Below are 92,966 nucleotides of genomic sequence, written 5' to 3'. Positions count from 1 at the left end.
GCGACGCCGAGGTCGTCCAGGAGCCGACCGAGCAGCCCTACGGCGTCCGCGACTGCGCCTTCCGCGACCCCGCGGGCAACCTGGTCCGCATCCAGCAGCTCCGCTGAGCCGTCCGGCTGTCGCGGCCATGACCCGCGCCGCCGTTCAGGTAGACAGCGGGCCGTTGCCGCGCCCCTACCGAAAAAGGCGGGCCGGACATGCTGCTCGAAACTGGTTAGATCAAGCCAGGCGACGCCGACGGAGGCCGCGAACGCGGTCCGCGTAACAGATACAGATGGAGACACGATGAGTATGGCCACGAGGACGGATACGCAGTCGCCTGCGCTGCACGTTGCCGACTGCCACGATCTGATCCGCGTGCAGGGCGCGCGTGAGAACAACCTCAAGGACGTCAGCGTCGAGATCCCGAAGCGCCGGCTGACGGTGTTCACCGGCGTCTCCGGCTCGGGCAAGAGCTCTCTGGTGTTCGGCACGATCGCCGCGGAGTCGCAGCGGCTGATCAACGAGACCTACAGCGCCTTCGTGCAGGGCTTCATGCCGACGCTGGCGCGGCCGGAGGTCGACCTGCTGGAGGGGCTGACAACGGCGATCATCGTCGACCAGGAGCGGATGGGCGCCAACTCCCGCTCCACCGTCGGCACCGCCACCGACGCCAACGCGATGCTGCGGATCGTCTTCAGCCGGCTCGGCGAGCCGAGTGCCGGGCCGGCGTTCCACTACAGCTTCAACCTGCCCGCCGGCGCCTGCCCGCGCTGCGAGGGGATGGGCCAGGTCACCGACATCGACCTGTCCCAGCTCTACGACGACTCCAAGTCGCTCAACGAGGGTGCGCTCACGGTCCCCGGCTACAGCACAGACGGCTGGTACGGCCGGATCTTCAGCGGCTGCGGCTTCTTCGACCCCGACAAGCCGATCCGCAAGTTCACCGAGGCCGAGCTCCACGACCTGCTCCACAAGGAGCCGACCAAGATCAAGGTCGACGGCATCAACCTGACGTACGAGGGCCTGGTCCCGAAGATCCAGAAGTCGATGCTGTCCAAGGACAAGGATGCGCTGCAGTCGCACATCCGGGCCTTCGTGGAGCGGGCGGTGACGTTCACCGCCTGTCCCGAGTGCGGCGGCAGCCGGCTAAACGAGGCGGCCCGGTCGTCGCGGATCGGCGGGATCAACATCGCCGACGCGTGCGCGATGCAGATCAGCGACCTGGCCGAATGGATCCGCGGCGTCGACGAGCCGTCGGTGGCGCCGCTGCTCGCCACGTTGCAGCATACCCTCGCCTCGTTCGTGGAGATCGGGCTGGGCTATCTCTCGCTCGACCGGCCGTCGGGCACGCTGTCGGGCGGCGAGGCGCAGCGCACCAAGATGATCCGCCATCTCGGCTCCTCGCTCACCGACGTCACCTACGTCTTCGACGAGCCCACCACGGGCCTGCACCCCCATGACATCCAGCGGATGAACGACCTGCTGCTGCGGCTGCGGGACAAGGGCAACACGGTGCTCGTCGTGGAGCACAAGCCGGAGACGATCGCGATCGCCGACCACGTCGTCGACCTCGGCCCCGGCGCCGGTACGGCGGGCGGCACCGTCTGTTTCGAGGGCACCGTCGAGGGGCTGCGGGCCAGCGGCACCATCACCGGCCGCCATTTCGACGACCGGGCCGCCCTCAAGGAGACGGTGCGCAAGCCCACCGGCACGCTGGAGATCCGCGGCGCGACGGCGCACAACCTGCGTGACGTCGACGTCGACATCCCGCTCGGGGTGCTTGTCGTCGTCACCGGCGTCGCCGGCTCCGGCAAGAGCTCGCTCGTGCACGGGTCGATCCCCGCCGGCGCGGGTGTGGTGTCGATCGACCAGGGCGCGATCCGCGGCTCGCGACGGAGCAACCCGGCGACCTACACCGGACTGCTCGACCCGATCCGCAAGGCGTTCGCGAAGGCCAACGGCGTGAAGCCGGCGCTGTTCAGCGCCAACTCCGAGGGCGCCTGCCCCAACTGCAACGGCGCCGGCGTCCTCTACACCGACCTGGCGATGATGGCCGGCGTCGCCACCATCTGCGAGGAGTGCGAGGGGAAGCGGTTCCAGGCATCGGTGCTGGACCACCACCTCGGCGGCCGCGACATCAGCGAGGTGCTCGCGATGTCGGTGACCGAGGCCGAGGAGTTCTTCGGCGCCGGTCAGGCGCGCACGCCGGCCGCGCACGCCATCCTCTCCCGGCTCGCCGACGTCGGGCTCGGCTACCTCAGCCTCGGCCAGCCGCTCACCACGCTGTCCGGCGGCGAGCGGCAGCGGCTCAAGCTGGCCACCCACATGGCCGAGAAGGGCGGCGTCTACGTCCTCGACGAGCCGACCACCGGCCTCCACCTCGCCGACGTCGAGCAGCTGCTCGGCCTGCTCGACCGGCTCGTCGACTCCGGCAAGTCGGTCATCGTCATCGAGCACCACCAGGCGGTCATGGCGCACGCCGACTGGATCATCGACCTCGGTCCCGGCGCCGGCCACGACGGCGGCCGGATCGTCTTCGAGGGCACACCCGCCGACCTCGTCGCCGCCCGCTCCACCCTCACCGGCGAGCACCTCGCGGCCTACATCGGCACCTGACCGGGGCCCTCGCGGACACCGTGAGACGAGTTTCTCCCATCTGTTCTGACTCGTCTCACTCAACCGGCGGGTCCGGGAGTGGACGAGCCGGGAGGCGGCTCGGGAAAACGCGGACGTGCGACACAACCGCCCGACGCACGGGGAGATCGTGATCCCGCAGCGGCTGCGCGGTCCGGCCGGCTGCGCCTCGACCGGATCGACCGGGAGTACGCGCAGCCGCCGGACGCCGAGACGCTCACCCGCGGCGTGCACCGGTCGGCAGGGGCGGCTCCGGCCGGGGCGGCGGGGGCCGGGGCGTCCCGTCCGACCCGTGGTCGATTTCTCAAATCTGAGATATTCTCCCGCATATGGGAAAGGCCGAGGAGACCGCGTTCCGGAGCTCCGATTCCGAGCAGGTGGAGGTCCGCCTGGCGGGTCGGCTCGCGCAGCTGCGGGTGGAGCGCGGCTGGTCGCTGGAGGAGCTGGCGCAGCGCGCGGACGTGAGCCGCTCGACGTTGTCGCGGCTGGAGCGGACGGAGATCAGCCCGACGGCGGCGTTGCTGGGCAGGCTGTGCGCGGTCTACGGGCGGACGATGTCGCAGTTGCTGGCCGAGGTGGAGTCGGAACCGCCGCAGTTGGTGCGCGCCGACCGGCAGGTGGTGTGGCGGGATGAGACCTCGGGATTCACCCGGCGGTCGGTGTCCCCGCCCCATCCTGGACTACGCGGTGAGCTTGTCGAGGGGGTGCTGCGGCCGGGCGCCGACATCTCCTACGACGGGCCGCCCGTGCCGGGGCTGGAGCAGCACATCTGGGTGCTGGAGGGCGTGCTGGAGGTCACCGCCGGCGGCGGCGTGCACGAGATCCGGGCGGGCGACTGCCTGCGTTTCCGGTTGTGGGACCGGTCGCGGTTCCACTGCCCGGGCCCCGATCCGGTCCGTTACGCCCTGATGATCGTCCTACCGTGAGCGGCACGGAGGGCGCCAGGCACGGTCCGGCGCGGTCCGCGCTGCGGCGCCAGGGGCGGTCCGGCGCGTCCGAGTGCGACGGCAGACGCGTCCGCGCTGCGGCGCCAGGCGCGTCCGCGGCGCGACGGCAGGCGCGGTCAGGCGCGTCCGCGGTGCGACGTCAGGCGCGTCCGCGATGCGGCACCGGTCCGGGACCGGCCCCGATCCTTGAGCAGCCGCCTCAGATCCGCGGCCGGGCCGCCCCGCCCCGCACGCTCCCGACCGTCCCCCTCCCGCGCGTGACAGAGGAACCCCATGTCGCACCCCATCACCCGCCTGTCCGCAGATGACTTCCGCGGCAGCGTGAAGAGCCTGGCCGGCCTCCTCGTCGACGTCGTCGCCGGCGGCTCCTCCCTCGGCTTCCTGTCCCCCTTCGACCAGGACGCGGCGGCGGCCTGGTGGCGCACCCAGCAGTCCGCCGTGTCCGACGGCAGCCTCCGCGTCTGGGCCGCCCACGGGCCCGACGGCATCACCGGCACCGTCAGTCTCGCCCTGGAACGCAAGCCCAACGGCCGGCACCGCGCCGAGATCGTCAAGCTCATGGTCCACCGCGACGCCCGTGGCCGGGGACTGGCCCGCGCGCTCCTCGCCACCGCCGAGCAGGCCGCCGCGCGGGCCGGGGTCACCCTCCTGCTCCTGGACACCGCGACCGGCAGCGCCGCCGACCACCTCTACCGCGCCGCCGGCTGGACGAGGTACGGCATCGTCCCCGACTACGCGGCCACCCCGGACGGCTCCCTCGAAGACTGCAGCTTCTACTACAAGCAGCTCACCTGACCCCCGGGCCCGGCCCACCGCACCGGGCAGGCACCGTGGCGTGACCCGGCACAGAGGCTGCCGCATCGGTCAGGCGGCTGTCCGCGGCCCGTCACCGCCGCCCGCCTCGGCCGCATGACCGGCCGCGGCTTCCGCGGCCGCGGCCGAGCCGCGTCAGTCCAGGCAGAACTCGTTGCCCTCGGGGTCGGTCATCACGATGAAGCCGGCGCTCATCGGGGGAGCGGGCTCGTAGCGACGTACCCGCTTCGCTCCCAGCGCGACGAGCCGGTCGCACTCGACCTCCAGCGCCGCCATCCGCTCCTCTCCCCGCAGTCCGGGAGCCGCGCGGACGTCGAGGTGGACGCGGTTCTTGGCGACCTTGTCCTCCGGGACCTGCTGGAAGAACAGCCGTGGGCCGTGCCCGTCCGGGTCCTCAATGGCCGATCTCGTGTTGCGCTGCCCCTCCGGCACGCCGGCCCGCGCGAGGAAGTCGTCCCACGCGGCCAGCGGGTCGGCGCCGTCGGGCAGGTCGACCCCGGGCGGGCCGGGATGGACATAGCCCAGCACTTCGCGCCAGAAGGACGACAGCGCCCGCGGGTCGTGGGCGTCGAAGGTGACCTGGACGTGGCGGCTCATCGGGTTGCTCCGTTCGTAGCGGGTTCGGTGTGCAGGTAGAGGTCGCGCAGCAGGCAGACCTCGGACAGGTGGTGGATCAGCTCGCGGTGGATGTGCAGCACCAGATCGGCCGTGGGCGCCTCGGGGAAGGGCTCCTTCGCGCCGATCGGGACCCGGAGCCCGGCCTCGCCGAGGCCGCGCACCCCGGCCAGCCAGACGTCGAGCTGGGCCTCGAGCTGGTCGAGCGCGGTGGCCGCGTCGGCGGCGTACTCCCAGGTCTCGTACGACGCCGCCGGCGCGCCGAAGTGCGCCGCGTTACGCGCGGCGAGCACTCCGACGATGACGTGACCGAGCCGCCAGGCGATCGTGGTGAAGGCCGCGGGGGCCGGCTGGGGGAAGGCGAAGTCTATCGTGAAGTCCCCGGCACCGACCTGCACGGGCGCCGTCGAGCTGCCGCGCGGCCGCACGCTCCAGGCGTCCGGCACCGGCGACCAGAAATACTCGTCGTCGGTGAGGCCGTCGAGCCGGGCTCGGAGCTGGTGGTTCCAGTGGAACTCCCACTGCTCGCGCAGCGTCCGGTTCCAGTCGAGTTCGTCTGCGTCCATGGAGCCACTCTGACGCCCCTAGCGGACAGAATCGGTCCGCTATCTGGCAGAGTGGGCGACATGGACGGGGCGAGCGGTGACGAGCGGGGTACGACAGAGCGGGTGCTCACCCTGCTCGGACTGCTGCAGCAGCGCCAGGTCTGGACCGGCCCCGAGCTCGCCGACCGGCTCGGGGTCACACCGCGCACGGTACGGCGTGATGTCGAGCGGCTGCGCGCGCTCGGCTATCCGGTGCATGCCGGCCAGGGCGTCGGCGGCGGCTACCGGCTCGGCCCGGGGAAGGACCTGCCGCCGCTGCTTCTCGACGACGAGGAGGCGATCGCCACCGCGGTCTCGCTGCTCGCCGGCGCGGGTGGCGCGGTCGCCGGCGCCGGCGACGCCGCGCTCCGCGCGCTGACCAAGCTCGACCGGGTGCTGCCCACCCGGCTGCGGCACGAGGTGCGCGCGCTCTCCGGCTCGGTGGAGTCCTTCGGCGGAGGCCGCACGCCGGTCGACCCCGAGGTGCTCATGACACTGGCCAGAGCCTGCCGCGACGAGATGGAGGCCGGCTTCGACTACCCGTCCGGGAACGAGGTGCGACGGCGGCGGGTCGAGCCCTACCGCCTGGTCGCCTCCGACCGGCGCTGGTACCTCCTCGCCTACGACCTCGATCGCGACGGCTGGCGCAGCTTCCGCGTCGACCGGATGACCGCAGTGTCCGCGCGGACCTGGCACTTCCGCCCGCGCGCGGCGCCCGACGCGGCGACGTACGTGCAGGAGAGTGTGGCGAGTCGGGTCTACCCGCACCAGTCGCGCTTCCTCGTGCACGCCTCGGCCGACACGGTGCGCGCGCAGATCCCGGCGTCGGCGGCCGTCGTACGACCGCGAGGGAGCGAGCGCTGCGAGGTGCTCAGTGGCGCCGGCAGCCTTGACTTCGCGCTCATGCACGTGCTCCTGCTGGGGCACGACTTCGAGGTGCTCGACCCTCCGGAGCTCGGGAGGCGCTGCCGCGCGCTGGCGGAGAGACTGCTGTCGGCCGGTGCCTCGACCTCACCGGCGCCGGACATGGAGGAGTCATGAGCCGCGACCACGCCGGTGCCTGGCTGTCCGGGCGGTCGTTGAGGAGAGAAGGTTCCTGAAGGAGTTTCCGACGGCCTCGGCGCCACTTCCGAAACTGGTTCCGCGATCCGCAGAAACGTTGGTCCTTGAAGTCCGGGATGCCGTCAGCCCGTCTTCCGGGCCTCGATGAGGAAGCGCTGCGAATAGGCCACGAAGGGTCCGTGGCGCTCCATGAAGTCGTGGAGCTCGGCCAGCCGGTCCCGGTAGGCGTCCACAGTGAAGCCCGGGACGATCCAGATCACCTTGCGGAGGAAGTGGACGACCGCCGCGATGTCGTGGAACTCCATCCGCAGCGATTCCTGGCGCAGGTCGACCACTTCCAGATCGGCCGCCTCCGCCTCGGCCACGGCCCTCATCGGGCTCCGGGACGGGTGGACCGGCTGCGGTCCCATCATGAGATCGGTCAGTTCGCGGACCGAACCGGCGCCTACGTCCTGGGAGAGGTAGGCGCCGCCCGGGCGCAGGACCCGATGGATCTCGTCCCAGCGAGTCGCCACCGGGTGCCTGCTGACCACCAGGTCGAAGCGACCGGCGGGGAACGGCAGGTCGTCGGTGTCACCGACTTCGAGCACGGTGGCGTTGAACCTGGCGAGGTTGCGGCGGGCGATCTCCAGGTTCGGCGGCCAGGACTCCGTCGCCGCCAGGAAGGGTGGGGCGACCGGGATCGAGGCCAGCACTTCACCTCCGCCGGTCTGGATGTCGAGCGCGGCCTCGGCCTCCGCCATCCGTCCGGCCAGCAGTTTCGCGTAGCCCCAGGACGGGCGCTGCTCGCTCGCGCGCCCGGCGAACCAGGAGAAGTCCCAGCCCTCGGTTGGGACGGCTGAGCCCTCGGCCAGGAGATCCTCGAACGTCGACATGGGATGAGGATGACAGGCAGCCGTGATGTCCGCACCTGGATTAGATCTTGAGCTCCGGCCGGGCGGCCGAGATCGGCCAGTCGTGATGACGGAGGACTGCTCTGCCCCTCGCCGTGGTCCGGGTCACTCCACCCACTCGTAGCCCGAGTAGAGGGTGCCGCCGAACCAGAGGTAGCGGCCGGCGGCGTCGACATAGCGGTAGGTCTGCGCCTGCGCCTTCGTCTGGTGCCAGCCGGGACCGCACGGGATGTAGCCCTTGTATATAGAGGGTCCGGTGAGGCCGAATTCGTTTGTGCCCGTCGTGCCGTAGACCCAGTCTGCGGTGGCGCACACCTCCCACACGCTTCGGGACTCGTTCCACTTCTGCACCTCCAGCCGGACCCTGGCCTGCACGACCCGCCCGGTGACGCAGTCCCCCGCGAGCGCGTAGGCCGTGGCCGACGCGATGTTCCCCGACAGCCGACCGGGTACGTGGTGGTCGATGCCCGCATCGGCCTTGACGCAGAAGGTGGCTCCCTGCTCCACCGTGACGTGGGTCTGCCAGGTGTACGCCTGCGCCGCCTGCGGCACCGCCACGGTCAGCAGCAGGAAGAGTGCGGACAGCGGGCCAAGGAGCAGGGCTTTCCGTCTCGACATGGTGTCTCCGTCGGGTCGTCGGATGGTTTCCGGTGATAGATCCGGCGTGCGGCACCGGCGGCGCGGTGCGAGACGGCCGGGGAGGGCTGTCGTTCTTCCAGGCCGGCGACCGCGCCCACGTCCCCGTCCAACGGTCGGATCCGCTGTGGTCTCCAACCCGAAGGACCTGTCCCGGCCGGCCCCGTTGTCCCCTCCCAGACTGCGTTGCGGCCCGCTGGTCGCGGGACCCCGCAACTGTGTGACAGGTGGCTCAGAAATACCCCTATTTGAGGGCTTGTGCGGACATATCCGAGCGCTCATGCTCGGGCGATGGAGTCAGCCTTACGCGGCGCGGCGGCCCGGCACACGTTCGAGCGGATCCAGCGGTTGACTCGGACAGGCGTCGCCGACAGCGAGTTCCTGGCCAGACTTTCGCACCTGCTGCGGGAGATCGTCCCTTTCGACGCCTCGTTCTGGACGGGGGCCGATCCGGTGACGATGCTCGCCACCTCGCCCTCGCGGCTGGAGAACCTGGGCTCGGGTGAATACTGCGACCGGTACTGGGAGAACGAGTTCTTCGTCGAGGACGTCAATCACTTTCACACGCTGGCCGGTATGCCGACTCCGACCGCGTCCCTGTATCGCGTCACGGGCGGGCATCCGGCGCGGAGCTCCCGCTATCACAACGTGAACCTCTTACAGGGGCTCGGTGACGAACTGCGGTGCGTGTTCCGGACCGGCCGCGACGTGTGGGGCTACATGTGCCTGTGGCGGGCCGCGGACGCGCAGCCGTTCACCCTCGGAGAGGAGCACCTGCTCGCCGGCCTCTCCGCTCCGATCGGCGAGACCTTCCGGCGCTCGGCGCTGCTGCGGCCGGACCCGGTGATCGGTGTGCCCGACGGCCCCGGGCTGCTCATGTTCGACCGGACCGGAGCCCTCGAATCGCTCAACGAACCCGCGGAGGCATGGCTGCAACGGCTGCCGTTCACCCGGTTGAGCCACGACGATCCCGGCGCCACCCCCATACCCGCCGAACTGCGCTCGGTGGTGAACAAGGCCCGTGCCGTCGCCGCCGGGCGTGACACGGGTACCGCTCGGGCCCGGCTGCAGGTCGGTGGCCGGTGGGTGGTGATCCACGGCTTCGCGCTGCGCGAGGTCGGCAGCGAGGGCGGCCGGACGGCCCTGGTGATCGAGTCGGCCAAGGCTGCGGAGATGGCACCCCTGATCGTCAGGGCGTATCAGCTGGGGCGACGGGAACAACAGGTCATCCGCCTGATCGCGGCGGGCCTGACCACTGCCGAGATCGCAGCGAGGCTCTCCCTGTCCACCCACACCATCCGCGGCTATCTCAAGCAGATATTCGAGAAGGTCAAGGTGTCGACCCGCGGCGAACTCACCGCGAAGATCTTCGCTGACCACTACAAGGAGACGATGAACCCGGACTTCGCCGTCGACCTGTGACGGGGTGCCGGTGCTGTTCGGCCAGGGCCTCTACCCGATGATCCAGCAGGCCTACGCCGACCGGCTCAAGACCTGGGCCGACTGGCAGGACCTTTCGGCCGAAGCTCACGGCACGCCCGATCACGCAGATCGGTGACCCCCGGTCCGAGCTTTTCGCGACCTGAGCCACGTCGCTCCTCTCGGCCCGAAGGGTGCCGCCTCGCGCCGCGGATCCGTGACCGGTCGCGTGGTGGCGCTGTAGGCACCACGACCGACAGAACCCGGCACCAGGTGCGATCTGCGCCGGCGGGGGAAGGGCAAGGCGGCCCGGAAGCTCCGGTCCGCCCTGCCGGAAACCTAGGCGGCCCGCCGTACGGTCACCTGGGTGTGGGCCACAGCGGCGTTACCCGCCCGGTCCACCACCCGATACGTGATCCTGTACACCCGGGCCGACCCGCCATCCCGCTCCGCACGCAGCGCGAAGGAGGTGTCGGCCGTGCCGTACGAAGCACCGCGGACGTCGTCCTCCACCCCGGCCGACGAGCTGGTGATCGAGACCAGGGCGACCGTGACGGGACCGGCGTCGGCCGCCTTCAGCGAGATGTCCACCGGCACCAGCCTGTGGTTCGGCGGCCACAACCGGTCGGGGCTGGGCGTGACGGTCAGCGTGGGAGCCGTCGTGTCGATCCTGACGGTGACCGATCGGGACTCCTCGACGTTGCCGGCCCGGTCGACGCTGCGGAAGGTCAGCACGCTCTCCCCCTCACGGTCCACGCGCACGGGACCGGAGTAGGCCCGCCAGGCGTCGTCGCCGAGGTGGTACTCGGTCCGCTCCACGCCGGTGCCCGCGTCGGAGGCGGTCAGTGTCACCTGCACGGGCCGGGAGGCCCAGCCTGTGGGCACCCCGGACGCGGTGGTCACCGGCGCCTCGCCGTCCCCGAGAGCAGTGTGGATCTTGAAGCCGTCGACGATGAAGTAGGAGCCGTCCTTCTTCACCCCCTTGAGTGTGTGCGGCCCCGGTGCCAGGCCGGTCTTGGTGTAGACGACCTTCTGGTACTCGCGGGTCGGGTTGTTGTTGTCGATGGTGGTGTCGAGCTTGCCGTCCAGGTAGAGGTCGACCTTGCCCTCGTCGGAGTTGACCTGGGCGATGTATTCGACGCCGGTGCCGTGGAAGGCCAGCTCGAAGGCGTCCCCGTCGGTCTGGGTGGCGTGCAGGTCGTCGAGGGTGGATCCGGCGCCGCCGCGCTGGTCGTTCTTCCAGTCCCAGCCGGTGCCGGTGTAGGTGACGCCGGAGACGTTGTCGATCGTCTCCACGCCGGCGGCCTTGATCAGACTCAGGTCCGTCAGCGCCTGGTTGCGCCAGACCTTCAGCGCCGTCGGCCGTCCGACGGGAGTGCGGTTGTAGACTTTCCAGAAGCTGTTGCGGTCGCTCACCTTGACGTCGGCGATCTCCCTGATGACGTCGCCGGTGCGCAGCCCCTGCCGCCAGGCATGGGAGTCGGCGGGCACGGCGGCGAAGAACAGGCCGTCGTAGTCGGTGAGCCCGACGGAGGACTTCACCTCGTCGCTGTGGATCTCGGTGACCGTCGCGCCCATGAGCGGCTCGGCCAGGTTGCCGATCGTCAGGCCGGTGTCCGGCTTGCGCCAGGTGAGCGGCGGCGGCGTGGGCGAGCCCGGCTTGCCGAACCCGGTCATCGCGAAGGGCTTGAAGCCCAGCGCCAGAGCCGGGGAACCGGCCTTGAGGGAGTAGTCGAGCTTGGCCGGATCCGCGTAGGGGCTCGCCCCCTCGAACAGGGGGTCACCGACGATCGAGCGGGTGTCGAGGCCGCGGGCGCGCCAGGCGTCGGTGATGTCAGCGACGGGCTTGCCGTTGTTCCAGAAGAGGTTGTCGTCGTAGGCGGTCTTGGAGGTGGACGGATCGCTCTGGATGAAGTCGTAGGGGTCGTCGGTGACGAAGATGTTCTTCTCGACGACGTCGCCGTTGTCGGCGTAGGAGACGTGGAAGTGCCCGCCGCCGTTGACGAAGACGTTGCCGCGCACCGTGCGGAAGAAGCCCTCGCGCAGCTTCACCCCGCCGTTGAGCAGGAGGTTGCCGGTGACCTCGTAGTTGGATGAGCCGTCGTCGAGGTCGACGTCCCAGTGGGAGGAGTGCCAGATCCGGTTGTGCCGGATCTTCGTGGTCTCCGTCGCGTCAAGCTTGGCGTAGTCCTTCTTCACCGCGTCACCGGCGGTCAGGGGCCAGAAGCGGTCGCGGCCCCAGGAGTTGATCGGCCCGTGGTCGGAGGTCTCCTTGACGCAGTCGAAGATGTCGTTGTCCTCGATGACGTGCCCGCCCCAGGTGCCGTCGTTGATGTCGACGCAGGCGCGCGGCCCGTCGTGCACGGTGTTGCCGGAGACCGTGACCCGGCGGCTCATCGAGATCTGCACGCCGGAGGTCTGCTTCTCGAAGCGCCCGTTGCGGGTCAGGTAGTTGCCGGTGATCGTGATGTCGCGCGGGTAGTCCTCGGTCTTCGGGCCCGGCGTGGTGTCGGTGATGGTCCGCCGCATGTCGTCCCAGGTGGAGCGCTCGCGGACGGCCTCGTGCGAACCGATCACCGCGATGTCGCTGGCCCCGGAGTCGCGGAAGTCGCCGCCGGAGACGACGTTGCCCTCGGCGTATCCGTCCATGAAGACGGCGTTGCCGCCGACCTGGTCGAAGCGGGCGTCACGGACGGTGATCTTCTTGGTGTTCTTGAGGTAGACCGCACCCGCGCGGGCGATGGCCCAGTCGCCCAGCTGCAGTTTCTCGTACGGCCGGCTGAACAGCGTCCGGTGCGTCTGGGTGAAGGTGAACCCGGAAAAGGTGAGGTCGTGCACCGGTGACGCGGGTGAATCGCCCACGACGCGGATGAGCTCCTCCCGCTCGGCCGTCTCGACGCGGACCGCCGCGGGGTCGACGCCGGCGGGAGGCTGGAGGTACAGCCTGCCCGCGGCCTTGTCGTAGAACCACTCCCCCGGCGCGTCCAGCTCCTCCAGGACGTTCTCGACCATGCGCTTCTGCGGGTGCAGCCCGCTGCCCCTGTTGTTGTCGCCCACCCACTGCAGCGTCGGGTCGCCGTTGCCGTCGACGCCTGTCACCTTGAAGGAGTTGCCGCCCCATTCGCCCTGGTGCAGCCCGCGCACCAAAGCGGTCGTGGGGTTCTTCCAGCGGGCCACCCGCGACGGGGAGATCGCGTCGGCGGCGTACCCGTCGAGCACCGCGACTTTGGGATCGAAGTTCGGGTACCTGGCCAGGACCTGCCGCCTGCCGTCCAGGAAGAGTTCGTCGAAGTCGAGGTCCTTGCCGATGTCGGCGACCAGGGTGGCGCCCTGGTGGGTGGTCCAGGCGGGCGCGAGCCTGCGCCCGCCGCTGAGCACGACCTGCTCACCCGCGGCCGCCTCGTAGGTGGCACCGGAGTCGCCGGGGGTGAAGGTGAGGGGCTCGGAGAGGTAGTAGACGCCGCCCCGCACCCGCACCCGCAGCGGGCCGGTCGCGGTGGGCAGTGCCTCACGGACGGCGCGCTGGGCGCGCGTGATCGTCCTGAACGGCGCCGCCTCGGTGCCCGCGGCGTCGTCGTCGCCCTCCGTGGCCACATGGAAGACGGTGTCGGCCGCCAGGGCCTCGGTGGGGGTGAGGGCGGTCAGCCCGCTCGCGGCGATGCATGCCGCGAGGAGCAGCCGCCAGGGCTTGCCGTGACGCATAGGGGTCTCCTGTCGTGGATCACCTCATTTTCGACACAGCCCCCTTGTGAAGGCGATCACGCCAAGGTTACGTTTCATCCGATCAATCAACGTCTGGAGCCCCCACATGAGGCGGAAACTGCTCTTAGCTCCCGCTACTAGCCTCCTTATCATCGGATCTATCTTCACAACGCAGCCTGTCGCGAGTGCCGACGCGCCACCTGCGTACGAGCCCACAGTGGAGTCGCTGAACAGCCATCCGGTGCCTGGGTGGTTCAACGACGACAAGTTCGGCATCTTCATCCACTGGGGCGCCTATTCGGTGCCCGCGTGGGGACCGCGCGGCAGCTACGCCGAGTGGTACGGGAACTACATGAACTCACCCGGGAGCGCGACGAACGCCCACCACAAGGCCACCTACGGCCAGGACTTCAACTACGACACCTTCCTGCAGCAGTGGAAGGCGGAGAAGTTCGAGGCGGCCGACTGGGTCAAGTTGTTCAAGGACGCCGGCGCCAAGTACTTCGTGCTGACCTCCAAGCACCACGAGGGCATGGCCCTGTGGGACAGCAAGACCAGCGGGCGTGACAGCGTCGAGCTCGGACCCGGCCGTGACCTGGCCAAGGAGCTGTTCGACGCGGCGCGCAAGGACGAGGCCAAGCTGAAGGCCGGGTTCTACTACTCGCTCTATGAGTGGCACAACCCCGCCTACACCGGGCGGCCGGCGACCAATCCCTACACGGGAGCGGAGATTCCGTACATCGGAGCACCGAGCGGCGGTGACTACGTCAAGGACTACATGCTCCCGCAGATGCGTGAGCTCATCGACGGCTACGACCCCGACATCATCTGGTGCGACGGCCAGTGGGACAAGCCGGCCTCCTACTGGAACACCGCCGGAGTGCTCGCCGACTACTACAACAAGGCGCTCAAGAGCGGCAAGGAGGTCGCGGTCGCCAACCGGTGCAAGATCCAGAGCGGCGACCTCGACAGCCCCGAACTGGACTTCCAGACCCCTGAGTACGCCGTCAAGCCGGACATCGACCCGGTCAAGTGGGAGTCCAGCCGCGGCATCGCGCACTCCTACGGCTACAACCAGAACGAGCCGGAGGAGGACCACCTGACCTCCGACCAGCTCGTGGACTCGCTCGTGGACATCGTCAGCAAGAACGGCAACCTGCTGCTCGACATCGGCCCGAAGGCCGACGGCACGATCCCCGAGATCCAGCGGCAGCGGCTGCTGGACATCGGCGCCTGGCTCAAGACCAACGGCGAGGCGATCTACGGCACCACGTACTGGAACCGGGCCCAGGAGAAGGGCGGCCCCGACGACGTCCGCTACACGGTGAAGGACGGCACCCTGTACGCCACGGCGCTGAAGTGGCCGGGCGAGCAGCTCACGCTCGGCGCCGACCTGCCGGTGGACCACAGCACCCGCATCACCATGCTCGGCTCCGGCGCGCGCCTGTCGTGGAGCCGTGACGAGCAGGGCCGCGTCGTGGTGAACACCCCGCAGGAGACCGGGAAGCACGCCTACGTCTTCAAGATCGATACGCCGGGCGTGCGCAGCCTGCTGCGCACCTCCTCCAACCTGGCAAAGGAGATCGCCCCCGGTCAGACGATCAGCGGCGAGCTCACGGTCACCAACCCCGGCAAGCGGCACGCCCCGGCCACCGAGCTCTCCCTCACCGTGCCGCAGGGCTGGACGGCCACGCTCGGGGCGCCTCGTGTGCGCCCGCTCGGTCCCGGTGAAAGCGTGAAGGTGCCGATCAGCGTGAGCGCCCCCGCGGGCGTGGCACCGGGCCCCTACCCGCTGGGCCTGTACCAGCGCACCGGGCGCATGGGGACGACCACCGCCCTGCCCCTGGCGGTCAACCGGCCCAACCTCTCGCTCGGCAAGCCGGCCACGCAGAAGAGCACCGGCTACGACGCGCCGGCCTCCCGGGCCGTCGACGGCGACACCGACGGCAACTGGGGCGCCGCAACGACGACGCACACCGCCGAGCCGGAGAAGCAGGCCTGGTGGCAGGTCGATCTCGGCGCCTCGGCCACGCTGGACAGCGTGGACGTCTGGAACCGGCTCGACTGCTGCGCCGACCGGCTGAATGACTTCTGGGTGATGGCCTCCGACCAGCCGTTCACCACCGACGACCTGGACCAGGCCCGCACCGCGCCCGGCGTGACCGCCGTGCACGTCGGCGAGCAGGCCGGCTCACCGAGCAAGGTCAGACTGCCCGAGGGCACCAGGGGCAGGTACGTCAGGATCCAGCTCGCCTCGCCGTCCAACCCGCTGTCCCTGGCCGAGGTCCAGGTCAGAGGCTAGGCGTATTGACCAGGAGCGTTGTTGACAGCAGGGCTTGATCTGTAGCGAAGCCCTCCGGTGAGGTGAAGGTGTCGGGTCTTCACCTCACCGGAGGTCTTCGTGTCCCACCGTAACGCCCGGCTGCCCGTGTCTGGGGCTGGGGCTGGGGACGCCCACCACCGCCACCCCGGCGCTACCGCCACAGGTTCGTCTATTCCTTTTGAGAAACGCAGCACTAGACCGAAAACTTAACCCCAACGCGGCCTTCCCGGCTTCCACCCCGAATCGCGCCAGGCTGGCGTTTCGCGTTCGTCCAAATAGTTTCGTCCAAATAGTGATGTGATCTCAACAGATATCACGGATGCCCGACTCTCTGGAACGATCCATATGCGAGGTTCGCCGAAGGGTGCAAGCATCGTCGGACGACCTGGGAGGTGGAATGGCATGAGTGAGATTTCGGTCCGGCCGAACGAGACGACGGTGCCGTTGATGCCGTGCGCGTCGGTCGAGGAGACCTTGGCGTTTTATGAGGCGCTGGGGTTCCAGGCGACCCACAAGCAGAGCAAGCCCTATGTCTATCTGGCGCTGCAGTGGAGCGGATTCCAACTGCACTTCGGTCCGGCGCCCAAGGGCCTGGATCCGGCCCGGGAGGAGTCCGGAGGTTGCCTGGTCATGGTCGACGCCGTGGCGCCGTACCACGCGGCGTTCGTCGCGGCGATGCGCCAGGTCTACGGCAAGGTGCTGAGTTCAGGCCTGCCGCGGATCACCCGCTACCGGCCAGGCGCGTCCCGGTTCACGCTGATCGATCCGTCCGGGAACTCGATCATATTCATCCAGCGCAACGAGCCTGCCGACCTGGAGTACGGCGGCTCGAAGAAGCTGACGGGGCTGGCCAAGGCGCTCGACAACGCCCGGATTCTGCGCGAGTTCAAGAATGATGACTTGCAGGCTTTCCGCGCGCTCAAATCCGCAGTGCGCAGGCACGGCGCGGACGCTCCGACGGTCGAGCGGGCCATCGCCCTGTGCCACCTCGTCGACCTGGCCATGGTCCTCGGCGAGCCCACCGATCCATGGGGCGCCGATTTGCGCGCTCTGAAGCTCACCACCAGCGACAGGCAGCGCATCGAGTCAGAACTCGGGCATCTCGCCGGACTTCAGGAGTGGCTTCCCTGAAGGCCCTCCATTCGGGGCGGCGTCACCCGGGGCAAAGTAGCCGTGAGTGATCGGCTCCGCTGTCAGGCAGGAATTTCCCCACGGCATCGGACCTGTCTATCGGCCTACCGGAAAAGGCAGGCATTCTCGGACGATTCCGAAGCTCCACGACGCCGACACGGGCCTGCGCTACGAGCACATGATCGACCGGATGGTGCGGGGGCTGCCCGTGGTACGCGGTGGGCGCACAGTCACCCCGCTGGAGGAATTGCCGCCGAAGAGGTGAGCGTTCCTGGAAGGAAGAGAGCTCATGGCTGACGACGACGACACGCAGGAAGACATCCTGTACGTCCACGAGGTGCAGGGCACGGTCTACTTCCTGCTGATCGTCTACAGGCCCGGGCACCAGGCCCATGCCGCCGGTTATGTGTTCCGGCGCCCGGCGGGCAGCGACGGCCCCGCCGAGAACGTCCTGGCCACGAATGACCGGTAGACAAGCTCGCCGGTCATTACCAGGCGGCGATCACCCTGGTCAGCGCACTGCTGTGGATCAACACATGATCCGGCGGACAGAATCCAGGCGGCCCGGTGCGGTCCGCAAGACTGGTGAAGAAATACGACACAAGGTGTCGGGTTTTGGGTCGAGCATGGTTTCACCGGTCGGCGTCGACGGCGGACGTGGATCGGGCCCTACGGATAGACAAGGACCTCGATGCACGAAACGCCAGAAGAGCTCAAAGAGCTCCAGGCCCTTCTCGACGCCTCCCTCTCCCGCTCCACCTCTCACCTCCGCTCGATCATTAACAGCGAGCGCACTCTGACCGCAGAGCAGCTCACCCAGGTCCTCACCGGCATGTGCACCCTTGCCCTGTCCACCGTGACGGCAAAGGGCGAGCCGCGGATCAGCGGTGTGGACGGGCATTTCCTGCACGGAAAGTGGCACTTCGGCACGGCGCGCGGCGCCGCCAAGGCCCGCCATCTCGCCGTCCGGTCCGCCGTCAGCGCCGCGCACATGCGTGGCGAGGACCTGGGCGTGTTCACGCACGGCAAGGTGGAGATCCTCAACCCCCAGGACGGCGAGCCGGCCGCAGACTGGCCGGACCTGCTCGCGTACTTCAAGGACTTCTACGGCGACGACTTCTTCGACTGGGATAACGATGTGGTCTACTACCGGATGCATCCGCACTGGATGACCGTCTACGCCCCCGATATCGCGAAGCTCACCGCGACATCCCAGCCCTGATCCAAACCGGGCCTCGCAACGCTGCCGCAGCGAGAAGATCGAATCACTGGCCGAGCACATCGGGCGTTCGCCAGTGGCTGTGCTGAAAGGCGGCTACCGCACGCTGGTGAGGCTCATCAGGCGGTGAGCGCGTTGACCAGCGTCCTGCGGTTGCGCAACAGCCAGCGGGCCGACCGCGCCCGCCACGCCATCGCCCACAGTCCGACGTGGTGGGTGGTCATCTCAGGGGTGACGCGCGCGTCGTCGGCCTCCCAGGCGATCTCCGAGACGACGAACTCCACCATCAACTCGAACATCCTGGCTCGGTCCGCCTGGGGCAGGCCGTAGGCGTCGACCATCGCCCGCAGCTGCCTGGCCCGGTCGGCGAGCGGGGGCAGCCCCTCCAGCTCCGCCACGATGTCGTCGTGCAGCTTGGCGTTGAGCCAGCACGCCTGCGCCAACTCGACCAACGGGTCGGTCGGACCGGCGAACTCCCAGTCGATCAGTGCGACCGGAAGGCCGTCGCGGGCGACGATATTCCATGGCGCGGTGTCACAGTGGCTGACAATCCGCCCTCCCTCGCCGACCTCGCGACCGTGCCATGGGAACCAGATGGCGTCTTCGGGCGGCTTGAAAGTGCCAACCGCGTCGTGCAAGTCTCTGATCAGGCGGCCCACGGCCGCCGCGCCTTCGAGGGACCAGCCGCCGGGGTGGGCGAAGTCGCCCTCGATGTAGGTCAGCGTCTCCCTGCCTTCGGCGTCATATCCACTCCCGGCCAGGCGAGGAGCTGCGGAGAACCCCACCTCTTCGAGATGGTTGAGCAGCGCATGTACGGCAGGCGTCCACGGCCCCGAATCGCGCACCAGGACATCGCCACGACGGTGAACAGCGCTTCGCCCGACCCCAGTGGTCAGTTCGATCTCCGTCACGGCTCCATGCTTACAGCCGTGTCAACCGATTTAGCCGTCAAGGAACGATGGCACCCTCAATGGTTTCTTGACGACTCTGCCACAGCGGGCAGCCAGACCTGGAAGCCGCTCGCGACCGGTGGCGGGTGCCTCCCCGAGTCGAGATGTTTCTGCCGTCACAGAACCGGACACGCCGGATCTTGCGATAGATCAGAATGTGCGCCCATTCTTCACACGCCGCCGCGAACCACCCCCGGTCGGTCCCCACAGTAATGATGCCGAGCTTCTCGCGGCCGTTGCGGCCGACCAGGTGGAGGCGCTGAAGCTCCTGCACCAGCGGCACGCGCCCTGGTTGCGGGTACGGCTGGCCCGCCGGTGCGCCGACTTCGATCTCGTGGATGACGCGATCCAGGACACCTTCGTGGCAGTCTGGCGCGACGCGCATCGCTACCGCGCGTCGGAAGGCGAGGCGGCGGCGTGGATCTGGACGATCGCGATCCGCAGGCTGATTTCCGCGCTGCGCCGGAGCGGTGCCGCCCGGCCCGTCGCCGCGCTCGATGACTCGCATGCAGCGGGTAGCCACCGATCAGGCGCACGCCCGACCGCCGCACACCTGATCACCGAGTCGGCCGAGGACGCGGTCTTGGTCGGCGTGGAGCACGGCGACCTGGGCGCCGCGCTGGCCAGGCTGTCGCCTGACCTGCGCGTCGCCATCCAGGCCACTGTCCTCGACGGCCTCACCGTACGTGAGGCCGCCCTGCTCCTCGGCATCCCCGAGGGAACCGTGAAGACCCGCGTTATGCGGGCCAAGGCCCAGCTCAGGGGGTATCTCGCATGAACGCGCACTGGCACCTGCCCGAGGAGCTGATCGAGCACTACGTGAGCGGCCATCTCGAACCGGTCCAGGTGATGTCGGTGGAGAGCCACCTCGCCCGGTGTGAACGCTGCCGTGCGGCGGTGCCGTACGAGCGGGAGTGGCTCGCCGTGAGCTGGACGAGGATTGAGGACCTGGTGGACCGGCCCCGGCCGCGACCTGTGGCGCGGCTTCTGCGCCGGTTCGGCGTCCCCGAGCACGTGGCCACGTTTCTCGCGGCCACTCCTGCTCTTGCCCGGGGGTGGCTGCTGGCGGTCACTGCGGTGACGGCCTTCGCCGTGGCAGCCGCCCACCTGGTCAACCGCGATCCTCAGGCCGTCTTCGACGGACTGGTGCCCTTCCTCGTGACCGCGCCCGTGCTGCCGCTGGCGGGAATTGCCCTCGCCTACGGGCCCCTGGTCGATCCCGTTCACGAGATGCAAGCGGCCACTCCCATGGGAGGTGCCAGAGCCCTGCTGCTGCGCGCCGTCGCGGTGCTGGTGGCCGCGATCGTGCTGACGGGAATCGCGACGCCGCTGCTGCCCGGCCCGCCGGGGCTGGCGGCGGCGTGGCTACTGCCCGCTCTCGCGCTCACCGCGGCCACCCTGGCCGTGTCGACCCGATTCCCGCCGATGATCTCGGCTGCCGCACTGACCGCCACCTGGTTCGGCGCCGTGGTGACCTCCACCAAGCTCACCGGTGACATGCTGGCGCCCTTCTCGCCTGCGGCCCAGGCTCTGTACGGCGCGGCCGCGCTGATCCTGATCCCTCTCGTCTACCTGCGGCGTGCCCGCTTCGACTCAGGAGAACCCAGATGGACCCGACCGTGACCGTTCGTGGCCTGAACAAGAAATACGGCCGAAGCGTCGTGCTCGACGGCCTCACCCTGGAGTTCGGCCGGGGGGTGACCGGGCTGCTCGGCCCCAACGGTGCCGGCAAGACCACGTTGTTGCGGAGCCTGGCGACCACGCTGGCTCCCGACGGTGGCCAGGTGCGCGCTCTCGGCCTGGATCCCGCGGATCGGGGCCAGCGCACCGAGCTGCGCCGCCGTCTGGGTTACCTCCCGCAGGACCCGGGCTTCTACCCTCACTTCACGCTCTTCGAGCTGGTGGACTACATGGCGATCCTGAAGGAGCTGACGGAGCGGCGTGAACGCCACCGGGAGGTGCGCCGGGTCCTCGCCGAGGTCGACCTGGCCGACCGCTCCAGGACGAAGGTGCGCAAGCTGTCCGGTGGCATGAAGCAGCGGCTGGCCCTGGCCCAGGCGCTGCTCGGCGAGCCCGACCTGCTCATCCTCGACGAGCCCACGGTCGGCTTGGACCCCGAGCAGCGCATGCGGTTCCGGGCGCTGGTCTCCCGGCTCGGCGAGAACCGTACGGTGCTGCTGTCCACCCACCAGACCGAGGACGTCGCGGCCCTGTGCGAACGCGTGATCGTGATGAATCGGGGGCGTGTGGTGTTTCAGGGGACCCCCGGTGAGCTCGCCACTGTCGCGTCCGGCCAGGTGTGGATCTCCGACGCGCCTCCCCTCGACTCCCGCCTGTTCTGGCGGACCGCGGACGGCCGCTACCGGACCCTGGGAGCCGGGCCGCCGGACGCGGCGCCTACGGCGCCGACCATCGAGGACGGTTACCTGCTGCTGCTCGGCGAGCCGGTCGGGGCGGCGACATGACCTTCCGATCATTGTTCCTGTTCGAGGTCCTCAGGCTGCTGCGCAGCCCCATCCCGTGGGGTGCCGCCGCACTGTGCCTGGGGTTGCGGTCCGTCGCGACCTGGCAGTGGCTGCCCGACATGAGTGTCGATCCGGCGAGCACCTCGGGCGCGTTGCTGCTCCTGGCGGTGGCCATGATGCTCACAGCCAACCTCGCGACATCTCGCGATACCCGGGGCGGCATGCCGGAGACACTCGAAGCGCTGCCCGTTCACGCCACGGAACGGACCAAAGCCGCGACCTTGGCAGCCGTGGTCGTCGGAACCGGGATCGCGCTGCCAGTGATGATCGGCTACTTGCTGGCGCGGTTGGCCATGGGCCCGGTAGCGGGTGTATTCGATCCCTACGAGGCGCTGGGCGGAGTGCTGGCCGTGCCCTTCGCCGCAGCCCTCGGCGCGATGCTCGGCAGGTGGACACCCTGGCTGGTCGCCGTTCCCGTCATGGCCTTCGTGATCGGCGCTTTCACCTGGCTGAACAGTCAGCAGAGCGGTTACGGGGGCTGGTTTCTGCCGGTTGTGCTCTTCCACGGGCCGGACTGGCCGCAGCGCCCATCGGCGTTGCACGCCGTCTACCTCCTGGCTGCCGTCGTTTTCTTCGCGGCCCTGGCCCTGCTGCGGCACGGGGCCAGGCCGGTGCGCCTGGTCGCCGCCCTGGCCGCCGCGGCGGTAGCGGTGCCCACGGGGGCCGCCGCGACCGCCGCCGCCCCGGGGGAGGAGATCAACCACCGGTTCGAGACCATGCTGGAAAATCCGGCCGCGTTGCTCGACGACATGGACGCCCAGGTCCGGGAACGTTATTTCGGGCGCGACGCTCGGGGATGCGAACAGCATGGTGCCGTCACCTACTGTGCCTTCCAGGACTACGTCGCCTGGATCCCGTCTTGGGTGTCGGCGGTGAACCCCGTGGCGCAGGCGCTGCCCCCGGCGGAGCGGGACCGGTTGCCGGTCGTGCGGCAGTTCACCGACAGCTGGTTCGGTGCGGACGGCGATGAGGAGCAGTCCATCCGCACCTTCATGATGTGGGGACGGGCTGGGGCAGAGGACACCTACCGCGCCGCGCTCGCCTCCCAGGTGATCCACTCTGTGCTGGGACTGCGGCCGCCGAGGACGGGCTGCGACCTACGGGGCCAGAGCAGGGCGCTCGTGGGGCTCTGGCTGCTCGGCCAGGTCGTTGCGCTGGCTCCGCCAGAGGACCGGAAGATCCAGGTAGGCTCCTCCGCCTTCATATCGGTGCAGTCCTCACTGGGTATGGTCCGGTACGGCGCGGCCGAACTGGGATACGCCCGCAGGCTGCTCGCGATGCCCGATGCCCGGCAACGGATCTGGACGCACTGGGACACACTGCTGAAGCCCGGCACGACAGTCGAGCAGGCGCTTTCGCTGCTGGGCCTGCGCCCCGAGTTCGCCGCCGAGCCGGTGAGAGGGCAGCCATGCTCGTGATCCAGCTGATCAGACCGGTTGCGCGGGCGATCGACTGGCTTCCTCTCGCGGTCACCGGGACGCTTGCCGTGGTCATGGCCTCGGTGATGGAGGCCGGTTCTCCGATAGGCGTCGGGACCGCCTTCACCCTGCTCAGGATGATTGGGGTGATGCTGGGCGCCGCCGCTGGATTCGCAGTTATCGATGAGATGACCGTGAGCACGGGCGCGGCCCCGGTGCCCCGCTGGCTCCGCCAGTGGCTGCGCTGCGGCTTCGGGGGCCTTTCCGCGGGGCTGCTCTGGGGGATCGCCTGTGCCGTCGCCGTAGCCCGGCTGCCCGCGGGTGGGGAGCTCAGGGTGGCGGGGATGGCGGTGGAGGCTGCGGTGTGCATCGCGATCGGACTGCTGGCGGCATCGGTAGCCGGGCGCATGCACCAGGGGAAGGCGGCCGCCCTCGCGGGCATGGGTGGTCTGCTAGTGATCGTCTCGGTGAGCCTGGTCCTGCAGGGACCATACTGGCCGTGGCTCTATCCGGAGGAGGAGAACTGGGAGATCGTGCACTACGGCTGGGGGGCCACGCTGCCGCCCGTGCTCGCCGCACTGGGCTGGGCGAGCCGGGACCTACGCTGAGGAGACGGACAGGGAGAAGTTTCCTGGACCCAGCTCGCGCAGCAGGGCCGCGGCGGGGGTGTCGGCCAGATCGGGGTCCGACCCGCATAAGCCCAGAACCCACATCGGATCTTGCTGGGCCGTCCATGTACCGGATAACGCGCCCGGGTCACACGGCGGCTCTCTCGGTGTCAGGTGAGCAGGGTGTGGGCCAGGCCGATGGCGGCGCCGCCGGTGATCAGCCAGGCGTTGTTGAGCTTGGTCTTCCACAGCAGCACCAAGGCGATGAGGGCGATGGCGGTGGTGAGCCAGTCGATGATCGCGCTCTGGCCGAGCTGGAACGACACTCCGGCCATGAGCGCGAGCGCGGCGGCGTTGAGGCCGTCCAGCAGGGCGGAGGTCCAGTCGCTGGAACGGAGCTTGTCGGTGAGTTTGGTGAGCAGGCCGACGAAGAGGAATGAGGGCAGGAAGATCGCGACGGTGGCCAGGAACGCGCCGATGGGGCCGGCGACGAGATAGCCGAGGAAGGTGGCGGTGGTGAAGACCGGGCCGGGGGTGACCTGGCCGATGGAGACGGCGTCGATGAGCTGCTGGTTGGTGACCCAGCCGAGCCGGTCGACGAAGTCGCCGCGCAGGAAGGCCAACAGCACGTATCCGCTGCCGTACAGCACGGAGCCGATCTTCAGCATGGTGAAGAACAACTGCGCCAGCTGCCCTCCGGTGGGATCGGGGAAGACCGGGGAGCCGCCGAGGCCGAGCAGGGATACGGCCAGCACCCCCTGGGAGGAGTCGCGGCGCAGCCGGCGGGCCAGCCGGGTGGCGGCGGCCAGCAAGGCGCCGGCGGCCAGGATCAGCAGTTCGTCGACACCCAGCAGATAGGCGGCCAGGGCGGCGATCGCCAGCGCGCCGAGCCAGACGTTCTTGATGACGGTGCGGAGCAGGCCGAACAGGGCGTGCGCGATGATCGCGATCACCGCCGGGACGATGCCGTACAAGATGCCCTCGACCGCAGGGGTGTGGCCGTAGGTGACATATGCCCAGGCCAGGGCGGTGACCATGAGCGCGGCCGGGAGGATGAAGCACACACCGGCAACGATCAGGCCGCGCCGACGGGCCCGGTCGTAGCCCAGGTGGATGGCCAGTTCAGTGGAGTTGGGGCCGGGGATGAGGTTGGTGGCGCCCATCAGATCCACGAACCGCTGGTCGCTGACCCAGCCGCGGCGGCGCACCAGTTCGTCGCGCATCATCGCGGTATGCGCGGCCGGGCCGCCGAAGGCGATCGTGCCCAGTTTGAGGAATACCAGCGTCACCTCCCACAGGCGGCGCCGGGCTGCTTTCCGGTCCCGGTCGCCCGGGTTGTTCGGGGGGTCGTTCCGTCCGGGCGGTTGTGGGCTCATCTGAAACCGGTGCCTTTCCTACGCAGGTCGACCCACACAAACCCAGAACCTACATCGAGTTGATCCTGATGCGTGGCTTGTGAGGCTCGCGAGGACGTTCGGTAAGAGGATCATCGGCGGGCAGGCCTGCACCCGGGCCGTGGATGTCAGGAGTCGCGCGGGGCCACCAGGCCGGATTCGTAGGCGAGAACCACGAGTTGGGCGCGGTCGCGGGCGTGGAGCTTGATCATGGCTCGGTTGATGTGGGTTTTCGCGGTCAGCGGGCTGATCACCATGCGGTCGGCGATCTGGTCGTTGGACAGGCCCTGCGCGACCAGGGCCACGGCCTCGCGCTCGCGGTTGGTCAGTTCTTCCAGCCCGGTGCCGGTGCCGGCGTTGAGCGGCTGGGTGACATACCGGTTGATCAGCCGGCGGGTGATCGACGGTGCGAGCAGGGCGTCGCCCCGCGCGGCGACGCGTACGGCGTGCAGGAAGTCTTCCGGCACGATGTCCTTGACGAGGAATCCGGCCGCGCCGGCGCGCAGCGCGTCGAAGACGTACTCGTCCAAGCCGTAGTTGGTCAGGATGACGACGTGCACCCCGGCCAGGGCCGGGTCCGCGGCGATGCGCCGGGTCGCCTCGATGCCGTCCATGACCGGCATCTGGATGTCGATGAGAGCGACGTCGGGCAGATGTTCCCTGGCCAGTGCCAGGCCCTCCTTCCCGTCGCCGGCCTCGGCCACCACCTCGATGTCGTCTTCGAGGTCGAGGAGCGCGCGGAATCCGCTGCGAAGGAGCAGCTGGTCGTCGACCAGCAGGACACGGATCATGACGTTCGGTCCACAGGGAGTTCGGCCTGGACGGTGAAGCCGCCCTCGCTGCGCGGTGCCGCCCGCAGGCGACCGCCGAGGGCGGTGACCCGTTCGCGCATCCCGAGCAGCCCGACGCCGGGCACCGCCGCGGTGTCCGACGTGGCCTTGCCGTCGTCCTCGACCCGTATGACCAGGGCGTCGGGGCGGTGGTCGATCCGGACCGACGCGGTAGCGGCGGCGGCGTGCCGGGCGATGTTGGTGAGCGACTCCTGAACGATCCGGTAGGCGGTCCGGTCCACCGCGGCCGACACGTCGTGTCGTTGTCCCTCGATCGTCAGCGTCGCGTCCAGGCCGGTCGTCCGAGCCCGCTCCACCAGTTCCGGGACGTGGTCGAGCCCACGCGGCGGGGTCGTGTCGTCGTCGCGCAGCGCCTGCAGGGTTGCGCGCAGCTCCCGCATCGCCTCCCGGCCGGCCTCCTGGATCGCCAGCAGGGCCTCCGGCACCTGTTCGCCACGCCTGCGGGCCACGTGGACGGCGACTTCGGCCTGCACCTTGATGACGGAGATCTGGTGGGTGAGCGAATCGTGCAGCTCCCGCGCGATGTGCAGCCGCTCCTCGTCGGCGCGGCGCCGCGCGGTCTCCTCCCGGGTGCGCTCGGCTTCGTCCGCCCGCCGCTCGGCCTGCCGCAGCGCTTCACCGGCGGCGCCGGCCGCGATCAGCCAGGCCAGCTCGAGGGCGCCTCGGGCCTGCGCGAACGCCTCGCCCGTGTCGTGCAGGCCCGAGGCCAGGGCCGCGAGGGGGAGAACGGCCAGCATGATCACGCTCGCCGCCACCGTGATGGTGCGGTGTCCCGCCCGCACGGCTGTGTACACCGCGAACAGGTACGCGACGGCAGGCACGTCGAAACCGGCCGCCTGGTAACCCGCCGCGCACAGCCCGGTGGCGGCCAGGACGGGAACCGGGGCCCGGCGACGCGCGGCCAGCACCAAACCGCCGCCCGCCAGCAGCGCGTAGCCGAACAGGTCGAGCCTCGTGCTGGAGTTCTGTCCGGACATCCCGGTGACCAGCAGCGTCGCCGCCACGCCGACGGCGATCCCCCAGTCTCTGACATCTGCCCGGAGACCGGACCGTCCTGTGCTCATGCGCGCACCTTAGCCAGATGTTCGCGCGGGTGACTCCTGCGCACGAATGATCAGCCGCCTACCGCACACGCGGTACCTTCGCGGCGCCTGCGACATCCGCAGCAACCGGGTACGGCATCGGCGGCAGCGCGAAGTGCCTGCGTCCGCTGGACGACCGGCGGCGGGGCCGGCGGACATGATCAGGTGACTTCCAGTCGTAAGAGGAGAAGGAGCACCTCATGTCAGTCCGATCTGTGCTTGCCGTGGCCGTAGCCGTCCTGATCGGAGGTTTCGAGCTTGCCGAACCGGCGGCCGCGTACGCCTGGGTCCAGCCGGCCCCCACCAGTGCCTACACCTTGACCGCGGGGCGTCTGTGGTCCTTGGTGGCCGCGCTGGTGGGGCTGGCCGGCGTGATCATCGGCGGGCTGGCTCTGGCCCGCTCCGCCGGTCGTATCGGTACCGGCACCGGGCGAAGGGGGGCCATCGTGGCCCTGGTGGCGGGGCTGGCCGGCATGGTCATCGGCGGGCTGGTCGTGGCCGCCGCCGATGGTGGTCCCGGCACCGGCTACGGAATAGTCGGGGGCTTCATAGCCCTGGTGGTGGGGCTGATCGCCATGGTCCTCGGCGGGCTGGCTCTTGCCCGCTCCCCGCGCACCGGCCGGGAGAGGCGGCCCTCGATCTCGTAGAACTTCAGCAGCGGCGCGAATCCCAGCCAGGTCACGTCTCTTCTGCCGCCACCAGGCCCAGTCGCCCACCTGAGCACCGCCCCGTCGGCACGCACCGGCCGCCCGCCGGCCTGGTGCCCGCCCTGCTGCGGTGGCCGCGGGGCCCCACCTCCGAGGCTCGATCATGTGGCTGAAGCTTCTCACCTCGACCACATGATCCGGACTCTGGACGGCTCCTAGCCGAGCCCGAGCAGGCGCACGCCCTCCTCGCGCATCTCGACCTTGCGGATCTTGCCGGTGACCGTCATCGGGAACCCGTCGACGACGTGGACGTAGCGCGGGATCTTGTAGTGGGCGAGCTTGCCGGCGCAGAACTCCCTGACGGCCTCGGCGGTCAGGGGTGTGCCGCCCTGGCGGATGACGACCCAGGCCATGAGCTCCTCGCCGTACTTCTCGTCGGGCACGCCGATCACCTGCACGTCGGCGATGTCGGGGTGGCGGTAGAGGAACTCCTCGACCTCGCGCGGGTAGAGGTTCTCGCCGCCCCTGATGACCATGTCCTTGATCCGGCCGACCACGTTGACGTAACCGTCGGCGTCCATGGTGGCCAGGTCGCCGGTGTGCATCCAGCGGGCGGCGTCGATGGCCTCGGCCGTGCGCTCCGGCTCGTTCCAGTAGCCGAGCATCACCGAGTAACCGCGCGTGCACAGCTCGCCGGGCTCGCCGCGCGGCACGGTCAGCCCGGTCTCCGGGTGCGTGATCTTGACTTCGACGTGCGGCATCACCTGTCCGACGGTCTCGGTGCGGCGCTCCAGGCTGTCGTCGGACCTCGTCATGGTGGAGACGGGCGAGGTCTCGGTCATGCCGTAGCAGATGGCGACCTCGGCCATGTTCATCTCGGTGACGACGCGCTTCATCACCTCGACAGGGCAGGGCGAGCCCGCCATGATGCCGGTGCGCAGGCTGGACAGGTCGTACTGCCCCGCGAGGGCGAGCTCGGCGATGAACATGGTCGGCACGCCGTACAGGGAGGTGCATCGTTCCTGCTGTACGGCCCGCAGCGTCGCCTCGGGGTCGAAGCCGGGCGCGGGGATGACCACGCACGCGCCGTGGGAGGTGGCTCCGAGGTTGCCCATCACCATGCCGAAGCAGTGGTAGAAGGGCACCGGCAGGCACACCCTGTCGTGCTCGTCGTAGTGGATGAGCTCGCCGACGAAGAACCCGTTGTTGAGGATGTTGTGATGCGAGAGCGTGGCGCCCTTGGGGAAGCCGGTCGTGCCGGAGGTGTACTGGATGTTGATCGCGTCGTCGGCGCTCAGCGACGCCATGCGCTCGCGCAGCCGCTCCTCGGGGACGGTCAGCGCCAGCAGCCGGTCCCAGCCGGGGTCGCCCAGGTAGACGACGTCGGCGAACCCGATCTCCTCGACCATCGCGCGGTAGTCGCTGCCCTTGTGCGTGAGCGCGCTGATGAGCAGGCGCAGGCCCGACTGCCTGACGACGTAGTCGAGCTCGTGGCCACGGTAGGCGGGGTTGACGTTGACCAGGATCGCGCCGACCTTCGCGGTGGCGTACTGGACGATCATCCATTCGGCGCAGTTGGGCGCCCAGATGCCGATCCGGTCGCCCTTGGCGATGCCGGAGGCGAGGAGCGCTAGGGCCAGCCGGTTCACGTCGGCGTCGAGCTCGGCGTAGGTCCAGCGACGACCGGAGGGCACGTCGACGAGTGCCTCGCGGTCGCCGAAGCGCCGCACGGTCCGCTCGAAGTTGTCGCCGATGGTCTCGCCCAGCAGCGGGGTCGGCGCCACCGCGCTCGAGTAGGACTGCATGTCACAACCTCCGGTCGGTGAGTTCATTGAAGACCATGGTGTGCCCGAGTGGCCAGCCGGGATCGCCGGTGCGGGCGAAACGCACCCAGGCGGCGTGCATCGCGTCGGCCAGGGCCTGCGGCGCGCCTGGCCCTGCGGTGCGTTCGACGCCGGGCGCGTCGAGCACGTCGAAGACGAAGGGCAGGTCGAGATTGTGCACCGCGCCCACGCGTCCGCCGCCGACCGGGCTCTCGACGGGCGACTCCCACCGGAACTCGTAGGCGTAAGTGGGCCTGGCCTCGCGGATCCAGCGCGTCTCGCGGGTGAACAGGTGCTGGGTGAAGGCGCGTCCGACGCGCTCGGCGGGAGTGAGGCCAGGTCCGTCGACCTGGACGCCGAGGTGGTCGAGCGCGGCCTGCGCGGCGGCCTCGTCGAGGCCGGCGGCCAGCCGGCGGACGAACACGTCGGCCTCCTGGGAGGTGCAGCCGACCAGCAGCGGAAGGTGGCCGCTCGCGCCCGCGCGCAGGGCGGCCAGCGGGACGGCCGGGATCAGGTCGCCGTCGACGACCGGCTTGACCGGCACCGACTCGTTCAGCCCGCCGGAGTCGCCGGTCAGCGGCGGCGGCTGTTCGGCGACGAGCGCCTCCGGGGCCAGCCCGGCGAAGGAGGACCTGGTCGGGTCGGTCCCCAGCCGGATGGCGAGCGTCTTGGCGTAGTCGCGCGCCTCCTGCTCGGTGGCGACCAGGTTGGCCGAGCCGCTCATCACGATCGCGCGCCGGAACAGCCCTTCGGCGCGGGGCATCGTCAGCAGGGTGGCGACGGCGGCGGCGCCCGCCGACTGCCCGGCGATCGTCACGTTGCCGGGGTCGCCGCCGAAGGCCGCGATGTTGTCGCGTACCCACTCCAGCGCGGCCAGCCAGTCGAGGACGCCCCGGTTGAGCGGGGCGTCCTCCAGGGCCAGGAAACCCTCGAAGCCGAGCCGGTAGTTGATGGCCACGCAGACCACGCCGTCGCGGGCGAAGCGGGTGCCCTGGTGCCAGGCCGCCCCGTTGCCGCCGACGGAGAACGCGCCACCGTGGATCCAGACCAGGACGGGCAGCCCGGCCCGGCCGATCTCGGGGGTGCGCACGTCGAGGTTGAGGCAGTCCTCGCCGACCTCGAAGACGTCGGGCGCGTACAGGCCGATGTCCTCACCGGCCGCCTGCGGGGCGGCAGGGCCCCGCGTGACGGCGGGCCGTACGCCGTCCCACGCGGGTGGCGGGACGGGCGCGCCGAAGCGGTGCTCGCCGAAGGGCGGGGCGGCGTACGGCACGCCGAGGAAGGCGAGCACGCCCTCCTCGGCCCTGCCCTCGACCAGCCCGGCAGTGGTTCGCACGATCATGCGCGGCGCCATCCGGCCGTCCCTTCGACGATTCTGATCGCCGCCCGGGTGAGCGGCTCAAGGCCGGCCTCGTGCACCTTGTCGAGGGTGTCGGCCGAGTCGAACAGGTACATGGGAGCCGACAGGAAGTGCACGAGCGGCACCCCTTCGGGGTGGAAGAAGGCCCCGTCGGTGGGCGGCATCGGGGAGAACACCTCCGGCGGCAGCACGAACGAGCGTCTCAGGTCCTCCGCGACGAGGGCCGCCGCCACCAGGCTCTCCAGCTCCGGCTCCCTGGTGGTGAACCACCAGCCGGGTTCGGGGTCGCCGGTGGGCACCAGCTCGTCGTCCACGACCACGCACCGCCGGGCGGCGTGCTCCAGGTGGAGCTGGAGTACGACGTCGCCCAGCAGGCCGCGGTTCTCCTCGATGAAGGCCCGGGTGCCTGCGGCGTGCGCCATGTGACCTGCGGTCAGCAGGAAGATCAGGTTGTGCGGCCGGTCCCGCTCGGGCACGCCCGCCCAGTACTGGGCGGCGGCCAGCACCAGCGCGATCCCCGAGGCGTCCTCGACGGCCGAGGCCCAGGGCGCGTCGTGGTGCGAGCCGATGATCACCCACTGGTCGGAGCGGCCGGGGAGCGTGCCGATCACGTTGTGCGAGACGGCCGGGCCCGTCTCCGACTCGACGGTGAGCGTGCCCGTGCAGGGGCCTTCGTCGACCAGGTCGAGCACCCGCCGCGAGTCGCCGCCCGACAGCCAGACGGCCGGGATGTCGCGGTGCACGGCGTCGTAGGGCACGTAGTAGTCGCGTGTCTCCCACGGCACCCCGGTCAGCGCCCCCGCGAAGGCGGCGGCGCCGCCGTCCATGACGCCCTGGATGACGTCGAGGTAGTCGAGCTGGAACGGCAGCGTCTGGACCAGCTCGTCGAAGACGCCCTCGGGATCGTGCACGGCCGTCGCCAGGTCCCTGAGGTAGGACTGCGGCAGCTCGGTGAAGGTGTACTCGGGCACGACGATCGCGCCCGGCACGACCTCGCGGCTGACCGGCGCGCTCACGATCGCCTTCGGCGTGGTGTACGGCAGGGCGGACGCCGCCACCCGCACAGCTCTCGACGGGTCGGCGTCCAGGCGCACCACCAGGGCCGCCGTCACCGGCCGCCAGACGGGCAGCTCGACCGGCGCCAGCCGTACGTCGTGGAGCCCGAACTCGGTGAAGCGCTCGGCGGCCCACGCGGCGGTCCAGTCGTCGGCCGGGTAGCCGGGACGCCTGATGCCCCGCGAGGTGACCGTCTCGATCCACTCCATCATCCGCGCGGTGTCCGGGATCATCGTTTCAGCCCTCCGAAGGTGAGCCCCGCCACGTAGTAGCGCTGCAGCGCCACCATCAGGATGAACGGTGGCACGGCGGTGACCAGTGCCGCGGCGGTGGTCAGGTGATAGTTGAAGCCGACCTCGCTCTGGAAGTTGGCCAGTCCCACCGGCAATGGCCACAGCTCCGGCTCGTTGGCCACGATCAGCGGCCAGAGCAGGTTGTCCCACTGTGCCAGGAAATGCACGAGGAACAGGGTGATGAGCGCGGGCTTGAGCAGCGGCGCGGCGATGCGCGCGAAGATGCGGAACTCCCCCGCGCCGTCGACCCGCGCGGCCAGCAGCAGTTCCTTCGGGATGCCGAGGGCGAACTGCCGCACCAGGAAGACGCCGAACGCGCTGATCATGCCGGGCACCATCATGCCCTGGAAGGTGTTGACCCAGCCGAGCTCTTTCACGATGAGGAAGACGGGGATGACCAGGACCATCGGGGTGAGCGCGAGCGTGCCGATCACCAGCGCGAACAGGACGCGGCGGCCGGGGAAGGACAGCTGGGCCATCGCGTATCCGGCGGCGGCCGAGAAGATCACGTCCAGGACGCCGGTGCCGACGCACAGGATGAGGCTGTTGCGCAGGTAGGTGGGCAGGTTGCCCTCGCCGAACAGCAGCCCGATGTTCTCGGGCAGGTGGAAGCCGTTGAAGACCAGCCCGCGCAGGTCGGTGTCGTCGGGAGCCGAGGCGACGACGAGCATGGCGTAGACCGGCAGCAGCATGAACCCGACCGCGACGATCAGCCAGACGGTGCGCAGGATCGTTCCCGCTCTCATTCGTCGCCTCCCTTCAGGAACCCGAACTGCAGCGCCGAGACGATCACCATGGCGGCGAGCAGCACCATGCCCATCGCGGCGGCGTAGCCCATGTGCTCGTAGGGGAAGGCGTTGGCCCAGATGTAGTACGGCAGCACCTGGGTGGCGTCGGCGGGCCCGCCGCCGGTGAGCAGGAAGGCGGGCACGAACGCCTGCATCGATCCGGCCACCGAGATGACCAGGACGAACAGCAGGGTCCTGCGCAGCAGCGGGAGCGTGATCCGGGTGAACGTGGTCACCGCCCCCGAGCCGTCGATGGCGGCGGCCTCGTACACCTCGCCGGGCAGCGCCTGCAGCCCGGCGGTCAGGATGATCACGAACAGCCCCATGCTCTTCCAGACGACCATCACGACCAGGGCCCAGATGGCCAGGTCGGAGCTGGTCAGCCAGGACTGCGGATCGATCCCGACCAGGCCGAGGAGGGTGTTAGCCATACCGCGGTCGGAGTAGATGATCACCCAGACCATGGACGTGGCGGCGAGCGGCATCACGGCCGGAATCATGACGAGCGCTCTGAGCCGGCGGTTGAGCCGTCCCGGCCTGCTCAGCGGCACGGCCACCAGCAGGGCCAGCACGATCGTCGGGACGACCGTGCAGACCGTGTAGACGACGGTTATCCACGCCGAGTTGAGGAAGCCGGGGTCGGCGAACATGCGCTCGTAGTTGGCCAGGCCGATCCAGTTGGGCGTCCCCGCCATCTCGTAGTCGGTGAAGCTGAGATAGATGGCGGCCAGGAACGGGACGAGCCAGAACACGACGAAGAAGACGGCCACCGGGAGGGTCAGCGCCACGCCCGCCGTGGCCTGGGGCCGGGTTCTGACCCCGCCGAACACGCTCACAGGGCCGGTCGCACGGTGGCGTCGAAGGTTGCCGCGGCCTGGGCGGGGGTCGACTTGCCGTGGGCGACGGAGTCGACGGCGCCGGCCGCGGCCTTCGCCAGTTCGAGGGTGCCGGGGATGATCGGGCCGAAGTCGACATGCGGGAGGCTGTCGGCGACGATCTTCATGATCTCGGACTTGCCGCGCGGCCCGGCGTCGCGCCAGCCCTTGGTCGGGATGATGATGCCGTTGTCGAGGTTGGCGGTCACCGACGGGGCGCCCTGCAGGTAGTTGACGAGGTGCCAGGCGGTGAACTGGTTGGGCGAGTCCTTGGCCACGCCCCAGCCCCAGGTGTAGGCGGGGACCACGGGCGGGCCGCCGGCCCAGGTGGGCATGGGCGCGACGCCGTACTGCTTGCCGAAGGTGAGCTTGTCCTTGCCCAGCTTCTCCAGCGCGGGGCCGAGGAAGGCGCCGCTGACGACCATGGCGGCCTCGCCGGAGTAGAACAGGCCGAGCGCGCCCAGCGGGTTGGAGAGCTTGGGGTTGCCGATCCCCGACATGTACGTCAGGGCGTCGATGCCCTGCTCGGTGGCCAGCGACGCCTTCGCGCCGCCCGCCGCGACGAGCTCGCCGCCCTTGCCCTGGACGAGGGCGGTCAGCGTCATGAGGGCCCACTGCGGGTCGCCGTAGAGCCACTGCAGGCCAACCCGCCTGCGGTCCTGGGAGGTGAGCCTGGCGCTGTACTCGGCGACCTCCTCCCAGGTCGCCGGGGGCTTGTCGGGGTCGAGTCCGGCCTCCTCGAACCGGTCCTTGCGGTAGTAGAGCACGCAGGGGTTGAAGTCGACGGGCACGCCGTAGGGCACGTCCTGGTAGGTGAGCGGGGTGGTCGTGCCCGGCTCGTAGTCCTGCAGCGAGAGCGCCTTGGTGTCGACGGGCGCGAGCCGCTTCTTCTTGGCGTGCGCGGGGAAGCTCCAGTGGCCGATCTTGAAGACGTCGGGCGGGGCGCCGCCGCTGAAGGCGGTCAGCAGTTTGGCGTCGAGCTGGCCCACGGGCAGGTAGAGCAGCTTCACGTCGACCTTGAACTCGGCGATGTAGCGGTGTACGAGCTCCTGGAACTGTTGGCCGGTGTCCTGCGAGCCGTGCAGCCAGACGGTGACCTCGCCGTGCGGCCTGCCGTCCGCGGCCTGCTGCCGAGGCTGGTCCTTGCCGCATCCGGCGAGCAGGGTGAGCGCGCCGGCGGCGAGTAGCCCACGCCGCGTCAGATCCGCCATGGTGGTTCTCCTAGGTGAGGTTCTTGAGGGCCTGGTTCTGCCAGGCGGTGTTGGTGGGGAGCTCGGCGGTGCCGCCGGCGAACGCCCCGCGAGCCTGGGTGTCGCCCTGGAGGCGGTATCTCAGCCAGGCGGTCACGTAGCCGAGGAAGGCCCCGCCGGTGTTCTGGACGTCGTTGTGCCCTGCGCCCTTGAGCAGCGCCCGGCCCGCTCCGGCGGTGGCCTGGTCGTAGTAGCCCTGCACGGTCGCGGCCGAGGAGATCAGCCAGTCGTCCGCGCCGCTGAGGAAGAGCACCGGGCAGGTCAGGTCGGCGACGGAGAACTCGTCTCCTGGGCTGGCCATCCACTGCGCGGGCACGGCGATCGGCACGACGGTCTTGATCAGCCCGGCGGAGTCGTTGGCCGCGTTGATGGATCCGCCCGCGCCCTGGGAGTGGCCGACGGCGGCGACCTGGGCGGTGTTCAGCTTGCCGTGGAAGACGCTGGCGGGGTCGGCGGCGAGGCCGATGAGGTGCTGGGCGGCGGCGAGGATCTCGGCGCCGGTGCCCGTGGTCGTGTCGGTGGAGGCGACCACCGCGAAGCCCCACGAGGCGAGGTGGTTGAGCAGTCCCGGATAGTTGTCGGGGGTGGCCCACGAGCCGTTGCCCCAGGTGACGATCGGGTGGGTGACGCCGCCCGAGCCCAGGGTCTGCGGGTAGTAGAGCCGGTGGCCGCCCGAGGTGCCGGTGGCGACCGGCCACGGACCCGCTGCCTTGTAGATCGTCTCGATGCTGGAGGCGGCGTTGGCCTCGGCGGTCCACGACAGGAATCCGGCCGACATGAGGCCGAGCGCCCCTGCCCGCAACGCCTGCCGACGGGTGAAGTTCTCCATGGTCACCTCGTAGATTATTTGGAGACGTGAACGTCTCCAAAGAGAGGGAAGTACGATCGGTGAGCGATGTCAAGAGATGAACAGAAGGAAGTTCCGGCAGTCCGGCCACTCCCCCGGGGGCGGCACGGACTCTCCCCCGACACGGTGCGCGCCTCCCAGCGGGACCGCCTCGTGGAGGCCATGCTGAGGCTCGTCGCGAGGCGTGGATACGCCGCCACGAGCGTGCCGGACGTGATCGCCGCCGCGCGGGTCTCGCGCAACGCCTTCTACGCCCAGTTCGCCGACAAGGAGGCGTGCTTCCTCGCCGGATGCGAGCGCGACCTGCCCGAGATGATCGACTCGATCCACACGGCCGCGTCGGGGGCGGGCGACCGCTGGAATGAGGCGCTCCGGCTGGGGATGGCCGCCTACCTGCGGTGGTGGCAGGAGCGCCCGGAGTACGCGCAGGCGTACTTCGTGGAGTTGCCGAGGGCGGGCGAGCGGGCCGTCGAGCAGCGTGACGCCGCCTACCGGCCCTTCCTCGACATGCTCGGGGCGCTGGCCGCGCGGGCCAGGCTGGAGGATCCCTCGCTGCCGCCGCTGCGAGCCGCGGTGCCCCGCCTGATCGTCTACGGGATCACCGAGTTCATCGCCTCGGAGGTGCGTGAGGGCCGCGCCGCCACTCTGACGTCGTCGGCCGGCGACCTCTACCACTACACGGTCACCCTGCTCGCCGGCCCCGATCACGGCATCGCGACCACCCCTTCCGCCTGAACCAGCCAGCCTTCGGGGAAGCACTCCTCCGCCGCCATGTGGGCGACGGCGGCCAGCAGGCCGCCGTTGCCCGGCAGGTAGAGGGGCAGCAGGCCGGGCCACTGGTGGTTGTGGCCGCTGGCCAGGTAGGTGTTCTTCGGGGCGTCCATCAGCAGCGCGTCCACGGCGGTGTCGGGCTCGCCGAGCCTGGCCGCGCACATGGCGAGCATCGGATAGTCCCAGCCCCAGGTGCTCTCCAGGTCCCAGTCGGCGAGCACGTCGTGCAGGGTGGCCCGCATGGTCTCGGGGTCGATCAGCGGGGTGGGCGGCACGAACCCGAGCGCGCCGGTCATCGAGGGGTGGTCGGTCCTGATCGTGTACGGCTCCACGCCGATGGCCGCGTAGACGCCGTCGCGCACCAGCGGCCGGGCCAGGCCGTGCAGGACCCGCGCCCACTCCGGGTCGGGGTCGAGGCCGAGCAGGCCCCGCCACCGCTGGGCCGTCTCCAGCCCCCACCACCAGTAGGCCAGCTCGAACGCGGGATCGCGCACCGACCGCCTGGACTCGTAGTAGGACTCCTGCGCCGGGACCAGCGGCGGCCCCAGATGCCCGCCGCCCGCGAAGGAGGCCATGAACTCGGCCGTCTCGAACACCAGGTCCCGGTAGTCCTCCAGCGCCCCCGGGCGGACCCGGCGGAGCAGCTCGGCGAAGTAGATCAGGTGCGGCTGCTGCCAGACGATGAAGGCGCCGATCTCGCTCGGGCTCTCCCTGCCCTCCGGCCCCACCTGCTTGGGCCAGCGGGCGCCGCGGAAACCCTGCCGTCCGGCCGTGGCCCTGGCCCGCGGCAGGATCGAGCGGTACCACGGCAGGCTCCGCTCCAGCAGCTCGGGCCTGCCCCACAGGGCGAAGTGGGCGGCGTGCCACCAGTGCATCTCCAGGTGGAACTTGCCGCTCCAGGAGTTGACGGCCAAGCCGGTCTCCTGCGGCGGGGTGGAGCCCGCGCAGTTGACCGCGGTGAGGTACTGCGAGAGCACCACCCGGCGTTCGAGCTCGGGCGCTCGCGGGTCGGTGCTGCCGTCGAAGCTCACCGCTCCACCGCTCGTCCAGAACCTCTCCCAGTGGGCGGCGGCGGCCGTACGGACCTGGGAGAAGGACGGGAGGGCCGCGCCGACGGGGTGGCGTGCGAACTCGACGACGAGCTCCAGCTCGTCGCCCTGGATCAGGTACACGTGACCGCCGGGCGACGTGAGCCGCGCCGACCCCGCCCACTCGGCGGCCACGTGGTATCGGTCCGCGTCCAGGACGCGGGTGAAGTCGCAGCGCGAGCCGTACGGCGTGCGCGTGAGCGCGTGCGTGGTGGTGTGCCTGTCGGGTCTGTCCCAGTCGGCGGTGGTGTGCCAGCCGTCGCTGGCGTAGGGGAAGGCGATCCTGATCCCCGCGCCGCCCACGACGCGGATGGCCAGCAGGTCCCGCTCGGGGTGACAGACCGTCTCCACCTCGTACGGCAGGCCGCCCAGCTCGAAGGAGCTCGACAGCGTGCCGGTCCACAGGTCGAGGGCCTGCGCCGACCGGCCGAGCGGGGCGGCCTCGTCGACGTCGAGGCCGATCCGGCCGAGATGCAGGCGGTGCGGGTTCACGTGCAGCCAGCCGCCCGCCTCGGTGGCCGGATACAGGTCCGGATAGCCGACGCCGTCGTAGTCGGTGAACGCGTCCTCCAGCACGTGGCCCTTGGGGTTGGGCATCGTGTGCCAACCCCACTGCGCCTGCGTGCCCAGCGGCGCGAAGGTCTGCAGCCCGGTGGCGTCGGCGGTGAAGGCGAACTCCCCGTTGCCGACGGTGAGCGGACACCCGGCGTCGGCGATGGTGTGCCGACGCACGAGCGTCCTCCTGTCTATGCTCACGCGCACCCCGGCGTGCCGGAGGCGCGCTGCTGGCGCATGGCGGTCACGTCGCCCGCGACGGCCGACTGGGCCATCGGGCCGAGGTCGAGCACGACGTCGGTGAAGGCGAGCGACGCCTTGCGCATCGCCGGCAGGTCGATCGCCTCGGCGCCGAACTGCGGCGAGAACAGCGTCTTGGGCGCGGCGATGGGCGAGATGACGGGCAGCAGGTGCTGGTTGTACGGCGTGCCCTCGCCACCGAAGCTGCAGTGGTGCGGCACCGTGGCGAGGTCGGCCGCCGACAGGCCCTTGAGGATCGCGGTGCGCTTCACGTCCCAGTACTGGATGTGGCCCTTGACCAGTTCGCGCAGCGGCGTGCTCTCGCTGACGGGGACCAGCAGCAGTTCGGTGAGGGTGGGGCTGGCGACGAGCTGCTTGCCCGGCAGGCCATTCGGCCTGGCGACCGCGTCGTAGCGCTTGGCGCCGAGGTGCTCGAGCACGACGACGGAGGAGACCTTGCCCTGGTCGTACTCGGCGTCGAGCTGGGCGGCGAGCTGACCCGCGCCGCCCTCGCGGACGTCGGGGCCGGTCAGGTGCTGGTAGAGGTGGCCGGTCACGAACGCGAACTGCACGGTGCGCGGACGGCACTCCACCGGTAGCGACGATAGGTAGCGGGCCATCTCGATCATGGTGAGCGGGCCGTTGTCCCACACCGGGCTCATGCCGTCGGTGTGGCTCTCCACGACGATCTTCTGGGCGCTCCCGCCGGGAAGCGTCGCGAGCAGGGTGCGGGTCGTCGTCGGCGTCCAGGCGGCGTTCACGGTCAGCGCGGCCTGGACCGGCTGCCCGGCGGCCAGCGCGTCCTTGATCTGCTTGCCCTGGTCGGCGCCGACGTACGCGCCCGGCACGCCGTACGGCAGGCCCTCGTAGGGGGCGTACATGCCCTGGATCTGGGCGTGCGGGAGCTGGCTGACCTCGATCACGCCCACCGCGCCCGCGGCGGCGGCCGCCTTGAGGTCGGCGTCGGCCGCGGCCGGGGCCTCCATCGACTCCGAGGCGAGCGGGTTGATCGTGAGGGCCGGGTCGTACATGGAGTATCCGAGGCCGCCAAGTGGATAGAACAGCAGGTTGGGCACGTTGGTCCACGGCAGGTCCCTGACGACGATCTTCCCGGCGGCGTTGGCCGCGGTGATGTTCGTCCCCGCGGCCAGGTGGACGAGCGGCGCCGAGACGCCGCCCGCACCGGTGGAGGAGGAGAACGGCACGGGGGCCGCGACCTGCACGGCCGTACCGCCGACGGTCAGGCCGGTGCCGAGGCTGTCCCAGCGGTCGATGGCGTAGGGCAGGGAGGAGAACTGGAGGCCGGGGATGGCCGCCATCTCGTCCTCCAGCCAGTCGACGTAGTCGGCGTGCGCGGTGGAGCCGGTCGGCCTGGGGCCGAACGCCTCCTGCCGCTCGGCCAGGGCGCTCAGGCGGGCCTCGGAGGCGAACGCGGCGGGGTCCACCCTGACCGGGCAGCTCAGGGCGGCCGCCTGGGCGGAGGCCGGTTGCGCGGGCGCGACCAGCGGGAGGAGGAGGGCGAGGAGAGCGAGTCGTCTCACGGGGGGTCCTTCCATCGAATCGTTTTAATACGTGGTCCGCGACAGTCCCCCGACGTGCGGCCGGTTCTCAGCGGCGAGGCGGTCCTGTGGTTCCGCGGACGATCAGCGTGGGCGACACCGACGACGTCACCGATCGTGAGCGTCCCTCGATGCGTTCGACGAGCAGGCGCGCGGCGGTCGCCCCGATCACCTGCCCGTCCTGGTCGACGCTGGTGAGCGAGATGCGTTTGAGCGAGGCGATGCCGATGTTGTCGTATCCGGCGACGGAGAGGTCCTCCGGCACCGACAGGCCCGCCTCGTCGGCGGCGCGCAGCACGCCGAGCGCCGCGATGTCGGCCCCGGCGAAGATCGCGGTGGGCCGGTCGTCGCGCGCGAGCAGTTCCCGCGCGCCCTCGAAGCCGCCCTCCTCGGTGAAGGAGGTGGCCAGCACGTCGTCGGCGAGTCCGTGGGCGCGCATCGCCTGGCGGTAGCCTTCGGCGCGCACCGTGTGCGGCAGTCCCTGGGCGCGGGCCCGCTCCAGGTGGGTGATGTGCGCGATCCGGGTGTGCCCGAGCCCGACCAGGTGGTCGACCACGAGCCGCGCCCCCATCACGTCGTCGTCGACGACCGAGTCGTAGGCCGCGGCGCCGCCGTGCCTGCCCACCACGACGACCGGGACGGCCGTCGCGATGGCGGCGAGTTCGGCGTCCGTCATGACCGGCGAGATCAGGATGAGCCCGTCCATGCTCCGGTCGATCATGGCGTCGGTCATCCTGGCCTGCGTCTTGGGCTCGATCCCGCCGGGTCCGAGCAGCACCTGGTACTCGGTGTCGCCCAGCCGGCCGGTGACGCCCTCGATGATGTCGGGGAAGAACGGGTTGCGGGTGTCCGAGAGCATGACGCCGAGGGTGTAGGTGCGTCCGCGCAGGGCGCGGGCCGCGGCGTGCGGGCGGTAGCCCAGCTCGTCGATGGCCTGCGTCACCTTGTTCTGCATCTCCGCGCTCACGCCGTAGGCCCCGCGCACCACCTTGGACACGGCGGCCGTGGAGACCCCGGCCCGTCTGGCCACATCGGCGATCGTCACCCGTCCGCTCGTCACACGCCGTCCTTCTGGGTTCTCGTAGAACGAACTACACACTTTGCTGAGAGCAGAGGCTAGCCCGCTACCGCTCCTCAGGTCCACCCCTTGACGGGCGTTTCTACCTTGCCGTAGAACGTTCTACACAATTCTCCCCCACACGAACAGGAGCACGGGCGTGAGAGCACCATCTCGTCCGCTCGGCGCGGCGCTCGGCGCCGTCCTCGCCCTGTCCCTCTCCGGCTGCGGGTCGTCCGCCCCGGAGGGGACCGGTCAGGTGAAACTGACCCTCTGGCACAACAGCGCGGACCCGGCGCCGCTACTGGAGATGTACAAGAAGTTCGAGAAGCAGTCCGGCCACAAGATCGAGCTCGTGTCGATCCCGTCCGACGGCTTCGAGGACACCACCCAGACCAAGTGGGCCACCGGCGACCGCCCGGACATCCTGGAGTACCACGCGACGGTGAGCGGCCTGCTCGCCCTCAACCCGGCCGAGAACCTGCGCGACCTGACAGGCGAGGCGTACATCGCCAGGTCCGGCGACCTCTACCAGGCCGCCGGGTCCGTCAACGGCAGGGTCTACGCCGCCATCACCGGCTTCCCCCAGGTCTTCGGCCTCTACTACAACAAGAAGGTCTTCACCGCGGCCGGGCTGACCCCGCCCACGAACTTCGCCGAGCTCGCCGCCGCCTGCCCCAAGCTCAAGGCCGCCGGGGTCACGCCGGTCTTCGAGTCGGGCGGGTCGATCTGGCCGGTGCAGATCCTGCCCATCCTCTACCTGGCAGGCGCCAACCAGTCCAACGCGTACGGCAAGGCCATCGCGGGCCACAGCAGCACGCTGGCCGACGCCGGCTCACCCTTCGTCTCCGGCCTGACCGCCTACGCCAAGCTGAAGGCCGACGGCTGCTTCAACAAGGACATCGTCACCGCCAAGTTCGAGGACTCCATGAAGGCCCTCGTGACCGGCGAGGCCGCCATGGTCGCCCAGCACTCCGACATGCTCCCGGCCCTCCTCGCGGCCGCGGGCGGCGACCAGAAGACCGTCGACGAGTCCGTCGGCTTCGTCGGCCTGTCGAGCGACAAGCCGCTCGTGACCTACGCGCCCGGCCCGATCGGCACGTTCTACCTGCCCAAGACCGGTGACGCGGCGCGGGAGAAGGCGTCGCTCGACTTCGTGCGCTTCATGACCGGCCCGGCCTACGCCGAGTACGTCACCGCGTCCAAGACCTTCCCCGTGTTCAAGGACGTGCCCGACCCGCAGGGCGTCTCGTCCGTGCTGCAGGACGTCAAGAAGGCGTACGACACCGGCGCGGTCATCGCCTTCAACTCCGACATCCCCGGCATGGGCGGGCTGGCCCAGCTCATGTCCGAGCTGATCGCCGGGCAGAAGGATCCGCAGAAGGCGGCGACCCAGCTACAGGGCCAGGTCGAGCAGGCGGCCAAGGCGGCAGGACTGCCCGGATGGTGATGCGGAACAGGGCGGCCTGGCTGCCGTGGGCACTGCCCGCGATCGTGCTGGTCACGGTCTTCTTCGTCGCCCCGTTCCTGCTCAACGTCCGGTTCGCGTTCTCCTCCTGGACGAGCTTCCGGGCCGAGATCACCTGGAACGGGCTGGAGAACGTCCGCACGCTGATCGACCAGGACCTGCTGGCCAACGCGGTCACCGTGACCGTGCTGTACGCGATCCTGTGCATGGCGATCCAGAACACGGTCAGCCTCTCGCTGGCCCTGGCCCTCCAGCGGACCAGCGGGATCAACACCGTCTTCCGCTCGGCGTTCTTCCTGCCGACGCTCATCTCGCCGCTGGCCGCCGGATACATCTGGCGCGGGCTGCTCGCCCCCGACGGGGCGGTCAACTCCTTCCTCGGCGTCGAGTGGGCGTGGCTGGGCGAACCGTCCACCGCGCTGGTGGTGGTCGCGTTCATCGACGCGTGGAAGTGGAGCGGGCTGATCACCCTCGTCTACATCGCGGGCCTCAACTCCATCCCGAAGGCGCTGCTGGAGTCGGCGACCGTCGACGGGGCCGGGCCGTGGACCCGGCTGCGGCGGGTGGTGTTCCCGATGCTCGCCCCGGCGCTGACCTTCAACGTGGCGGTCACGCTGGTGGGCGCGCTCAGCGCGTACGACGTGATCGCCGCCACCACCGGCGGCGGGCCCGGCGACCACACGCGGGCCCTGAACGTGGTGATGCGCCAGCAGTGGGGGCAGGGCTTCTTCGGCTCCGCCAGCGCGCTGGGGTTCACCGTGACGCTGCTGGTGATCGCCACCGCCGTGCCCCTGGTGTGGTGGCTGCGGCGCAGGGAGGTGACGGGATGAGAGCCGTCCTCAAGTACACGGCGCTGACGCTCTTCGCGATCCCGTGGGTGCTCGTCCCCGTCTGGCTCGTGGTCGTCAACTCGTTCAAACCCGCGGGCGAGGCCGCCGAGCTGGGCCTCGGCCTGCCCAGGACGTGGGCGATCGCCGAGAACTACGGCATCGTGCTCGACCGGGGCGGCTACCTGACGGGGCTGGTCAACAGCCTCAAGGTGACCGTGCCGATCGTGGTGGCCGTGGTGCTGCTCGGCGCGGCGGCGGCGTGGGCGTTCGGGCGCAGCCGGTCGCGGTGGCTGCAGGCGGCATACTTCGTGATGGGGCTGTCGATCCTGCTGCCGCCGTCGATCATCCCGACCGTCTACCTGCTGCGCGCCCTGTCTCTGGACGGCGGCTCGCTCGGCTACGTGCTGACGATGACCGGCTGCCGCCTGGGCATCGTGATCTTCCTGGCGACCGGATTCGTCCGGGCGTTCCCCCGCGACCTGGAGGACGCCGCCGCCATCGACGGCGCCTCCCGCCCGCAGGTCTTCGTCCGCATCCTGCTGCCCCTGCTGCGGCCGGTGCTGTTCGTCGGCGGCGTGATCCTGATCATCAACGTCTGGAACGACTTCTTCTTCGCCCTCTTCCTGCTCCAGGGCAGCGCGAACGCCACGCTGCCGCTGAGCCTGTTCCAGTTCGCCTCCGGCACCTTGCAGAGCCTGAACTGGAACCTCGTCTTCGCCCACGTCCTGCTCACCACGCTGCCCCTCGTGGCGGTGTACGTCGTCGCGCAGAAGCGCGTCCTGGCCGGTCTTACGGAAGGTGCACTCAAGGGATGACCACTCACGACATCGCGCTCGACTGGGTCAGGCGCGAGATCAAGGAGGGGCGGCTGCCGTGCGCGGTGTTCGGCGCCGCCACCTCCGACGGGATCCAGGTGCTGGAAGCGTTCGGCGAGCACGACGGCCGAGAGACCAGGACCGAGGACCACTTCGCGCTGTTCTCGGTGACCAAGCCGCTGCTGGGGCTGGCCGCCCTGCGCCAGGTCGAGCGCGGGCTGCTGTCGCTGCGCCGCCCGCTGCGGGACGTACTGCCGAACTTCGCGCGGCCCGACGTGACGCTCTGGCACCTGCTCACCCACACCAGCGGCATCGCCGAGCAGACGCTCACGCCCGACGACCTGGTGGAGCACCTCGTCACCGCGCCGTCGATGTTCGAGGCGGGCACGCTCAGCCACTACTCCAACCTGGCCTTCGCCGGGATCGCGGAGATGGTCCGCGATGTCACAGGCCGCGACGTGGCCGACGTGATCGACTCCGACCTGAACCCGCTGGTGCCGGGCGGCGGGCGGATCACGTTCGACCCGGCGTGCGACGCGGCCGAGGTCCACGGCCTCGAACTGCTCGGGCCCGGCTTCGACTTCGACAAGTTCGTACGGCTCCGCCACCCGGCGGGCGCGCTGTTCTCCCGCGCCGAGGACCTCCTGGCACTGGGCGGGGCGCTGCTGCGCGGCGACCGCCGGCTGATCCACCCGACCACCCTGGCCGCCATGACGACCCCGCAGACGACGGGCCTGGTCAAGCTGCAGCCCGACCAGGTCAACGCCGGGCAGGACTGGGGCCTCACCTGGAACCTGCGCCACTCGGCTCCCGGGCTGCTCGACCGGCGGCTGTACGGGCACGGCGGCGCCTCGGGGTGCCAGTGGTGGATGTACCCGGAGCAGGACGCGTGCTTCGTGCTGCTGATCAACGTGATGGCGCCGAGCCTGTCCGGCGTCGACGTCGACGGCCTGCACAACGCCTTCACCACCGGGCTCGATGCGTGAACCGGGATTCGGGGGTGCTCGGAGTGCAGGTCTCGGGCGCGCAGACGCCCTACATCCGTCCGGCTCCGCCCGGTTCGCGGGCGGGCCTGACGTGCGGCCTGGCGGATCCGGTGGGCGTGGACGAGCCGTCGCCCCGGCTGTCGTGGGACGCCCGGCTGCCCAGGGAGACCACCGTGGTGGTGTCCTCGGACGGGCACGAGGTGTGGCGGTCGTCCGTGCCCGCCGGATCGCACGTCGTGGACGTGCCGGGTGAGCGGCTGGCGCCGCTGACGCCGTACACATGGAGTGTGGAAGGGCAGGCGACCGGCGCGTTCACCACGGGCCTGCGGGCGCGCGGTGGGTGGGACGCCCCCTGGCTGGCGGGCGACCCTCGGGCGGCGGTGAGCCTGCGCGGGTCGTTCACCTGGCATCCCGCTCCCGGGCGCGCCTGGCTGGCCGCCACCGCGCTGGGCGTCTACCGGGCGCTGCTCAACGGGGTACGGCTGGGCGAGGAGGAGCTGGCCCCCGGCTGGACCGACTACGGCCACCGGACGCGCTATCGGCTGCTGGAGCTCACGGAGCTGCTCGTGTCCGGCCAGAACGAGCTGGAGCTGTGGCTCGCTCCCGGCTGGTACGCGGGTCACGTCGCCGGCGGAGGCCCGCGCCGCTACGGCGACCGGCCCGCCGCCAGCGCCCAGGTGCTCGTGCGGGCCGACGACGGGGTCCGCCGCGTGTTCGCCACGGACGCGGCCTGGACCCGGCGGGATCTCGGCCGCCCGCGCGCCGACCTGGTGATGGGCGAGACCGTCCAGGCCCCTTCCGGGCAGGTCGGACCCGCCGGGACGACGGCCGCCCCGGAGGTCCTGGTGGAGGCCGACCCCGCTCCCCCGGTGCGGGTGATCGGCACGGTGCCCGCCGTGTCCGTGACCGAACCCGCGCCGGGCGTCCAGGTGGCCGACTTCGGGCGGAACGTCGTCGGGCGCGTACGGCTGCGCGTCGACGCGCCGGGCCCGGTACGGATCGTGGTGCGGCACGGGGAGGAGCTGACCGCGACCGGGCGGCTCTACACCGCCAACCTGCGCACCGCGGACCAGCGTGACGAGTTCGTCCTCGGCCCCGGCTCGCACGTCGTGGAGCCCGCGTTCACCCTGCACGGGTTCCGCTACGCGGAGGTCACCGGCTGGCCGGGCGCGCTGACGCCGGGCGACCTGGAGGCGGTGCTGCTGTCCTCCGCGCTCGCCGTAACCGGCTCGCTGACCGTGAGCGATCCCGCCGTACGGCAACTCGTCGCCAACATCGGCGCGTCGGCGGACGGCAACCTGGTGAGCGTGCCGACCGACTGCCCGCAGCGCGACGAGCGGACCGGCTGGACGGCCGACATCTCGGTGTTCGGCTCGACGCTCAGCTTCCTGCGACACACGCAGGCGTTCCTGTCCGGCTGGGTGACGACGCTGATCGACGGGCAGCGGGCCGACGGCGCGGTCCCGCATGTCGCGCCGGTCCTGCCCGAGTACGGATACGACTCTCCCGTGTGGTCCGACGCGCTGGTCGAGGTGCCGTGGCTGCTGTGGCGGCGCTACGGCGACGACCGCACGCTGCGCCGCGCGTACGACCCGATGCGGCGGTGGGCCGACTACTGCCTGGCCCAGGCCGAGGACGGCATCAGACCGGGCAGGGCCCTGGGCGACTGGCTGGCCCCCGGCACGGTCGAGACGCCCAAGAGCCTCATCGCCACCGCCGCCCTCGCCCGCAGCCTCCGCCTGGTCGCACACGTGGCCGACGTGCTCGGCGAGCCGCACGCGCCGGAGTACGGCGAGGCGTTCACCCGCGTGTCGGACGCCTTCCAGCGGGCCTTCCTCAGCGGGCCCAGGCTGCACACCGAGACGCAGACCGGCTACGCCGTCGCCCTCGCCTGGGACCTGGTCCCGCCCGAGGACCGGACCGCGTCGGCGCGGGCGCTGGCCGAGCTGGTCCGCGCCGACGGACACCGGCTCATGACGGGCTTCGTCGGCACCCCCCTGCTGCTGCCCGTGCTGTCGGAGACCGGCCACCACGACCTGGCGTGCCGGATCTTCAACCAGGAGGGCTATCCGTCCTGGCGCTACCAGCTCCGCGCCGGGGCGACGACCATGTGGGAGCGCTGGGACGCCTGGCACCACCGGCACGGCCTGCAGACGCCGGCCATGAACTCCTTCAACCACTACGCCTACGGCTGCGTGGGCGACTGGCTGTTCCGGCACGTGGCGGGCCTGGGCGACGACCCGCGCGGGACGGGCGGCGGCTTCGGCGAGCTGCTGCTGCGTCCCGGCCCCGTCCCGCTGCTGCGCCAGGCGCACGCCCGCTACGAGAGCGCGTCGGGGACCGTCGAGTCGGGCTGGCGGGCCGGGCCCGACGGGGTCCAGTTCACCTTCGCCGTCCCGGAGGGCGTGACCGCCCACGCGGTGCTGCCCGTACGCGGCGCGTGGGACGGGATGACCGTCAACGGCACCTTCCTCATGGGCCTCAGCGAGCAGCTGCCGACCACCAGGCTGGCCGACGGGGGCTGCGCCCTGGACCTGCCGCCGGGCCGCTGGTCGTTCACGGCCCCTGCGGCGGCCACGGCCCACCTGCTCCAGGAGTGGGACGACCTGGGCTAGGAGCTTTTCAGAGTCCGGATCATCCGGTAGGCGGCCGTCTGCCCGACAGCCACGCGGCTGCCCGCACGCGAACCTGTTCGCTAACCCGCACCAAGAGGACTGATCTGCGCTGACGCATCCCGTGTACCTGGTGACAGCGGTCTTACCCGACGCCCCGTGACGGCCCGTTGGCAAAGAACGACCGCTTCACCGCCCCGGCCGGCCGGGCCACGGGGCCCCGTGGCCCGGCCGGCTGAAGTGCACACCCTGGCCGGGCCCGGCGGCGAGCGGATGCCGGTACAGGTGCCGTCCGTGTCTTTTGGCTATGACCCAGTGCTCGCCCACAACTCGCGGAACTCCGCGCCACCGGGTCTTGTAACGGCCCCGCCGCCGGGTGCGGGCAAGAGATCTTCAGGTGCGGCGCCAGGGCTGGTGGGCGGTGGTGGGACGGGCGCGGGCGGCCACGGCGATGCCGTAGGCGGCGTGGGGCGCGTACGCGCCGATCGGGCCGAGGTAGGCGTGGCCGGTCAGGTGGCACCAGGCGGGCAGGTCGATCGGCGCGGCCGGGTCGGAGGCGATCAGGTGGATCACCGCCCCGGCGGGCAAGTCGGTGATGCGCTCGCGCAGCTGCAGCAGCAGTCGCACGCAGGAGCGGCCCTCGCCGTCGATGACGACCGGGGCGTCGGCGGTGGTCATGCGGCGGCCACCGGCAGGCCGTCGGTGCGCCATTCGGCCAGCCCGCCGTCCAGTGGCCGGGCCCGGCGGCCGCGCTCGCGCAGCAGACGCACGGCCTGCAGCGACATGGCGCAGTAGCGGCCCCGGCAGTAGGCCACCACCTCGACGTCCTCGGGCAACTCGGCCAGCCGCGCGGGCAGCTGGTCCAAGGGGATGCCCAGGGCGCCGGAGATGTGGCCGGCGGCGTACTCGGTGGCGGGCCGCACGTCCACGACGACCGTTTGGCCGTCGGCCAGGCGGCGGGCCAGCTCATCACGGCCGACCGGCCGCAGGGCGGCGGCGTCGCCCAGCCAGGCGTCGGCCGCCTGCCGCGCCCCGGGCAGCAGATCATGGGCCAGGCGCTTGACCTGTTCGACCAGGAGGGCGACGCGTGGGTCAGCGAGCCGGTAGATCACCCGGGTGCCGCTCTTGCGCCAGGTGACGAGCCCGGCCGCGGCCAGGGCCTTGAGCTGGGCGGAGGTGTTGCTCAGCCGCATCCCGGCGGCCTCGGCCAGCTCCTCCACCCCGCGCTCGCCCTGGGCCAGCAGGTCCAGCAGCTCCAGCCGGGACGGCGCCGCCAGCGCCTTGGCCACCCGCGCGAACTCCTCCAGCAGTGCCGTCTTCGGCGACGTCGACTCCACTCCAACCTCCAATACTCTTTAGAATAGTGTAGAAGAAGCGGTGCCGGCTCCGCCCCCCTGACCGGCGCCGTCACCAGGCCACCAGGCCACCAGAGAGGAATCCGCATGCACCAGACAAATGACCGCGCCCCCACCGCGCGCGGGCACTGGGAAGACGTCTACCGGCAGCGGGGGGCCCGCCAGGTCAGCTGGTTCCAGGCCGACCCCGCCCTGTCGATCGCCCTCGTTCACGAGGCCGCCGGCGGCGACACCTCGGCCGCGGTGATCGACGTCGGCGGCGGCGCGTCCCTGCTGGCCGCCCGCCTGGCCGAACGCGGATTCGCCGACCTGACCGTGCTCGATCTGTCGGAGGAGGCATTGGAGATCTCCCGGCGCCAGAACCCGGGCGCCGCCGTGGCCTTCATCCACGCCGACCTGCTCACCTGGCGGCCCGAGCGCCGTTACCGCATCTGGCACGACCGGGCCGTCTTCCACTTCCTGACCCGCCCGGCCGAGCGCGCCGCCTATCTGGCCGTCGCCCGGCGGGCGCTGGAGCCCGACGGCCGGCTCATCCTGGCGACCTTCGCCCCCGACGGCCCGACCCACTGCTCTGGCCTGCCCGTGGCCCGCTACTCGGCCACGGACCTGACCGCCGAACTCGGCGACGCCTTCACCGTCACCGGCACCCGCACCGAACACCACCACACTCCCGGCGGAGCGGTGCAGCCGTTCACCTGGATCACCGCCCACCTGCGCCGGCCCGTTCCTCACGCGCGCTGACGGCCAGGCCCCGGCCATCTCCCGCGAAATCGCCAGAGCGGGCCGTCATCGTCATACAGCGATGAATGAGGGGGCCGGCGTGTCCAAGCCGACCTCGCCCCCGCCGAACACCTGCCGGCCGCCAGATGAGCATCCGCTCCTTCGGCGGAGCGCGGCAGAACCAGCTCTAGGTCGGACCGGCACCCTCGGCGAAGTGCAGCAGAACCATCTCGACCAGTGCGGCGACGTCGGCGTCGGCCATCGGCTCGCCGGTCATGCCCATCCGGTGGAGCAGGGTTCCGACGACGACGTCGATGTAGAACAGGACCCGCTTCTCCGGCTCGTCGAGCGCGGCCTGGAGCGCGAGCCGGTAGGGGTCCTGTAACCGCGCGGACAGGATCTCGCGCAGGGCCGGATCGCTGACGGCGTCACTGAACACGCCCGCGAACGCGTCGCCCACCCCGGGCTCGCCGATCTTCGCCGCGACCCAGTGGATGGCCGAGGACATGAGCTCGGCCCGAGTGGCGCCCTCCAGCGGCGCCGGGCCGAACGCGTCGAGGAGGCAGTCCACGATCAGCGCGCCCTTCGACGGCCAGCGACGGTAGATCGTCGTCTTGGCGATTCCGGCCGCGGCGGCGATGCGCTCGACGGTGGCGCGCGCGTAGCCGAGCTCGTGGACCGTGCTCAGCGTCGCGGCGAAGACCACGGCGTTGACGCCGGAGCGCGGGCGACCGGGCGGTCTGGCGGATGTGGTCGCTCGAGTCATGCCCACACGATACCTTTTTGCGCTACCGTTGGTATCGATACTTGCGGTAGCGAAACTACTGGGCCGAAGGACCCTCGCCGGGCGACGGGTCCGGCCTGCCGGTCTGTGTGCTCCGCATCATCGCCGCCATGTCCGACCTCGACTCGACCGCGGGCCTGGCCGCGACGAGATCGACGAAGACGGGAGAGCGATGGCCACCACTGACCTCGCCGGGGCGAGGGAGCGGTCCACACCATCATCGGAGGCCGATCCCGTGCTGGGACAGAGCATGGCGGGGCTGCTGCGCCCTTACGGATGGAGTTTCGCCGCCGTTGTGCTCCTGCAGGTGATCGGCGCCGTCGCGGGCCTGGCGCCGCTGCTGACCGCCAGGCCGGACTACCCCACCGGCTACCTGGCCCAGCACGCTGAGCCCTTCCGCGCCTCCGGCTCCTGCCACATCACCGACACCCCCGCCGGCGGCGACTTACAGTAAGTGAATTATTCCGGTTGTCGGGAAAATTCGATTAGACGTATATTTGGGGCATGCAGGAGTCTCGGCGCGAACGGAAGAAGCGGCTGACCCGACAGCGGATCGTCATGGCGGCCGTCCGGCTGTTCGAGGAACAGGGATATGAGCAGACCACGGCGGCGCAGATCGCCGCAGCGGCGGATGTCGACCCCAAGACGTTCTCCAACTACTTCCGCAGCAAGGACGAGGTGCTCTGGGTCGACCTGGATCGGGACTTCGACGTGCTGTTCCGGGCGATCGCGGAACGCCGTCCGCACGAGAGCCCGGGCGAGGTGCTGGGGAGGATGGTCCAGGAGTACGCCGCCCACCGCCGGCCCAAGGTTCCCCGCAGGGAGCCCGAGGAGCTGTCCGCGACGGCCCGGATGATGCTGACCACGCCGGCGCTTCAGGCGAAGGGACTGTACCTGCTGTTGGACCTGCAGCAGCGGATCGCCGACGAGCTGCTGAAGGCGTTCCCCGACCAGCTGGACCCGATCACCGCGGCGGCGATGACCGGATCCCTGCTGGGCGCCATCCAGCAGGCGAGCCTGACGAGCGTCCGGCTCGGCCGGTCGCAGGATGAGCTGTGGGAGGCCAGCCGGCGCGGCCTCGAGATCGCCCTGCACGGCCTGCTCTCGGTGCGGCAGCCCACCGAGAGCCCATGACGGGGGGCACGCCCCGGCTCCGGCACCGCCGACGCCTGTGCTCCCGGACGGGAGGAGGCATCTGTCCCCGACGTCCTGGGGCCCGACGGTCCGCCCACCGCCCGAGGAAGGCGACATCCCGCTCACCAAGACGAGAGAGGACCGACCCACCGTGGAAGAGGAAGCAAGGCAAGAGGGAACAAGCGTCCGGCGGCTCACCCGCGACGCACGGCGTGCCCTGCGGGAGGGCCCCGCGGCGATCGCGCGGCGGCAGCGCGCCCGCCTGGCCGAGATGGTGGCCCACGCTCGCGCCCACTCGCCCTACTACCGCGAGCTGTACCGGGACCTGCCGGAGCGGGTCGACGACCCGGCGCTGCTCCCGGTCACCGACAAGAAGACACTGATGGCCCGCTTCGACGACTGGGCCACCGATCGGCAGGTGACGCTCGGGCGGGTCGAGGCGTTCGTGGCCGACCCGGGCCTCGTGGGGCACCGGTTCCGTGACCGATACCTGGTGGTCACCACCACCGGCACCAGCGGCCTGCGCGGCCTCTTCGTGCTGGACGAGCGGAACCTGGCCGTACACACCGCCCTCGGGTTGCGCACCGGCGGCGGGCTGGCGGCCCGTGATGTCGTCCGGACCCTCGCCCGCGCCGGCCGTACCGCCATAGTCACCGCACCCGGCGGCCATTTCGCCACCGTCGCGGCGCCGGCCCGGCTGGCCCTGGACAGACCGTGGCTCGGCCGGATGATGCGGGTCTTCCCGATCAACCAGCCGATGGCGGAGCTGGTCGACGAGCTCAACCGGTTCGATCCGGCCAGTCTCGCCGGCTTCGCGGGCATGCTCACGCTACTGGCCGGCGAGCAGGAGGCGGGCCGGCTGCGCATCCGCCCGGCGGTCGTCATCCCGGGAGGTGAGACGCTGACCCCGGATGCCCGGGAGCGGATCGCCACCGCCTTCCAGGCCAAGGTCCGCGCCGCCTACGCCTCCACCGAGTGCGGCTTCCTCAGCGCCGGCTGCGCGCACGGCTGGTATCACGTCAACGGCGACTGGGCCGTCCTGGAACCGGTCGACGCCGACCATCGGCCTGTCCCGCCGGGACAGCTCTCGCACACCGTCCTGATCAGCAATCTCGCCAACCAGGTCCAGCCGATCCTGCGCTACGACCTCGGCGACAGCGTCCTGGTCCGCCCCGACCCCTGCCCGTGCGGCAGTCCGCTGCCCGCCATCCAGGTGCAGGGCCGCATCGCCGACCTGCTCACCTTCCCCACCGATCGCGGCGAGCACGTCGGCGTCTCACCCATGGCCTTCGGTGCCGCACTGGACGTTCCCGGCGTGGAGCAGTTCCAGCTCGTCCAGACCGCGCCCACCGTCCTGCGCGTACGCCTACGGCCCGCAGCCGGCGCCGACGCCGACCGCCTCTGGCAGGCCATGCGCGACAAGGTCGCCCATCTGCTCGCCGAGCACAAGGTCGGTGAGGTCACGCTGGAACGCGCGGAGGAGCCACCGCAGCAGTCGCCCGGCGGCAAATACCGCAGGATCATCCCACTGGCCACGCCCTGACGACGTCGAGGATCCGGCTCATGCCGCACAAGCGCCCGCCGGATCTGTTCTGCGGATCCCGGCCGGGCCATGGCGGCAGGCCGGCGATGGTCACGGCTGAGTGGTCCCGCCGCCTGGGGACTCAGCGAAGAGCGGAGACCTGCTCGGCGGGCACCCGGCGGAGGAGTCCTTGGGCGGGCAGGATGACGGCCCTGGTCAGCCGGAGGTTCGACAGGCGTGCCAGCACTGCGGCGGCGGTCAATGTGGCGGCGACAGTGACCGCTCCGGCCAGTTCGAGGGTCAGGCGGGGGCGTCCGGCGGCGATCACGCCTCCGACCACGGCGCCGACCGCGAAGACGGTCGACAGCAGGCCGTATCCACCCGCTCCGGCATCCAGCGGGCCGGCGCTCATGGCCGCCATGGTGACCTGATAGTTACGCCCCAGACCGCCCAGGACCAGCGCGAGCGCCAGCAGCACCAGCAGCCGTGGCGTACGTAGCACGTAGGCGAGGCCGGTGCGCACGCCGCCCGTGTCCGCCTGGGCACACACCGACCGGTGCACCTCGGAGGCGCGCATCGCGAGAACCGAAGCGATCACGGCGGAGAAACTCACCGCGTTGAGGAGGAACAGGGCTCCCGTACCGGCGAGGGGCAGGAGCATGCCGGCCAGACTCATGCCGAGGATTCGGCCCGCCGAGTTGACGACGGAGCCGAGCGCGAGGGCGTTGGGCAGATCCTCCGGGGGGACGACCTCGGCACCGAACTTGCCGAGCGCGGGGCCGCCGATCGCGCTGACCACACCGCCGGCGAGCACCAGGCCGTAAACGGGTGTCATCGACGTCGGACCGCTGATCGCGACCAGCGCGAGGACCGCGGCCAGGAACGCGTGGGCGACCTGCGTGGCGAGCACCACCCGGCGGGTGGGGAACCGGTCGGCCAGAGCGCCGCCCCACAGCCCGAGCAGGAGCGTGGGCAGTGCCTGGAGGACGAGACTCAGGCCCACACTGGTCGCCGATCCGGTCGCGGAGAGGATCAACCAGTTGACTCCCAACACCTGCATCCAGGTGCCGCTGACCGAGACCAGGTCGGCCCCTGCCCAGAGCCGGTAGTTGTGGTGCTGGAGGGAGCGCAGCGTCGTCGCCGACAAAGACACTACTTTGTCCTTCTTTGGGGGTTTCTCGGAGTACCGAACACCCTCCAAAGAGAGGAAGATTCCTAAATGACCGAATTGTAAGTCTAATCACGCATCTATGGCGTTTAGGATGCTTGCTCATGGGAAATCCGATGGATCTCTTTTGCCGCTAGAAGTCCTCCCTGGATCGCCCCGGCCGCCCACGCCGAGGACGGCGGATCAGCGTCGGGCACGGACGAGACCCTTGACCCGCCGGCTACCGGTCCGGCGGTCTGTCCGCCCCTCCGCCGCGGCGCGCGGACGGGCGGCGGCTACAGCGCTCGCGGCTGCCGGTCCTCAAGGTGGGTGGCGGTCTGCCGGCCCCCGTCCGACGCCGTGTCGATCACCTCGTCCAGGACCTCGCGGGAGCGGATCAGATCGGTGATCATCCGGTCGATGCGGTCCCGTTCCGTGGTGAGCTCGGTGACCAGCCGCGGGGTGGCGATCTCGGACGGGCCCCCGTCCGCGTCCCGCATGCAGGGGAGCAGCTGCGCGATCTTGGCGCTGTGCAGTCCCGCGGCGAAGAGCTCCTGGATGCGGATGACCCGGTCGACCGCGCCGGCGGGGAAGTCGCGGTGGCCGCCGAGAGTGCGCTCGGCCATCAGCAGCCCCTGCTTCTCGTAGTAGCGCAGCGAACGCTCACTCACCCCGGTGCGCCGGGCCAGTTCGCCGATCCGCATTTCCCACCTCGCATGCCGATCCGGGACTTGAACTTGACACTGATGGCAACTTCTACCGTATCAGCGTGACGGAGCGCCACCACTGTCACCGCATCCGCCCGGCTCCCCCGCCGGGCCGAGCCCGTCATCGACGATCACCGATCTGCCCGAGGAACCCATGTCTGTCTCCCCGCCGTCCACGGACGCGCCTCATCGGCCCCGCCGCTTGGGGTGGACCCTGGCCCTGCTGGCATTCGCCCAGTTCATCATCGCCATCGACTACAACATCGTCTACGTCGCGCTGCCCGAGATCGGACGGGAGCTGAACTTCTCGGGCCAGAGCCTGCAGTGGGTGGTCAGCGCGTACGCGGTCACGCTCGGCGGCTTCATGCTGCTGGGCGGGCGCGCCGCCGACCTGCTGGGGCGGCGCCGGGTGTTCGTCCTCGCCCTCGTCCTGTACGCCGTCTCATCGCTGGTCGGCGGACTCGCCGAGAGCCCGGGACCGCTGATCGCGGTGCGCGCCGTACAGGGGCTGGGCGCGGCGCTGCTGTTCCCCGCCACCCTCTCCCTGGTCAACACCACCTTCGCCGAGGGCCCCGAGCGCAACCGCGCGCTCGCCGTGTGGGCCGCCATGGGGGGCAGCGGCCTGGCCGCGGGCGCGCTGCTCGGCGGGGTGCTCACCGACGTCCTCGGGTGGGAATCGACCTTCTACATCTTCGTGCTGCTGGCCTGCGCGGCCCTGCTGGCGGCGTTTCCGCTCCTGCCCTCCGACCCGGCCCGGGACGGCGCCGCGCGGGAACGCCGCTTCGACCTGCCCGGTGCGCTGACCGCGACCGCCGGAATCACACTGCTGGTCTCCGTCCTGGCGCAGGGCCCCGAGTGGGGCTGGACCTCCTCGCCCATCCTCACCGCCTTCGGCCTCGGCGTCGCGCTGCTCGTGGTGTTCGCCGTGATCGAGTCCCGTAGCCGTGACCCGCTCATGCCCCTGCGCATGTTCACCAATCCCAGCCTGGTCGCGGCCATGGCGATCACCGCGGTGTTCGGAGCGGGCCTCGGCGCCCATTACTACCTGCTCACCGTCTATCTCCAGGACATCCTCCACTACGATCCCCTGCACGCGGGGCTGGCGTACCTGCCGCTGACGCTGCTCAACATCGTCGGCACCAAGGTCGCCGAGCGCCTGGTCACCCGGGCGGGCATGCGCGCCGCCCTGTCCACCGGCCTGCTGGTCGGTACGGCCGGCATGGTCCTGCTGGCCCTCGCCGTCTCCCCCCACTCCCCGTTCGTCGCCGTGCTGCCCGGCATCATGGTGGCCGGTCTGGGGATGGGCATCGTCTGGACCTCGATGTGGATCGCCGCCGGCAACGGCGTCGCGGCGAGCGAGCAGGGCGTCGCCTCCGGGATGGCCTCGGTGACCCACCAGACCGGACTGGCCGTCGGCACCGCCCTCATGGTGGCCGTCGCCAACGCCGGGACCGGCGCTCTGAACGGCGACGCGCTGCGGCGGGAGCTCACCCAGGGCCTGACCATGGCGTACTACCTGGCCGCCGGCGTGACCTTCCTCGGCGTCCTGGTCGCCGGCGTCACCCTCGCCCGGCGGCCGGACCAGGCCCCGGGCCGGCCCCTCCATGGAACCGAGGACACCCCGCCCGTCGCCTCCCGCCCCGAACGGCGGTGAGGCGAGCAGGTGCGTGCGGCGGTCAGGGGGTGTGGCGGCCAGGGGCGCGGCGCAGGGGCGGGCGCCGGGCCCAGGTGGCCCAGCGCCAGAGCCACTCGAGGGGACCCTGACGGTATCGGCGCAGCCAGAGGGTCGACCACAGCCACTGGATGGCGAGGATGGCGGCGGCGATCAGCACCACCGTCGTCAAGGACCAACTGTGCGGCGGGCCGCTCAGGACCTGGTTGACCGCCAGCACGAGGACCGTGGCGGTCAGGTAGTTGGTCAGCGCCATCCGGCCCAGCGGCGCGAAGACGGCCTGCAGCACCGGCCGGAGCGGCGTCCTGAGCAGGACCAGCAGGGCGCAGATGTACACCCCCGCGAGCAGCAACCCGGCCAGGGCGAATGCGCGCGCGGAGCCGGGGCCGCCCGGGTCGCCGCTCTGCCACCACAGGGCAGGCGCCGCCCCCGCCGCCAGGACCAGGCCCAGCACGGCCGGCCCCCGGGTGGAGCGCTCGATCCGGTCGATCACCCCGTACCGGGTCAGCGCCGAGCCCAGCAGGAACAGCCCGGGCACCAGCGCGAAAGAGCCGCCCCCGACGATCAGCGGGACCGCGAGGAGCACGGGCGCGAGGCCGGCCACGGCCCACCGCGGCAGCCAGGTCGAGGGCAGCAGCACCAGCAGGCCGACGACGGCGTAGACGGCCAGGATGTCGCCCTCCCACAGCAGCACGTGATGCACCAGGCCGGCCGCGAGCAGCACCGCAAGCCGGCGCAGCAGGAGCAGCCGCGGGCGGGCGGCGCGGTCGGCGACGGAGCTCAGCAGCAGCGAGAACCCGATGCCGAACAGCAGGGAGAAGATCGGGAAGAAACGCTGCTCGACGAACAGCCCCATCCACGCCCCATCCCCCTCCGTCGCCGCCGGATGCCGCACGACGACCCTGCCGAGGTTGGCTATCGGCTGGACGTTGACCAGCAGGATCCCGCACAGCGCGAAGCCGCGCACCACGTCGAGCGCGGCGATGCGCGGCCGGCCGGGGGAGGTCGTCGCGGGACCGGCCGGGCCGTCGTCCCGGCGCGGGCGGCGGGGACGCCGGTCCTCCTGGAGCCGGTCCTCCTGGGGCGGGCCAGGAGGCGGGCCAGGCCGATGAGCCGGTCCCGCGGGATGCGCCTCTGGCAGTCGGTCAGAGCCGGGCGGCCGCCGAACCGCCTGCTCGGGTCCCCGGGTGTCGGCACCGGAGGGAAGGTTTTCCTGTGGCATGGGCTCATCCTGCGGACCCGGCCCGGTATCGGTATCGGTCGAAAGCCGGGTTGCGCCGTGCACGACCGTACTTTCGGCCGGTTCAGCGCCGAGCGGAGATCTCCTAGCCTGAGCGGCGTGAATGTTCGGGGATGGCCGGCCCGGCCGGCCGGGCCGGCCCGGATCGCGGCCGACATCGGGCTCGGCGCCGTGTTCGCCGCGGCGCTCGCCTTCCAGGCGTCCCGGATCGCCGGCAGCTGGGGCGGTGACCACTGGCGGTTCGGCTGCGCCGCCGGGGCGGTGGTGTGCGTGATCGCTCTGATCCGCCGGCGCGGCCGGGCATGGGCGGCGTTCGCGGGCCTGTCCGTCGCGGCGGCCGCCGTCCTGGCCGCCCGGCTCGCCCAACTGCCCGGCGAGCCCAGCCCCGCCATGGCCCTGGGCCTGTCCGTGCTCACCGGCTCCGCGATCAGAGCGCTCCCGGCCCTGCCGGCCTGCGCCGTCGCGGCCGGAGGGGCCGCGGTGGCCGCCGGCGGCCTGCTCGCCGCCCACGTGTCCTCCTCCAACCCGGCCGTGGCGGTGCTGAACTGTGCGGGATGGCTCGTCTCCCTCGCGATCGGGTTGTGGCCGCGGCTGCTCGACGCCCGCCGCCGGGCCGTCGCCGAGCGGGTGCGCCGCGCCGAGCGCCTGGTCCTGGCCAGGGAACTGCACGACGTCGTCGCCCACCACATCACCTGCATCGTGCTCCAGGCCCAGACCGCCCAGCTCGTGGCCCGCAAGCACCCGGAGAAGGTGGAAGGCTCCCTGGCGGACATCGAGGCCGCCGGCTCCGACGCGCTGGCCGCGACGCGCCGCGTCGTCGGCCTGCTGCGCGAGGCCGACGACGCGGTCCCCGTCATGCCCGGGCAGCTCAGCGACCTGGTCGAACGCTTCGACGGCCACGGCCCCGCGGTGCGCCTGCGGCTGCCCGCCGACCAGCCGGTGTGGCCGCCCGAAGTGGCCGGCACCGTCTACCGGGTCGTCCAGGAGTCGCTGACCAACGTCTCCCGCCACGCCCCGCACGCCCGCTCGGTCACCGTCAGCGTCGACCAGGATCGGGACACCGTCACCGTCGAGGTCGTCGACGACGCCCCGCCGGCCCCGGCCCGGCACCACCACCGCGGCGGGTACGGCCTGGCCGGGATGCGCGAACGCCTCGAGGCTCTCGGCGGCACGCTACGCGCCGGCCCGCGCCCCGGGGCCGGCTGGTCCGTGCTCGCCACCCTGCCCGTCCCCGCGCGCGGACGCCGATGACCATCAGGGTCCTGCTGGCCGACGACCAGGCGATGATCCGCGGCTGCCTGCGGCTCATCCTCGAAGACCAGCCCGACATCAGCGTGGTCGCCGAGGCTTCAGACGGCGCCGAGGCGGTCGACCTGGCCCGGAGGCTTCGCCCGGAGGTGTGCCTGGTGGACATCCAGATGCCCCGCCTCGACGGCATCGCGGTCACCCGCGCCCTGGCCGGCCCCGGCGTCCCCGACCCGCTCCGGGTGATCGTGGTCACCACCTTCGACCTCGACGAGTATCTCTACGGCGCGCTACGCGGCGGGGCGGTCGGCTTCGTCCTGAAAGACGCCGGCCCCAGGCTGCTCGTCGAGGCCGTCCGGGCCGCCTGTGCCGGTGACGCCCTGATCTCGCCGTCGGTCACCCTGAGACTGCTGCGCCGCCTCGCGTCCGCCGGGGCGCCGGCCGGCCGCGGGCCCGCGCATCCGCTGTCCGAACGGGAGACCGAGGTCGTCCGGGCCATCGCCAGAGGCCGGACCAACCGGGAGATCGCCGCCGAGCTGTTCATCTCGCTGAGCACCGTCAAGAGCCACACATCCGGCATCCAGGCCAAGCTCGGGGTGCGCAACCGGGTCGAGATCGCCGCCTGGGCCTGGAAGAACCGCCTGATCGGCGCCACATAGCACCGGCGAGGACACCGCCCGGATCCACCGCGTGCGCAAGCGCCGCGCTCCCCCGGAAGCGGCCGTCCGCGCGGGCCCGATCACGCTCCCCCGGACGGTCCGGGCCAGCCGGATTCGAGGAGGTCGAAGACGGCGTCCAGCGCGGCCCGGGGGTCGGGTTCCATGCCCGCGAGGTCGGGGACCTCCAGGACGTAGCGGGCCAGGGCGCGGACGGTCATGTCGGAGGGGTCGCGGCCGCTCTCGGCGGCGATCACTCCGGCCAGGGCTCCCTCGCCGGCCGTCCAGAGCTTGCGTGAGTAGTCCCGCAGGGCGGGCGTGCTCATGATCAGGTCATGTTTGCGCTGGAGTTCGGGCGCCAGTCGGGTGGCGAACGGTCCCCGGCCGGACATGAACCGGCGCAGGGCCGCCAGCACCGGCTGGCCGGGGGGCCGGTCGCGGACCGCGGCGACCAGGCCGTCGCGCCGTTCGGTGCCGTCGTCGAAGATCAGCGCTTCCTTGCCGTCCGGCACGTGCGCGAACAGGGTGGCGATGGAGACGTCGGCCGCGTCGGCGATCTGGGCCACGGTGACCCCGTCGTATCCGTGCGCGGAGAACAGCCGCAATGCCGCCTCTGCCAATGCCTGACGGGTCTGTGCTTTCTTGCGCTCGCGGCGCCCCATCGTCGTCGCCATGCTCCCATCCTATCCGGAACCCGTAACGCGTCTTGAACTATAGTGGTTATAGTTTCGGAGTCATTTCAGATTTGCTCCGTCCTGCCCGGAGGGGCGAGTCGACCACAGACCGTGTTCCTTCAGTAAGGAGGTGCCGCCATGGCAACCATGACAACGGCCCGTCCGACGGGCGCCCCCTCCACCCGGCGCATGTGGGCGATCCTGGGGCTGGTGCTGCTCGCCGACGCCCTCGACATGATCGACTCCACTGTCACCAACGTCGCCGCGCCCACCATCACCGCCGAGCTGCACGGCGGCGAGGGCTTGATCAAGTGGCTGGGGTCGGCCTACATGCTCGCGATGGGCGTCCTGCTCGTGGTCGGCGGCCGGCTTGGGGACAAGTACGGCCAGCGCACGATGTTCCTCACCGGCATGGCCGGTTTCACGATCGCCTCGGCGGTGGCGGGGCTCTCGCCCGACCCCGCGCTTCTGCTGGTCGCCCGCGGCGCGCAGGGCGCGTTCGGCGCGCTGATGATCCCGCAGGGCATGGCGATCATGACCAAGACGTTCTCCCGCGACATGCTCACCAAGGCGTTCGGGCTGTTCGGTCCCCTGCTCGGGGTCGCCTCGGTCGGCGGCCCGATCCTGGCCGGGTTCATCATCGACGCCGACCTGTTCGGCCTGTCCTGGCGGCCGATCTTCCTGATCAACCTCGTGCTCGGCGCGATCGGGCTCATCATGGCCGTCAAGCTGCTCCCCCGCGACGGCGGCGACCCGTCCGCCGTCGTGGACGGGCTGGGCTCCGGGCTGCTCGCCGCCACCATGTTCGGTCTGCTGTTCGGGCTGGTCGAAGGCTCGACCAGCGGCTGGACCGCCGTCCCCGTCCTGTCGGTCTTCCTCGGCCTGGTGTTCCTCGCCGCCTTCGCCCACCGTCAGAGCACCGCCGCCGACCCGCTGCTCAAGCCGTCCCTGCTGCGCAACCGCGGCTTCAGCTCCGGCCTGCTGGTCGGCCTGATCGTCTTCGCCGCCACCACCGGGCTGGTCTACGTGCTCTCCCTGTTCATGCAGGAAGGGCTGCGCGCCTCGGCGCGGGAGGCGTCCCTGGGCCTGCTGCCGCTGACCCTGGGCATCATCATCGCCGCGGGAGCGTGCATGGCGCTGATCAAGAAGCTGGGCCGCAACCTCATCTTCATCGGCCTGTCCGTCATCCTGGCCGGCTGCGGCTGGGCGCTCGTCCTGGTCGTCGGGTCCGGCACCGACCTCAGCCTGGCGGCCCTCGCCCCCGCCGTCTTCCTTACCGGCCTGGGGATGGGCGCCTGCTACGGCACGGTCTTCGATGTCGCCCTGGGCGACATCGACCCCGACGAGGCCGGAAGCGCCAGCGGCTCACTGTCGGCGGTCCAGCAGCTCGCGGCCGGAATCGGATCGGCGGCCGTCACCTCGGTCTTCTTCCAGTCCGCCGCCTCCGGCCTCGGCCACGCCATGAAGATCAGCCTCATCGTCGCCCTGGCCGGCACCGCCGTCACCGTCCCGGCCGTGATCCTGATGCCCAGGCGGGCGCCGGAAGAATCTCAGCACTGACGCCCCGGGCCGCGCCGGAAGCCGGCGTGGCCCCGTCCCCGACCGCTCCCCCGACGCGAACCGTCCCGACCACTCCCCCAACACAAAGGAGCCCGCCATGTCCTCCCTCCGCGCCCCAGTCGTGGTCCAGTCATGACGTGGGACGTCCGCCGACTGCCACCTGCCGAGGGCAAGAACTTCCTGGTCACCGGCGGCAACGCGGGTATCGGGTATTTCGTCGCCGAGCAGCTCGCCCGCACCGGGGCCACCGTCGTTCTCGGCAGCCGGGACACGGCGAGGGCCGCAGCCGCGATGGCCTCGATCCGTTCGCGCGTCCCCGGCGCGCACGTGCGCCATCTCCGGCTGGACCTCGCCGATCTGTCTTCGCTCAGAGCCTCCGTGGACGCGCTGGAGCTGGACGGTCTCGACGCGGTGGTCCACAACGCCGGTGTGATGCTCGACCGGCCGCCGCGTCGCGAGACCGAGGAGGGCAACGAGCTGATGTTCGGGACCAACCACCTCGGGCATTTCGCGCTGACCTGGTGGCTGGCGCCCCTGCTTTCGGCCGTCCGCGGAAGCCGTGTCGTCACCACCGGCAGCTTCACGGGCAAGTCCGTGGACCTGGACCTCGACGATCTCCAGAGCACACGTGACTACCGGCCGAAGCGTGCCTACGCCCGGTCGAAACTGGCGCAGATGCTCTTCGGCCTCGAACTCGACCGCCGCCTGCGTGCCGCCGGCGGCGCCACACTGAGCGTGGTGACCCACCCCGGCGGCGCGATCGACTCCCTCACCCCCTCGCGTCCGCCGGTGCGTGTCCGGACCGTCGGCGAACGGCTGCGCGGCCTGCCTGCCGGCGTTCTCCTCCAGGGCAAGGAGGCCGCCGCGTGGCCCGCCGTCCGGGCGATCCTCGACCCGTCCGTCCGCGGCGGCGGGCTCTGGGGACCCCGGGTGTTCGGGATCCGCGGCGCGCCCAGGCTCGAACCCGTCCGAGGTCGCCTGGCCGACACCGAGCTCGCGGCGCGGCTGTGGGCCGCCAGCTGTAACCTGACCGGCGTCGATCCCGGCTCCGCCCCCTGGTAAGGGGCGCGAGGCCGGCACCCGGACCGGCGCGACCACGCGACCCGCGTGGTCGCGCCGGTGGTTCCGCTGGTCATGTGCATGGGTCTCTCCGTGGAGCTGGGGCCCGCGGGCACCGGCCGGGCTCAGGACGTGGCGGTCGAGAACTCGAACCGCGGCGAGGACCGGCTCAGCACCGCGCTCTCCGGCACGGCCCTCCAGATGCCGTTCAGCTCGTCCGCGAGCACAGAGGTGAGTTCCCGGACGTCCGCGACCGCCGAACCGTGCATCGCCTCCGCGATGATCAAGACCGTGGTCGTCGTGTCCCGGACGGCCGAGTAGCCACTCTGCCGGTTCGTCCACCGCCGGGCATGGGCCCGCCCGGCGGCGTCGGCGAAGATCACTTCGCGCGCGTCGGGGTTCTCCGTCTCACCCGAGAAGGTCAGATAGCTCTCCTCCCCGCTCGCGTGCCGGACTTCGAGGCTCCCGGCGATCCTGGTGACGTCGAAGACGCCCACCGGGATCGCGAATGCGAGCGAGACCGCGTTGCACAGGTCGATCAGGGGGTGGATCCGCGGGAGGACCCGCTCCTTCTTGAAGCGCCGCAGCAGCGACTCCGAGGCACATCGATACTGGGTGGGTTTGAGGCCCATCCTGGAGAAGGCCCGTCGCCACGCCTGGATCTCGGGGAACTCGCTCTCCGGGCCCGCGGCGAGTCGCGCTCCGGCGACGGCGCCGAACTCGGCGATCCGAGGGCCGGCGGAAGCCTCCCCGGTGATGCCCGTGGCGGAGACGACACCGGCGACGAGCTCCGGATACTCCGCCCAGATCTCACCCGAATGCTGGAAGTACATGAGGTTGAGCCCCTTGTCACGGACTGGATCTACTGATCGGCGAAGGCGAGTCTGGCGCCGAGCGCGACGAAGGAGCCGGCGAAGACCCGGCCCATCCAGATCATCACCCGGGGCCGGGCGGTCACGTGCTCCCGCACCGAGGCGGCGAAGATGCCGTAGGCGGCGAAGACGACGAACGTGATCAGCATGAAGACGGCGCTCAGCTCCACCATCCGCAGCGGGGAGCTCGGCTCGCCGGTGCTCACGAACTGCGGCAGGAACGCGAGGAAGAAGACGGTCAGCTTCGGGTTGAGGACGTTGATCAGGATGCCGGAGAGGATCACCCTCGCCGCCGGGCGGGGGACGGCCTCCTGCTCCACGACGGCTGCGCCCTTGTCCTTGAGCGTGGCCCACGCCATGTAGAGGAGATAGGCCACGCCCAGATATTTCAGGACCTGGAACGCCGGCGCGCTCGTCCGCAGCAGGGCCGCGAGACCGGTGACCGTCGCCACCGCGTGCGGAACGATGCCGAGGGTGCATCCGAGCGCGGCGACCACGCTTGCGCGGCGGCCTCGGGAGAGGCCGGCCGACAGCGTGTAGACGACGCCGGTGCCAGGTGTGGCGACCACGACGAGCGTGGTCACCAGGAACGCGATGCTCACGGTGGGTCTCCTAACCGCGCGGGCCGGACACGCCGGCGCGGTGGGGCAGGCCGCCGCAGGGCCGTTCCGCCGCCGCCCCTGTGGCCTGGGCCCGGGTCAGGAGGTCCGCGTAGAAGCCGGCCGCGAGCGGCCGCGTGCCCGCGCCACAGAACGGGCCGCGGAACGGGCCGCGGAACGGGCCGCGGGCGGGAAAGGTTTCGAATCTGTCCACGCCCTCATCCTGCTGCCACAATGGCCTTATGAGTAGGGCCAAAACAAGCCCAGATGACCGGTCCATAATGTCCGGGTCCGACTTCCTGCAGCTGAACATCGGCGACGCGCCGGCCGGCGGCCGCTCCGACTGGCTGGCCGCGCAGCTACGGCTCGCGATATCGGACGGCCGCCTGCCGGTGGGCAGCAGGCTGCCGGCCACCCGGGTGCTGGCCGGCGAGCTACGGGTGTCCCGTGGCGTCGTCACCGAGGCGTACCAGCGCCTGAACGAAGACGGGCACGTCACCGGGCGCAGGCGGGGCGGGACGATCGTCGTCGCCGCTCCGGCGGCGCCGGGGGCCGTGCCGCCGTCCGCGCCCGCCGGTCCGCCGCCGACGGGGGCGGTGTTCACCACCGCGCCCGGCCCGGACGTCTTCGACTCGTTGCGGGCGGCTCCGGCCCGGATCGACCTGTCGCCGGGGGTGCCCGACCTGGCCGCCTTCCCGCGGGCGGCGTGGCTGCGCGCCGAACGCTCGGTGCTCGGCGGCCTCTCGCCCTCCGACTTCGGATACGGAGATCCCCGCGGGACGGCCGCGCTGCGTCTGGCCGTCGCGAACTGGCTGGCCCGTAACCGCGGGATCAGGGTGGATCCGGGCGAGGTGCTCGTCGTCGCCGGCGTCGCCCAGGCGCTCGGACTGCTCGCGCAGGTGCTCCGTCATGACGGGATCTCCCAGGTGGCGGTGGAGGATCCCGGCTCGCTCGGAGCCCGCCAGCATCTGCGCAACTGGCAGCTGGACACCCCGCCGATCCCGGTCGACTCCGAAGGGGTCCGTGTCGACGAGCTGCGCGCCCAGGGTGCCCCGGCCGTCCTGCTGACACCGGCGCACCAGTTCCCGACCGGGGTGGTGCTCGGTGGCGAGAGGCGTCGCGAGCTGATGCGCTGGGCCGACGACGGCGGCCTGATCGTCGAGGACGACTACGACGCCGAGCACCGCTACGACCGGCCCGCCGTCCCCGCCCTGCGGTCGATGCTCGCCCACCGCGTCTGCTACGCCGGGAGCGTCTCCAAGCTCCTCGCCCCCGCGCTGAGAGTGGGGTGGATGCTCGCGCCGGCGAAATACCACGACGCCCTCGTGGCCGCCAAGCGCTACGCCGATCTCGGCAACGCCGTACTGCCGCAGCTGGTCCTGGCGGAGCTGATGGGTTCGGGCGAGATGGAGCGCCAGCTACGTTTCCTCCGCAGGCGTCACCGCCGCCGCCGGGACGCGATGATCGATGCGATCAGGAGCCACCTCCCGGGCGCAGTCGTGCACGGCGCCGCGGCGGGCCTGCACCTGATGATCACTTTTGCGGCCGGGTTCGCCGATGTCGACCTCGCCGCCGCGTCGCTCGCGCGGGGGGTGAAGGCGCAGCCGCTGTCGTGGCATCGCCAGCGGCCGGATCAGCCGGGGCTCGTCCTGGGCTACGCCGCGAGCACGCCGGCCGACATCGCCGAAGGCGTGGCGACCATCGGCGACGTCCTGCGGGGGCTGTCGTGACCGCGGGGGCGCCGGACGGCCCGCGCCCCGGCTGCCCGCTCCGGCCGGGGCCCGCCGCCCGGCCGCTGACGCACGCCGCAGAGCACCCGGTCGATCAGGTCGCCGGCCGCCTTCTCCTGGCGCAGTGAGCGCTCGTCGCCGAACTGCGTGGACATCGAGATCACGACGCTGCGCCGGCCGTCGGCGGTGACGCCCGTCCTGGTCTTGTGGCCGTAGTCGTCACCGCCGTGGTGCCGGTAGCGGCCGCCGCGGGCCCGCGGCTCGGCGACTCCCCGCCGCCGCCAGAGGCCGTGAACCGGGCGGAACGGCTCCGCCCCACCATACGGTACATTGAAATGACCGAACAGTGCATTAGACTGACCGACGGGAGGTGGCACGGTGACCATGGCGGATGCGGCGCTGCAGGCGGTGGCGCGCAACGTGCGGGAGGCGCGGACGCGGGCGGGGCTGTCCCTGGAGCAGCTGAGCGCGCGCGCCCAGGTGAGCAAGGGCGCACTGGTGGCCCTGGAGAAGGCCCAGGGCAATCCCAACCTGGCCACGCTGGTGCGGCTGGCCGACGCGCTCGGCCTGCCGATGTCGGCGCTGGTGCAGGGATCTTCCGCCGGCAGCGTGCAGATCGTCGAGGCCGCGCAGGTGACCCCGCTGTGGACCGGCGAGCACGGTGGGCAGGCGCGGCTGATGCTGACCGTGCCGGGCCCGGCGCCCATGGAGGTGTGGCGGTGGCGCCTGCACCCGGGCGAGACCTATCCCAGCCACCCGCACCCGGCCGGGGTCCTGGAGACCGTCAGCGCCGTCGACGGAGAGATGGTCCTGGTGGTCGACGGCACCGAGCACACCCTGGCGGCCGGGGCGACCGCCGCGTTCGCCGCCGACGTCCCCCACGCCTACCGGGGGGCCGGCACCGGGCCGTGCGAACTGGTCATGACGGTCACCCTGCCCGCCATCACCCGCGCGGCCGGCGCTCCGGCACGGAGCCCGGCACCCGGCGGGGAATGAGATGAGACTCGGAGAGCCGACCCGGCACGCCGGCGACGCGCCGTCCCCGCCGGAGCGCCCGGGGCCCCACCCGCTGGAGCGCCCCGACGCCGACGGGGCGCCGGCGACGACGCCGCGCGCCATCACCCCGGACGTGCGGGTCGAGCAGCTCCCGATCCGCGCGTCCTGACGGCGCGCGGCCCGGTCAGGCCCTGCGGCCGCGCCGTCCCCCGAGCCGGTGCCGGGCCGCGGCACTCCACCTTCCGACCTGCCCCTACTCCCCCGCCGCCCGCCTTCCGTGCGCGGCGGTCGCTCCACCACACCCTCTGCGGTCATTCCAATGGACCGCTTGGTCGCTTCACTGATATCGGAGGTATGCCGTGCTCGCGCTGGTCCTGGCCCTGGGCAGTTCCCTGGCCTACGGCTGTGCGGACTTCCTGGGGGGCATGGGGGCCCGCCGGGCCCACGTCCTGCGCACCGTGATGATCGCGGCCCCCGCCAGTCTCGTCGTTGAGCTGGCACTGTGGCCCTTCCTGGGCGCCTCCTGGTCGGCGCAGGCCGTCGGATGGGGCGCGCTGTCGGGTGTGGCCTCGGCCGCGGCCTTCGCCCTGCTCTACCGCACCCTGGCCGTCGGCCCCATGAACATCCTGTCGCCGATGACCGCACTGGTCTCCGCGCTGCTACCGGTCGCCATCGGCCTGGCCCAGGGCGAGCACCTGAGCGGACCGGCCATCGCCGGCATCCCGCTGGCCCTGGCCGCGGTCGTCCTGGTCAGCGCCGGACCCGGCACGCGCGCCGCCCGCCCCTCCCGGCCCGCGCTGCTCCTGGCCGTCGGTGCGGGCACCGCCATCGCCGTCCAGCTCATCTGCCTGGACCAGGCTCCCGCCGACAGCGGGCTGGCCCCGCTCATCACCGGCCGCGCGGTCTCCTCGGCCGTGACGATCGGCGCGGCCCTCGCCCTGCGCGGACGCCTGGGCCCCGACCGGCCCTCCCTGCCGCTGTCGGCCGGCGCCGGGGTGCTCGACTCCCTGGCCAACCTCGCCTTCCTGCTGGCCGCGCGTAACGGCGACCTGGCCGTCGTCGCCGTCATCACCGCCCTGTACCCCGCGGGCACCATCCTGCTGGCCCGCGCCGTACTGTCCGAACGCGTCCACCGCGGCCAGCTCGCCGGACTGGGCACCGCGGCCCTCGCCGTCGGCCTGCTGGCCCTGAGCTGACCCCCACCCCGCGGGCCGGGCACGACCGCCCCGCCCCGGCCTCCGACCGATGACCCGCCACCGAGACCGGAAGATAGGGTTTTCGCATGTACGTCCCGCATTTCAACGCCATGGACGACCTCGACGAGGTCCGCGCGCTGGTCACCTCGGTCGGATCGGCCGAGCTCATCACCGTGGGGGACGACGGATACCCGCTGGCCACCCTGCTGCCGGTGATCTGGGACGGGGACCGGCTCGTCTTCCACATGGCCCGCGCCAATCCGCACTGGAGGTCCGTCCAGGCCCACGCTCCCGCGCTCGCCGTGGTCACCGGCCCCCAGGCCTACGTCTCCGCCGCCTGGTACGCCTCCAAGGCCGAGCACGGCCGGACCGTGCCCACCTGGAACTACTCCGCGGTGCACTTCACCGGCCGCCTGCGGGTCCACCAGGACGCCGACTGGCTCCTGGAGGCCGTCACACGACTCACCGACCAGCACGAACAGCGCCGCGACCGGCCATGGGCGGTCGGCGACGCCCCCGAGCAGTACATCGACGGGCAGCTGCGGGCCATCGTCGGCATCGAGTTCACCATCGAGAGGATCGAGGGCAAGGCCAAGCTCAGCCAGAACAGATCCGATGCCGACCACGCCGGGGTCATCGAAGGACTGCGTCGCGAGGGCGGCGGCCGCGAGCACCAGGTCGCCGACTCCATGGCCGGGCTGCGGTGACCTCCAGGCCCCGCGGGCCGCGCCCGCACCCCGGCCCGGCGGACCGGCCGCTACGGCCGGATCTCCCCGGACACCGGCCCGCCGCACCGGCCGCCGTGTCGGCAGCGGATCGCCGGCCGGGGCGCACGAGGGCCACGGCCCACCCCGTACGGATTCCGCTGTCGCGGTGCTCCCGGTAGTGGTCAGTGCTCCCGGTAGTGGTCGGCGAGGGCGGTGAAGGCGGCCTTGGGCTCCCACGGCATGTCGGGGTAGGTGACCCCGAGGCGGTCCTCGTAGACCTTGACGATGCCGTAGCTGGCCAGGTCCAGGTCCTCGCGGGGGGCGCCGTCGGGGCGGTGCGGGTGGTCGTACAGCGCGAAGGTGAACACGAAGGCGCTGTCGACGCCTCCGGCTTCGAACGCCTCCAGCAGCTCGCGCAGATACGCGGCCTGACCGGCCTCGTCGCGGGCGTACTCACCGTTCAACCGGACAGGCGCACGGGTCTCCTTGTCATACTCGACGATCTCCAGACCGTGGGCGCCCCTGTCGCCCGCGCCCCGGTAGCCGGCCGCGCCGAACTCGGTGATCGCGACCGGCTTTCCCTGCGCGACGAGGTCTCGGACGCCTCCGGCGAAGCGGTCGGCTGTCTCGGCCGACCGGTAGAGATCCACTGACATGATGTCGAAGGGCGCCCAGTCGACGCGCTCAAGCGGCACGGAGGCGTAGGTCACCTTGCCGCCGAAGTGCTCACGGACGAGTGCCACGGCCCTGCCGAGGAAGTCGTTGACACGGGCGCTGATCTCGCCGATCTGCTCGCGCACGCCATGCGGCCGGCTCAGCCACTCGACCCGCTCGTCGGTGCTGTCACCGGGCAGGAATCCCTTGTTCATCAGGCTGAGCTCGGCGCCGGTGACGAACACGACCTCGGCTCCCTTCCGCCTGAGCCGCTCCGCGCGCACCGCGCAGTCGGCGAACAGCGACAGCATCTCGTCGGCGGTCAGCTCCAGCGGGTAGGGAGAGAACCAGACCTCGAGGCCGAGGTCGGCGGCGTGCTCGCGCTCGGCGTCGCCGCCTATCGGCAGCTGGCCACGGCGGTCCGGCCCCCCGACACCGGCGATCTGCGGGGCGAGGTCCTGGAGCTGTTACGCCGGGCGAACCGCCACTGGAGCTCCCCGCTCGGCTCGGTCCTGCGCGAGTTGCTGTCCGCGGCCGGCGGCGCGTCGGAGCTCCTGGCGCAGCTGTCAGAACAGTCCGGGGACGCCGCGGCCGCCCCCTGGTTGACCGTCCTGGGCGCGCGGTCGCACGCGGTGAGGCGTCCCCCGAAGCGCTCCATCCACGGGTCGCCACCGTGGCCGTCGTCCTGCTGCGCAACGAGTTCGTCGTGCACGGGGTCCCTACCGCACCCGACGACGTCCTCGTCGAGATCGTCGACGAGGTGTACCTACCACTGGTGCGCCGGCGCGGTCCGGCCCCGAGCTGACCCTCCGCCGACGCGCCAAGTTCGAAGCACAACAACGGATCCGCGCCGAACAAGCCGCCTCAACCTGGCAGGACCGCCATGCCGTCCGCGCCGGTGTCGAGGGCACCGTCGCCCAAGGTTCCCGCCACTGCGACCTCCACCGAGCCCGCTGCCCCGGTCCGCCGATGTCGATGATCACCACGCACCGCGCCCCGACCTCGCAGCCCGCAGGACTTGGCCGAGCCCACGAACCAGCGTGCCGCTCGCAGTGGAAACGAACAAACAGCACGATTCCCGCCAACTCTATCCTCGTCCGAAGTCGAGCCAGGAGGGATGTCAGTGTCGAAGCTGGATGAGGTCGGTGCGTGGTTGCAACGCCGGTTGCCTGACCTGCTCACCGAGAACCAGGTGCCCGGAGCAACCGTGGCGGTCTGCGCCGGCGATGAGACGGTCGAGGCCGCGGCGGGGATGCTGAGCACGGTTACCGGCGTCGAGGCCACGGTCGACGCCCTCTTCCAGATCGGCTCGATCACCAAGGTGTTGACGGCGACGCTGGCCATGCAGCTGGTCGACGAGGGGAAGCTGGACCTCGACGCTCCGGTGCGGGCCTATCTCCCCGAGTTCCGGATCGCCGACGAGCGGGCAGCGGAGCGGATCACCGTGCGGCAGCTGATGTGTCATGTCGCGGGTTTCGAGGGCGACATCTTCACCGACACCGGCAAGGGCGACGACTGCCTCGAGAAGTATCTGGGCACTCTGCACCAGGTGCCGCAGCTGTTCGAGCCCGGCGAGATGTTCTCGTACAACAACGCCGGCTACTGCGTGCTGGGCCGGATCGTCGAGGTCGTCCGGGGACAGCCGTTCGACATCTGCATGAGGACGCACCTGTTCTCGCCCCTGGGCCTGACCCACGCCGCGAACGATCCGTACGAGGCGATCGTCCACCGCACGGCGGTGGGACACATCGAGCGGACGCCGGGTGGCCCGCTTGAGCCGACCCGGGTCTGGGCGTTGGCCCGCTCGAACGCGCCGGCCGGGTCGATGCTGGCGATGCGCCCTCGCGACCTGCTGGCCTTCACCCGCATGCACCTCGCCGGCGGCCTGGGGCCGGACGGCACCCCCGTCCTGAGCCGGGCGGGCGTCAGGGCCATGCAGCGGCCACAGGTCACGCTGCCCGACATCGACCAGGGCACCGCCTGGGGCTTGGGGTGGGAGCTCTTCGACCTTCCGGGCGGCCCGGTCTTCGGCCACGACGGCAACACCATCGGCCAGTCGGCGTTCCTGCGCGCGGTGCCGGGGCGCGACGTGGCGGTGGCGATCGTCACCAACGGCGGCTCGCCGCGGCGGGTGCACGCCGAGATCGCGGGCCGCGTGCTCCACGAGCTCGCCGGTGTCGAACTGCCCGGGGAGCCGGTGCCCGATCCGGCCGCGCCTCCGGTGGACGCGTTCCGGTATGCCGGCACGTACATGTCGAGCACGTGTGAGACCGCGGTGAGCCAGGACGGGCAGGGGCGGCTGTGGTTGGAGCGCATCCCCATCGGAATCACCGCCGAGCTGGACGAAGTGCCGTATCGGACGGAGTTGGTCGCCTGGCGCGGCGATACGTTCCTGCCGGTCGAACCCGAACGTGGCGCTCGCGCGCCGCTCGCGTTTCTGGGTGACGACGGAGAGGGACGCGCGGTGTATCTGCACACCGGGCGAGCCGACAGGCGGGTGAACCTGTGAACGACCCGGCGCCGTCACCCGTGGCGATCAGTTCGTCCGGCCGGACGAACGCCGGCGTGAAGGTTCGATGAACGCAACGAACACCACCGGGGGCTCGCGTCCCACTATCGTCGGGTGGATTTGGAGAGTACCGCCGTGAGCACGACCGATGGTTCCGAGAACGCGCGCGGGCCCGCGGACACCGATCGTGTGCTGAGCATCCGCGACCTGTCGGTCGAGATCCGGTGCGGCGAAAGGGTCGTCCGCCCCGTCTCGGACGTCAGCCTCGTGCTGAACCGCGGCGAGACCCTGGGCATCGTCGGTGAGACCGGATCCGGCAAGTCCATGACCGGTCTCGCGATCATGGGCATGCTGCCGGCCGGCGGCCGGGTGACCGGCGGATCGATCGTCTTGGGCGGCAAGGAACTCGTCGGGCTTCCCGCGGCGCGGTACCGGGCCGTCCGCGGCAACGACGTCGCGATGGTGTTCCAGGACTCGATGACGGCGTTGAACCCGACCCGGCGGATCGGTGATCAGGTCGCCGAACCGGTGCGGCTGCACCATGGCGCGTCGAAGCGGGCCGCGCGCCGGAGCGCCGAGGAGATGCTCGCCCTGGTCGGGCTGCCGCGGCCGGCCGAGCGGCTGGACGACTATCCGCACCAGCTCTCGGGCGGCATGCGGCAACGCGTGATGATCGCGATGGCGCTGGTGTGCGAGCCGCGGGTCGTCATCGCCGACGAGCCGACCACGGCGCTCGATGTCACGATCCAGGCGGAGATCCTCGAGCTTCTCGATGACCTCAGGTCCCGGCTGGGCATGTCGATGATCCTCATCACGCACGACATGGGGGTGATCGCCCGGCATGCCGACCGCGTCGGAGTGATGTACGGCGGACGCGTGGCCGAGACCGCCCCGACGCCTGTGCTCTTCAGCCGGACGCGGCACCGCTACACGCACGCGCTGCTGTCGTCGATCCCTTCGCTCACCCACGACAGGCGTGAGGAGCTCTTCAGCATCTCGGGCGCGCCGCCGGACCTGACCGTGGCTCAGGTGGGCTGTCCTTTCGCGCCGCGCTGTGACGCCGCGACGGATCGCTGCCGCGAGGAGCGGCCGGCACCGTCGGTGGCGGAGGACGGCCATGCCTATGCGTGCCGGCATCCGGTCTCCGGTCCGACGGCCAGGGTCCGCTCACGGTTCGCCACCCCGCCGGCGGTCCTCCCCGAGCAGGGAGCGGTGCCGCGGTTGCGCGTCGTCGACCTCAGACGCGAGTACCCGGCGGGCGGTGCGGGGTTCTTCGGCGGGCGCCGAACCGTGAAGGCGGTGTCCGGCGTGAGCTTCGAGGTGGCGGCCGGTGAGACGTTCGGGCTCGTCGGGGAGTCGGGCTGCGGCAAGTCCTCCCTGGGCAGGATGCTCGTGGCCCTGGACCGGCCCACCTCCGGTGAGGTGATCTTCGACGGCGAGTCGGTCACCCGGATGAGCGCACGTGCGTTCGGGCCGCGCCGTACCCAGCTGCAGATGATGTTCCAGGACTCGAACGCCTCCCTCGACCCCCGGATGCGCATCGGCACGATCCTGCGTGAGCCCCTGGCGATCCAGGGCGTCGGAAGTCGCGCCCAGCGGACCGTTCGTGCTCGCGAGTTGCTGCACGACGTGGGTCTGCCCGCGAGCGTCATGGAGCGCTATCCCTACGAGCTCTCGGGGGGGCAGCGCCAGCGGGTGGGCCTGGCCCGCGCGCTCGCCCTGGACCCGAAGGTGCTGGTCGCCGACGAGCCGGTCAGCGCGCTGGACGTCTCCATCCGCTCCCAGGTGCTCAACCTGATGCGCCGCATCCAGCTTGAGCACGGGCTCAGCAGTGTGGTGATCTCACACGACCTCGCGGTCGTGCGGTACCTGGCCGACCGGGTCGGCGTCATGTACCTGGGCAAGCTTGTCGAGGTCGGCACGGCCGAGGAGGTGTACGGCGCCGCCGCCCACCCCTACACCGCGGGGCTGCTCGCGGCGGTCCCGGACGCGGACCCGGAGGCGCGACGGCCGGAGGGGACCGCGAGGATGCGCGGCGAGCCACCGAGCCCCATCGATCCGCCCAGCGGCTGCCGGTTCCGCACCCGGTGCGCGCTGGCAACCGATCGGTGCGCCGAGACGGAGCCTCCCTTGCAGGCGGTCACCGGCACCCACCAGGTCGCCTGCCACCACCCGTTGCGGAGAGGGGACTCGCACTCATGACTTGGTACGTGGTCCGACGCCTGGCGATCTCCTTCCTCGTCCTGCTCGGGATCTCCGCGGTGGTCTTCTTCCTGCTGCACCTGGTTTCGGACAGTCCGGGGCGCGTCGTCCTGGGCCAGCGCGCCTCGCCCGAGGCGGTGGCGGACTTCAACCGCCAGCACGGGTTCGACCGCCCGGTCGTCGTGCAGTACGTCAGCTATCTCGGCCAACTCGCGCAAGGCGACCTGGGCAGGTCGTACAAGCTGAACGAGGATGTGGGGACCCTGCTGCGGCAGAACGCCGGCCGCAGCGCGATGCTCTCGCTGGCCGGACTGGTCCTGGCGCTGGTGATCGCCGTCCCGCTCGGCATCCTGCAGGCGGTCAAACGCAACCGCCTCGTCGACCGGGTCGCCACGGCGGCGTCCTACGTCCTCTACGCGACGCCGTCGTTCCTGCTCGGTCTGATACTGATCGCCGTCTTCAGCCAGAGCCTGCCCGTCTTCCCGGCCGAGGCCTCCCAGTCGCACTCCCCCTGGGTGGTCCTCACCGATCCACGGGCGATGGCGCTCCCCGTCATCACGCTGGCGGTCACCAGCGTCGCGATCTTCGCCCAGTACCAGCGCTCCTCCGCCCTGGACCAGCTCGGTCAGGACTACATCAGGGTCGCGCGGGCCAAGGGGCTCCCGGAGCGACTGATCTTGACGCGCCACCTGCTGCGCAACGCCTGTCTGCCGCTGATCACACTGGTCGGCACGCTCGTCCCCACGCTCCTGGCGGGCAACCTGATCGTCGAGTCGCTCTTCAACTACCCCGGGCTGGGCCTGCTGTTCCTCAACAGCCTGCATCGCGAGGACTACCCGGTGCTCCTCGCCTACACCCTCATGGGCGGCGTCCTGACCGTGGCCGGCAACTTCGTCGCCGACCTCGCGGTCGCCGCCGCCGACCGCCGAATCGAGCTGAGAAAATGACCCCACACGCCGTGGACGCCGAGATCACGCCGGCGAGGAACCCGGTCTCGGCGCTGCGCCGGCTGCGACGGCATCCGCTCGGTCTCGCCGGCGGGCTGCTGCTGGTGCTCATCGCCGGGTTCTGCTTCCTCGGCCCGCTGTTCCACCCCACCAACCAGACCGACGTGGACCTGGTCAACGCGGCCCTGCCCCCCGGCCCCGGCCACCCGTTCGGGACGGACCCGAACGGGTTCGACGTGCTCGGGCGGCTGATGGCAGGCGGTCAGGTGTCCTTGCAGATCGGGCTCCTCGCCGCGCTCTTCGCGACCGCGATCGGCACCGTCTACGGCGCCGTCGCCGGACTGGCCGGGGGCGTGGTCGACGGGTTCCTGATGCGGCTGGTCGACGTCATGCTGTCGATCCCCTTCCTGTTCTTCGTCCTGATCCTGTCGGCTCGCTTCCACGCGAACACGCTGTCGCTGAGCCTGGTCATCGGCGGGTTCTCCTGGCTCCTGTCGGCCCGGCTGGTCCGCGGCGAGGTCCTGACGCTGCGGGTACGGGAGTTCGTGCTGGCCGCACGGGTGATGGGCGCGTCCCGCCGGCGGATCATCCTCACCCACCTGATCCCGAACGCGCTCGGTGTGATCATCGTCAACATCACCTTCCAGGTCGCCGACGCGGTCCTCGTCGTCGCCGCCCTGGGATTTCTGGGCTTCGGCATGACGTACCCCACCGCGGACTGGGGCGGTCAGCTCGCCGGCGGCGTCACCTACATCTCCGCCGACTATTGGTGGCTGATCTATCCCGTCGGCGGCTGCATCATCCTCACTGTGCTGGCGCTCAACCTGCTCGCGGACGCACTCCGCGACGCGGTCGGGCGACGGGCGGACTGAGCACCGTCTGCGCACCTTCGATTCACTTCACATGCAGGGAGCCATCAATGACGCACGTGTCCGGTAAGCAGCTCTCCGCGGCGCTCGCCGTGATCGCTGTGCTCGCTACGGCGTGCACCGGCGGCGGGGGCTCGACGAAGGACGTCGCCGGCAGCTACGCCACCCCGCCGAAGCAGACAGGCACTCCCAAGGACGGCGGGACCGCCACGGTCGCGTTGACCCCGGGACTCAGCCCCAACTACATCTACCCCTACCCGCCGGCGTCCGCCAACGGGACCGTCATCGCCCGCGGGCTGATGTGGCGCTCCCTCTACCGGCCCAGCGGAGAGGGCGACCAGATCACGGACGCCGAGCTGAGCCTGGCCGAGCAGCCCGCCTACAGCCCCGACCGCAAGACCGCGACCATCAAGATGAGGGACTACAAGTGGTCCAACGGCACTCCGGTCACGGCCGATGACGTCGTCTTCTCCCTCGCGCTGCTCAAGGCCGCGCTCGCGGATAGCCCGGCCAACTGGAGCTTCTACACCCCGGGCCAGTTCCCCGACGGAGTCACCGCAGAAGCCACCGCGCCGGACACGCTCACCCTCAAGCTGGAGACCGCGTACAACCCGTCATACCTGCTGTCCATGCTGACGCTGCTGTATGTGATGCCCTCCAAGGAGTGGAACATCGCTCGCTCCGGAGGGCCGCACCTGGACTACACGCAGCCGAAGCACGCGAAGGCGATCTACAAGTACCTCACGAAGGAGTCCGAGTCCCAGGTCACGTTCGCGAGCAACCCGCTCTGGCAGGTGGTCAACGGCCCGTACCGGCTCAAGAGCTTCGACTCGACGACCGGCTCGTTCTCTCTGGCCCCCAACGAGTCCTACAGCGGTCCGGGCGAGTCGCGGCTCGACCAGATCGACTTCAAGGCCTTCACCTCCGCCGCCGCGGTGCTCAACCAGTTCAAGGCCGGCAACCTGACCGTCGGCACTCTGGACTCCAGCTTCATCACCCAGATCGACGCGCTGAAGGCGAAGGGGTACAACGTCTACGGCGCGCCCGCGCCCGCCCGCTTCGACTCGCTGACCGTCAACTTCAAGAACACCGTCGACAACTTCGACAAGGTCATCGCGCAGGCGTACGTCCGGCAGGCCCTGCAGCGCCTGATCGACCAGCAGGGGTACATCGCCGGCAGGGGCATCTACAACGGCGCCGGTTCCCCGAACTACAGCACCGCGGGCAACGGCTCTCCCTACCCCCCCGAGTTCGGCGACAAGGCTCCCTATCCGTACGATCCCGCCGCCGCCGGGAAGCTGCTCACGGACAACGGCTGGAAGGTGGTGCCGAACGGCTCCACCACCTGCGAGCGCCCCGGCACCGGGCCGGGCGAGTGCGGCGCCGGCATCCCGCGGGGGCAGGCGATCAGCTTCACCCTGGCCTCCGCCAACACCCCTGCCTACGTCGGCGCCCGCGACGTCGCGTTCGCGTCGGCGGCCAAGAAGCTCGGCATCGAAGTCAAGATCGTGACCAAGGCGCTCAACTACATGTACGCCAATTACGGCAACACCTTCGCCCCCGCCACCAAGAACGAGTGGGCGATGCAGGACTTCGGGCCGCTGTATCTCGCGGCCGGGTATCCCAGCAGCAACACGGTGTTCAACACCGAGGGCAGCTTCAACCTGGGCAGCTACCAGAACGCCGAGGTGGACAAGTCGATCAACGCCTCGACGTTCGGAGCGGACGCGAAGGCCCTCTCGACCGAGGTGACCCGCCTCGCCGAGGACCTGCCCGTGCTCTTCTTCCCGACCCCTCACACCCTGGTGGTGTGGAAGGACACCTTGTCCGGTCCGCAGTCGTCGTTCAACGCCCTGCTCAGCTTCCTGTACACCCCGGAACTATGGTATTTCCACGACTAGTGCGCGACCTGGTCGGCGATGCGCGAGTGGTGGCCATCGGCGAGGGCGCGCACAACATCACCGAGTTCTACGAGCTCAGGGACCAGCTGTTCCGCATCCTCGTCCAGGAGCTCGGGTTCTCGGCCTTCGTGATGGAGTCCGGTTTCGCCGAGGGGCTGGCCGTCGACGCGTGGATCCATGGCGGGCCGGGGCAGGTCGAGAAGGTCGCCCGCGACGGCATCACCTACCGGTTCGGCGAGTGCGAGCCGATGCGGCGGCAGCTGCGCTGGATGCGCCGCCAGAAGGTCGGCTTCTACGGGATGGACCTTCCCGGCTCCTCCACCTCGCCCGGGCCCGCCGTACGGGCCATTCTCGACCGGATCCCGGGCGACGAGGAACTCCTGCGCCTGAGCGACCTGGGGGGCCGGACGGAGGCGGCAGTCCGCTATGCGGCCATGCCCGTCGCCGAACGCACCCGGCTGCTCGACGGTCTCCGCGCGCTGGTGGAGCGCGCGTCCCTGGCCGACGACGAGACCGTACGGCGGTGCGCGGCCTCGCTCCAGGCCTTCGTCGAGGAACTGGATCCGCCTTCGGCCGGGCCGTACCCGAGAGAGGTGTTCATGGCGGACACCGTGAAGTGGGTCCTGGAGCGAGAAGAGCGCATCGTCGTGAGCGCCCACAACGCGCACGTCCGGCGCACGCCGTTCCTGGACCGGCCGACGATGGGCGGCCTGCTCGCCTCCTCGCTGGGGGCCGGCCTCGTCGTCATCGGGATGACGTACGGCTCCGGTCCGGAGGTCCGGTTCACCCAGCGCTCCCCGCGCCCGTTCGACTGCGACGTCTCCCTGGAAGAGCGGAGCCTGCCGCCGAACTGCATCGAGTCGCGGCTGGACCGCATCGGCCGGCCCGTGGCCGTCGTGGACCTCCGCCGTGTGCCGGGCGACTTCTTCGACGGCATCGACGGCACGCTGGCCGGCGGCGGGATCGACCCCGTCGACGACTTCCCGGCGGCCTACGACGCGCTCATCCACATCCGCCACGTCACCCGCATCCCCGGCGCGTTCGAGCGCCTCCGCGCGGAGTTCGAGGAGTCACCATGACCTACCCGCCCACCCGGACCGTCGAGGCCTTCGAGGACGTCGCGGGCGTCCGCGTGCCGGATCCGTATCGGTGGCTGGAGGAGGAGACCCCCGAGGTACGGCGATGGCAGCGGCGGCAAGCCGATCTCGCCACCTCCGTCGTCTACGACGGGCAGGACCCGGAAGCCGTCCGAGACCTGATCCAGGCGTATGACAGCGGGTCCCGCCCGGCCCTGCCGAAATACGCGGCCGGCCGCTGGTTCCGCGCCGTCGGGTCCCTGATCGTCGTCGCCGACCAGCCGTACGGCCCCGGACGACCGGTGATCGACCTGGCCGGGTTCGGCAGCGAGCAGAACCCGGCGTTCCTGTCCTGGCTGGCGCCCGCGCCGGACGGCCGCGTCCTGGCCCTGGGCATCTGCACCGACGGCAGCGAGCACAACGCCATCCGGCTCATCGAGGTGGCCTCGGGGCGGGTGCTCGACGGCGCGCCCGAGCAGGTCCTGCACAGCGCGTGGGCCGGCGGTGTCTCGTGGCTGCCCGACAGCAGCGGCTTCTATTTCTTCGCCCTCACCGGCTCACCGCAGGAGTTCCGGCAAGCGGTGTTCCTCCACCGGCACGGCGACACCACCGTGGAACCCGTCCCGGTCGGCGAGGGTTCCCGGGAGTACACGCTCGTGCAGACGTCGCCGGGCAGCCGATGGGCCGTCGCCAGCCATCGGGTGGGCAGTCCGATCCCGGTCGCGGTCCGCGACCTGTCCGAGTCCGGTACGGCGTGGCGACCTTTCGTCACCGCATGCCCCGGAACGATCGCAGGCCACGTCGTCGGTGACCACTACATCGCCGTGACCGACGTCGGGGCTCCTCGCGGGCGAGTGGTCGCCATCCCGCTCGACGCGGCCGATCCCAACGACCCGGCGGGGTGGACCGAGCTCGTCCCCGAAGGCGACACGGTGCTGCGGTCCCTCACTCCGGTCGGTGAGCACCTGTATCTCAGCGAGTTCGACCAGACGTTCGCCAGGGTCCGGATCATCGACCGCTCGGGCGCCACCACCGGCGAGGTCCCCCTCCCCGGCCGCGGCGCGCTCGCCGCTCCCTTCTTCGCGCTGACCGCCCTGGCCGTCGGGACTCCCGCGGACGACTTCGTCTTCGCCTTCTCCACACTGACCAGCTCCTGGGGCGTCTACCGGCACCGCCCCGGCGACACGGAGATCGAGACGCTGTCGGCCCCGACGGTCACGCTCGACGCCGAGCTGGAAGCGGGGTGGGCCATCGCGTCTGACGGCGTCGCGGTGCCATACCACGTGGTGCGCCCGTCCGGGAGCGACCCGACGCGGGCGGCGCCGACACTGATCTCCGCGTACGGCGCGGCGAACGTGCCCCTCCTGCCCCAGTACCAGCCCGACCTGGCCGCCTTCGTCGCCGCCGGCGGCGTCCTCGTCCAGGCCTACCTGCGCGGGGGCGGTGAGTTCGGCCGGGACTGGTACTTGGCCGCGCACCGGGACAAGCGACACGTTCGTGACGCCGACCTCGTCGCGGTCGCCGAGCACCTCATCGCCAAGGGCCTCACGACCGCCGACCGGCTCGCGTTGACCGGCGGGTCCGACGGCGGCCTCATGTGCGGAGTCGCCGTCACCACACGGCCCGACCTGTGGCGTGCCGTACTCCCGCGAGAGCCTCTGCTGGATCTCATCGGCGGCACCCGCGACCCCTACCTCGACTTCGTCATCCGCAAGGCCTGGGCAGACCCGGACGATCCGGCGGAGGTCCGCCGGCTCCTCCGGCTGTCGCCGTACCAGCTGGTCAGCCCCGGCGTCTTCCCGGCGGTCTACATCCAGGCCGGGGCGGCCGACCCCCGGTGCCGTCCCTGGCACGCACGCAAGTTCGCCGCACGGATGCAGGCCGCCCAGAAGGGAGAGGCGCCGATCCTGCTGCACGTCTTCGACAACGCCGGCCACGGCGCGGCGACCACCCATGACATCGCGGTCACGCAGGACACCGAATGGTTGGCGTTCCTGGTCAGGACCCTCGGCCTGCGGGGCCGTCTCAACCGTCCGAGAACGACCTGATCGACATCAGGCGCAGTTGCAGCATGGCCGACAGGCGCGCGTCCGGGTCTTTGAGATCGATGCGGCCGACCTCGGCCGCGCGACGCAGCCGGTAGCGGAACGTGTTGGGGTGCACGTACATCGCGGCGGAAGCCACCACCACGTCGCCGAAAGCGTCGAGCCAGGCGCGCAGCGTCTCGACCAGACTGCTCTGCTGCTCCTTGTCATAGGCGGCGATGCGCGCGACGGAGCCGCTGGGGATGTCTCCGCGCGGCACGAGATCGGCGAGCTCGAGCAACAGCGCCTCGATGTGGACGTCGTCCAGGAGGGCCACCTGCTGCCCGCCGGCTCCGGACCGCAGGACGCGCAATGCCCGTTCGGCCCCCGAGCGCGATCGAGCGAGCGTCGAACTGTCCGTGGCGAGCTGCCCCACCCCGACCAGCGGGCGCAGACGGGACCCGACCCGGGCCAGGAACTCGGTGGCGATCCAGGCCGCACGTTCCTCGCCGTCCTGCCGGCTCTGCGGAAGCGGGAGGATGCCGTAGGCGACATCGCCGATCAGCGCCGCGGCGGCGCGCGGGTGCACGGCCGACAGGTGCATGGCGAACGCGTCGGCGAGCCGCTTGCGTTCGGTGGCGAGCTGCGCGGGGAGGGGATGCTCGGTCGGCGAGCCGACGACGGTGAGCGCGAGGACGACCGCGGGCTCGTCCTTCAGGCCGAGGCGGCGGACCGCCTCAAGCGACCCCGGTCCGCTCTCGAGGGCGGTGCTCAGCAGCTCCGCGCGCAGCCGTCGCTCCCTGTCCGAATCGGCACGCTGCCACACCATGTGCATCGCGACGAGCTTGGACGCCTCGTAGAGCGCTTCGCCGCGTTCCTCGCTCAGGGGCTCGGGAACGACCACCCAGATCGTGCCGAGGATCTCGTCCCCGGCGCGCACCGCGATCGCCGCGCGGGGCAGCTCGCCCGTCTCGGGCAGCGGCGCCACGAAAACGGGCCTGTCGCTGCGGTAGATCGCCTGGAACACCCCGCGCTCCTCCAGGATGCGGGTGTAGTGCTCCGGAACCTGCCGACCCAGGATCGTCTGGACCCGCGACGGGTCCGCCTCCTCCTGCCGGCTGGAGAAGGCCAGCAGCCGCGAGTTGCGGTCCTCGATGGTGACCGGCGCGTCGAGCAGCGCGGCGATGGCGTTGGCGACCGCGAAGAGATCACCGGACCGGATCCGGCCGAGCGTGTGGGCCTCGGCCTCGTCCAGGCCGCTCTCGGCCGTCAACGCCCGGAGCATCCCCGCCAGGTGCGTCCACGACGCACCGCGGGCGAACGCGAGGACCGCCACCCCCGATTCGCGTGCCGCCGTGACGAGCCGCTCATCGGGGACGACGGGCGCGCGGACCACCAGCCCGGCGGCATCGCGCTGCCCGAGCCGCTTCACGACCCGCGCGATGTCGGCAGGGTCGTGCAGGCCGACACCCATCACCAGCGCGTTGCTCGGCAGCTCCGGCTCGTCGAGCGGGTCGTAGATGACGACGCCGCCGATGTCGCCGGCCAGCTCGATGTCGCCGCAGACCACGTCGAGCAGCGTGGCGCCGAGTTCCTCCAGGACGCGTGCGAGGCTGGCTCGCGGGAGGCTGGTCACGGGGACAGACACGCGCCCGAAGCCAGCGCAGCGCGGGTGGGTCGTCGTTCGTTCCGCATGACGAAATGATGCCACTCCCGTCCGTCGAACGGGACAGCCTTATTGGGGTTTAATGGGCAACCATTTCGTCATGACCGTGACGGCGTCCAGAACCTCCGGGATCGGGGCGACGCCGAGCCCCGGTCCGGTCGGCACGGCAAGGTGCCCGTCCTCCAGGCGGAACGGCGGCGTGATGTCGGTTCGGTAGTAGCGGTTGGACGCCGACGTGTCGCCGGGCAAGGTGAACCCGGGCAGCGCGGCGAGCGCGACGTTGGCGGCACGCCCCAATCCCGTCTCGAGCATGCCGCCGCACCAGACCGGGACGTCGTGCGCCGCGCAGACGTCGTGGATCCGCCTGGCTTCGAGGTAGCCGCCCACGCGACCCGGCTTGATGTTGACGACCCGGCAGGCTCCGAGCGCGATCGCGTCGGCCGCAGCGCGAGCGGAGACGATCGATTCGTCGAGACAGATCGGTGTGGCGATCTGCGCAGCGAGCTCCGCGTGCCCGATGAGGTCATCCTCCGCCAGCGGCTGCTCCATCAGGAGGAGGTCGAACGGGTCGAGCCGGGCCAGGTGCCGGGCGTCGCCACGCCGGTAGGCGGTGTTGGCGTCGACCTGCAGCAGGATGTCGCCGAACCGTTCGCGCACGGCGCGGACCGGCTCGACGTCCCAGCCAGGCTCGATCTTCAGCTTGATCCGCCGGTAGCCCGCGTCCAGGTACCCGGCAACCGTGTCGAGCAGCGCGGGGATCGACTCCGCGATCCCCACGGACACCCCGCACGGCACCGTGTCGCGGACAGCGCCGAGGGCGTAGCCGAGAGAAACGCCGCGCGCGCGGAGATCCGCGTCCAGAACCGCCATCTCCAGCGCGGCTCTGGCCGTACGGTGGCCCTTGAACCGGGCCAGCGCGGGGGCGACCTTGTGCGCGTCCAGATCCTGGACCTCGGCCAACGCCGGGACCAGGAAGCGGCTCAGCACGTCGGCGGCGGCGTGCGTGTACTCCGAGGAATACAGCGGCGCTGTCCCCGCTCCGCATTCGCCCCACCCCTCGGCCTCGTCGGTGACGACGCGCAGCACCAGTGCCTCTCGCACGGTCTCCGTGCCGAACGACGTCCGGAAGGGCGCCACGAGCGGCACCCGGACGGTGCGGATCTCGACCCCGGTGAGCTTCACTCTGCCTCCTGCCTGTCCACGATGTACCAGCCTGTACGGTCGAAGCCGCGCACCCGCGCGCCCTCCGCGAGCAGCTCGCCGAGAACGTCCCGTACCGCCTTCCGCCACTCCGCGGCACAGGCCGGGTCGCTCTCCCGCAGGGCCTCGATGTCGTCGGGGACGCCGATGAGCACGGTGCGCGCGTCAGCACGGCCGGCGACCGGCCCTCCCCCGGCGGAGACGCTCAACGCCATGGCCGCACCCGCTCCCGCTTCTGTCACCCTGGGCCGGCCTGCGCAGGCCGCCTCGGCATCGGGCGATTCCAGCCGCCACCGGACCAGGACCCGGTCGGTGTCATCGCTGCGGTTGATGTCGTCGTCCATCGGACCGTAGAAGTTCGGCAGGTACTCGGCCGGATCGGCGGCCAGCTTGGCGATGTTGAAGTACGCGTTGCGCCGTATCAAAGGGTCGTACGTCCAGCAGATCTCGCTGACGCCGCGCAGCATCGCCCAGGCACGTTGGTGCAGCTTCAGTGCGAAACCGACATTGCGTCCCTGCATGCGCGCCAGCACCCCGGCGATGTGACTGTAAAGGGCCCCCCGCGCCGGCGGGGAGAAGAAGCCGAAGCAGGCGCCCACCAGTTCGCCCTCGTCGAAGGCGCCGCTCACGTAGCTGCCCGCCTTCGTCATCGCGCGCAGCAGGTCGGCGGTCACCGGAGGGCTGTTCTCGCCCGTGCACCAGATGCGCTCGTACAGGCGACGGACGGCCTCGAGCTCGCTGACGCTGTCCAGGAGGCGGATGTCGACGCCTGCGGTACGCGCGACCGCCTCGGCGGCGGCGCACGCCGCGTCGACGGGCCGGGACTCACGACGGTCGCGGATGAGATCAGTCACGCCGGTCATGGTTTCAGCCGGATCCGCTCCGCAGCTGGTCCGACAGCACGGGACGACGGGGCCCGATTCGTTCGGACGGACAACCCGCCGCCAGCAGCTCGGCGACCAGCGCGGTGAGCAGCCGCGTCCGCTCCGTCAGCTCCGCCACGAGCACGTGCTCGTCATCGGCGTGCGCGCCGCCGCCCACCGCCCCCAGCCCGTCGAGGGTGGGCGTGCCGACGCCCGCGGTGAAGTTCCCGTCGGAGGCGCCGCCGACGGCGACCGAGGTGAGCGGGCCGACCCCGAGGTCGTCTGCCAGCCGGCGTGCCCGCTCGAACAGATCCTTCGACGCCGTGGCCGGGAGCGGCGGCCGATTCGGGCCACCCCTGACCTCCACACCGGCGCCGGGCAGCTCCGGCCGCAGGCCCCGCATCGCCGTATGAACGCGGTGCTGTTCGGCGGCTGCCCATACCCGGACGTCGACGTCGAAGCGCGCCGACCCGGGAACGGTGTTCGCCACGGTGCCCGCCTCCAGCCGGGTCGGCGTGACAGTCGTGCCCAGCGCGGGATCGCCCAGCCCCGCCACGGCCATGATCTGGCGGGCCAGCTCGACCGACGCGTTCACGCCGCGCTCCGGCTCCAGGCCGGCGTGCGCGGCCCGTCCCCGCACCAGCACCTCGTAGCGCGACACGCCCTTGCGTTCGGTCTTCAAGGCCCCGCCGGGCCCGGCGGCCTCCAGCACCAGCGCGGCCGCACACTGGCGGGCCTCGTTCTCGATGAGCTCCCGCGACGAGGGCGAGCCCGGCTCCTCGTCACCGGTGACCAGCAGAGTCACGCCGTCCAGGTCGTCCAGTGCCGCCAATGCGTGGAATGCCATCACCAGGCCCGCCTTCATGTCGAAGCATCCCGGTCCGCGCAGCACTCCGTCGCGGACCTCGAACGGGTGCCGCTCCAGAGAGCCGATCGGCCAGACCGTGTCGTGGTGACCGATCAGCAGCACTCGCGGGTCGCGGCCGAAACGCCAACGGACATGGGTGCGGCCGTCGATGACGATGCGTTCCGCCTCGGCTCCCAGACGCCCCGCGCCGACCTCGGCGACCGTCTCGGCGCTACGGGCGACCGCGGCCAGGTCGTCAGAGGGGGACTCGCAGGACACGAGGCGTTCTATATCGGCGATCATCGCGGCTTCGGCGCGGGGTTCTGTCACGGTGGATACCTCCCGATGCATCGCTCAAGCATCGTGGGTCGCACCGCGAGCGGACCTGTCCTGTCCGACAACATTGACGCGTGAAGTTGGGATGCGGCGATGAGGTCGAGCCTCGGTGGCTGAGCCGGCGAGCTTACGGCGTGTCCTACATGGTGGGTGGGTCGTCGGACGTGTCAGGGGAAGCCCGCGATGGGGTCAGCAGACGGGCGGGGCGGTCAGCGCCGGGCGGGGCGGTTCACGACGTGGCGCCGTCGTGGGCGACGGTGACGACGATCTTGCCGACCTGGCCGTTGGCCTCCATGTAGCGGCGGGCCTCGGCGATGTCCGCGAGATCGAAGGTGCGGTCGACGACCGGGGCGAAGGATCCCGAGGCGAGGCCGGCGTTGACGAACGCGACCGCGCGGCGCAGACGCTCGGGGTCCGAGGTGATCTCGAAGAGCGTGTAGGTGCTGCTGGTCAGCGCGGGGAAGGACCGCGCGTTGGGCAGCGGGGTGGTGCGCGGGTCGAGAGCTCCGTAGACGACCAGGCTGCCACCGGGGGCGATGCCCTGGGCGAGGGTCTCGACGCCGGGGCCGGCGACCGGGTCGAAGGCCGGTATGCACCCGGTGCGGTGCCGTCCGCCGACCTCAGGCCGCACCCGCCCCCGCGACGGAGGCGGGTATCACGGCCGACAGCAGGCCGGGAAACCGCTCCTCCGTCTCGTCCGTGCGCAGCGTGTTCATCTTCGTTGTCCCTACGTAATACTGGCGGATCACGCCTGCCCCGCGCAGCATGTTGACGTGGTACGTCAGCCTCGACGAGGTTGGCCTGCGGCAGCGGGGAAGAGGCCGGTGGCGTGCTCGTCCAGGAGGTCGCGCTCCCGCTGCACCGGCTCACCGGCCGCCGGCGTCGCCCCGCGCCGGGTGATGCCGCCGGTGCGGGGCGATGCCGTGATCTCAGATCGCCGCCAGGGCGCCGGGGACGGCCCGTACGCCGGTCACCACGCCGGCCCGCAGCTCCAGCCGGGTGCCGGTGAACGCGGCCCGCATGCGCCGGTCGTGCGTGACGACGACCAGCGCACCCTCGTAGTGGGCCAGGGCCTGCTCCAGATCCTCCACCAGCGCCGGTGACAGGTGGTTGGTCGGTTCGTCCAGCAGCAGCAGGTCGGTCCGGTCGCACACCAGCCGGGCCAGCTCGATCCTGCGCCGCTGGCCGACGGAGAGCGTCGCGACCGGCCTGCCGAGGTCGGCCGGTCCGAAGAGCCCCAGCTCCAGCAGCTCCTCGGCGTGCTCCTGCGGGCTCCCCGGGCGCCCGGCCGCGAAGGCCGCCAGCACCGTGCGCCCGCCGTACCCCACGCCGTCCTCCTGACGCAGGTGACCGACGCGGGCCGGCAGGCGGACCGAGCCGGCGCTCGGGGTGGTCTCCCCGGCCAGGACCCGCATGAGCGTGCTCTTACCCGCCCCGTTGGGCCCGGTGACGAGCAGCCGCTCGCCCGGCTGGATGCGCAGCGACTCCACGTGCAGGCGGCCGTCCACGCGTACGCCGGACAGCTCCGCGAGCGGCCCGCCGGGGGCGGCCTCCCCCGCGGCGATGCGGGCGGTGAAGCGCAACGGGACCGGCGGCGGCGGGACCGGGTCACCGGTGAGCTTCTGCAGCCGCTCGCGGGCGTTGCGGATCCTGCTCATCGCCCCGTGCGCCCGCGACCTCGCGCGGAAGGCGCCGGCACCGCTGAAGGCCGAGGGGGCCTTCCGCGGGATGGCGGCCAGCCGCCTGGTGTTGGAGGCGGCCAGCGCCGCGTGCCGGTCCACATCGGCGCGCCAGGCCTCGTGCTCGCGCGCCCAGCGTGCCCGGGCGGCCGCCTTGGCCGCCAGGAAGCCGGCGTAGCCGTTCCCGTAGCGGTGGACGGCGCGCCGGTCGTGATCGACCTCCAGGATGGCCGAGGTGACCCGGTCGAGGAAGACACGGTCGTGGGTGATCGCGACCACGGTGCCCCGGTAGCCGCGCAGGTGCTCCTCCAGCCAGGCCACGGCCTCGTCGTCGAGGTCGTTGGTGGGTTCGTCCAGCAGCAGCAGCTCGGGCGCCCCGGCCAGGGTCGCGGCGAGCGCGAGCCGTGACCGCTGGCCGCCCGACAGCGTGCCGAGCGGGCGGTCCCGGTCCAGGCCGGGCTGGCCGAGCCCGTGCAGCGCGATCTCGACCCGGGTGTCGGCCTGGTAGCCGCCACGCGCCTCGAAGCGCGCCACCAGCCCGGCGTAGGCGTCCAGCTCGGCCGGTGTGGCTGCGCCCAGCCCGCTCTCGGCCCGGTGGATCCGGGCCTCCAGGTCGCGCAGGTCGGCCAGCGCCAGATCGACGGCGTCGCCCACGGTGGCGTCCCCGGGCAGGCCGAGGGTCTGGGCGAGGTAGCCGACGCCGCCGGGCGCGGTGACGGTGACGGCTCCGTTGTCGGGGCGCTCGCGTCCGGCGATGAGCCGGAGCAGCGTGGACTTGCCCGAACCGTTGTCGCCGATCACGCCGACCCGCTCACCGGGTTTGACGGTGAAGGAGACCCGGTCCAGGACGATGTGGTCGTCGTACCGTTTGGTCACCTCGGACAGGACGAGCTGGGTGTCGGGTGATGGATGGGCGGTGTGCATGGGCGTCCTCCTGACTGCCGGCATGGCCGTTCGACGTGGGCGGGCTGGGACGAGGGGTCCGGGACGGGCGGGACCGGCCTCGTGCGGCTGGGCAGTCGGTGTCAGGGCGACCTCTTCTCTCCAGGCTCCGGCGAGACGATCCGTCTCGCTCCGGATGACAACTATGCACCGCCGCCACCAACCTGTCAAGACGGACCGTCTCGTCTCATCAAAATGCGAGCTCCCCTCCTCGCAGGGACGCGGGGACGTGGGGTAAACCCGCTGGCCCCGGCCTCCACGATTGGGCGATCATGGGCGCATGTCGCCCAGCGCCCTGGACCGTGCGTGTGAGATGTGGGCGGGCCTGGCCCGCGTGCCCGTCACCTTTCCCCCGCGAGGGGGCGTGAGCGTGGTCACCTCCGCGGAATCATGGCTGTGCCCGCCGCAGTGGGCGGGCATCGTCGCGCTGCGGGGCGCCGCGATCGCCACGGTGCCCGACACCCGGCTGGCCGCCCCCCTGCGGGCAGCGCTGCTCGATCAGGCGGGACAGGCCGGAGAGGTGACGGTCGACCTCGACCGGCTCCGGGCGGCACTGGCCGTCGCCGACGTCCTGGGCCCGGCGACGCTGGCCTATCTCGACGCCGGGGACTTCACGCCGGCGCACGAGGGCACCTCCGTCGAGAGGCTGCCGGCGGGGCATCCCGGCGTCCGCGCCCTGCTGGCCGGGGTGGACGGCGCGGACGCCGACGAGAGCGGGATGGAGGAGATCTCCTCGGCGGCCTTCGCCGTCCGCGACGGCCAGGACGTGGTCGCCGCCGCCGGGTACCGGTCCTGGCCGGGCGCGGTGGCGCAGCTGTCCGTCCTGACCGCCGGCCGCCACCGGAGCCGTGGCCTCGCCCGGGCCGTCGCCTCGGCGGCGGTCGCGGACGCGCTGGACAACCGGATGGTGCCGCAGTGGAGAGCGCGTCCCGAACCGTCCCGGCGCGTCGCCCGGGCACTCGGCTTCCGGGAGCTGGGGTCGCAGGTCAGCGTCCGGATCAACCTCTGAAGCCCGGCACGTACGGCGGCGCGCGCCGGCCACCGGCGGCGGGTCCGAGGCCGGCGGTCACGCTCAGGTCCCCCAGGCCGCCGGCCTCGACCGGGTGGTCGGCGGGGACGGCGACCTGGAGCCTGTTGCGCACGGACGTGGTGGGGGCTGCGGCCGGGCTCAGCAGTCGCAGCTGCACTCGCAGCAGTCACAACAGCCCGAACAGCCCTCGCAGCACGAGCCGCAGGCGTCGCAGCCGCTGCAATCGCACCGCTCGCCACAGGACTTGTAACGGTCCTCGTCCCAGGGCGGCCGGTACAGGCCGCAGGTGCAGCAGGCCCCCGCGAGGCACATCAGCGACAGCAGGCCACCCGGGTCCGGCTTGAGCCGGGGGTCACGCGGCGGCGCCTGCGGGCTCTCCTTCTCGGCCTCGGCGAAGACGCGGGTGACCGAGCGCCCGACCTCCTCGACCAGCAACGTCTTGACCAGCCTCCGCCGTTCCAGGTCGAGCTCGGCCACCGCCAGCTCCAGGCCGAGCAGCGCGTCCTCGCAGTGCCGCCGGGCGGTTTCCAGGTCGGTGTCGGAGGCGGTCAGCGGGTTGTAGGCGCCGCCGGCGCGATCCCGCGCCAGGTCCTCCACCGCGTCGAGCAGGTGGGCCAGGCGGCCGAAGTAACGTCCCGCCTCCTCCAGCGACTCGCGGTTGTGCGGCTTGCCGGTGAGCAGGGCCGTGTGGCCGAAAGCGGCGGCGACCGCGGCCTCGGTGGGGCCGGTGAGCTCCAGCAGGCTCAGGCCCGGAGTGCTCTCCAGCCGGGACTGCTCCTCCACCGCCCGGGTCAGGGGCTCCGGGGCGAACCCGAGGGCCGCGGCCGTGCGCAGTCCCGCGGCCGACCAGCGGGTGGCGACCCGCTCGGCGGCGGAGGCCACCAGCTTGCGCGCGTAGACGCCGTCCCCGTCCGCGACGTGGTCCCTGACCTTGCCCGCGGCCAGGATCAGCGAGACCGACGCCGCCAGCCGCACTCCCTCGGCCTCCACGACGTCGGCGCCCTTGAACCCGCGCAGCGCGCAGGCCGCGGCCCGGCGCCGCGGCGAGGAGGCGGCCGTCTGCGCCTCGGTGAGCACCGAGACGAGCAGGCCGTCATAGTTGGTCACCAGCCGGGAGCTGTGACCGTGTTCGTCACGGAGCGCCAGGCAGAGCCCGCACAGGTGCGCCATCCACTCCTTGAAAAGCCCGCTGCACATCCCATGGCGACACGGACGGACAATCCCAAACATATAACCCCTCTGTTACGGATGGGGTATAGCGTGCCAGGCGCCGCTTGTACTCCGCTTGTAAGTGGGCAACCGTACGGGACGCCGGCACGGTGGGGTCCGCCCCGGGGCTCGGCCGGCATCAGGCGCCGGGCGGCCCGCGCCGGGATCTCAGACCCGGCTGAGGATCACCACGGGGATGTCCCGGCTGGTCTTTCGCTGGTAGTCGGCGTATTCGCCGTGGATCCCGACCATCTGCTCCCACAGCGCGGGCTTCTCCTCGGCGGTCGCGGTCCGCGCGACCGCCGTGAACGTCTCGGCGCCGACCTGCACCCCCACCTGCGGCTCCGCCTCCAGATTGGCGTACCACAGCGGGTGGTCGGCGGCTCCGCCGTTGGAGGCGACGACCACGTAGGCATCGCCGTCCCGGCCGTAGATGAGCGGGGTGCGCCGCCGCAGCCCGGACTTGCGGCCCACGGTGGTCAGCAGCAGCGCCGGCCTGCCGTAGTAGACGTGTCCCTTCGCGCCGTCCGACTCGACGTACTGCCGGATGTGCTTGGCGACCCAACCGGTCGGGGAATCGTGAACCTTGTCGTCCATGTCCCGCACGCTATCGGCCGTCCGCGACATTCCGCCACGTCCCCGGCGGGCGGGAAAACCGCTTCCACCGCCCCTCGTCGTACGGATAGTTTCGGCTGTCTCCTCCCCCGGCGACCACTGGAGCTCCCATGATCGTTATCTCCGCCGCATCCGGAATGCTCGGCCGCCTGGTCATCGGCCGGCTGCTCACCCAGGTCCCCGCCGGTGAGGTCGTGGCCGTGGTGCGGACCCCCGCAGCCGCCGCCGACCTCGCGGCCCGCGGGGTCCAGGTGCGGCACGGCGACTACGACGACCCGGCGGGCCTGCGCGAGGCGTTCGACGGAGCCGGGCGGCTGCTGCTGATCTCCTCCCCCGAGCTGGACCCCGCCCGCCGCCTCTCCCAGCACCTGGCCGCGGTGGACGCGGCCCGGGCCGCCGGCGTCGGCGCCCTGGCCTACACCAGTTTCCTGGGCGCCGGCACCGACGCTACGGGGGTCACCGAGGCCCACCACGCCACCGAGCGGGCCATCATCGACAGCGGCCTGCCGTACACGATGCTGCGCCATCCCTACTACAGCGAGGCGTTCCTCAACTCCGGCCTGCGGGCCGCCGTCGCCTCCGGCGAGCTGACCGACAGCACCGGTGGGCGCGCTCTCAACACCGCGTCACGGGCCGACCTCGCCGAGGCCGCCGCCAACGTGCTGACCGGCGAAGGGCATCTGGGCCGCGGCTACGACTTCACCGGCCCGCTGTGGACCTACCCACAGCTCGCCCAGGTCCTCGGCCAGGTTTCGGGCGTCCCGGTCGCCCACCGCGAGGTCCCCGACGGCGCGAGCGGCGCGCTGCGCTGGCTGAACGGTCAGGTGCGCGCCGGTGCGCTGGAGACCCAGACCGAAGATCTCCAGCGGGTGCTCGGTCACCCCGCCACGTCCCTGCGCCAGGCGGTCACCGCGGTGCTCGCCCCGTCCCGCTCCGGCACGGCCCCGGCCACTCCCGCGGGCTGATACCGCGGCGCTCGTCTGCCGGCACGGCCACGGCCGCCGGCGGGTCTCCCGGCCGCAGGAATCGCCGGGCGCCGCGCAGGACGGTCCGGAGCCGTCGCCGGGTGGCCGCGCCGTCCAGGCGTACGTCCAGCGGGCCGGGGATGCCGGTG

Annotated in this window: 88 protein-coding genes and 1 pseudogene; 48 read left to right on the top strand and 41 right to left on the bottom strand. The window is 71.2% G+C overall.

What is annotated here, in order from left to right:
• The 4 genes from ACZ6R6_RS38305 to ACZ6R6_RS38290 all read left to right on the top strand — a co-directional run.
• On the top strand, positions 1-107 hold a 107-nt coding region (locus tag ACZ6R6_RS38305; protein WP_470101842.1), incomplete at its 5' end, for a VOC family protein.
• 178 nt (positions 108-285) lie between these two features.
• Complete coding sequence (locus tag ACZ6R6_RS38300) at positions 286-2,598, top strand: ATP-binding cassette domain-containing protein (RefSeq protein WP_470101839.1); 2,313 nt, start codon at positions 286-288, stop codon at positions 2,596-2,598.
• Positions 2,599-2,945: 347 nt separating this feature from the next.
• Positions 2,946-3,542, top strand: a complete 597-nt coding sequence (locus tag ACZ6R6_RS38295) for a helix-turn-helix domain-containing protein (protein WP_470101838.1) — start codon at positions 2,946-2,948, stop codon at positions 3,540-3,542.
• Between the two features lie 294 nt (positions 3,543-3,836).
• Positions 3,837-4,358 carry a GNAT family N-acetyltransferase gene (locus ACZ6R6_RS38290; protein WP_470101837.1) on the top strand — a complete coding sequence of 174 codons (522 nt, stop codon included), beginning with the start codon at positions 3,837-3,839 and terminating at the stop codon, positions 4,356-4,358.
• A gap of 153 nt (positions 4,359-4,511) precedes the next feature.
• Here ACZ6R6_RS38290 and ACZ6R6_RS38285 read toward each other — a convergent pair whose 3' ends face one another.
• Together ACZ6R6_RS38285 and ACZ6R6_RS38280 are read right to left on the bottom strand one after the other, a co-directional pair.
• Positions 4,512-4,973 carry a VOC family protein gene (locus ACZ6R6_RS38285; protein ID WP_470101836.1) on the bottom strand — a complete coding sequence of 154 codons (462 nt, stop codon included), beginning with the start codon at positions 4,971-4,973 and terminating at the stop codon, positions 4,512-4,514.
• A complete protein-coding gene (locus tag ACZ6R6_RS38280) occupies positions 4,970-5,557 on the bottom strand; it encodes a DinB family protein (protein WP_470101835.1) in 588 nt (195 codons plus the stop codon). Before ACZ6R6_RS38280 ends, ACZ6R6_RS38285 begins: the two co-directional genes overlap by 4 nt.
• A 60-nt stretch (positions 5,558-5,617) precedes the next feature.
• Here ACZ6R6_RS38280 and ACZ6R6_RS38275 point away from each other — a divergent pair, with 60 nt between their 5' ends.
• Positions 5,618-6,616: a helix-turn-helix transcriptional regulator gene (locus ACZ6R6_RS38275; protein WP_470101834.1), complete on the top strand. Its 999-nt coding sequence runs from the start codon at positions 5,618-5,620 to the stop codon at positions 6,614-6,616.
• 143 nt (positions 6,617-6,759) lie between these two features.
• Here the strand turns inward: ACZ6R6_RS38275 and ACZ6R6_RS38270 are convergent, their stop codons facing one another.
• Both ACZ6R6_RS38270 and ACZ6R6_RS38265 read right to left on the bottom strand, forming a co-directional pair.
• Complete coding sequence (locus ACZ6R6_RS38270) at positions 6,760-7,512, bottom strand: class I SAM-dependent methyltransferase (protein ID WP_470101833.1); 753 nt, start codon at positions 7,510-7,512, stop codon at positions 6,760-6,762.
• 123 nt (positions 7,513-7,635) lie between these two features.
• Positions 7,636-8,148, bottom strand: coding sequence for a hypothetical protein (locus ACZ6R6_RS38265; protein WP_470101832.1), 513 nt, complete (start codon positions 8,146-8,148; stop codon positions 7,636-7,638).
• Between the two features lie 309 nt (positions 8,149-8,457).
• Between ACZ6R6_RS38265 and ACZ6R6_RS38260 the strand changes: the two genes are divergently transcribed.
• Entirely contained in the window at positions 8,458-9,588 is a 1,131-nt protein-coding gene (locus ACZ6R6_RS38260) for a helix-turn-helix transcriptional regulator (protein ID WP_470101831.1), read from the top strand.
• Between the two features lie 4 nt (positions 9,589-9,592).
• Positions 9,593-9,724: a hypothetical protein gene (locus ACZ6R6_RS38255; protein ID WP_470101830.1), complete on the top strand. Its 132-nt coding sequence runs from the start codon at positions 9,593-9,595 to the stop codon at positions 9,722-9,724.
• A 200-nt stretch (positions 9,725-9,924) separates the two neighbouring features.
• On the opposite strand, the gene ACZ6R6_RS38250 is transcribed toward ACZ6R6_RS38255, so the two are convergent.
• On the bottom strand, positions 9,925-13,287 hold the full coding sequence (locus tag ACZ6R6_RS38250; protein WP_470101829.1) for an OmpL47-type beta-barrel domain-containing protein: 3,363 nt from the start codon (positions 13,285-13,287) through the stop codon (positions 9,925-9,927).
• A 106-nt stretch (positions 13,288-13,393) separates the two neighbouring features.
• On the opposite strand from ACZ6R6_RS38250, the gene ACZ6R6_RS38245 reads away from it, so the two are divergent.
• The 4 genes from ACZ6R6_RS38245 (at position 13,394) to ACZ6R6_RS38230 (ending at position 17,963) form a co-directional block, all read left to right on the top strand.
• The gene (locus ACZ6R6_RS38245; protein WP_470101828.1) at positions 13,394-15,589 is read left to right on the top strand and encodes an alpha-L-fucosidase; all 2,196 of its coding nucleotides are present in this window, start codon (positions 13,394-13,396) and stop codon (positions 15,587-15,589) included.
• Between the two features lie 423 nt (positions 15,590-16,012).
• Positions 16,013-16,741, top strand: a complete 729-nt coding sequence (locus ACZ6R6_RS38240) for a VOC family protein (protein WP_470101827.1) — start codon at positions 16,013-16,015, stop codon at positions 16,739-16,741.
• 289 nt (positions 16,742-17,030) lie between these two features.
• Entirely contained in the window at positions 17,031-17,213 is a 183-nt protein-coding gene (locus tag ACZ6R6_RS38235) for a hypothetical protein (protein WP_470101826.1), read from the top strand.
• A gap of 219 nt (positions 17,214-17,432) precedes the next feature.
• Entirely contained in the window at positions 17,433-17,963 is a 531-nt protein-coding gene (locus ACZ6R6_RS38230; RefSeq protein WP_470101825.1) for a pyridoxamine 5'-phosphate oxidase family protein, read from the top strand.
• A gap of 116 nt (positions 17,964-18,079) precedes the next feature.
• Here ACZ6R6_RS38230 and ACZ6R6_RS38225 read toward each other — a convergent pair whose 3' ends face one another.
• Positions 18,080-18,871 carry a phosphotransferase gene (locus tag ACZ6R6_RS38225; RefSeq protein WP_470101824.1) on the bottom strand — a complete coding sequence of 264 codons (792 nt, stop codon included), beginning with the start codon at positions 18,869-18,871 and terminating at the stop codon, positions 18,080-18,082.
• A gap of 196 nt (positions 18,872-19,067) precedes the next feature.
• On the opposite strand from ACZ6R6_RS38225, the gene ACZ6R6_RS38220 reads away from it, so the two are divergent.
• The 5 genes from ACZ6R6_RS38220 to ACZ6R6_RS38200 are packed head-to-tail and all read left to right on the top strand — an operon-like array spanning position 19,068 to position 23,461.
• Complete coding sequence (locus ACZ6R6_RS38220) at positions 19,068-19,688, top strand: RNA polymerase sigma factor (protein ID WP_470101823.1); 621 nt, start codon at positions 19,068-19,070, stop codon at positions 19,686-19,688.
• Complete coding sequence (locus ACZ6R6_RS38215; RefSeq protein ID WP_470101822.1) at positions 19,685-20,533, top strand: zf-HC2 domain-containing protein; 849 nt, start codon at positions 19,685-19,687, stop codon at positions 20,531-20,533. The genes ACZ6R6_RS38220 and ACZ6R6_RS38215 overlap by 4 nt, the downstream gene beginning before the upstream one ends.
• Positions 20,518-21,375 (top strand): ABC transporter ATP-binding protein, encoded by an 858-nt coding sequence (locus ACZ6R6_RS38210; RefSeq protein WP_470101821.1) that lies wholly within the window; start codon positions 20,518-20,520, stop codon positions 21,373-21,375. Before ACZ6R6_RS38215 ends, ACZ6R6_RS38210 begins: the two co-directional genes overlap by 16 nt.
• Positions 21,372-22,853, top strand: a complete 1,482-nt coding sequence (locus tag ACZ6R6_RS38205) for a hypothetical protein (RefSeq protein WP_470101820.1) — start codon at positions 21,372-21,374, stop codon at positions 22,851-22,853. The genes ACZ6R6_RS38210 and ACZ6R6_RS38205 overlap by 4 nt, the downstream gene beginning before the upstream one ends.
• The gene (locus ACZ6R6_RS38200) at positions 22,844-23,461 is read left to right on the top strand and encodes a hypothetical protein (protein ID WP_470101819.1); all 618 of its coding nucleotides are present in this window, start codon (positions 22,844-22,846) and stop codon (positions 23,459-23,461) included. The genes ACZ6R6_RS38205 and ACZ6R6_RS38200 overlap by 10 nt, the downstream gene beginning before the upstream one ends.
• 170 nt (positions 23,462-23,631) lie before the next feature.
• Here the strand turns inward: ACZ6R6_RS38200 and chrA are convergent, their stop codons facing one another.
• The 3 genes from chrA to ACZ6R6_RS38185 form a co-directional block, all read right to left on the bottom strand.
• Positions 23,632-24,750, bottom strand: a complete 1,119-nt coding sequence (chrA, locus tag ACZ6R6_RS38195; RefSeq protein ID WP_470101818.1) for a chromate efflux transporter — start codon at positions 24,748-24,750, stop codon at positions 23,632-23,634.
• Positions 24,751-24,983: 233 nt separating this feature from the next.
• On the bottom strand, positions 24,984-25,646 hold the full coding sequence (locus ACZ6R6_RS38190; RefSeq protein ID WP_470101817.1) for a response regulator: 663 nt from the start codon (positions 25,644-25,646) through the stop codon (positions 24,984-24,986).
• Positions 25,643-26,770, bottom strand: coding sequence for a sensor histidine kinase (locus ACZ6R6_RS38185; protein WP_470101816.1), 1,128 nt, complete (start codon positions 26,768-26,770; stop codon positions 25,643-25,645). The genes ACZ6R6_RS38190 and ACZ6R6_RS38185 overlap by 4 nt, the downstream gene beginning before the upstream one ends.
• Positions 26,771-26,988: 218 nt before the next feature.
• Between ACZ6R6_RS38185 and ACZ6R6_RS38180 the strand changes: the two genes are divergently transcribed.
• On the top strand, positions 26,989-27,435 hold the full coding sequence (locus tag ACZ6R6_RS38180; RefSeq protein ID WP_470101815.1) for a DUF6223 family protein: 447 nt from the start codon (positions 26,989-26,991) through the stop codon (positions 27,433-27,435).
• Positions 27,436-27,650: 215 nt separating this feature from the next.
• Here ACZ6R6_RS38180 and ACZ6R6_RS38175 read toward each other — a convergent pair whose 3' ends face one another.
• From ACZ6R6_RS38175 to ACZ6R6_RS38145, 7 genes are read right to left on the bottom strand one after another with little or no spacing between them, the layout of a single operon-like run.
• Positions 27,651-29,240, bottom strand: coding sequence for an AMP-binding protein (locus ACZ6R6_RS38175; RefSeq protein WP_470101814.1), 1,590 nt, complete (start codon positions 29,238-29,240; stop codon positions 27,651-27,653).
• A 1-nt stretch (position 29,241) separates the two neighbouring features.
• Positions 29,242-30,600 carry a carboxylesterase/lipase family protein gene (locus tag ACZ6R6_RS38170; protein ID WP_470101813.1) on the bottom strand — a complete coding sequence of 453 codons (1,359 nt, stop codon included), beginning with the start codon at positions 30,598-30,600 and terminating at the stop codon, positions 29,242-29,244.
• Positions 30,597-31,907: a M28 family metallopeptidase gene (locus tag ACZ6R6_RS38165; protein ID WP_470101812.1), complete on the bottom strand. Its 1,311-nt coding sequence runs from the start codon at positions 31,905-31,907 to the stop codon at positions 30,597-30,599. Before ACZ6R6_RS38165 ends, ACZ6R6_RS38170 begins: the two co-directional genes overlap by 4 nt.
• A complete protein-coding gene (locus ACZ6R6_RS38160; RefSeq protein ID WP_470101811.1) occupies positions 31,904-32,713 on the bottom strand; it encodes a carbohydrate ABC transporter permease in 810 nt (269 codons plus the stop codon). The genes ACZ6R6_RS38165 and ACZ6R6_RS38160 overlap by 4 nt, the downstream gene beginning before the upstream one ends.
• Entirely contained in the window at positions 32,710-33,591 is an 882-nt protein-coding gene (locus tag ACZ6R6_RS38155; RefSeq protein WP_470101810.1) for a carbohydrate ABC transporter permease, read from the bottom strand. Before ACZ6R6_RS38155 ends, ACZ6R6_RS38160 begins: the two co-directional genes overlap by 4 nt.
• On the bottom strand, positions 33,588-34,841 hold the full coding sequence (locus tag ACZ6R6_RS38150; protein WP_470101809.1) for an ABC transporter substrate-binding protein: 1,254 nt from the start codon (positions 34,839-34,841) through the stop codon (positions 33,588-33,590). The genes ACZ6R6_RS38155 and ACZ6R6_RS38150 overlap by 4 nt, the downstream gene beginning before the upstream one ends.
• Positions 34,842-34,851: 10 nt before the next feature.
• A complete protein-coding gene (locus ACZ6R6_RS38145; RefSeq protein WP_470101841.1) occupies positions 34,852-35,709 on the bottom strand; it encodes a poly(ethylene terephthalate) hydrolase family protein in 858 nt (285 codons plus the stop codon).
• Positions 35,710-35,889: 180 nt separating this feature from the next.
• Between ACZ6R6_RS38145 and ACZ6R6_RS38140 the strand changes: the two genes are divergently transcribed.
• Positions 35,890-36,462, top strand: coding sequence for a TetR/AcrR family transcriptional regulator (locus ACZ6R6_RS38140; RefSeq protein WP_470101808.1), 573 nt, complete (start codon positions 35,890-35,892; stop codon positions 36,460-36,462).
• On the opposite strand, the gene ACZ6R6_RS38135 is transcribed toward ACZ6R6_RS38140, so the two are convergent.
• From ACZ6R6_RS38135 to ACZ6R6_RS38125, 3 genes are all read right to left on the bottom strand, one after another.
• Positions 36,432-38,318, bottom strand: coding sequence for a hypothetical protein (locus tag ACZ6R6_RS38135; protein ID WP_470101807.1), 1,887 nt, complete (start codon positions 38,316-38,318; stop codon positions 36,432-36,434). The two genes, ACZ6R6_RS38140 and ACZ6R6_RS38135, sit on opposite strands and share 31 nt — an antisense overlap.
• Before the next feature lie 20 nt (positions 38,319-38,338).
• Positions 38,339-39,922 (bottom strand): hypothetical protein, encoded by a 1,584-nt coding sequence (locus ACZ6R6_RS38130; RefSeq protein ID WP_470101806.1) that lies wholly within the window; start codon positions 39,920-39,922, stop codon positions 38,339-38,341.
• Positions 39,923-39,989: 67 nt separating this feature from the next.
• Positions 39,990-41,000, bottom strand: coding sequence for a LacI family DNA-binding transcriptional regulator (locus tag ACZ6R6_RS38125; RefSeq protein WP_470101805.1), 1,011 nt, complete (start codon positions 40,998-41,000; stop codon positions 39,990-39,992).
• Between the two features lie 157 nt (positions 41,001-41,157).
• On the opposite strand from ACZ6R6_RS38125, the gene ACZ6R6_RS38120 reads away from it, so the two are divergent.
• The 5 genes from ACZ6R6_RS38120 to ACZ6R6_RS38100 are packed head-to-tail and all read left to right on the top strand — an operon-like array spanning position 41,158 to position 47,711.
• Positions 41,158-42,447, top strand: coding sequence for an ABC transporter substrate-binding protein (locus ACZ6R6_RS38120; protein WP_470101804.1), 1,290 nt, complete (start codon positions 41,158-41,160; stop codon positions 42,445-42,447).
• The gene (locus ACZ6R6_RS38115) at positions 42,441-43,295 is read left to right on the top strand and encodes a carbohydrate ABC transporter permease (protein WP_470101802.1); all 855 of its coding nucleotides are present in this window, start codon (positions 42,441-42,443) and stop codon (positions 43,293-43,295) included. Before ACZ6R6_RS38120 ends, ACZ6R6_RS38115 begins: the two co-directional genes overlap by 7 nt.
• The gene (locus tag ACZ6R6_RS38110; RefSeq protein WP_306866018.1) at positions 43,292-44,110 is read left to right on the top strand and encodes a carbohydrate ABC transporter permease; all 819 of its coding nucleotides are present in this window, start codon (positions 43,292-43,294) and stop codon (positions 44,108-44,110) included. Before ACZ6R6_RS38115 ends, ACZ6R6_RS38110 begins: the two co-directional genes overlap by 4 nt.
• Positions 44,107-45,096 (top strand): serine hydrolase domain-containing protein, encoded by a 990-nt coding sequence (locus tag ACZ6R6_RS38105; protein ID WP_470101800.1) that lies wholly within the window; start codon positions 44,107-44,109, stop codon positions 45,094-45,096. The genes ACZ6R6_RS38110 and ACZ6R6_RS38105 overlap by 4 nt, the downstream gene beginning before the upstream one ends.
• Entirely contained in the window at positions 45,093-47,711 is a 2,619-nt protein-coding gene (locus ACZ6R6_RS38100; RefSeq protein ID WP_470101798.1) for a family 78 glycoside hydrolase catalytic domain, read from the top strand. Before ACZ6R6_RS38105 ends, ACZ6R6_RS38100 begins: the two co-directional genes overlap by 4 nt.
• Positions 47,712-48,101: 390 nt before the next feature.
• On the opposite strand, the gene ACZ6R6_RS38095 is transcribed toward ACZ6R6_RS38100, so the two are convergent.
• Positions 48,102-48,386 (bottom strand): sulfurtransferase TusA family protein, encoded by a 285-nt coding sequence (locus ACZ6R6_RS38095; protein WP_470101796.1) that lies wholly within the window; start codon positions 48,384-48,386, stop codon positions 48,102-48,104.
• Positions 48,383-49,045, bottom strand: a complete 663-nt coding sequence (locus tag ACZ6R6_RS38090) for an ArsR/SmtB family transcription factor (RefSeq protein ID WP_470101794.1) — start codon at positions 49,043-49,045, stop codon at positions 48,383-48,385. Before ACZ6R6_RS38090 ends, ACZ6R6_RS38095 begins: the two co-directional genes overlap by 4 nt.
• A 105-nt stretch (positions 49,046-49,150) precedes the next feature.
• Here ACZ6R6_RS38090 and ACZ6R6_RS38085 point away from each other — a divergent pair, with 105 nt between their 5' ends.
• Entirely contained in the window at positions 49,151-49,804 is a 654-nt protein-coding gene (locus ACZ6R6_RS38085; protein WP_470101792.1) for a class I SAM-dependent methyltransferase, read from the top strand.
• Positions 49,805-49,970: 166 nt separating this feature from the next.
• Here ACZ6R6_RS38085 and ACZ6R6_RS38080 read toward each other — a convergent pair whose 3' ends face one another.
• Complete coding sequence (locus ACZ6R6_RS38080; RefSeq protein ID WP_470101790.1) at positions 49,971-50,549, bottom strand: TetR/AcrR family transcriptional regulator; 579 nt, start codon at positions 50,547-50,549, stop codon at positions 49,971-49,973.
• Between the two features lie 190 nt (positions 50,550-50,739).
• On the opposite strand from ACZ6R6_RS38080, the gene ACZ6R6_RS38075 reads away from it, so the two are divergent.
• The 3 genes from ACZ6R6_RS38075 to ACZ6R6_RS38065 all read left to right on the top strand — a co-directional run bounded on the left by ACZ6R6_RS38075 (position 50,740) and on the right by ACZ6R6_RS38065 (position 53,244).
• On the top strand, positions 50,740-51,021 hold the full coding sequence (locus tag ACZ6R6_RS38075) for a hypothetical protein (RefSeq protein WP_470101789.1): 282 nt from the start codon (positions 50,740-50,742) through the stop codon (positions 51,019-51,021).
• A 50-nt stretch (positions 51,022-51,071) separates the two neighbouring features.
• Positions 51,072-51,701 (top strand): TetR/AcrR family transcriptional regulator, encoded by a 630-nt coding sequence (locus tag ACZ6R6_RS38070; RefSeq protein ID WP_470101787.1) that lies wholly within the window; start codon positions 51,072-51,074, stop codon positions 51,699-51,701.
• Positions 51,702-51,852: 151 nt separating this feature from the next.
• The gene (locus ACZ6R6_RS38065) at positions 51,853-53,244 is read left to right on the top strand and encodes a hypothetical protein (protein ID WP_470101785.1); all 1,392 of its coding nucleotides are present in this window, start codon (positions 51,853-51,855) and stop codon (positions 53,242-53,244) included.
• Between the two features lie 121 nt (positions 53,245-53,365).
• On the opposite strand, the gene ACZ6R6_RS38060 is transcribed toward ACZ6R6_RS38065, so the two are convergent.
• Both ACZ6R6_RS38060 and ACZ6R6_RS38055 read right to left on the bottom strand, forming a co-directional pair.
• Complete coding sequence (locus ACZ6R6_RS38060) at positions 53,366-54,376, bottom strand: MFS transporter (protein ID WP_470101783.1); 1,011 nt, start codon at positions 54,374-54,376, stop codon at positions 53,366-53,368.
• A gap of 290 nt (positions 54,377-54,666) precedes the next feature.
• A complete protein-coding gene (locus ACZ6R6_RS38055) occupies positions 54,667-55,074 on the bottom strand; it encodes a MerR family transcriptional regulator (protein WP_470101781.1) in 408 nt (135 codons plus the stop codon).
• Between the two features lie 205 nt (positions 55,075-55,279).
• Between ACZ6R6_RS38055 and ACZ6R6_RS38050 the strand changes: the two genes are divergently transcribed.
• Entirely contained in the window at positions 55,280-56,731 is a 1,452-nt protein-coding gene (locus tag ACZ6R6_RS38050; RefSeq protein WP_470101779.1) for an MFS transporter, read from the top strand.
• A 22-nt stretch (positions 56,732-56,753) separates the two neighbouring features.
• On the opposite strand, the gene ACZ6R6_RS38045 is transcribed toward ACZ6R6_RS38050, so the two are convergent.
• Positions 56,754-57,971: a DUF418 domain-containing protein gene (locus ACZ6R6_RS38045; RefSeq protein WP_470101777.1), complete on the bottom strand. Its 1,218-nt coding sequence runs from the start codon at positions 57,969-57,971 to the stop codon at positions 56,754-56,756.
• 117 nt (positions 57,972-58,088) lie between these two features.
• Between ACZ6R6_RS38045 and ACZ6R6_RS38040 the strand changes: the two genes are divergently transcribed.
• Complete coding sequence (locus ACZ6R6_RS38040) at positions 58,089-59,240, top strand: sensor histidine kinase (RefSeq protein WP_470101775.1); 1,152 nt, start codon at positions 58,089-58,091, stop codon at positions 59,238-59,240.
• A complete protein-coding gene (locus ACZ6R6_RS38035; protein ID WP_470101773.1) occupies positions 59,237-59,893 on the top strand; it encodes a response regulator in 657 nt (218 codons plus the stop codon). The genes ACZ6R6_RS38040 and ACZ6R6_RS38035 overlap by 4 nt, the downstream gene beginning before the upstream one ends.
• A gap of 80 nt (positions 59,894-59,973) precedes the next feature.
• Here the strand turns inward: ACZ6R6_RS38035 and ACZ6R6_RS38030 are convergent, their stop codons facing one another.
• Positions 59,974-60,564 carry a TetR/AcrR family transcriptional regulator gene (locus ACZ6R6_RS38030; RefSeq protein ID WP_470101772.1) on the bottom strand — a complete coding sequence of 197 codons (591 nt, stop codon included), beginning with the start codon at positions 60,562-60,564 and terminating at the stop codon, positions 59,974-59,976.
• A gap of 138 nt (positions 60,565-60,702) precedes the next feature.
• Here ACZ6R6_RS38030 and ACZ6R6_RS38025 point away from each other — a divergent pair, with 138 nt between their 5' ends.
• Together ACZ6R6_RS38025 and ACZ6R6_RS38020 are read left to right on the top strand one after the other, a co-directional pair.
• Positions 60,703-62,124, top strand: a complete 1,422-nt coding sequence (locus tag ACZ6R6_RS38025; protein WP_470101769.1) for an MFS transporter — start codon at positions 60,703-60,705, stop codon at positions 62,122-62,124.
• Positions 62,125-62,256: 132 nt separating this feature from the next.
• Positions 62,257-63,186 (top strand): SDR family NAD(P)-dependent oxidoreductase, encoded by a 930-nt coding sequence (locus ACZ6R6_RS38020; RefSeq protein ID WP_470101768.1) that lies wholly within the window; start codon positions 62,257-62,259, stop codon positions 63,184-63,186.
• Positions 63,187-63,308: 122 nt separating this feature from the next.
• On the opposite strand, the gene ACZ6R6_RS38015 is transcribed toward ACZ6R6_RS38020, so the two are convergent.
• Genes ACZ6R6_RS38015 through ACZ6R6_RS38005 form a run of 3 tightly spaced genes read right to left on the bottom strand, consistent with a single transcriptional unit; the run spans position 63,309 to position 64,868 of the window.
• On the bottom strand, positions 63,309-64,016 hold the full coding sequence (locus ACZ6R6_RS38015) for a B3/B4 domain-containing protein (RefSeq protein ID WP_470101766.1): 708 nt from the start codon (positions 64,014-64,016) through the stop codon (positions 63,309-63,311).
• A 29-nt stretch (positions 64,017-64,045) separates the two neighbouring features.
• The gene (locus tag ACZ6R6_RS38010) at positions 64,046-64,657 is read right to left on the bottom strand and encodes a LysE family translocator (protein ID WP_470101764.1); all 612 of its coding nucleotides are present in this window, start codon (positions 64,655-64,657) and stop codon (positions 64,046-64,048) included.
• Positions 64,658-64,667: 10 nt separating this feature from the next.
• Positions 64,668-64,868, bottom strand: a complete 201-nt coding sequence (locus ACZ6R6_RS38005) for a hypothetical protein (protein ID WP_470101762.1) — start codon at positions 64,866-64,868, stop codon at positions 64,668-64,670.
• A gap of 67 nt (positions 64,869-64,935) precedes the next feature.
• Between ACZ6R6_RS38005 and pdxR the strand changes: the two genes are divergently transcribed.
• Entirely contained in the window at positions 64,936-66,384 is a 1,449-nt protein-coding gene (pdxR, locus tag ACZ6R6_RS38000) for a MocR-like pyridoxine biosynthesis transcription factor PdxR (RefSeq protein WP_470101760.1), read from the top strand.
• Here pdxR and ACZ6R6_RS37995 read toward each other — a convergent pair.
• The gene (locus ACZ6R6_RS37995; RefSeq protein WP_470101758.1) at positions 66,309-66,761 is read right to left on the bottom strand and encodes a hypothetical protein; all 453 of its coding nucleotides are present in this window, start codon (positions 66,759-66,761) and stop codon (positions 66,309-66,311) included. The two genes, pdxR and ACZ6R6_RS37995, sit on opposite strands and share 76 nt — an antisense overlap.
• A gap of 7 nt (positions 66,762-66,768) precedes the next feature.
• On the opposite strand from ACZ6R6_RS37995, the gene ACZ6R6_RS37990 reads away from it, so the two are divergent.
• The 4 genes from ACZ6R6_RS37990 (at position 66,769) to ACZ6R6_RS37975 (ending at position 69,283) form a co-directional block, all read left to right on the top strand.
• Positions 66,769-67,380 (top strand): helix-turn-helix domain-containing protein, encoded by a 612-nt coding sequence (locus tag ACZ6R6_RS37990; protein WP_470101840.1) that lies wholly within the window; start codon positions 66,769-66,771, stop codon positions 67,378-67,380.
• A gap of 1 nt (position 67,381) precedes the next feature.
• Positions 67,382-67,549 (top strand): hypothetical protein, encoded by a 168-nt coding sequence (locus tag ACZ6R6_RS37985; protein WP_470101756.1) that lies wholly within the window; start codon positions 67,382-67,384, stop codon positions 67,547-67,549.
• Positions 67,550-67,739: 190 nt separating this feature from the next.
• Positions 67,740-68,576: an EamA family transporter gene (locus tag ACZ6R6_RS37980; RefSeq protein WP_470101755.1), complete on the top strand. Its 837-nt coding sequence runs from the start codon at positions 67,740-67,742 to the stop codon at positions 68,574-68,576.
• 86 nt (positions 68,577-68,662) lie between these two features.
• Positions 68,663-69,283: an FMN-binding negative transcriptional regulator gene (locus tag ACZ6R6_RS37975; RefSeq protein WP_470101753.1), complete on the top strand. Its 621-nt coding sequence runs from the start codon at positions 68,663-68,665 to the stop codon at positions 69,281-69,283.
• Between the two features lie 182 nt (positions 69,284-69,465).
• Here ACZ6R6_RS37975 and ACZ6R6_RS37970 read toward each other — a convergent pair whose 3' ends face one another.
• Entirely contained in the window at positions 69,466-70,248 is a 783-nt protein-coding gene (locus tag ACZ6R6_RS37970) for a hypothetical protein (protein WP_470101751.1), read from the bottom strand.
• A 63-nt stretch (positions 70,249-70,311) separates the two neighbouring features.
• Here ACZ6R6_RS37970 and ACZ6R6_RS37965 point away from each other — a divergent pair.
• The 9 genes and pseudogenes from ACZ6R6_RS37965 to ACZ6R6_RS37925 all read left to right on the top strand — a co-directional run.
• Positions 70,312-70,491: pseudogene (locus tag ACZ6R6_RS37965) on the top strand (TetR family transcriptional regulator C-terminal domain-containing protein); the annotation flags it as partial.
• A gap of 119 nt (positions 70,492-70,610) precedes the next feature.
• Entirely contained in the window at positions 70,611-70,742 is a 132-nt protein-coding gene (locus ACZ6R6_RS37960; RefSeq protein ID WP_470101843.1) for a YLP-box putative sorting motif-containing protein, read from the top strand.
• A 318-nt stretch (positions 70,743-71,060) separates the two neighbouring features.
• Positions 71,061-72,446 carry a serine hydrolase domain-containing protein gene (locus ACZ6R6_RS37955; RefSeq protein WP_470101749.1) on the top strand — a complete coding sequence of 462 codons (1,386 nt, stop codon included), beginning with the start codon at positions 71,061-71,063 and terminating at the stop codon, positions 72,444-72,446.
• 135 nt (positions 72,447-72,581) lie between these two features.
• Positions 72,582-74,648: a dipeptide ABC transporter ATP-binding protein gene (locus ACZ6R6_RS37950; RefSeq protein WP_470101747.1), complete on the top strand. Its 2,067-nt coding sequence runs from the start codon at positions 72,582-72,584 to the stop codon at positions 74,646-74,648.
• Entirely contained in the window at positions 74,645-75,595 is a 951-nt protein-coding gene (locus ACZ6R6_RS37945) for an ABC transporter permease (protein ID WP_470101744.1), read from the top strand. The genes ACZ6R6_RS37950 and ACZ6R6_RS37945 overlap by 4 nt, the downstream gene beginning before the upstream one ends.
• On the top strand, positions 75,592-76,467 hold the full coding sequence (locus ACZ6R6_RS37940; RefSeq protein WP_470101742.1) for an ABC transporter permease: 876 nt from the start codon (positions 75,592-75,594) through the stop codon (positions 76,465-76,467). Before ACZ6R6_RS37945 ends, ACZ6R6_RS37940 begins: the two co-directional genes overlap by 4 nt.
• Positions 76,468-76,514: 47 nt before the next feature.
• Positions 76,515-78,365, top strand: a complete 1,851-nt coding sequence (locus tag ACZ6R6_RS37935) for an ABC transporter substrate-binding protein (RefSeq protein WP_470101740.1) — start codon at positions 76,515-76,517, stop codon at positions 78,363-78,365.
• Positions 78,365-79,444, top strand: a complete 1,080-nt coding sequence (locus tag ACZ6R6_RS37930; protein ID WP_470101739.1) for an erythromycin esterase family protein — start codon at positions 78,365-78,367, stop codon at positions 79,442-79,444. The genes ACZ6R6_RS37935 and ACZ6R6_RS37930 overlap by 1 nt, the downstream gene beginning before the upstream one ends.
• Positions 79,441-81,489, top strand: a complete 2,049-nt coding sequence (locus tag ACZ6R6_RS37925; RefSeq protein ID WP_470101737.1) for a prolyl oligopeptidase family serine peptidase — start codon at positions 79,441-79,443, stop codon at positions 81,487-81,489. The genes ACZ6R6_RS37930 and ACZ6R6_RS37925 overlap by 4 nt, the downstream gene beginning before the upstream one ends.
• On the opposite strand, the gene ACZ6R6_RS37920 is transcribed toward ACZ6R6_RS37925, so the two are convergent.
• From ACZ6R6_RS37920 to ACZ6R6_RS37890, 7 genes are all read right to left on the bottom strand, one after another.
• Positions 81,467-83,113, bottom strand: coding sequence for a PucR family transcriptional regulator (locus tag ACZ6R6_RS37920; RefSeq protein WP_470101735.1), 1,647 nt, complete (start codon positions 83,111-83,113; stop codon positions 81,467-81,469). The genes ACZ6R6_RS37925 and ACZ6R6_RS37920 overlap by 23 nt on opposite strands.
• An 87-nt stretch (positions 83,114-83,200) precedes the next feature.
• Positions 83,201-84,313, bottom strand: a complete 1,113-nt coding sequence (gene menC, locus ACZ6R6_RS37915) for an o-succinylbenzoate synthase (protein WP_470101733.1) — start codon at positions 84,311-84,313, stop codon at positions 83,201-83,203.
• Positions 84,310-85,185 (bottom strand): GNAT family N-acetyltransferase, encoded by an 876-nt coding sequence (locus ACZ6R6_RS37910; protein ID WP_470101731.1) that lies wholly within the window; start codon positions 85,183-85,185, stop codon positions 84,310-84,312. The genes menC and ACZ6R6_RS37910 overlap by 4 nt, the downstream gene beginning before the upstream one ends.
• A gap of 13 nt (positions 85,186-85,198) precedes the next feature.
• Positions 85,199-86,371, bottom strand: a complete 1,173-nt coding sequence (locus tag ACZ6R6_RS37905; protein WP_470101729.1) for a M20 family metallopeptidase — start codon at positions 86,369-86,371, stop codon at positions 85,199-85,201.
• A 235-nt stretch (positions 86,372-86,606) separates the two neighbouring features.
• The gene (locus tag ACZ6R6_RS37900; protein WP_470101727.1) at positions 86,607-87,008 is read right to left on the bottom strand and encodes a zinc-binding dehydrogenase; all 402 of its coding nucleotides are present in this window, start codon (positions 87,006-87,008) and stop codon (positions 86,607-86,609) included.
• A complete protein-coding gene (locus ACZ6R6_RS37895) occupies positions 86,998-87,144 on the bottom strand; it encodes a hypothetical protein (protein WP_470101725.1) in 147 nt (48 codons plus the stop codon). Before ACZ6R6_RS37895 ends, ACZ6R6_RS37900 begins: the two co-directional genes overlap by 11 nt.
• Positions 87,145-87,306: 162 nt before the next feature.
• Positions 87,307-88,980 carry a TlrC/CarA/OleB/SrmB family ABC-F type ribosomal protection protein gene (locus ACZ6R6_RS37890; RefSeq protein ID WP_470101723.1) on the bottom strand — a complete coding sequence of 558 codons (1,674 nt, stop codon included), beginning with the start codon at positions 88,978-88,980 and terminating at the stop codon, positions 87,307-87,309.
• A gap of 298 nt (positions 88,981-89,278) precedes the next feature.
• On the opposite strand from ACZ6R6_RS37890, the gene ACZ6R6_RS37885 reads away from it, so the two are divergent.
• A complete protein-coding gene (locus ACZ6R6_RS37885; protein ID WP_470101721.1) occupies positions 89,279-90,007 on the top strand; it encodes a GNAT family N-acetyltransferase in 729 nt (242 codons plus the stop codon).
• On the opposite strand, the gene ACZ6R6_RS37880 is transcribed toward ACZ6R6_RS37885, so the two are convergent.
• From ACZ6R6_RS37880 to ACZ6R6_RS37870, 3 genes are all read right to left on the bottom strand, one after another.
• Positions 89,997-90,185, bottom strand: a complete 189-nt coding sequence (locus ACZ6R6_RS37880; RefSeq protein WP_470101719.1) for a hypothetical protein — start codon at positions 90,183-90,185, stop codon at positions 89,997-89,999. The genes ACZ6R6_RS37885 and ACZ6R6_RS37880 overlap by 11 nt on opposite strands.
• Positions 90,167-91,258 carry a DUF5685 family protein gene (locus ACZ6R6_RS37875; protein WP_470101717.1) on the bottom strand — a complete coding sequence of 364 codons (1,092 nt, stop codon included), beginning with the start codon at positions 91,256-91,258 and terminating at the stop codon, positions 90,167-90,169. Before ACZ6R6_RS37875 ends, ACZ6R6_RS37880 begins: the two co-directional genes overlap by 19 nt.
• A 147-nt stretch (positions 91,259-91,405) precedes the next feature.
• Positions 91,406-91,834 carry a nitroreductase family deazaflavin-dependent oxidoreductase gene (locus ACZ6R6_RS37870; RefSeq protein WP_470101713.1) on the bottom strand — a complete coding sequence of 143 codons (429 nt, stop codon included), beginning with the start codon at positions 91,832-91,834 and terminating at the stop codon, positions 91,406-91,408.
• A 128-nt stretch (positions 91,835-91,962) separates the two neighbouring features.
• Here ACZ6R6_RS37870 and ACZ6R6_RS37865 point away from each other — a divergent pair, with 128 nt between their 5' ends.
• Positions 91,963-92,817: an NAD(P)H-binding protein gene (locus ACZ6R6_RS37865; RefSeq protein WP_470101711.1), complete on the top strand. Its 855-nt coding sequence runs from the start codon at positions 91,963-91,965 to the stop codon at positions 92,815-92,817.
• Positions 92,818-92,966 lie beyond the last annotated feature (149 nt).

The organism is Streptosporangium sp. NPDC048886 (assembly GCF_055586905.1).
The sequence above is the reverse complement of the archived record's forward strand: the minus strand, read 5'-3'. Positions and strand labels throughout refer to the sequence as shown.

What these genes read in the sequence shown, in the direction of transcription:
- ACZ6R6_RS37935 (WP_470101740.1), top strand. Translation starts at nt 76,515, where the DNA reads ATGACGCACGTGTCCGGTAAGCAGCTCTCCGCGGCGCTCGCCGTGATC.
- ACZ6R6_RS37990 (WP_470101840.1), top strand. Translation starts at nt 66,769, where the DNA reads ATGGCGGATGCGGCGCTGCAGGCGGTGGCGCGCAACGTGCGGGAGGCG.
- ACZ6R6_RS37970 (WP_470101751.1), bottom strand. Translation starts at nt 70,248, where the DNA reads ATGCTGTCGCTGTTCGCCGACTGCGCGGTGCGCGCGGAGCGGCTCAGG.
- ACZ6R6_RS37870 (WP_470101713.1), bottom strand. Translation starts at nt 91,834, where the DNA reads ATGGACGACAAGGTTCACGATTCCCCGACCGGTTGGGTCGCCAAGCAC.
- ACZ6R6_RS38015 (WP_470101766.1), bottom strand. Translation starts at nt 64,016, where the DNA reads ATGTACTTCCAGCATTCGGGTGAGATCTGGGCGGAGTATCCGGAGCTC.
- ACZ6R6_RS38280 (WP_470101835.1), bottom strand. Translation starts at nt 5,557, where the DNA reads ATGGACGCAGACGAACTCGACTGGAACCGGACGCTGCGCGAGCAGTGG.
- ACZ6R6_RS38160 (WP_470101811.1), bottom strand. Translation starts at nt 32,713, where the DNA reads ATGAGAGCGGGAACGATCCTGCGCACCGTCTGGCTGATCGTCGCGGTC.
- ACZ6R6_RS38165 (WP_470101812.1), bottom strand. Translation starts at nt 31,907, where the DNA reads ATGATCCCGGACACCGCGCGGATGATGGAGTGGATCGAGACGGTCACC.
- ACZ6R6_RS38235 (WP_470101826.1), top strand. Translation starts at nt 17,031, where the DNA reads ATGGCTGACGACGACGACACGCAGGAAGACATCCTGTACGTCCACGAG.
- ACZ6R6_RS38175 (WP_470101814.1), bottom strand. Translation starts at nt 29,240, where the DNA reads ATGCAGTCCTACTCGAGCGCGGTGGCGCCGACCCCGCTGCTGGGCGAG.
- ACZ6R6_RS38250 (WP_470101829.1), bottom strand. Translation starts at nt 13,287, where the DNA reads ATGCGTCACGGCAAGCCCTGGCGGCTGCTCCTCGCGGCATGCATCGCC.
- ACZ6R6_RS38075 (WP_470101789.1), top strand. Translation starts at nt 50,740, where the DNA reads ATGGCCACCACTGACCTCGCCGGGGCGAGGGAGCGGTCCACACCATCA.
- ACZ6R6_RS38285 (WP_470101836.1), bottom strand. Translation starts at nt 4,973, where the DNA reads ATGAGCCGCCACGTCCAGGTCACCTTCGACGCCCACGACCCGCGGGCG.
- ACZ6R6_RS37985 (WP_470101756.1), top strand. Translation starts at nt 67,382, where the DNA reads ATGAGACTCGGAGAGCCGACCCGGCACGCCGGCGACGCGCCGTCCCCG.
- ACZ6R6_RS38095 (WP_470101796.1), bottom strand. Translation starts at nt 48,386, where the DNA reads ATGACCACCGCCGACGCCCCGGTCGTCATCGACGGCGAGGGCCGCTCC.
- ACZ6R6_RS37945 (WP_470101744.1), top strand. Translation starts at nt 74,645, where the DNA reads ATGACTTGGTACGTGGTCCGACGCCTGGCGATCTCCTTCCTCGTCCTG.
- ACZ6R6_RS38070 (WP_470101787.1), top strand. Translation starts at nt 51,072, where the DNA reads ATGCAGGAGTCTCGGCGCGAACGGAAGAAGCGGCTGACCCGACAGCGG.
- ACZ6R6_RS38300 (WP_470101839.1), top strand. Translation starts at nt 286, where the DNA reads ATGAGTATGGCCACGAGGACGGATACGCAGTCGCCTGCGCTGCACGTT.
- ACZ6R6_RS37875 (WP_470101717.1), bottom strand. Translation starts at nt 91,258, where the DNA reads ATGTTTGGGATTGTCCGTCCGTGTCGCCATGGGATGTGCAGCGGGCTT.
- ACZ6R6_RS38180 (WP_470101815.1), top strand. Translation starts at nt 26,989, where the DNA reads ATGTCAGTCCGATCTGTGCTTGCCGTGGCCGTAGCCGTCCTGATCGGA.
- ACZ6R6_RS37975 (WP_470101753.1), top strand. Translation starts at nt 68,663, where the DNA reads ATGTACGTCCCGCATTTCAACGCCATGGACGACCTCGACGAGGTCCGC.
- pdxR (WP_470101760.1), top strand. Translation starts at nt 64,936, where the DNA reads ATGTCCGGGTCCGACTTCCTGCAGCTGAACATCGGCGACGCGCCGGCC.
- ACZ6R6_RS38200 (WP_470101819.1), top strand. Translation starts at nt 22,844, where the DNA reads ATGCTCGTGATCCAGCTGATCAGACCGGTTGCGCGGGCGATCGACTGG.
- ACZ6R6_RS38140 (WP_470101808.1), top strand. Translation starts at nt 35,890, where the DNA reads ATGCTGAGGCTCGTCGCGAGGCGTGGATACGCCGCCACGAGCGTGCCG.
- ACZ6R6_RS38210 (WP_470101821.1), top strand. Translation starts at nt 20,518, where the DNA reads ATGGACCCGACCGTGACCGTTCGTGGCCTGAACAAGAAATACGGCCGA.
- ACZ6R6_RS38275 (WP_470101834.1), top strand. Translation starts at nt 5,618, where the DNA reads ATGGACGGGGCGAGCGGTGACGAGCGGGGTACGACAGAGCGGGTGCTC.
- ACZ6R6_RS38150 (WP_470101809.1), bottom strand. Translation starts at nt 34,841, where the DNA reads ATGGCGGATCTGACGCGGCGTGGGCTACTCGCCGCCGGCGCGCTCACC.
- ACZ6R6_RS38035 (WP_470101773.1), top strand. Translation starts at nt 59,237, where the DNA reads ATGACCATCAGGGTCCTGCTGGCCGACGACCAGGCGATGATCCGCGGC.
- ACZ6R6_RS38080 (WP_470101790.1), bottom strand. Translation starts at nt 50,549, where the DNA reads ATGACTCGAGCGACCACATCCGCCAGACCGCCCGGTCGCCCGCGCTCC.
- ACZ6R6_RS38185 (WP_470101816.1), bottom strand. Translation starts at nt 26,770, where the DNA reads ATGAGCACAGGACGGTCCGGTCTCCGGGCAGATGTCAGAGACTGGGGG.
- ACZ6R6_RS38230 (WP_470101825.1), top strand. Translation starts at nt 17,433, where the DNA reads ATGCACGAAACGCCAGAAGAGCTCAAAGAGCTCCAGGCCCTTCTCGAC.
- ACZ6R6_RS38025 (WP_470101769.1), top strand. Translation starts at nt 60,703, where the DNA reads ATGGCAACCATGACAACGGCCCGTCCGACGGGCGCCCCCTCCACCCGG.
- ACZ6R6_RS38030 (WP_470101772.1), bottom strand. Translation starts at nt 60,564, where the DNA reads ATGGCGACGACGATGGGGCGCCGCGAGCGCAAGAAAGCACAGACCCGT.
- ACZ6R6_RS38055 (WP_470101781.1), bottom strand. Translation starts at nt 55,074, where the DNA reads ATGCGGATCGGCGAACTGGCCCGGCGCACCGGGGTGAGTGAGCGTTCG.
- ACZ6R6_RS38105 (WP_470101800.1), top strand. Translation starts at nt 44,107, where the DNA reads ATGACCACTCACGACATCGCGCTCGACTGGGTCAGGCGCGAGATCAAG.
- ACZ6R6_RS38115 (WP_470101802.1), top strand. Translation starts at nt 42,441, where the DNA reads ATGGTGATGCGGAACAGGGCGGCCTGGCTGCCGTGGGCACTGCCCGCG.
- ACZ6R6_RS38020 (WP_470101768.1), top strand. Translation starts at nt 62,257, where the DNA reads ATGACGTGGGACGTCCGCCGACTGCCACCTGCCGAGGGCAAGAACTTC.
- ACZ6R6_RS37925 (WP_470101737.1), top strand. Translation starts at nt 79,441, where the DNA reads ATGACCTACCCGCCCACCCGGACCGTCGAGGCCTTCGAGGACGTCGCG.
- ACZ6R6_RS38190 (WP_470101817.1), bottom strand. Translation starts at nt 25,646, where the DNA reads ATGATCCGTGTCCTGCTGGTCGACGACCAGCTGCTCCTTCGCAGCGGA.
- ACZ6R6_RS37890 (WP_470101723.1), bottom strand. Translation starts at nt 88,980, where the DNA reads ATGCACACCGCCCATCCATCACCCGACACCCAGCTCGTCCTGTCCGAG.
- ACZ6R6_RS38215 (WP_470101822.1), top strand. Translation starts at nt 19,685, where the DNA reads ATGAACGCGCACTGGCACCTGCCCGAGGAGCTGATCGAGCACTACGTG.
- ACZ6R6_RS38145 (WP_470101841.1), bottom strand. Translation starts at nt 35,709, where the DNA reads ATGGAGAACTTCACCCGTCGGCAGGCGTTGCGGGCAGGGGCGCTCGGC.
- ACZ6R6_RS38245 (WP_470101828.1), top strand. Translation starts at nt 13,394, where the DNA reads ATGAGGCGGAAACTGCTCTTAGCTCCCGCTACTAGCCTCCTTATCATC.
- ACZ6R6_RS37895 (WP_470101725.1), bottom strand. Translation starts at nt 87,144, where the DNA reads ATGCTGCGCGGGGCAGGCGTGATCCGCCAGTATTACGTAGGGACAACG.
- ACZ6R6_RS38265 (WP_470101832.1), bottom strand. Translation starts at nt 8,148, where the DNA reads ATGTCGAGACGGAAAGCCCTGCTCCTTGGCCCGCTGTCCGCACTCTTC.
- ACZ6R6_RS38170 (WP_470101813.1), bottom strand. Translation starts at nt 30,600, where the DNA reads ATGATCGTGCGAACCACTGCCGGGCTGGTCGAGGGCAGGGCCGAGGAG.
- ACZ6R6_RS38085 (WP_470101792.1), top strand. Translation starts at nt 49,151, where the DNA reads ATGCACCAGACAAATGACCGCGCCCCCACCGCGCGCGGGCACTGGGAA.
- ACZ6R6_RS38045 (WP_470101777.1), bottom strand. Translation starts at nt 57,971, where the DNA reads ATGCCACAGGAAAACCTTCCCTCCGGTGCCGACACCCGGGGACCCGAG.
- ACZ6R6_RS38295 (WP_470101838.1), top strand. Translation starts at nt 2,946, where the DNA reads ATGGGAAAGGCCGAGGAGACCGCGTTCCGGAGCTCCGATTCCGAGCAG.
- ACZ6R6_RS38240 (WP_470101827.1), top strand. Translation starts at nt 16,013, where the DNA reads ATGAGTGAGATTTCGGTCCGGCCGAACGAGACGACGGTGCCGTTGATG.
- ACZ6R6_RS37865 (WP_470101711.1), top strand. Translation starts at nt 91,963, where the DNA reads ATGATCGTTATCTCCGCCGCATCCGGAATGCTCGGCCGCCTGGTCATC.
- ACZ6R6_RS37940 (WP_470101742.1), top strand. Translation starts at nt 75,592, where the DNA reads ATGACCCCACACGCCGTGGACGCCGAGATCACGCCGGCGAGGAACCCG.
- ACZ6R6_RS38205 (WP_470101820.1), top strand. Translation starts at nt 21,372, where the DNA reads ATGACCTTCCGATCATTGTTCCTGTTCGAGGTCCTCAGGCTGCTGCGC.
- ACZ6R6_RS38270 (WP_470101833.1), bottom strand. Translation starts at nt 7,512, where the DNA reads ATGTCGACGTTCGAGGATCTCCTGGCCGAGGGCTCAGCCGTCCCAACC.
- ACZ6R6_RS38260 (WP_470101831.1), top strand. Translation starts at nt 8,458, where the DNA reads ATGGAGTCAGCCTTACGCGGCGCGGCGGCCCGGCACACGTTCGAGCGG.
- ACZ6R6_RS38110 (WP_306866018.1), top strand. Translation starts at nt 43,292, where the DNA reads ATGAGAGCCGTCCTCAAGTACACGGCGCTGACGCTCTTCGCGATCCCG.
- ACZ6R6_RS37885 (WP_470101721.1), top strand. Translation starts at nt 89,279, where the DNA reads ATGTCGCCCAGCGCCCTGGACCGTGCGTGTGAGATGTGGGCGGGCCTG.
- ACZ6R6_RS38290 (WP_470101837.1), top strand. Translation starts at nt 3,837, where the DNA reads ATGTCGCACCCCATCACCCGCCTGTCCGCAGATGACTTCCGCGGCAGC.